The 115,047-nt window shown below is 55.5% G+C and carries 121 protein-coding genes, 1 tRNA gene and 1 other RNA gene (2 of these 123 running past the window's edge); 93 read left to right on the top strand and 30 right to left on the bottom strand.

The genetic code is table 11. The features are described from left to right. A protein-coding gene (locus tag KB235_RS05740; protein WP_211780706.1) for an ABC transporter permease crosses the window boundary here: on the bottom strand, positions 1-976 show its 5' portion. Its footprint begins 218 nt before the window's first position; the window shows 976 of its 1,194 coding nt (coding positions 1-976); it begins with the start codon at positions 974-976; its stop codon lies off the left edge, out of view. After that, complete coding sequence (locus KB235_RS05745) at positions 966-1,856, bottom strand: ABC transporter ATP-binding protein (RefSeq protein WP_211780707.1); 891 nt, start codon at positions 1,854-1,856, stop codon at positions 966-968. The genes KB235_RS05740 and KB235_RS05745 overlap by 11 nt, the downstream gene beginning before the upstream one ends. Positions 1,857-1,974: 118 nt before the next feature. Here KB235_RS05745 and KB235_RS05750 point away from each other — a divergent pair, with 118 nt between their 5' ends. Then, positions 1,975-2,919 (top strand): VOC family protein, encoded by a 945-nt coding sequence (locus tag KB235_RS05750; RefSeq protein ID WP_211780708.1) that lies wholly within the window; start codon positions 1,975-1,977, stop codon positions 2,917-2,919. Further along, positions 2,916-3,515, top strand: coding sequence for an alpha/beta hydrolase (locus KB235_RS05755; protein WP_211780709.1), 600 nt, complete (start codon positions 2,916-2,918; stop codon positions 3,513-3,515). Before KB235_RS05750 ends, KB235_RS05755 begins: the two co-directional genes overlap by 4 nt. Positions 3,516-3,517: 2 nt before the next feature. On the opposite strand, the gene KB235_RS05760 is transcribed toward KB235_RS05755, so the two are convergent. Next, complete coding sequence (locus KB235_RS05760) at positions 3,518-4,012, bottom strand: hypothetical protein (protein ID WP_034808254.1); 495 nt, start codon at positions 4,010-4,012, stop codon at positions 3,518-3,520. Positions 4,013-4,267: 255 nt separating this feature from the next. Between KB235_RS05760 and KB235_RS05765 the strand changes: the two genes are divergently transcribed. The 6 genes from KB235_RS05765 to KB235_RS05790 all read left to right on the top strand — a co-directional run bounded on the left by KB235_RS05765 (position 4,268) and on the right by KB235_RS05790 (position 10,230). Continuing rightward, on the top strand, positions 4,268-5,323 hold the full coding sequence (locus tag KB235_RS05765; RefSeq protein WP_211780710.1) for an acyltransferase family protein: 1,056 nt from the start codon (positions 4,268-4,270) through the stop codon (positions 5,321-5,323). A gap of 74 nt (positions 5,324-5,397) precedes the next feature. Continuing rightward, complete coding sequence (locus tag KB235_RS05770) at positions 5,398-5,733, top strand: Asp23/Gls24 family envelope stress response protein (RefSeq protein WP_211780711.1); 336 nt, start codon at positions 5,398-5,400, stop codon at positions 5,731-5,733. A 199-nt stretch (positions 5,734-5,932) separates the two neighbouring features. After that, on the top strand, positions 5,933-6,598 hold the full coding sequence (gene pgmB / locus KB235_RS05775; protein WP_034817926.1) for a beta-phosphoglucomutase: 666 nt from the start codon (positions 5,933-5,935) through the stop codon (positions 6,596-6,598). Positions 6,599-6,814: 216 nt separating this feature from the next. Beyond that, complete coding sequence (locus KB235_RS05780) at positions 6,815-7,228, top strand: Rok-like winged helix domain-containing protein (RefSeq protein ID WP_034808248.1); 414 nt, start codon at positions 6,815-6,817, stop codon at positions 7,226-7,228. A 180-nt stretch (positions 7,229-7,408) separates the two neighbouring features. Next, positions 7,409-9,088, top strand: coding sequence for an IS1182 family transposase (locus KB235_RS05785; protein ID WP_246514361.1), 1,680 nt, complete (start codon positions 7,409-7,411; stop codon positions 9,086-9,088). 83 nt (positions 9,089-9,171) lie between these two features. Continuing rightward, complete coding sequence (locus tag KB235_RS05790; RefSeq protein WP_034817927.1) at positions 9,172-10,230, top strand: glycosyltransferase family 4 protein; 1,059 nt, start codon at positions 9,172-9,174, stop codon at positions 10,228-10,230. Positions 10,231-10,574: 344 nt separating this feature from the next. Here KB235_RS05790 and KB235_RS05795 read toward each other — a convergent pair whose 3' ends face one another. After that, positions 10,575-11,579 (bottom strand): LCP family protein, encoded by a 1,005-nt coding sequence (locus tag KB235_RS05795; RefSeq protein ID WP_211780712.1) that lies wholly within the window; start codon positions 11,577-11,579, stop codon positions 10,575-10,577. Between the two features lie 41 nt (positions 11,580-11,620). Further along, positions 11,621-12,262: a YigZ family protein gene (locus KB235_RS05800; RefSeq protein ID WP_034808245.1), complete on the bottom strand. Its 642-nt coding sequence runs from the start codon at positions 12,260-12,262 to the stop codon at positions 11,621-11,623. A 173-nt stretch (positions 12,263-12,435) separates the two neighbouring features. Here KB235_RS05800 and KB235_RS05805 point away from each other — a divergent pair, with 173 nt between their 5' ends. From KB235_RS05805 to KB235_RS05840, 8 genes are all read left to right on the top strand, one after another. After that, entirely contained in the window at positions 12,436-13,560 is a 1,125-nt protein-coding gene (locus tag KB235_RS05805) for a sensor histidine kinase (RefSeq protein ID WP_211780713.1), read from the top strand. 27 nt (positions 13,561-13,587) lie between these two features. Then, positions 13,588-14,280 carry a response regulator transcription factor gene (locus tag KB235_RS05810; RefSeq protein WP_034808242.1) on the top strand — a complete coding sequence of 231 codons (693 nt, stop codon included), beginning with the start codon at positions 13,588-13,590 and terminating at the stop codon, positions 14,278-14,280. A 95-nt stretch (positions 14,281-14,375) separates the two neighbouring features. Beyond that, a complete protein-coding gene (locus KB235_RS05815; protein WP_211780714.1) occupies positions 14,376-15,224 on the top strand; it encodes a DegV family protein in 849 nt (282 codons plus the stop codon). A 52-nt stretch (positions 15,225-15,276) separates the two neighbouring features. Continuing rightward, on the top strand, positions 15,277-15,984 hold the full coding sequence (gene treR, locus KB235_RS05820; RefSeq protein ID WP_034817931.1) for a trehalose operon repressor: 708 nt from the start codon (positions 15,277-15,279) through the stop codon (positions 15,982-15,984). 568 nt (positions 15,985-16,552) lie between these two features. After that, positions 16,553-18,001, top strand: a complete 1,449-nt coding sequence (gene treP, locus KB235_RS05825; protein WP_211780715.1) for a PTS system trehalose-specific EIIBC component — start codon at positions 16,553-16,555, stop codon at positions 17,999-18,001. Between the two features lie 79 nt (positions 18,002-18,080). Beyond that, positions 18,081-19,712: an alpha,alpha-phosphotrehalase gene (treC, locus tag KB235_RS05830; protein ID WP_211780716.1), complete on the top strand. Its 1,632-nt coding sequence runs from the start codon at positions 18,081-18,083 to the stop codon at positions 19,710-19,712. Between the two features lie 173 nt (positions 19,713-19,885). Continuing rightward, positions 19,886-20,296 carry a GNAT family N-acetyltransferase gene (locus KB235_RS05835; protein ID WP_211780917.1) on the top strand — a complete coding sequence of 137 codons (411 nt, stop codon included), beginning with the start codon at positions 19,886-19,888 and terminating at the stop codon, positions 20,294-20,296. Between the two features lie 189 nt (positions 20,297-20,485). Beyond that, complete coding sequence (locus tag KB235_RS05840) at positions 20,486-21,799, top strand: hemolysin family protein (protein WP_211780717.1); 1,314 nt, start codon at positions 20,486-20,488, stop codon at positions 21,797-21,799. Between the two features lie 100 nt (positions 21,800-21,899). On the opposite strand, the gene KB235_RS05845 is transcribed toward KB235_RS05840, so the two are convergent. Next, positions 21,900-22,646: a hypothetical protein gene (locus tag KB235_RS05845; protein ID WP_211780718.1), complete on the bottom strand. Its 747-nt coding sequence runs from the start codon at positions 22,644-22,646 to the stop codon at positions 21,900-21,902. A gap of 164 nt (positions 22,647-22,810) precedes the next feature. Here KB235_RS05845 and KB235_RS05850 point away from each other — a divergent pair, with 164 nt between their 5' ends. The 12 genes from KB235_RS05850 (at position 22,811) to KB235_RS15640 (ending at position 30,178) form a co-directional block, all read left to right on the top strand. Next, entirely contained in the window at positions 22,811-23,962 is a 1,152-nt protein-coding gene (locus tag KB235_RS05850) for a DEAD/DEAH box helicase family protein (RefSeq protein WP_211780719.1), read from the top strand. After that, on the top strand, positions 23,959-24,627 hold the full coding sequence (locus tag KB235_RS05855; RefSeq protein ID WP_211780720.1) for a ComFC family protein: 669 nt from the start codon (positions 23,959-23,961) through the stop codon (positions 24,625-24,627). Before KB235_RS05850 ends, KB235_RS05855 begins: the two co-directional genes overlap by 4 nt. Positions 24,628-24,646: 19 nt before the next feature. Next, positions 24,647-25,030, top strand: coding sequence for a flagellar protein (locus KB235_RS05860; protein ID WP_034808221.1), 384 nt, complete (start codon positions 24,647-24,649; stop codon positions 25,028-25,030). 20 nt (positions 25,031-25,050) lie between these two features. Further along, on the top strand, positions 25,051-25,302 hold the full coding sequence (locus KB235_RS05865) for a flagellar biosynthesis anti-sigma factor FlgM (protein WP_034815907.1): 252 nt from the start codon (positions 25,051-25,053) through the stop codon (positions 25,300-25,302). Positions 25,303-25,409: 107 nt separating this feature from the next. Further along, positions 25,410-25,766: a flagellar export chaperone FlgN gene (gene flgN / locus KB235_RS05870; RefSeq protein WP_211780721.1), complete on the top strand. Its 357-nt coding sequence runs from the start codon at positions 25,410-25,412 to the stop codon at positions 25,764-25,766. A gap of 12 nt (positions 25,767-25,778) precedes the next feature. Further along, positions 25,779-27,269, top strand: coding sequence for a flagellar hook-associated protein FlgK (gene flgK, locus KB235_RS05875; RefSeq protein WP_211780722.1), 1,491 nt, complete (start codon positions 25,779-25,781; stop codon positions 27,267-27,269). A 6-nt stretch (positions 27,270-27,275) separates the two neighbouring features. Further along, positions 27,276-28,205: a flagellar hook-associated protein FlgL gene (flgL, locus tag KB235_RS05880; protein WP_211780723.1), complete on the top strand. Its 930-nt coding sequence runs from the start codon at positions 27,276-27,278 to the stop codon at positions 28,203-28,205. 27 nt (positions 28,206-28,232) lie between these two features. Continuing rightward, complete coding sequence (locus KB235_RS05885; RefSeq protein ID WP_246514364.1) at positions 28,233-28,787, top strand: DUF6470 family protein; 555 nt, start codon at positions 28,233-28,235, stop codon at positions 28,785-28,787. Positions 28,788-28,802: 15 nt separating this feature from the next. Further along, a complete protein-coding gene (gene fliW, locus KB235_RS05890) occupies positions 28,803-29,240 on the top strand; it encodes a flagellar assembly protein FliW (RefSeq protein WP_211780725.1) in 438 nt (145 codons plus the stop codon). Continuing rightward, on the top strand, positions 29,240-29,467 hold the full coding sequence (gene csrA, locus KB235_RS05895; RefSeq protein WP_024370483.1) for a carbon storage regulator CsrA: 228 nt from the start codon (positions 29,240-29,242) through the stop codon (positions 29,465-29,467). The genes fliW and csrA overlap by 1 nt, the downstream gene beginning before the upstream one ends. Positions 29,468-29,566: 99 nt before the next feature. Then, entirely contained in the window at positions 29,567-29,836 is a 270-nt protein-coding gene (locus KB235_RS15635) for a nucleotidyl cyclase domain-containing protein (RefSeq protein WP_246514366.1), read from the top strand. Next, the gene (locus tag KB235_RS15640) at positions 29,837-30,178 is read left to right on the top strand and encodes a GGDEF domain-containing protein (RefSeq protein WP_246514368.1); all 342 of its coding nucleotides are present in this window, start codon (positions 29,837-29,839) and stop codon (positions 30,176-30,178) included. A gap of 27 nt (positions 30,179-30,205) precedes the next feature. Here the strand turns inward: KB235_RS15640 and KB235_RS05905 are convergent, their stop codons facing one another. After that, positions 30,206-31,120: a YitT family protein gene (locus KB235_RS05905; protein ID WP_246514369.1), complete on the bottom strand. Its 915-nt coding sequence runs from the start codon at positions 31,118-31,120 to the stop codon at positions 30,206-30,208. 120 nt (positions 31,121-31,240) lie between these two features. On the opposite strand from KB235_RS05905, the gene KB235_RS05910 reads away from it, so the two are divergent. Next, positions 31,241-32,191, top strand: a complete 951-nt coding sequence (locus KB235_RS05910) for a DMT family transporter (protein WP_211780726.1) — start codon at positions 31,241-31,243, stop codon at positions 32,189-32,191. Between the two features lie 2 nt (positions 32,192-32,193). Next, positions 32,194-32,487 (top strand): putative quinol monooxygenase, encoded by a 294-nt coding sequence (locus KB235_RS05915; protein ID WP_338032659.1) that lies wholly within the window; start codon positions 32,194-32,196, stop codon positions 32,485-32,487. Between the two features lie 63 nt (positions 32,488-32,550). On the opposite strand, the gene KB235_RS05920 is transcribed toward KB235_RS05915, so the two are convergent. Next, positions 32,551-34,121 (bottom strand): IS3-like element ISEnfa5 family transposase gene (locus KB235_RS05920; RefSeq protein ID WP_211780503.1). Its coding sequence is split into 2 segments (ribosomal slippage): positions 32,551-33,482 and positions 33,482-34,121, totalling 1,572 coding nucleotides; the frame shifts between segments, so codons are not numbered across the junction. Between the two features lie 89 nt (positions 34,122-34,210). After that, complete coding sequence (locus KB235_RS05925) at positions 34,211-34,708, bottom strand: hypothetical protein (protein WP_211780727.1); 498 nt, start codon at positions 34,706-34,708, stop codon at positions 34,211-34,213. A gap of 155 nt (positions 34,709-34,863) precedes the next feature. Between KB235_RS05925 and KB235_RS05930 the strand changes: the two genes are divergently transcribed. From KB235_RS05930 to KB235_RS05950, 5 genes are all read left to right on the top strand, one after another. Next, positions 34,864-35,349, top strand: a complete 486-nt coding sequence (locus KB235_RS05930; protein WP_235193363.1) for a hypothetical protein — start codon at positions 34,864-34,866, stop codon at positions 35,347-35,349. A 55-nt stretch (positions 35,350-35,404) separates the two neighbouring features. After that, entirely contained in the window at positions 35,405-36,232 is an 828-nt protein-coding gene (locus KB235_RS05935) for a GNAT family N-acetyltransferase (protein ID WP_211780729.1), read from the top strand. A 9-nt stretch (positions 36,233-36,241) separates the two neighbouring features. Then, positions 36,242-36,565 (top strand): hypothetical protein, encoded by a 324-nt coding sequence (locus tag KB235_RS05940; RefSeq protein WP_211780730.1) that lies wholly within the window; start codon positions 36,242-36,244, stop codon positions 36,563-36,565. Positions 36,566-36,687: 122 nt separating this feature from the next. Further along, positions 36,688-37,980: a methyl-accepting chemotaxis protein gene (locus tag KB235_RS05945; protein WP_211780731.1), complete on the top strand. Its 1,293-nt coding sequence runs from the start codon at positions 36,688-36,690 to the stop codon at positions 37,978-37,980. 232 nt (positions 37,981-38,212) lie between these two features. Further along, positions 38,213-39,487, top strand: coding sequence for a flagellin N-terminal helical domain-containing protein (locus KB235_RS05950; RefSeq protein WP_211780732.1), 1,275 nt, complete (start codon positions 38,213-38,215; stop codon positions 39,485-39,487). A gap of 439 nt (positions 39,488-39,926) precedes the next feature. Here the strand turns inward: KB235_RS05950 and KB235_RS05955 are convergent, their stop codons facing one another. Continuing rightward, entirely contained in the window at positions 39,927-40,763 is an 837-nt protein-coding gene (locus KB235_RS05955) for an endonuclease (protein ID WP_211780733.1), read from the bottom strand. A gap of 139 nt (positions 40,764-40,902) precedes the next feature. On the opposite strand from KB235_RS05955, the gene KB235_RS05960 reads away from it, so the two are divergent. Genes KB235_RS05960 through KB235_RS05980 form a run of 5 tightly spaced genes read left to right on the top strand, consistent with a single transcriptional unit; the run spans position 40,903 to position 44,000 of the window. Then, positions 40,903-41,130 (top strand): hypothetical protein, encoded by a 228-nt coding sequence (locus KB235_RS05960; RefSeq protein WP_211780734.1) that lies wholly within the window; start codon positions 40,903-40,905, stop codon positions 41,128-41,130. A gap of 54 nt (positions 41,131-41,184) precedes the next feature. Next, positions 41,185-41,541: a flagellar protein FlaG gene (locus tag KB235_RS05965; RefSeq protein ID WP_211780735.1), complete on the top strand. Its 357-nt coding sequence runs from the start codon at positions 41,185-41,187 to the stop codon at positions 41,539-41,541. Positions 41,542-41,553: 12 nt separating this feature from the next. Then, complete coding sequence (gene fliD, locus KB235_RS05970; protein WP_211780736.1) at positions 41,554-43,260, top strand: flagellar filament capping protein FliD; 1,707 nt, start codon at positions 41,554-41,556, stop codon at positions 43,258-43,260. Positions 43,261-43,275: 15 nt separating this feature from the next. Further along, the gene (gene fliS, locus KB235_RS05975) at positions 43,276-43,650 is read left to right on the top strand and encodes a flagellar export chaperone FliS (RefSeq protein WP_211780737.1); all 375 of its coding nucleotides are present in this window, start codon (positions 43,276-43,278) and stop codon (positions 43,648-43,650) included. Further along, the gene (locus tag KB235_RS05980; protein WP_211780738.1) at positions 43,647-44,000 is read left to right on the top strand and encodes a flagellar protein FliT; all 354 of its coding nucleotides are present in this window, start codon (positions 43,647-43,649) and stop codon (positions 43,998-44,000) included. The genes fliS and KB235_RS05980 overlap by 4 nt, the downstream gene beginning before the upstream one ends. Before the next feature lie 36 nt (positions 44,001-44,036). Here KB235_RS05980 and KB235_RS05985 read toward each other — a convergent pair whose 3' ends face one another. Further along, positions 44,037-44,414, bottom strand: coding sequence for a DUF3021 family protein (locus KB235_RS05985; protein ID WP_211780739.1), 378 nt, complete (start codon positions 44,412-44,414; stop codon positions 44,037-44,039). A 162-nt stretch (positions 44,415-44,576) separates the two neighbouring features. Between KB235_RS05985 and KB235_RS05990 the strand changes: the two genes are divergently transcribed. Beyond that, positions 44,577-44,762, top strand: coding sequence for a hypothetical protein (locus KB235_RS05990; RefSeq protein ID WP_029334567.1), 186 nt, complete (start codon positions 44,577-44,579; stop codon positions 44,760-44,762). A gap of 147 nt (positions 44,763-44,909) precedes the next feature. Further along, complete coding sequence (locus KB235_RS05995; RefSeq protein ID WP_211780740.1) at positions 44,910-45,536, top strand: DUF4352 domain-containing protein; 627 nt, start codon at positions 44,910-44,912, stop codon at positions 45,534-45,536. A 30-nt stretch (positions 45,537-45,566) separates the two neighbouring features. Here the strand turns inward: KB235_RS05995 and KB235_RS06000 are convergent, their stop codons facing one another. The 8 genes from KB235_RS06000 to KB235_RS06035 all read right to left on the bottom strand — a co-directional run bounded on the left by KB235_RS06000 (position 45,567) and on the right by KB235_RS06035 (position 51,202). Beyond that, a complete protein-coding gene (locus tag KB235_RS06000; RefSeq protein WP_211780741.1) occupies positions 45,567-46,064 on the bottom strand; it encodes a DUF1572 family protein in 498 nt (165 codons plus the stop codon). A gap of 280 nt (positions 46,065-46,344) precedes the next feature. Then, positions 46,345-47,010 (bottom strand): DUF2225 domain-containing protein, encoded by a 666-nt coding sequence (locus KB235_RS06005; protein WP_211780742.1) that lies wholly within the window; start codon positions 47,008-47,010, stop codon positions 46,345-46,347. 8 nt (positions 47,011-47,018) lie between these two features. Beyond that, complete coding sequence (locus tag KB235_RS06010) at positions 47,019-47,462, bottom strand: YaaR family protein (RefSeq protein WP_211780743.1); 444 nt, start codon at positions 47,460-47,462, stop codon at positions 47,019-47,021. A 21-nt stretch (positions 47,463-47,483) separates the two neighbouring features. Further along, on the bottom strand, positions 47,484-48,308 hold the full coding sequence (locus KB235_RS06015) for a flagellin N-terminal helical domain-containing protein (RefSeq protein WP_211780744.1): 825 nt from the start codon (positions 48,306-48,308) through the stop codon (positions 47,484-47,486). After that, entirely contained in the window at positions 48,292-48,672 is a 381-nt protein-coding gene (locus KB235_RS06020; RefSeq protein WP_211780745.1) for a flagellar protein FliS, read from the bottom strand. Before KB235_RS06020 ends, KB235_RS06015 begins: the two co-directional genes overlap by 17 nt. Then, positions 48,669-48,959, bottom strand: coding sequence for an EscU/YscU/HrcU family type III secretion system export apparatus switch protein (locus KB235_RS06025; protein ID WP_211780746.1), 291 nt, complete (start codon positions 48,957-48,959; stop codon positions 48,669-48,671). The genes KB235_RS06020 and KB235_RS06025 overlap by 4 nt, the downstream gene beginning before the upstream one ends. 9 nt (positions 48,960-48,968) lie before the next feature. After that, on the bottom strand, positions 48,969-50,603 hold the full coding sequence (locus KB235_RS06030; protein WP_246514371.1) for a hypothetical protein: 1,635 nt from the start codon (positions 50,601-50,603) through the stop codon (positions 48,969-48,971). A 92-nt stretch (positions 50,604-50,695) separates the two neighbouring features. Then, the gene (locus tag KB235_RS06035; protein WP_245175480.1) at positions 50,696-51,202 is read right to left on the bottom strand and encodes a competence protein ComK; all 507 of its coding nucleotides are present in this window, start codon (positions 51,200-51,202) and stop codon (positions 50,696-50,698) included. Between the two features lie 259 nt (positions 51,203-51,461). Here KB235_RS06035 and cspD point away from each other — a divergent pair, with 259 nt between their 5' ends. The 12 genes from cspD (at position 51,462) to KB235_RS06095 (ending at position 65,420) form a co-directional block, all read left to right on the top strand. Further along, positions 51,462-51,659 (top strand): cold-shock protein CspD, encoded by a 198-nt coding sequence (cspD, locus tag KB235_RS06040; protein WP_024370455.1) that lies wholly within the window; start codon positions 51,462-51,464, stop codon positions 51,657-51,659. Between the two features lie 312 nt (positions 51,660-51,971). Then, positions 51,972-52,532: a ribosome hibernation-promoting factor, HPF/YfiA family gene (gene hpf / locus KB235_RS06045; protein WP_034803921.1), complete on the top strand. Its 561-nt coding sequence runs from the start codon at positions 51,972-51,974 to the stop codon at positions 52,530-52,532. A 140-nt stretch (positions 52,533-52,672) separates the two neighbouring features. Continuing rightward, complete coding sequence (gene secA, locus KB235_RS06050) at positions 52,673-55,195, top strand: preprotein translocase subunit SecA (RefSeq protein WP_034815988.1); 2,523 nt, start codon at positions 52,673-52,675, stop codon at positions 55,193-55,195. 54 nt (positions 55,196-55,249) lie between these two features. Further along, positions 55,250-56,350 (top strand): peptide chain release factor 2, encoded by a 1,101-nt coding sequence (gene prfB, locus KB235_RS06055; RefSeq protein ID WP_034803918.1) that lies wholly within the window; start codon positions 55,250-55,252, stop codon positions 56,348-56,350. A 61-nt stretch (positions 56,351-56,411) separates the two neighbouring features. Continuing rightward, on the top strand, positions 56,412-57,269 hold the full coding sequence (locus tag KB235_RS06060; RefSeq protein WP_034803916.1) for a YitT family protein: 858 nt from the start codon (positions 56,412-56,414) through the stop codon (positions 57,267-57,269). A 107-nt stretch (positions 57,270-57,376) separates the two neighbouring features. Continuing rightward, positions 57,377-57,709, top strand: coding sequence for a cytochrome c551 (cccB, locus tag KB235_RS06065; protein WP_211780748.1), 333 nt, complete (start codon positions 57,377-57,379; stop codon positions 57,707-57,709). A gap of 90 nt (positions 57,710-57,799) precedes the next feature. Next, positions 57,800-59,407 (top strand): BCCT family transporter, encoded by a 1,608-nt coding sequence (locus tag KB235_RS06070; protein ID WP_211780749.1) that lies wholly within the window; start codon positions 57,800-57,802, stop codon positions 59,405-59,407. A gap of 341 nt (positions 59,408-59,748) precedes the next feature. Then, complete coding sequence (ftsE, locus tag KB235_RS06075) at positions 59,749-60,435, top strand: cell division ATP-binding protein FtsE (RefSeq protein WP_034806846.1); 687 nt, start codon at positions 59,749-59,751, stop codon at positions 60,433-60,435. After that, on the top strand, positions 60,425-61,327 hold the full coding sequence (gene ftsX / locus KB235_RS06080; protein ID WP_211780750.1) for a permease-like cell division protein FtsX: 903 nt from the start codon (positions 60,425-60,427) through the stop codon (positions 61,325-61,327). The genes ftsE and ftsX overlap by 11 nt, the downstream gene beginning before the upstream one ends. Before the next feature lie 23 nt (positions 61,328-61,350). Then, positions 61,351-62,733, top strand: a complete 1,383-nt coding sequence (locus KB235_RS06085) for a murein hydrolase activator EnvC family protein (protein WP_211780751.1) — start codon at positions 61,351-61,353, stop codon at positions 62,731-62,733. 97 nt (positions 62,734-62,830) lie between these two features. Further along, the gene (locus KB235_RS06090) at positions 62,831-64,243 is read left to right on the top strand and encodes a S41 family peptidase (RefSeq protein ID WP_211780752.1); all 1,413 of its coding nucleotides are present in this window, start codon (positions 62,831-62,833) and stop codon (positions 64,241-64,243) included. Positions 64,244-64,283: 40 nt separating this feature from the next. Continuing rightward, positions 64,284-65,420 carry a PDZ domain-containing protein gene (locus KB235_RS06095; RefSeq protein WP_211780753.1) on the top strand — a complete coding sequence of 379 codons (1,137 nt, stop codon included), beginning with the start codon at positions 64,284-64,286 and terminating at the stop codon, positions 65,418-65,420. A 45-nt stretch (positions 65,421-65,465) separates the two neighbouring features. Here KB235_RS06095 and glpK read toward each other — a convergent pair whose 3' ends face one another. The 3 genes from glpK to KB235_RS06110 form a co-directional block, all read right to left on the bottom strand. Beyond that, entirely contained in the window at positions 65,466-66,983 is a 1,518-nt protein-coding gene (gene glpK / locus KB235_RS06100; protein ID WP_211780754.1) for a glycerol kinase GlpK, read from the bottom strand. A 27-nt stretch (positions 66,984-67,010) separates the two neighbouring features. Further along, entirely contained in the window at positions 67,011-67,718 is a 708-nt protein-coding gene (locus KB235_RS06105) for an MIP/aquaporin family protein (protein ID WP_029334585.1), read from the bottom strand. Positions 67,719-67,836: 118 nt separating this feature from the next. Then, the gene (locus KB235_RS06110; protein ID WP_034816010.1) at positions 67,837-68,673 is read right to left on the bottom strand and encodes a sulfite exporter TauE/SafE family protein; all 837 of its coding nucleotides are present in this window, start codon (positions 68,671-68,673) and stop codon (positions 67,837-67,839) included. A 132-nt stretch (positions 68,674-68,805) separates the two neighbouring features. On the opposite strand from KB235_RS06110, the gene uvrB reads away from it, so the two are divergent. The 4 genes from uvrB to KB235_RS06130 are packed head-to-tail and all read left to right on the top strand — an operon-like array spanning position 68,806 to position 75,295. Next, entirely contained in the window at positions 68,806-70,776 is a 1,971-nt protein-coding gene (gene uvrB / locus KB235_RS06115) for an excinuclease ABC subunit UvrB (protein WP_211780755.1), read from the top strand. Next, positions 70,777-73,650 carry an excinuclease ABC subunit UvrA gene (gene uvrA / locus KB235_RS06120; protein ID WP_034806834.1) on the top strand — a complete coding sequence of 958 codons (2,874 nt, stop codon included), beginning with the start codon at positions 70,777-70,779 and terminating at the stop codon, positions 73,648-73,650. A 59-nt stretch (positions 73,651-73,709) separates the two neighbouring features. After that, complete coding sequence (locus tag KB235_RS06125; RefSeq protein WP_246514373.1) at positions 73,710-74,885, top strand: DUF4097 family beta strand repeat-containing protein; 1,176 nt, start codon at positions 73,710-73,712, stop codon at positions 74,883-74,885. A gap of 50 nt (positions 74,886-74,935) precedes the next feature. Then, entirely contained in the window at positions 74,936-75,295 is a 360-nt protein-coding gene (locus tag KB235_RS06130) for a hypothetical protein (protein ID WP_034806831.1), read from the top strand. Between the two features lie 227 nt (positions 75,296-75,522). Here KB235_RS06130 and KB235_RS06135 read toward each other — a convergent pair whose 3' ends face one another. Then, complete coding sequence (locus tag KB235_RS06135) at positions 75,523-75,879, bottom strand: hypothetical protein (RefSeq protein WP_034816020.1); 357 nt, start codon at positions 75,877-75,879, stop codon at positions 75,523-75,525. A gap of 149 nt (positions 75,880-76,028) precedes the next feature. Between KB235_RS06135 and hprK the strand changes: the two genes are divergently transcribed. The 12 genes from hprK (at position 76,029) to KB235_RS06195 (ending at position 86,113) form a co-directional block, all read left to right on the top strand. Further along, complete coding sequence (gene hprK / locus KB235_RS06140; protein ID WP_211780757.1) at positions 76,029-76,967, top strand: HPr(Ser) kinase/phosphatase; 939 nt, start codon at positions 76,029-76,031, stop codon at positions 76,965-76,967. Further along, the gene (gene lgt / locus KB235_RS06145) at positions 76,964-77,785 is read left to right on the top strand and encodes a prolipoprotein diacylglyceryl transferase (protein WP_211780758.1); all 822 of its coding nucleotides are present in this window, start codon (positions 76,964-76,966) and stop codon (positions 77,783-77,785) included. The genes hprK and lgt overlap by 4 nt, the downstream gene beginning before the upstream one ends. Continuing rightward, positions 77,785-78,435 (top strand): pyrophosphatase PpaX, encoded by a 651-nt coding sequence (ppaX, locus tag KB235_RS06150; RefSeq protein WP_211780759.1) that lies wholly within the window; start codon positions 77,785-77,787, stop codon positions 78,433-78,435. The genes lgt and ppaX overlap by 1 nt, the downstream gene beginning before the upstream one ends. Beyond that, positions 78,428-78,910, top strand: a complete 483-nt coding sequence (locus KB235_RS06155; RefSeq protein WP_034806821.1) for an acyltransferase — start codon at positions 78,428-78,430, stop codon at positions 78,908-78,910. The genes ppaX and KB235_RS06155 overlap by 8 nt, the downstream gene beginning before the upstream one ends. A 296-nt stretch (positions 78,911-79,206) precedes the next feature. Beyond that, positions 79,207-80,679 carry a tetratricopeptide repeat protein gene (locus KB235_RS06160; RefSeq protein ID WP_246514375.1) on the top strand — a complete coding sequence of 491 codons (1,473 nt, stop codon included), beginning with the start codon at positions 79,207-79,209 and terminating at the stop codon, positions 80,677-80,679. Between the two features lie 68 nt (positions 80,680-80,747). Next, positions 80,748-81,701, top strand: coding sequence for a thioredoxin-disulfide reductase (gene trxB / locus KB235_RS06165; RefSeq protein ID WP_034806817.1), 954 nt, complete (start codon positions 80,748-80,750; stop codon positions 81,699-81,701). 125 nt (positions 81,702-81,826) lie between these two features. After that, positions 81,827-82,699, top strand: coding sequence for an RNase adapter RapZ (gene rapZ, locus KB235_RS06170; RefSeq protein ID WP_034806816.1), 873 nt, complete (start codon positions 81,827-81,829; stop codon positions 82,697-82,699). Position 82,700: 1 nt separating this feature from the next. Further along, on the top strand, positions 82,701-83,696 hold the full coding sequence (locus KB235_RS06175; RefSeq protein WP_211780760.1) for a gluconeogenesis factor YvcK family protein: 996 nt from the start codon (positions 82,701-82,703) through the stop codon (positions 83,694-83,696). 30 nt (positions 83,697-83,726) lie between these two features. After that, positions 83,727-84,680 (top strand): DNA-binding protein WhiA, encoded by a 954-nt coding sequence (gene whiA, locus KB235_RS06180; RefSeq protein WP_034806814.1) that lies wholly within the window; start codon positions 83,727-83,729, stop codon positions 84,678-84,680. An 86-nt stretch (positions 84,681-84,766) separates the two neighbouring features. Continuing rightward, complete coding sequence (locus tag KB235_RS06185; protein ID WP_024370426.1) at positions 84,767-85,003, top strand: hypothetical protein; 237 nt, start codon at positions 84,767-84,769, stop codon at positions 85,001-85,003. 92 nt (positions 85,004-85,095) lie between these two features. Continuing rightward, positions 85,096-85,611: a DUF2179 domain-containing protein gene (locus KB235_RS06190; protein ID WP_034806813.1), complete on the top strand. Its 516-nt coding sequence runs from the start codon at positions 85,096-85,098 to the stop codon at positions 85,609-85,611. Positions 85,612-85,681: 70 nt separating this feature from the next. Further along, positions 85,682-86,113: a hypothetical protein gene (locus KB235_RS06195; RefSeq protein WP_034816036.1), complete on the top strand. Its 432-nt coding sequence runs from the start codon at positions 85,682-85,684 to the stop codon at positions 86,111-86,113. 36 nt (positions 86,114-86,149) lie between these two features. On the opposite strand, the gene clpP is transcribed toward KB235_RS06195, so the two are convergent. Both clpP and KB235_RS06205 read right to left on the bottom strand, forming a co-directional pair. Then, positions 86,150-86,725: an ATP-dependent Clp endopeptidase proteolytic subunit ClpP gene (clpP, locus tag KB235_RS06200; protein WP_024370422.1), complete on the bottom strand. Its 576-nt coding sequence runs from the start codon at positions 86,723-86,725 to the stop codon at positions 86,150-86,152. 152 nt (positions 86,726-86,877) lie between these two features. Then, positions 86,878-86,950, bottom strand: a tRNA-Arg gene (locus KB235_RS06205). Positions 86,951-87,073: 123 nt separating this feature from the next. Here KB235_RS06205 and KB235_RS06210 point away from each other — a divergent pair. The 18 genes from KB235_RS06210 to KB235_RS06295 all read left to right on the top strand — a co-directional run bounded on the left by KB235_RS06210 (position 87,074) and on the right by KB235_RS06295 (position 105,364). Next, positions 87,074-88,210 carry an RNA polymerase factor sigma-54 gene (locus KB235_RS06210; protein WP_211780921.1) on the top strand — a complete coding sequence of 379 codons (1,137 nt, stop codon included), beginning with the start codon at positions 87,074-87,076 and terminating at the stop codon, positions 88,208-88,210. Continuing rightward, positions 88,211-88,468, top strand: coding sequence for a glutaredoxin family protein (locus KB235_RS06215; RefSeq protein ID WP_034806809.1), 258 nt, complete (start codon positions 88,211-88,213; stop codon positions 88,466-88,468). A 110-nt stretch (positions 88,469-88,578) separates the two neighbouring features. Then, on the top strand, positions 88,579-89,607 hold the full coding sequence (locus KB235_RS06220) for a sugar-binding transcriptional regulator (RefSeq protein ID WP_081825840.1): 1,029 nt from the start codon (positions 88,579-88,581) through the stop codon (positions 89,605-89,607). A gap of 58 nt (positions 89,608-89,665) precedes the next feature. Then, complete coding sequence (gene gap / locus KB235_RS06225) at positions 89,666-90,673, top strand: type I glyceraldehyde-3-phosphate dehydrogenase (RefSeq protein ID WP_034806807.1); 1,008 nt, start codon at positions 89,666-89,668, stop codon at positions 90,671-90,673. A gap of 98 nt (positions 90,674-90,771) precedes the next feature. Next, positions 90,772-91,956, top strand: a complete 1,185-nt coding sequence (locus KB235_RS06230) for a phosphoglycerate kinase (RefSeq protein WP_211780761.1) — start codon at positions 90,772-90,774, stop codon at positions 91,954-91,956. An 18-nt stretch (positions 91,957-91,974) separates the two neighbouring features. Beyond that, positions 91,975-92,727, top strand: a complete 753-nt coding sequence (gene tpiA, locus KB235_RS06235; RefSeq protein ID WP_024370416.1) for a triose-phosphate isomerase — start codon at positions 91,975-91,977, stop codon at positions 92,725-92,727. Further along, positions 92,728-94,266, top strand: a complete 1,539-nt coding sequence (gpmI, locus tag KB235_RS06240) for a 2,3-bisphosphoglycerate-independent phosphoglycerate mutase (RefSeq protein ID WP_211780762.1) — start codon at positions 92,728-92,730, stop codon at positions 94,264-94,266. A gap of 33 nt (positions 94,267-94,299) precedes the next feature. Continuing rightward, positions 94,300-95,592 (top strand): phosphopyruvate hydratase, encoded by a 1,293-nt coding sequence (eno, locus tag KB235_RS06245; protein WP_114166805.1) that lies wholly within the window; start codon positions 94,300-94,302, stop codon positions 95,590-95,592. Positions 95,593-96,218: 626 nt separating this feature from the next. Continuing rightward, on the top strand, positions 96,219-97,100 hold the full coding sequence (gene galU, locus KB235_RS06250; protein ID WP_211780763.1) for a UTP--glucose-1-phosphate uridylyltransferase GalU: 882 nt from the start codon (positions 96,219-96,221) through the stop codon (positions 97,098-97,100). A 21-nt stretch (positions 97,101-97,121) separates the two neighbouring features. Then, complete coding sequence (locus tag KB235_RS06255) at positions 97,122-98,330, top strand: glycosyltransferase family 4 protein (RefSeq protein ID WP_246514401.1); 1,209 nt, start codon at positions 97,122-97,124, stop codon at positions 98,328-98,330. Then, positions 98,327-99,658, top strand: a complete 1,332-nt coding sequence (locus KB235_RS06260) for a glycosyltransferase (RefSeq protein WP_211780765.1) — start codon at positions 98,327-98,329, stop codon at positions 99,656-99,658. The genes KB235_RS06255 and KB235_RS06260 overlap by 4 nt, the downstream gene beginning before the upstream one ends. Before the next feature lie 54 nt (positions 99,659-99,712). Next, positions 99,713-100,600: a YitT family protein gene (locus KB235_RS06265; protein WP_051690297.1), complete on the top strand. Its 888-nt coding sequence runs from the start codon at positions 99,713-99,715 to the stop codon at positions 100,598-100,600. A gap of 73 nt (positions 100,601-100,673) precedes the next feature. Beyond that, positions 100,674-100,898 (top strand): preprotein translocase subunit SecG, encoded by a 225-nt coding sequence (gene secG, locus KB235_RS06270; RefSeq protein ID WP_012726902.1) that lies wholly within the window; start codon positions 100,674-100,676, stop codon positions 100,896-100,898. 102 nt (positions 100,899-101,000) lie between these two features. After that, positions 101,001-101,741 (top strand): alpha/beta hydrolase, encoded by a 741-nt coding sequence (locus tag KB235_RS06275; RefSeq protein ID WP_034807021.1) that lies wholly within the window; start codon positions 101,001-101,003, stop codon positions 101,739-101,741. 15 nt (positions 101,742-101,756) lie between these two features. Then, a complete protein-coding gene (rnr, locus tag KB235_RS06280) occupies positions 101,757-104,168 on the top strand; it encodes a ribonuclease R (protein ID WP_211780766.1) in 2,412 nt (803 codons plus the stop codon). Between the two features lie 49 nt (positions 104,169-104,217). Further along, on the top strand, positions 104,218-104,688 hold the full coding sequence (gene smpB, locus KB235_RS06285; protein WP_029334607.1) for an SsrA-binding protein SmpB: 471 nt from the start codon (positions 104,218-104,220) through the stop codon (positions 104,686-104,688). A 49-nt stretch (positions 104,689-104,737) separates the two neighbouring features. Continuing rightward, positions 104,738-105,093, top strand: a transfer-messenger RNA (tmRNA) gene (gene ssrA / locus KB235_RS06290). Between the two features lie 127 nt (positions 105,094-105,220). Next, positions 105,221-105,364, top strand: coding sequence for an alcohol dehydrogenase (locus KB235_RS06295; protein ID WP_211780767.1), 144 nt, complete (start codon positions 105,221-105,223; stop codon positions 105,362-105,364). Positions 105,365-105,493: 129 nt separating this feature from the next. Here the strand turns inward: KB235_RS06295 and KB235_RS06300 are convergent, their stop codons facing one another. Continuing rightward, positions 105,494-106,324, bottom strand: coding sequence for a prenyltransferase/squalene oxidase repeat-containing protein (locus KB235_RS06300; RefSeq protein ID WP_211780768.1), 831 nt, complete (start codon positions 106,322-106,324; stop codon positions 105,494-105,496). Between the two features lie 198 nt (positions 106,325-106,522). On the opposite strand from KB235_RS06300, the gene KB235_RS06305 reads away from it, so the two are divergent. Next, positions 106,523-107,482 (top strand): HNH endonuclease signature motif containing protein, encoded by a 960-nt coding sequence (locus KB235_RS06305; RefSeq protein WP_211780769.1) that lies wholly within the window; start codon positions 106,523-106,525, stop codon positions 107,480-107,482. A 52-nt stretch (positions 107,483-107,534) separates the two neighbouring features. On the opposite strand, the gene KB235_RS06310 is transcribed toward KB235_RS06305, so the two are convergent. After that, positions 107,535-107,726 carry a hypothetical protein gene (locus KB235_RS06310; protein ID WP_211780770.1) on the bottom strand — a complete coding sequence of 64 codons (192 nt, stop codon included), beginning with the start codon at positions 107,724-107,726 and terminating at the stop codon, positions 107,535-107,537. Positions 107,727-107,865: 139 nt separating this feature from the next. Here KB235_RS06310 and KB235_RS06315 point away from each other — a divergent pair, with 139 nt between their 5' ends. Further along, positions 107,866-109,278, top strand: a complete 1,413-nt coding sequence (locus tag KB235_RS06315) for an NAD-dependent epimerase/dehydratase family protein (RefSeq protein ID WP_211780771.1) — start codon at positions 107,866-107,868, stop codon at positions 109,276-109,278. 52 nt (positions 109,279-109,330) lie between these two features. On the opposite strand, the gene KB235_RS06320 is transcribed toward KB235_RS06315, so the two are convergent. Next, positions 109,331-109,660, bottom strand: coding sequence for a YolD-like family protein (locus KB235_RS06320; protein WP_034807033.1), 330 nt, complete (start codon positions 109,658-109,660; stop codon positions 109,331-109,333). Then, the gene (locus tag KB235_RS06325; RefSeq protein WP_211780772.1) at positions 109,657-110,952 is read right to left on the bottom strand and encodes a Y-family DNA polymerase; all 1,296 of its coding nucleotides are present in this window, start codon (positions 110,950-110,952) and stop codon (positions 109,657-109,659) included. Before KB235_RS06325 ends, KB235_RS06320 begins: the two co-directional genes overlap by 4 nt. Positions 110,953-111,201: 249 nt before the next feature. Here KB235_RS06325 and secA2 point away from each other — a divergent pair, with 249 nt between their 5' ends. After that, positions 111,202-113,568: an accessory Sec system translocase SecA2 gene (gene secA2 / locus KB235_RS06330; RefSeq protein ID WP_211780773.1), complete on the top strand. Its 2,367-nt coding sequence runs from the start codon at positions 111,202-111,204 to the stop codon at positions 113,566-113,568. Beyond that, on the top strand, positions 113,568-114,371 hold the full coding sequence (locus KB235_RS06335) for an SLAP domain-containing protein (RefSeq protein WP_211780774.1): 804 nt from the start codon (positions 113,568-113,570) through the stop codon (positions 114,369-114,371). The genes secA2 and KB235_RS06335 overlap by 1 nt, the downstream gene beginning before the upstream one ends. A gap of 47 nt (positions 114,372-114,418) precedes the next feature. Here the strand turns inward: KB235_RS06335 and KB235_RS06340 are convergent, their stop codons facing one another. Beyond that, entirely contained in the window at positions 114,419-114,655 is a 237-nt protein-coding gene (locus KB235_RS06340; RefSeq protein ID WP_211780775.1) for a hypothetical protein, read from the bottom strand. Between the two features lie 140 nt (positions 114,656-114,795). Between KB235_RS06340 and KB235_RS06345 the strand changes: the two genes are divergently transcribed. Then, positions 114,796-115,047, top strand: the 5' end (the start) of a protein-coding gene (locus KB235_RS06345) for a bifunctional 2',3'-cyclic-nucleotide 2'-phosphodiesterase/3'-nucleotidase (protein ID WP_246514377.1). The gene runs 2,034 nt beyond the window's last position; the window shows 252 of its 2,286 coding nt (coding positions 1-252); its start codon is at positions 114,796-114,798; its stop codon lies beyond the right edge, outside the window.

Genomic DNA, 115,047 nt, shown 5'->3' on the forward strand with positions numbered 1-115,047 from the left:
TCGCGACGATCGGCGCGTCCGGATTATTCAAGCCGAACATGGCGGCGAGGAAACCAGCGACGAGGAGCATGATGACTGGCATCGTCATCTGTTGTGCCTCTTCGACACGGCTGACGAGCGAACCGAGAACGGCGAAGAGGGCCGCATACAGCAAATAACCGAGCGCGAAGAACGTCAACAAGTAGAGGACGGCGCGGGCGTTGCCGGCGTTGTCGATGACGGACTGGGCCATCTCGTTGCTCCGGGCACTGAAGTATCCGAAGCCGAGGAAGATACCGATTTGCAGAAGCGCGAGCGTCCCGATGGCCGAGATTTTCGCGAGCATGTGCGTCACCGGGTGCGTCGTCGAGATGATGAGCTCCATGACGCGTGACGATTTCTCCGTCGTGACCTCAGTCGAAATCATCGACCCATACGTGATGATCGAGACGTATAGGAGCATGAGCATCACGTATACGAAGGCAAACGACGAGAACAGCTCGTCCGAGTTCTCCCCGCCGCGACCGATGTACGACTCTTCGACCGGGATCGGCTCGTTGAGGGCGGCGATGACGGACGGGTCGATGTTTGACGCCTCAATCAACTCGGCGTTCCGCACTTCACGGAGCGCCGTCTGAAGGAGTGTCGTGAACTCCGTCTCCGGACGTTCCGACAAGACGCGGGCCGAATAGCCGTCGATGAAGGCGACGACTTCGTAATCACCGTTATCGAGTCCTGCCCGTGCTTCGTCCTCGGTGACGTTTGCCGCCTCGACGCTCTCGTAGCCGAGTGACTGCATGACGGTGACAAGTTCTACGTTCTCCGTGACGAGGAGCGCCTCCCCGCTGTCCGTGTCCGCGAAGTTTGATAGGATGCGATCGATGTTCGTGAAACCGAAGATGAAGAGGATCGTCAACAGCGTCGAGATGAGAAACGCCTTGGAACGAAGTTTCGAACGTAACGTGAACGAGTAGAGCGGTCCGAAGTTATGAAACATGTTGGCCGACCTCCTTGATGAAGATGTCGTTCAGAGAAACAGGCTGGCGCATGAACGTCTTGACGGAAGCCCCCGCTTGGACGAGGGCGCCGAGCACGGCGTCACTGTCATCGAACGAGGCGAGGCGGACAAGGTGACCCGTTTTATGAGGTTCGACCGCGCGGACGACCGGGAGCGCCGTGACGACGTCGATTCGGTCCGTCTCAAGGAAGAGGTCTGGCTCTTCGTATCGGGACTTGATGGACGTCACGTCGCCGCTGACGACGGCGCGCCCACCCTTCAAGATGCCGATATGTTGGCACAGCTCCTCGACGTGCTCCATCCGGTGGCTCGAGAAGACGATTGTCGTCCCGGCGTCACGAAGGGCGAGCACTTCCCGCTTCAGAATTTCGACGTTCACGGGATCGAGCCCACTGAACGGCTCGTCTAAGATGAGGAGCTCCGGTTTGTGAATCAGCGCGGCGACGAGCTGGACTTTCTGCTGGTTTCCTTTTGACAGCTGCTCGACGCGCATCGTTTCATATTGAGGAATCTCGAGTCGTTCGAGCCACGACTTGACGGCTCGTTTCGCCTCGGCCGAGCGCATGCCTTTTAGACTTGCGAGAAAGACGAGCTGGTCGCGCACGGGCGACTTCGGGTAGAGCCCGCGTTCTTCCGGCAAGTAGCCGACGAGGCGATGGTCGACGACACGCCCGTCCCACGAGATGTTGCCGTCGCTCGGTTTCAAGATGTCGAGGATCATTCGGAACGTCGTCGTCTTGCCGGCGCCGTTTGCTCCGAGTAACCCATACATCTCGCCTTTCGGTACGGTGAAGCTCAAGTCGTCGACGGCCGTGAAGTCGCCGAACTGCTTCGAGACGTGATCGATGTGTAATGTCATGTTTATACCCCCTTCAAAAAAGAGTCTACGCTTAGCGTACGCCTTCGTGAGCAAAAAGTTTCACATTTCTTCAAAAATGATTTATCTTGAAATCAAGATAATAAAAGGAGGACATGACATGACACTGCAATCAGCGGGCATCCATCACATCTCGGCGATGGTGAAAGAGCCGCAACGGACCATCGACTTTTACGGTGACGTCCTCGGACTCCGTTTCGTCAAACAGACGGTCAACTTCGACGACCCGGGCACGTATCATCTCTATTTCGGGGACGAGGAAGGCGCGCCGGGGACGGCCATCACGTTCTTCCCAATCCCAGGCTTGAATCAAGGCAGCGTCGGCAGTGGGCAGGTCGGCGTCACGGCGTACCTCGTGCCGGAAGGGAGCCTCTCGTTTTGGGAAGATCGCTTGAACGCGCATGGCATCCAGACGGTCGCGACCGAACGGTTCGGGGAGCCATCGCTCTTGTTCGAGGACCCGGACGGCCTCGTCGTCGAGCTCGTCGCCCGAAAGAGTTCGAAACACACGAAATGGGTCGTCCCCGGCATCACGCAAGCAGAGGCGATCACCGGGTTTGCCGGGGCGACGCTCTTGTCGAAACAGCCAGAAGCGACCGTCACACTCTTGACCGACCTGTTTGATTTTAAAAAGGTAGGGGAAGATTCGGAATGGATCCGACTCGTCGGTACGGCCGACTACGGCAACGTCATCGACGTGAAAAAGACCGTCCTCCCGAACGGGGTGCCGGGAACGGGGACGGTCCATCACATCGCCTGGCGCGTCACGGACGGAAGCGACTATGACAAATGGCAAGACGCCATCTTCGAGCGCGGGCTCCGCCCGACCGAGGTGAAGGAGCGGCACTATTTCCGCTCGGTCTACTTTCACGATGACGGGCGCATCTTGCACGAGCTCGCGACCGACGCGCCGGGCTTCCTCGTCGACGAGACGATGGAGTCGCTCGGTACATCGTTGAAACTGCCGGACTGGTTCGAGTCGAAGCGCGACGCCATCACGAAGACGTTACCCCCAATCACGATTCCAAAAGGAGAGATACTATGATTCATCAATTCATTAAAGGTACGACCGAGACGACGTTCGTCCTCTTACACGGTACAGGCGGGACGGAGCAGGATTTGATTCCGCTCGCGAAAGAATTGAACGCGGACGCCAACATTTTGACGCTCCGGGGCGACGTCCTCGAGAACGGGATGTCACGCTTCTTCCGCCGCCACGCGGAAGGTGTGCTCGACTTGGAAGATTTGAAGAAGCAGACGGAACGCTTCCTCGCCTTCCTCGACGAGGCGGCCACGGAGTATGGGATTGACCGCGACAAGATGATCCCGCTCGGCTATTCGAACGGGGCGAACTTGATTGGCTCGGCGCTCTATCGTCAGAACGCGTTCCACGCGTCGCTGTTGTTCCATCCGATGGTGCCGGACCGTTCGCTCACGCTCCCGAGCCTTTCCGGCGCGAACGTATTCATCTCGGCCGGGGAACGGGATCCGATTTGCCCGAAAACAGAAACAGAAGAGCTCACATCGACGCTCCGGACAGCCGGGGCGGACGTTGAACTCTTCTATCACGGAGGCGGGCATGAACTGCGGATGGAGGAAGTCGAGGCGGCCCGGACATGGGTCGCGTCATTCATCGGCTGACCTTACGCCATCTTCTTCGGCTTCGATGTCGATGGTCGAGAGTAGACGACGAGGACACCGCGGTCAATCAAATAGGCGGCGAACAGACGTTTCGCCTCTTCAGAACGGACAGTTCGGTCGATGTGGATATACAATCGGCCGAGCTTTTTTTGTGACGTGCGGGTGAGGAGCCAAATCGAGTCGAGCGTATATTCCCAGCTCTTCAGCGTATCAGGCCCGATGTAGAGGTAACGGTTCGCGGTGCGTTCGAGCAAGTAGTTGAGCCACCAGACGTCCCGGGCGAGCTTCATGACGACACCGGTCAAGAACGTGATGCCGATGAAAAAGAGTGTAGACAGAAACGGATGCATGGCGGTGAACCGGTCGCGCAACGGTTCGAAGGCGACGAGGAACAGTCCGACGGAAAAGGCGCCGATGAACCACCAGAATCCGAAGTTAGAGAATGATCGTTTCGGGTCGTGGACCATGTGGTGGCGGTTACGGATGACGGAAGACATTCTCTACACCTCCTTTTTAGAATATTCAGACTATTTAGTAAAACTACTATACTATACATTACCCAAACTCGTCTATTTGAATACGCGGCAAACGTGCTTACACGTGAGCATTTTTTGAAGAAATCGCTTGCAACGGATGAAACGTGGGAATGATGACAGTGACGTCATCGTTTTTTTGTGAAATCGTAATTTCCGTACGCAGAAAAATCGGCTATGATGAGTGAGGAAAAATTAGATAGAACTTGAGGAATGTTTATGCGAAACCATTGGTACGACAATATTAAAGGCGTGCTCGTCTTATTCGTCGTCTTCGGTCACTTGCTGACCGATGTGCGCGGCGCCTATGACGACCTGTTGCCGAATTGGATTTATTTGTTCTTATACACGTTTCATATGCCGTTGTTCATCATGCTGAGCGGTTACTTCTTCCGGGAGAACCGTTATTTGCGCGTCATCCAGCTGTTCGTCGTCTACGTCATCTGGCAAGTCATTCTCGGGTCGTGGTTCGCCTTCACCGAGGGTATCCCGCTTTTGTCGATTGACAATCCGGGTCTGAACGTCTTGAAGCCGTATTGGGCGCTCTGGTACTTGATGGCGATCATCATCTGGTACGTCATCACCCCGTACGTCACCCAGTTGAAAGGCTACGTCCTCTATGCGCTCTTGTTCGCGCTCCTTTTCGGCTTCCAAGCTGAGTCGACCGGCTTTTTCGCCTTGCGTAAGGTCATCATGTTTTATCCGTTCTTCTTAATCGGCAACTGGATGAGCGAGCGCAATACGTTGACCTTCTTCGAACTGCCGAAGCGGGCCGAGCAGCGCAACCGTTACCGACTCGGCGGAGCAGCCGTCTTCACGACACTCACGCTCGGGTTGCTCGCCTCGATGAGCTTCCAGCGCACGGACGCGTTCTATCATGTCGGCAACTTGTTCAAGTTCCGCTTCGCCTACGAGACGGCTGTGCCGGAGGCGATTTGGAGCGGGCCGTTCGCGTTCCTCATCGTCTACACGGTGTCGCTCCTCATGGCGATCAGCTTCGCGCTCATCGTGCCGGGACGTGAGCTGCCGCTCTTCACCCGGGCCGGGAAGTATAGCCTGTACGTCTATTTGGTGCACGTCTTCTTGGTCGTCGCCTGGAAGGCGTTCATCCCGGCCGCGTTCATGCCGACGTCGTGGCAACAGCTCCTCGTCTTGTTCGGGGTGTCACTCCTCATCGTCGCGGTCATCATCAGCCCGCCGGTCGTGCGCTTGTTGCGCCCGCTCGTCGAGATTGACGTCCGCCGCGCGCAGGACGAACGGGCGACAAAGGCGTAAACCCTTTTCTAAACGAGCGTTTTCCGCTACACTTTAAAGTAGGGTAACGAAACTAGAGCTAAGGAAGTGACACCATGCCATACGGAAATGGAATGAACAGTACTGAAGGAGACGTCAACGTCTCACGCCACGTCGTGGAAATGATTGCCGCGGTCGCGGTGAAAGAGACGAAGCACGTCTCGTTCACACAGGAAGACACGAAGTTGTCGGAGCGTGCGCTCATGAAGCACGTGAAAGTCGACGAGACCGAGGAAGGCGTCGTCATCCAGCTCGCGCTCTTCGTCGCGTACGGCCAGTCGATCATCAAGACGGTCACGGCCGTCCAAGAACGCATCACGCAAGACATGGACACGATGCTCGCGATGACACCGCTCGCGGTCAACGTGAAAGTCGTCGGCATCCAATTATAAGGATCAAGAGAGGGGCGATGTGCTCCTCTTTTTATTTTTTTCTGCGAAAGCGGTTGCATAGATGAACCGATATCCGATATAATAGAAATCGAACAAGTGCAACCGTTTGCATCGATGACCAACGAGCAGCGGGTACTTGTCAAGTTCCCTAAATGTAGTCTGACGACAGAAACATTTGAAGGAAAGGCGGAAAGCATGTATGTCAACGATTGAAGCAGTCATTTTCGATTTGGACGGTGTCATCACCGACACCGCGGAGTACCATTACCTCGCTTGGAAACAACTCGGAGAAGAGCTCGGCATTCCCTTTGACCGTGAGTTCAATGAGACGCTAAAAGGCGTGAGTCGCACCGACTCGCTCGAACGCATCCTCGCGCTCGGCGGACGGCAGGCTGACTTCACACCGGCTGAAAAAGCGGAACTCGCGGACAAGAAGAACGAGCATTACGTTGAACTCATTCAGCACATCTCTTCTGACGATCTGCTCCCAGGCATCGTTTCATTCCTCGATGAAATCAAAGAGGCGGGACTCAAAATCGGAATGGCATCTGCTTCAAAGAACGCATTCGCGGTCGTTGACGCACTTGGTGTCCGTCATTACTTCGACCACATTGTCGATGCAGCAACTGTCGCCGATTCGAAACCACATCCCGAAGTGTTTTTGAAGGCTGCCTCTGCCCTTGGCGTGAAACCCGAACATGCCATCGGCGTTGAAGACGCAGCCGCAGGCGTGACTGCGATTAAAGCGGCAAACATGTTTGCTGTCGCCGTCGGGGACGAGTCGATGCTCGGTCATGCAGACCTCATCGTCTCTTCAACCGACGAACTCTCGCTCGGACGCATCCTCGAACGCGTCGGAGCGTAAAGACTACAATCATCTTCCGTGAGACGGCGACTGCCCCGAACAGTCGCCGTCTTTATTTAGGTATAAAGTCCCGAATAGACAGAAATACCCAAAAACAGATGACAAGGACGTTACAAATCCGTTACACTTTTATATGGAAACAAGGAATTATTAGAAATTCTTGATTTAAAATAGGTAATCAAGGGTTTTAAATGGAATGTAGAAGGGGATTTGTGCATGGAAACCACGAACATCAACGAGCACATCTATCGGGAACTGATGGAAATCGAGGAGTCGTATCGACAATTGCAGCGCCGCGCTGAGTATTTGATCGCAGAACTGAGCCGGGACAAACGTGAAGACGAGATGATGCTCGATGCGACGAAACGGCTGCGTCCGCGCCGCGTCAACCAACGTTATCCGCTTGAGGTGTACGTCCATCAAGTGACGGACCTCTTAAAAGAACGGAAGACGATGAGCGTACGGGACATCCAAATGGAGCTTGAGCTCCGTTACCGGCACCATATCAGCAACATCTATCAGCTGATGGTGAAAATCGAATCGGTCAATCCAGAGATTAAGAAGATTGGCCGCGGCCTGTATACATATGAAACAGCTGAGAACGTCACGACGGAACCAGCGCACGCATGACGGTAGAGGCTGGGACATAACTCAGTAGATTTATAACAAAGAGGCCACCGGGAGCGACTTGTTCGCTCCCGGTGGCCTCTTGTCATTTTTATGGGTTCGTGCACGCGTTTCGGACTAAACAGATAGGGGCGACCTCTGATAAAGTTAAAGTGACCAAACCATAACTTTGGAGGTGCCCCTATGTACAAAGAGTATACCATGAACCAGTTGGTTTTGCCCCTAGATTTAGAAGTCCGTCTCCAGGAAAACGATATCGCCTTCGCCGTCCATGACCTCGTCGAACAGATCCCCGACGAGGCCTTCGAGCCGTTCTGGCGAACGACGGGCTGCCCGGCCTATCACCCGCGCATGATGATGAAGATCGTCCTCTGCGCCTACACGCAGTCCGCATTCTCGGGCCGAAAGATCGAAGGCCTACTCAAGGACAGTCTTCGGATGATGTGGCTCGCCCAGGGCCACGAGCCGAGTTATCGGACGATCAACCGTTTCCGCGTCCACCCGGCCGTCGCCCCAATCCTGAAGGCCGCGTTCGTCGCCTTCAGATGTCATCTCGTCGAGACCGGCGAGATCGACGAGGAGGCGATCTTCATCGATGGCACGAAAATCGAGGCGAACGCCAATCGTTATACGTTTGTCTGGCGGAGGGCGGTCGAGCGATACAGCGCCACGCTCGTCGAGAAGTCGAACCAACTGTACGACGAACTGATGGCCGGTCAGGTCATCCCCGAGATCGAACGGGAGAGCCCGGACGCGCTCTCGATCCAAGAACTCGAACAGGTCGCCGCGCGACTTGAAGAAAAGATCGAGGCCATCGACGAGGAAATCGCCTCGACCACCGACGTCGCCGAACGGAAACGACTGCGTGCGGAACGGAAAGTGCCCCGTCGTCTCCACAAACAGGCCGCCGACTTCGCCGCCCGGAAACGCCGATACGAGGAGCACATGGCCACCTTCGGTACACGGAACAGTTACTCGAAGACCGACAGGGACGCGACGTTCATGCGGATGAAAGAGGATCACATGAAGAACGGCCAACTCAAGCCGGGCTACAACGTCCAGATCGCAACCGAAGGTCAGTACACGCTCGCCTATGACGTCTATCCGAACCCGACCGACATGAAGACGTTAATCCCGTTCCTCGATGAAATCGAAACGTTCTTCGACCTGCCCGCCCACATCGTTGCCGACGCGGGATACGGGAGCCAGCAGAACTACACGGACATTCTCGAGCGCCGGGGGCGCCTGCCCTTGATCCCGCATACGATGTACCGGAAGGAACAGAAGAAGAAATGGCGCGAGGACCCGTTCAACATCGCGAACTGGGCGTACGATGACGAGACCGACACGTTCACGTGCCCGGACGGGAGGCGGCTCTCGTTCAGCCATGAGTCCCAAAGGACCGATCGGAACGGCTTCACCCGTGATTTCCGTGTGTACGAGTGCGAGAGCTGCGACGGCTGCCCGTTCCGGGAGCTGTGCACGAAGGCCGAACCGGGGAGACACCGCCAGGTCAGCGTGAACGGGGCCTGGGAAGAACAAAAGCATATGACGAGAACGCTGCTTTCGGATGAGAAAACCGGTGCTCTCTACGCCCGACGCAAGACGGACGTGGAACCAGTTTTTGGATATCTGAAGGCTAATTTGGGTTTCACCCGCTTCTCCGTCAGGGGAAAACAGCGCGTGAAACGCGAGCTCGGCTTCGCCCTCATGGCGGTGAACCTACGGAAGTTCATCGCCAATGGCATCGGGGGAAGTGCAAAGAAGGGGTCCGGCCACCGAAAATCGGTGACCGGACCCCTTCTTTTTATTGAAAATCTCCAAAACCGGCTAGTTATGTCCCAGCCTCTTTCTTGCTTGTAACATTTCTGATACGATTTCGGTGACGGGATTTATGCTATAATTCGCCAGAGTCTATTTTTTAACGAGAGAGGAACGGTTGGCCCATGTTATGGATTGCCATGTTGGTCAGTTTTGTGATGGCCATGTTGATCACGCCGCTCGTACGCCGCTTCGCGTACTTGATTGGCGCGGTCGACCACCCGAACGCCCGAAAAGTACATGTGCGGACGATGCCACGCATCGGTGGTCTTGCCATCTTCATCGCGTTTTTGATCGGTTACGCCCTGTTGCTTCCGGCGAGCCGATACAATGACGCCATCTTGATTGGTGCTGTCGTCATCGTCTTGACCGGCCTCATCGACGACCGGTTCCAACTGTCGGCCCGCGTCAAGTTGATGGGGCAGATGATCGCGACCGTCGTCGTCCTCAACTCGGGCATGCGGATTGAGATGATCAACTTGCCGTTCGACCAACAGCTTTACCTCGGCTCATGGAGCATCCCCGTGACCGTGCTCTGGCTGATTGGAATCACGAACGCCATCAACTTGATTGACGGCCTCGACGGCCTCGCAGCCGGTGTCTCGAGCATCGCGCTCGGGACGATTGCCGTGCTCGCCATCATCCAAGGCAACGTCTATTTGACGATGATGGCGCTGCTCCTGCTCGCGAGCACGCTCGGCTTCCTCGTGCATAACTTTTATCCGGCGAAGATTTTCATGGGCGACACCGGGGCGCTGTTCCTCGGTTATATGCTCGCCGTGTTCTCGCTCATTGGCTTCAAGAACGTGACGCTGTTCTCGCTCGTCGTGCCGGTCCTCTTGCTCGGCTTGCCGATCTCGGACACGATTTTCGCCATCGTTCGCCGGCTCGTCCAAGGACGGCCGCCGATGTCGCCGGACAAGTCGCACATGCACCACCAACTGATCGATATGGGGTTCACGACGCGCCAAGCAGTGCTCCTCATGTACGGGATGACGCTCTTCTTCGGCATCGCCTCGATTCTGTTCGCGAAGACGACGATGCTCGGCGCCGTCATCACGTTCGTCATCGTCTTGATCGTCATCGAGCTCATCGTCGAGTCGACCGAATTGATTCATCCGAACTATAAACCGCTCATCCAGACGTCCCGGCGCTTGCTCGGTCGGACGAAGGCGGCGGATTAAACCGGAAACGACCGTGTGAAGCCCCGCGGCAGCTTGTTGACTAACATCAATAAAATCGCTCGTCCTTCCGGCGCAGCATCGCGACTCGCGTCGCTGCTAGGTCTCCGTCAGATTGCGTTCCTGTCGGAGCCGGTGCGCCGTCGGACGAGCAACACAAACGGTCGCCATCGGGCGGCCGTTTGTGTTTTTTGAGGTCTCGATGGCCGAAGTAAAAGACCTCGTTTTCAATCTCGTGCTGGGCAGAGCGTCTCAAGCTTATCGAACATAAAAATGAGACGAACCCATTCGCGAAAAGCGAATGGGTTCGTTAACAGCCTGACCGTCTGAAGCCGCACGGTCGTTTTTTAATAGGTCGTCGTTTCTGACAAGTTATCGTCCGACTCTTCCTGCGTGTCAGTCTCTGCTGTGACCGGCAGTCCAAGTTCGGTCTTGAGGAGCGCTTGCTTGTCTTCGAGGTCCGCCTCGTCAATCTCGTAATAGTAGACGCCGCCAATCGTCAAGTCGTCGCCTTTGAGCGTCTCTTGGTTGAACGAGCGGAGCGATTTCGTGTACGGCTGGAGCTGTGATGCCTCGGCGAGCGTCATGTTCGTCCGAATGTTGTTGCCGACGGCGTTCATGATACGATTCAGCTTCGCAAACGAGTTGATCGTCGTCGCCTCGTTGATGATCGCCTCGAGCACCTGTTGCTGGCGTTTCGCCCGGCCGACGTCACCCTCGGGGTCGTCTTTGCGCATCCGGGCATAGGCGAGCGCCTCCTTGCCGTTCAGCGTCTGAACGCCCGGTTCGAGCTCGACGTTCCCGGCCGCCCGTCCCGAGATGGGGATCAACACGTCGACTTCGACGCCACCGACCGCGTCGACGAGGTCCTCGATGCCGTCGAAATTGATTGTCGCGTAATAGTCGATCGGGATGTCGAACAAGTTCTCGACCGTCGCGATCGTCGTGTCGATGCCACCGTACGCGTAGGCGTGGTTGATTTTGTCCTTGAACTCGCCGTCCGTCGTGACGATGTCGACGTAGGCGTCACGCGGGATGCTGACGAGCGTCACTTGGCGAGATTCCTTGTTGAACGTCGCCACCATGAGCGAATCGGTGCGGCCTTCCTCGAGCAAGGCACCGCCATCGACGCCGGCGAGGAGGACGGAGAAGTGGTCTTTCGTCAAGTCGATGCTGTCGTCCCGGCGCTCGGACTTGTCGCCACGGTCGAGCGCGTCGTTCGTGTTTTCGGCCGTCTCGTTCGCCTTGAACACGAAATAACCGAACGCGGCGCCGCCGAGGACGAGGACGATGCCGAGGGCGATGAGGATCACTTTCCACGGGGTACGTGTCTTACGAGGGGGTTGTTCCATGTCATCTCCTCATTTCAGTCGTTTCTTTTAGTATACGTGACTTATCGCACAAAATCACGTTCGATGACACGTACGTCCTGGGTCTTAAGACCCCCTTGCCCGTTCGTCAAATCGACGAGCCAGGCGAGCGCCGTCTCGGTCTCTTCGACCGGGACCGAGACGTGGAACGTGACGTCCTCGGCATAGACGATATCGTCGAGCAGATAGTCCGATTGCCGCAGTTCATTCTCGACTTTTCCGATCCAGCCGTAGTCGACCGATAGCGTCAACCGTTGCATCGGGACGCGCTCGACGATGCCGATCGCATCGAGCCCCTCGCTCACCGTGCCACCGTAGGCGCGGATGAGTCCGCCGCCACCGAGCTTGATGCCGCCGAAGTAGCGGGTGACGACGACGACCGTGTCTTTCAGTTGCCGCTTGCGGAGCACCTCGAGCATCGGCATGCCGGCCGTGCCGCTCGGCTCGCCGTCATCGTTCGCCTTCTGGTGTTCGTTCCGTTCCCCGATGATGTAGGCCGAACAGTTATGGTTCGCGTTCCAGTGTGCCTTTTTGATCGTTTGGATGAACGTTTGCGCCTCTTCCTCGGTCGCGACCCGTTTGAAGTGGGCGATGAATTTTGACTTTTGGATGACGACCTCGTATTCTCCATCTTGTTTTATAGTATAATTTGGTTCAACAGACATTTCTGAAAATTCTCCTTTCTATTTTTGAATATTTTTTTTAGAATTCAAGTAGGCGTTCATGCCGCACTTGGCGAATTTGGCTAAAGGAGACCACTACGTTTCGCTGTAACATTCGCTTTTTCAGACGATAATAGAAACGAGGACTAACTACCGACGTATTAGGGGATGGCATCGTGAATCATATTACCGATCGTACAGCTTTAGAACATATCATAACAAATATGATTGATACGGTGACGGAAAGTAAAGAGGAGATCGTCCGGATCACCGAGAGTTCGGCCACCGAGTACTCCTTGATTCAAAACGAGTTGAAAGAGCTGACGGAGAAGATCGAGTTTTACATCGCCGAATCGGACCGGCTCGATTTGCTCGTGAAAGCGGCGAAGAACAAGCTCGTCCAAGTGAGCAAGAAGTTTCATATACATAGCGAAAAAGAAATCCGGGACGCCTACGAGCGGGCGAACCAGATGCAGCTCGAGCGCTTCCTCGTCCAAAAGGAAGAGATGAACGCACAGCAGCGTCGCAACGACCTCGAGCGCAGATTGCTCGTCCTCGAGGACACGATCGAACGGGCCGAGAAACTCGTCAGTCGCGTCTCCGTCGTCTTGAACTTCTTACGTGACGACTTGCAACAAGAGTATTCCGACATGATGAAGAAGCAAGAGATGGCGATCAGCGTGTTCGAGGCGGCCGAGCGCGAGCGGCGCCACCTCGCCCGCGAGATGCACGACGGACCGGCGCAATCGCTTGCCCATATTTTGATTCGGGCCGACTTGATCGAGAAGACGTTCGACAAGCGCGGCAAAGACGAGGCGTTCGCCGAGCTGCATGAGTTGAAACGGCTCATCCGCGGTGCCTTGGTCGACGTGCGCCGGCTCATCTATGACCTTCGTCCGATGTCGCTCGACGACCTCGGCTTCTTGCCGACGCTCGAGCGCTACTTGCATCAGACCGAAGAGTACACGGCCATCAAGACGCGGCTCAACTATCGTGGGAATCGGGCCCGCCTGCCGGAGAAGCTCGAGATTAACGTGTTCCGTCTCGTTCAAGAGGCGGTCCAAAACGCCATCAAACATTCGAAGACGGCCGAGATTATCGTCAACGTCGAACAAGCACATGATGCGATTCATATCCACGTGCGCGACCACGGCGTCGGCTTCGTGCCGAGCACGATCGGGGAAGGGTCGTTCGGCATCGTAGGGATGCGCGAACGGATCGAGCTCGTGAACGGAAGCATCACCATCGATTCGGAAGTCGGCAAAGGGACGGTCGTCCGCATGTCGATTCCAATCGCGTAACCGAACCAACCAAGGGGGAATCATCCAATGGAACTGACACAGACACGCATCGCGATCGTCGATGACCATGAGCTGTTTCGTGAAGGCTTGAAACGGATTTTTGATTTAGAGGACGAGTTCTTCGTCGTCGCCGAAGGGCGCACCGGGCTCGACGCGATTCGTATCGCGAGCGAGCACAACCCGGAGATTATGATTCTAGACATCAACATGCCCGACTTGAACGGCATCGAGGCGACGAAGCAGCTGTCGCTCCTCTCACCGGACACACGCGTCCTCATCTTGTCGATTCACGACGATGAGTCGTACATCACGCACGCGCTTGAAGCCGGGGCTTCAGGTTTCTTGCTGAAAGAAGTCGCCTCGACCGAGCTCATCTCGGCCGTCCGTTCGGTCGCCAAGGACGGGGCGTACTTGCACCCGAAAGTGACGACGGGCGTTTTGAAAGAATATCGCCGCTTGCTTCAAATCAAAGACGAGCACGCCGGGCGCAACGTCGAGAGCCGCACGGACGATCCGGTGTACCAGCTGTTGTCGCGCCGTGAAGTCGAAGTGCTCCACTTGCTCGCCGACGGCCGCTCGAACCGCGACATTAGCGACATGCTCTTCATCAGTGAGAAGACGGTCAAAAACCACGTGTCTTCCGTGCTCCGCAAGATGGACGTCAACGACCGGACGCAAGCCGTCGTCGACGCGATTCGCCGCGGATGGGTCGAGATTTGACCGAGACCGATGCTTTACCTCGTTTTTGTGTTACAATATGGAATGGAATCCTAACATAATTGGAAAAATGAAACGACGTAAAGTGAGGATATAGAATGGGAAACATAGCTATTTTGACCGACAGTACCGCCTATTTGCCGGCCGAATTTTGTGAGACGCGCGAGGTGCACGTCGCGCCGCTCAGCGTGATTTTTGACGGGAAATCGTACCGCGAAGCCGTCGACATCACGACCGAGGCGTTCTATGACCGCATCGAGGCGGGGAATTTGCCGACGACGTCACAACCGAGTATCGGGGAGACGGTCGAGTTGCTCGAGCAGCTCCCGAGTGATGTGACCGATGTCATCGCCATCACGCTCTCGAGCGGGATTAGCGGCACGTACCAATCGATGGTCGCGTTGAACGACATGGTCGACGTCAACGTCCACGCGTTCGACTCAGAGATCTCATGCATGCCACAAGCGTTCCTCGTCGAGGAGGCGGTCTACCTCCGTGACGCCGGCGCCTCGGCCCAAGAGATTCTCGACCATCTCGAGAAGATGCGTTCGATGATTCGCGCCTACTTCGTCGTCGATGACCTCGACCACTTGCAGCGGGGCGGCCGTTTGAGCGCGGCGCAGGCACTCGTCGGCTCGTTCCTTCAAATCAAGCCGGTGCTTCATTTCCAAGACAAGCTCATCGTCCCGTTCGAGAAGATTCGGACGTACAAGAAGGCGGTCCGCCGCATCGAAGAGATGATGGAAGAGTCGATCAACGATGACGGGGAAGGCTACTGCATCGGCATTATCCATGCCAACTGCCCGGAACGGCAGGCCGAGGAAATCGCCTCGATGAAAGCGAAGTTCCCGAAAGCGCATATCACGGGGAGCCACTTCGGTCCGGTAATCGGGACGCATCTCGGACCTGGGGCAATCGGCATCACGTGGTATCGCCGCGACTGGTAAAACAAAAGACGGCCGAGCGGTCGTCTTTTTCGATTGAAAGGGGAGGAGACACGTGGCCAAGTATCGCCAAATCTACGAACAGCTCGCCGAGAAGATGCGGAGCGGCGCCTTGCCGGCCGAATCGAAGCTCCCGTCCGAGACCGAGCTGATGCATGCGTTCGAGGCGAGCCGCGGCACAGTCCGCAAGGCGCTCGATCTCTTGCAAGAGCACGGCTACGTCCGGAAGCATCACGGCAAAGGCGTCTTCGTTCTTCGCCGTGACCAAATCGAGTTCCAGTTCAATGGCATCGTCAGCTTCTCCGAGGTATACGCGTCCATGCTCGGCCGCTCGATTCAGACGACGGTCGCCTCGTTCGAGGAGATTGAGGCGCCGCCTTGGCTCGCCGAACGGATGAACCTCGAGCCGGGGACGGAGATGTATCGCATCGAGCGGGTCCGGAACTTCGACGGGGAGAACGTCATCCTAGACGTCAACTATTTCGTCAAAGACCTCGTGCCTGGATTGACCGAGGCGGTCGCCGCGCATTCGATTTATCATTACATCGAGCATGAGCTCGGCCTGCAAATCAGTTACGCCAAGCGGAAAATTGCCGCCGAGGACGTGACGGCGCTCGACCGGGTGCGGCTCGATCTACACGACTACGAATACGTCATCGTCATCACGAACGACACGTTCCTGTACGAGGGACGCCAGTTCGAATATACGGAGTCCCGTCACCGGCTCGACAAGTTCCAGTTCAGTGACGTGGCCCGCCGCTAAGGTCCTTTCTTCGGAAGAGGGCACTGAAAAACTTTGCCCTTGAGCCGCCCTGTCCGGCACGCCGCTTTCCTGGGGGCGGGCGTCGAGCCGCATCGCGACGTCGTCGCTGCTGGGTCTCGCCTTGCCCGCTGATTCCCCGGGAGTCGGCGTGCCCTCGGGGCGACACTGTACGTCGTCCCCCTTCCGGACTAAACTGGCTGTAATCAAACACCCTGGAGGCGATTTCGATGATGCCTGACCTACCAAACATGCCGCCGAGCCCGTATGCGGCGCTCTATGACCTGGAAAAAAGGCGATCGGCCCGACACAAGTCGGCCCAATCGCCTTTTTCACGTTCTCACGCTCGGATAGAGAGGAGGTTTTTCAGTGCCCTCTCTTCGGAAGGGGCCTTTTTTTCGTTTCGAATCGACACGAGAGGGAACAAAATGAATGAACGCCTGTCACACGTTTGTCACGGTAACTTATATAGATAAGTTGTTGACACAACTCGTCTATATAAGTTAAACTTTGTTTGTAATCATATGTAACCGTTCTCAATAAACGCTTTCAAACAAAGGAGGCCTACATTATGAAGGCAGATTATCGTCAAATCGCGGCGGATATCCTCGAAGCCATCGGGGGCAAGGATAACGTCGACAAGGCGGCGCACTGTGTCACGCGGCTCCGTCTCTCATTGAAGGACCAGTCGAAAGTCGACGAGGCGAAAGTAAAAGAAGCCGACCTCGTCAAAGGGGCATTCGAGAACTCGGGTGTGTACCAAGTCGTCATCGGGGCAGGGGACGTCGAGCGCGTCTACGCCGAGTTCATCAAGCTCGCCGGACTTGAAGCGGCGACGGTCGCCGAGGTCAAATCGGCCGGCGGGAAGAAGATGAACCCGCTTCAAAAACTCGTTAAAGTCTTCTCAGACGTCTTCATGCCAATCATCCCGGCGATTATCGTAGCCGGTCTTTTGATGGGGATCAACAACCTACTCGCATCAGAAGGTCTCTTTGTTGATAATGCGACGCTCATCGAAGCGTATCCGAACCTGCAAGGATTATGGGATTTAATTAACATGATGGCAAATACGTCGTTCGTCTTCCTCCCGGCGCTTGTCGGTTGGTCGGCGACGAAACGATTTGGAGGCAGTGAAGTACTCGGGATTGTTATGGGTCTTTTACTCGTTCACCCGGACCTCTTGAACGCTTGGGGTTACGGTACGGCGGCGCTTGAAGGCGACATTCCGACGTTTGATATCCTCGGCTTGTTCGAGATCGAGAAAGTCGGTTACCAAGGTCAAATCTTGCCAGTCCTTGCCGCAGCATTCATCTTGAGCCACATTGAAATCTTCTTGAAGAAACATGTGCCGAACGCAATTCAGCTTCTCGTCGTGCCGATCACGGCGATTGTCGTCACCGGTTTCCTCGCCCTTGCAATCGTTGGACCAGTTACGCGTGGTCTCGGTAACGTCATCGCGATGAGCCTCGTCAACGTGTTCGAAGCGATCCCGGTCATCGGGGCGCTCCTGTTCGGCTTGTTCTATGCACCGCTCGTCGTCACGGGGATGCACCACTTGTTCATCGCCATCGACTTGCAACTCGTCGCTGAGACAGGCGGCACGTTCATCTGGCCGATGATTGCTTTGTCGAACATTGCTCAAGGTTCGGCCGCGCTCGCGATGTTCTTCGTCTACAAGCACAACGCGAAACAAAAGAGCATGGCGTCGACGTCAGCGATCTCGGCTTACTTCGGGATTACCGAGCCGGCCATGTTCGGGGTGAACTTGCCGAACAAGTTCCCGTTCTACTCAGCGATGATCGGTTCGGCGACAGCCGCCATCTTCATCACGCTCAATAACGTCCAAGCGATCGGAATCGGTGTCGGGGGACTCCCTGGCTTCCTCTCGATCTTCACGGACAAAATCCTTCTCTTCATCGTCGGGATGATCATCGCGATCGTCGTCCCATTCGTCTTGACGTTCGTCTTGTCGAAGCGTTACATGAAGAAAGGTGAAATCGAACAAAATAAAGTAGCATGATAACTCGGGAGGGAGGGACGGCAGTTCTTCCCTCTTTTCGATTGGAATGAAAACTCTTACAAAAAAGGAGATTACACACATGACACAGAAAAACTGGCGCAAATCCGTCGTCTATCAAATCTATCCGAAAAGCTTCTACAGCCCGGAAGGTAACGCCACCGGATCCATCAAAGGGGTGACCGCGAAGCTCGACTATTTGGCCGAGCTCGGCATCGAGTACATCTGGATGACGCCGGTGTACAAGTCCCCACAAAACGATAACGGTTATGACGTGAGCGACTATTACGCGATCGACCCATCGTACGGGACGATGGACGACCTCGACGAGCTCGTCCGCGAAGCCGAGGCGCGTGGCATCGGGCTCATGATGGACATCGTCGTCAACCACTCGTCGACCGAGCACGAGTGGTTCCAAAAGTCGCTCGCCGGGGACGAGCGCTACCGCGACTACTACATCTGGCGCGACGAGCCGACGAACTGGGAGTCGAAGTTCGGGGGCAACGCCTGGAAGTATGACGAGAAGAGCGGCCAGTATTATCTTCACTTGTTCGACGTCACGCAAGCCGATTTGAATTGGGAAAATCCGCAGATGCGCGAGGACGTCTATGAGATGATGCGCTTCTGGCGCGAGAAAGGCATCAAAGGGTTCCGTCTCGATGTCATCAACTTGATTTCGAAACAGCAGGACTTCCCGGAAGACGACTCGGACGGGCGCAAGTTCTACACGGACGGCCCGCGCATCCATGAGTTCTTAAAAGAGATGAACCGTGAAGTGTTCGAAGGGCATGACGTCATCACGGTCGGCGAGATGTCGTCGACGACGCTCGACCACTGTGTCCGCTACTCGAACCCGGACGAGAAAGAACTGAGCATGACGTTCAGCTTCCACCACTTGAAGGTCGACTACCCGAACGGCGAGAAGTTCGTCGCCGCCCCGTTCGATTTTCTACAATTGAAAGACATCATGTCGACGTGGCAGGAAGGGATGTACGGCAAGGGTTGGAACGCCATCTTCTGGTGCAACCACGACCAGCCGCGCGTCGTCAGCCGTTTCGGCAACGACACCGACCACCGCGTCGAGAGCGCGAAGATGCTCGCGACGGTGCTGCACGGCCTGCAAGGGACGCCATACATTTATCAAGGCGAGGAGATCGGCATGACGAACCCGGGCTTCGACTCGCTCGATGAGTATCGCGACATCGAGACGCTCAACATCTACAAGCTGAAGCGTGAGCAGGGCGTGTCGCACGAGGACATGATGGCCGCCATCAAACAGAAGTCACGTGACAACTCGCGCACACCGATGCAGTGGGACGCGACGCCGCACGCCGGTTTCACGAGCGGGACGCCGTGGATCAACGTCGCACCGAACTATACAGACGTGAACGTCGAGACGGCGCTCGACGACCCGAACTCGGTGTTCTACCACTACAAGAACTTGATCTCACTCCGAAAAGAGCTCGACGTGTTGACGAACGGGGACTATACGCTCCTGACGCCGGACGCGCTTGACGTCTGGGCGTACACGCGGAAGACGGACGAGGAGGAAGTGCTCGTCGTCGCGAACTTCTACGGACCTGAGACGACGTATGAGATTCCGGAAGGCTTCACGCGGGCCGACGTCGTCAGCCACAACTACGACGTGCCGAAGCTCGACGGGACGACGTTGTCGCTTCGGGCGTATGAGGCGATTATGTTCTACAAGAAGTGAATCGAAAGGGTGATGGGTCCGACTTGAATCGGGCCGGTCGCCTTTTTTCATTAGGGGCGGCGCGAGAGATGAGCAAGACTCGATTGCGTATAAGCGCTAAACTGATAGTAGCCCTAGCCGTCTATTTACGTCTGGGAGTTGAAAGAGAGTCTACGAAAAGAACGGAGGAGTCAATCATAGAATCGATCTGCTATACGACGGAGCCGCCTGCTGACTTTGGAGCATTGTTAACCATCTATGAAGAGTTAGGTTGGAATTCACTTGGGTTATCCGCTGAAGAGTTGGAGCGAATGTGTCGGCAAAGTTGGTATGCGCTGTATGTGTTTGATGATCAACGGTTGGTCGGGATGGGGCGCGTCATCTCAGACGGAGTGATTACCGGCATCATATGCGGCGTGTGCGTTTCACCAAGTCATCAGGGGAAAGGAATCGGCCAAGACATCATGCTTCAACTCATTCAACACTGTGAACGACATCGCGTCATCCCTCAACTCATGTGTGTCGAAGACTTGGGACCGTATTACGAGAAGCTAGGCTTTGAAAAGTTTTCAATCGGCATGACGAGACGACCGACTTCCCGGTAACGAAAGCTCGGCTATCTTTTTCATTGCCGAAAGTCGGCTTCTCGTGGTAGATTATTTCTTAATGGTGTCGTGTTCATACGACCCTATAAAATTTTATACACTATGGAGGTGTCACTCGATTTATTCGAGGAAAATGTGGACAGGATATACTCGACACAGGTAATGGCCGCTGGGGCTGGCGGCGGAGATGTGGATGGCCCGATTTGGTTGTTGTTGTCACTCGTTGCGTTATTGATCGCGCTCACGGCGTTCTTCGTCGGTTCGGAGTTCGCGGTCGTCAAGGTCCGGATGTCTCGGCTCGATCAATTGGTCGCCGAAGGGAACAAGTCGGCCGTGCTCGCGAAGAAGGTCGCCTCAGACCTCGACTACTACTTATCGGCGTGTCAGCTCGGGATCACGGTGACGGCGCTCGGTCTCGGTTTCCTTGGGGAACCGTCGGTCGTCCGGTTACTGACGCCGCTCTTCAATGAGTTCAACATCCCGGCGTCGCTCGCGTCCGTCATCTCGTTCATCACGGCGTTCGCCATCGTCACGTTCCTACACGTCGTCATCGGCGAGCTCGCACCGAAGTCGCTCGCGATTCAATATGCGGAGCGGATGACGCTCATCTTTGCCCGACCGCTGTTTTGGTTCGGACGCATCATGTTCCCGTTCATTTGGTTGTTGAACGGATCGGCGCGTCTTCTCCTCGGTTTGTTCGGGGTGAAGCCGGCTGGGCACGAAGAAGCGCACTCGGAAGAAGAGTTGAAGATCATCATGACGCAAAGCTTTCAAAGCGGGGAGATCAATCAGACGGAGCTCGCGATGATGCAAAACATCTTCTCGTTCGACCAGCACGTCACGAAAGACGTCATGGTGCCGCGGACGAAAGTCGAGGCGATCGACATCGAGGCGACGCGCGCCGAAGTGCTCGCGACGTTCGCCGACAGCCAGTACACCCGTTATCCGATCATGGAAGGCGGGGACAAGGACCATTTAATCGGCTACATCAACGTCAAGGAAGTGCTCATGGGCTTGGCGATGCAGCCTTCTGTCGATTTGAAGGCGTACGTGAAAGAGTTGCCTGTCGTCCACGAGATGACACCGTTAGAAGATACATTGAAACAGATGCGCGAGGTGCGGACGCATATCGCCATCGTCCTCGACGAATATGGCGGCACGTCCGGCCTCATCACGCTCGAAGATTTGCTTGAAGAGATCGTCGGCGAGATTCGTGACGAGTTCGATGAGGACGAGGTCGACCCGATCCATACGGTCGATGCGTCGACGTACGACATCGACACCCGCGTCCGCCTCGACGAGCTCGAAGGACGCTTCGGCCTCACGTTCGAGAACGCCGAGGAGATCGATACGCTTGGCGGTTGGCTCCAAGTCAACCGGGACGAGAATAGCGTCGGGACGACGTTCGAGTTCGACCGCTACATGCTCACCATCCTCGAGATGACAGAGCATCACGTCGAACGGGTCCGTCTCATCGTCCATCCTGACGTCAAAGAGGCATAATAAAAGGTTCATCCGCGTTTGTTGCGGGTGAACCTTTTGTCGTTCCATCAATGCGGGGCGACGATGTTTCTGAAGCGAGGAGGTTTAGTCTACCCGTCGGTCATTCCATTTCCATCCATTCTTTATGATTTCGTTGCAGTCGGTCAGCCAAACCTTCCTGATCGATGTCTTCCGCGTTGACGCGTCCGGAATAGAATGACTTGTTCCCGTCTTGAATCGAGATGAGAAGTGTCCGGAACGGCACGTCGGCCTCGTCGAGCACGCGTTTGACGTCACGCATCCGTTCACTCGCATGTTGCGCCGTCGCATCTTCGCCTTCAATCCAGATGACGAGGGAACCGTGATCGCGTCCGATTTGTTTGATGTCGTACGGGTGGTCGAGGATGAGCGTCGCCGGGTCGAGCGCCTCCTCGGCCGAACCTTCGCCTTCATAGATGGTCAACACTTCTTCATACAACTCATAGTCGAACGGGAGCGAGCGGAGGGCTGTTTCCACGAGCGGGTGATATTCCTCATGTAGCCGATTGAACGTCACCGTCCCGGACAGGACGTCATCATAGTAATCGTTGATAATCGCGCCATCCCCGTTTACGACCACATCAAACTGTGTGTCCTCGCTCGTTTGTGATGCAAATGTGACGACGTACGCATCGCTCCCCCAAATCTGTAGCCCAGCGTGTACCGCCGATACCTCGATATGTGGATAGTTCGTCGTGACGTATTGTTCCGCCGTCGCGATTGCTCGCTGTTCATCTCGCGGGTCACCGAACAATGTGTGTGATAGGAGCGTACCGACCCCGTACAGGATGAGCCCGGCTCCGATCAGCGTCCCGAGAAAACGCCGCATACATACCACTTCATCACTAAAAAAGTCTGTTTCTTCCATCATCGTAATCGATTGCGTATTTGAACACATCCGCCTAAAGAACGAAAGGCGTCGACTTACGGACGATAACTCGTGTGTCATGTAACCAGTCAACCTGATAGCGTCAGAGAAAAAGGACTGATTTCATGGGACAACTCGTCATCCATCCAGACGGGCAACGCGCCATCCGTTTCGGCATGTGCCAACGCTGCCTGAGTACCGACGTCCGGGGTTTCACGTGTCTTCACGGTAGCTGCAGCTATTGCCGCAACTGTCTCCACCTCGGTCGGGTATGCCGCTGTGACTTCTTAAAAGAACTCGACGTCACGACGCCGGTCGAGCCGACCGAGCTCGTCATGCCGTTCGACTTGAGCGACGGCCAACAACATGTGAGCGAACAGCTCCTGAAGTGGTGGGAGACGAAGACGTCCGGCCTCGTCCACGCCGTCTGTGGGTCCGGCAAGACGGAGATGGCGTTCCCGGTCATCGAACGCGTCGTAAACGTTGGGAAGCGTGTCCTCATCGTCTCACCGCGTCGCGATGTCGCTATCGAATGGGCCGACCGACTCGAGCGCGCCTTCTCCGTCCCGATCACAAGGCGTTACGGCGGTGGGGAGAAAGACACGGTCGGGATGATCACCGTCGCGACGGCACCGCTCCTATTGAATTTGAAACACGTCTTCGACTACGTGCTCGTCGACGAGTCGGACGCATTCCCGTTCGCCTTTGACTTGTCGCTCTGGTGGACGATTCGACGCGCCGGGAAAGGCGTCTTCTTGTTCGTGACGGCGACCCCGACCGTCTGGCAGCGTCAGTTCCCGACCGTCCACTTGTCCCGGCGCTATCACGGGCATGACTTGCCCGTCCCGACGCTCGTCAGACAGACGGATGAGGCGATCATCGCGTTCTGCCAGAGGGAGACGCCGCGGCTCTTGTTCGTGCCGACGAAGGCCGACCTCGTCCGTTACGGGGCACGCTTGACCGATGCCGGCTTCACGGTCCGCATGGTCTCGGCCGACACGGACGAGCGGACGGACACGCTCGAGTGGCTCGCCTCGACGAACGGCATCGTGCTCGCGACGTCGATTTGGGAGCGGGGCATGACGGTGCGCGGGGTCGATGTCGCCGTGATCGAGAGTGAACATGTGCTCTTCACCTCGCGCGGTCTCATCCAGATGGCCGGGCGGGCCGGACGAAAACCGGACGCGCCGACCGGGGACGTCGTCTTCTTCTACAACGAGCGGACGTGGCGTCAAGACCGGGCCATCGAAGCGCTTGAACGGGCGAATCGCCGATGAACTGCCTCGTCTGTCGGAAACCGCTCAATGTCAAATGGACGCCGTCGACGTTGTTCAAACGTGACTGGGTCTGTTCGGACTGCGAGACGTCACTCACCCCGCTCGTGCCGGGCTGTCCGAGATGCGGGCATCCGACCGAGGACGAGAAGACGTGCCCGGACTGCATCCGCTGGCTCGCCCTCGGTCTCGACTTGACCGTGCGCTCGTTCTACGCCTATGACGAGGCCGGGGCGAACTGGCTCCACCGGTACAAGTTCGGCGGGGACGTGGCGCTCGTCGAACACGTGAAGCCGGTCCTCCGGGCGTGTCATGAGAAAGGCGTGTGGTACGTACCGATTCCGCTCGGCGAGGAGCGATTAAAGCAGCGACGCTTCAATCAGGCGGAACTGCTCGCCCGTGCCATCGGACCGACGCGGCCGCTACTTCAAAAGACAGAGGTTTTGAGTCAACGCGAACTTGGGAAAGGAGAAAGGCGGCACCGTCAAAACCCGTTCGCTATACAAACCGAAGTCCGATGTGAGAAAATTGTTCTCGTCGACGACGTCTATACGACAGGGACGACGCTCCATCAGGCGGCGCTCACGTTGAAACATGCGGGCTACCGAGAAGTTTCTGCCGTTTGCTTGTTCCGGGCGCTAAACAAATCAAAAACGCGTCCGATATAAAAGGCAGAGGTGAAGGACAATGGAAGCCACAACGTGTCAAAAGTGCGGACGCCTGTTCATGAAACAAGGCCGCTCGCCTTACTGCCCGTCCTGCGGGGAAGTCGACTTTCAAAACTTCTTGAAAGTGCGCGACTTCATCCGTGAACCAGACAATAGAGAGACCACGATCGGGGCCCTCGTCGAAGCGACAGGCGTCTCCGAGCTTGATATCACGCGATATATCCATGAAGGACGCCTGATCATCAAGGACAACCCAGGTCTCGCCATCAGCTGTGTCCGGTGCGGGGAACCGACGAACGCCGGAAAAGTTTGTACGAGTTGCCAGACCGACATGCAGCAAGAACTGCACAGTTTACAACAGAGCATCACGAAACCAAGCGCTCGCGCTTATCGTTTGGACTAACATCAAGAGGGGGGATACGCATGCGCATCGATTCTGCCAAGTGGGTACATTTACCACACACGTACGAGAAGAAAACGCAAGCCGAGACGAAGCCCGAGCCAACACGCCAAACGGACCGACTATCGATATCGGCGGAAGCCCGCGCCCGGTTTGAAGAACCGGTGAAACATCCGGAACGCCTTGAGAAGATCAACGCCTTGAAGGCCGAGATTGACGCAGGGACGTATTCACGGGACGCGCGCGACATCGCCAAACGCTTTCTACAAGGATGAATGGAAGCAAGGTCCGCTTGAGGCCTTCGCACGGATAACACGGCACGGAAGCTGACTAGAGGGGACCCCTTTTTAGTCGGCTCTTTTTTTGGAAAAAGGAGAGACTTATGCTCACACTACATAAACGGTTACTCGAACTCGCCTACGAGAAAGAACAGCTCTTGATCAAAGGCGACATGCCCGCCTTCACGGCGCTCGTCAAGGAAGAAGCGAAACTCGTCCGGCAAATCGCACAAAAAGAAGCGGAACGACTTCAAGGTTTGCTCGTTTTGGACGATGAAGAGAAAGAAGCACTCAGACCGGTCTTGTTCGAACTGAAACGGCAGAACGAATTGAACGCCGCGCTACTCGAACAGTCGCTCAACTATATCAACTGGCACCTCGACATGCTCATGCCAGACGCAGACGATTTCACTTACGGCCAACAAGCGTTCGAGACACGCTCGTTCAGCCGCGACGTATAAGGGGGAAGATTGATGGGTTCAACATTTATGGGATTGGAGACGGCACGGCGGAGCCTCTCGACACACCAATGGGCGCTCCAGGCGACCGGCAACAACGTCGCCAACGCCTCTAACCCGGGCTATTCACGCCAACGCCTGACGATCGGCATGACCGAACAGCTGAGCGTCAACTTCGGTGGGACGAAGGCCGGACAGTTCGGCACCGGTGTCCGCGGCGAGACGCTCGCCCGGATTCGCGATTTGATGATTGACCAGCAGTATCGCGATGAGTCGGTGAAGAACGCCTTTTACGCGACGAAACAGGCCGCTTTCGGCCGGATGGAAGATATCATCAACGAGCCGTCGGAGAACGGTCTCGCCAAGTCGCTCGACTTGTTCTGGGCGTCGCTCCAAGACTTGTCGGTCAACCCGGACGACACGGGCGCGCGCAGTGTCGTGCGCCAACGGGCGATGACGCTCACGGAGACGTTCAACTACATGTCGTCGTCACTCTCGAAAGTCCAGGACGACTTGAAGTCAGAAGCCGACGTCGTCGTGAAGAAGATTAACGACCTCATGACGAAGATCGCGAACGTCAACCGTCAAATCGGGGACTCGGAACCGCTCGGCGTCTTGCCGAACGAGCTCTATGACGAGCGCGACCGCTACATGGACGAGCTCGCCCAATACATCGACTTCAAACGCGTCCCGGTCGACTACTTGAACGGCGAGACACGCGGGAACTCGCAACGCGTCGCTGAAGGCCGAATCGACATCCGTGTCACCATCAATGGACAGGATGTAACGCTCGTCGACGGCATCACGGGCGGAATCGGCAAGTTCGACAACTTGACGATGACAGACGCGGCGGGTGTCTCGACAAACTTGACGCACGCCGACATGCCGAACGGGAAGTGGAAAGCGCTCGTTGAAATGTACGGGTCAGCCACTGGTCCGGAAGGAATCGATGGAGCCTTCACGACGATGCTCAAAGATTTGGACGAGATGGCGAAACAATTCGCCACCGCTTTCAACGCGCTACACGGACAACATAAGGACGCCAAAGGCGCGGACGGGACGAGCGACTTCTTCGCGAACGTCGACAGTGCCGCCACGATCAACGTGAGCGACGCCATCATGAAAAACCTCGACTTGATCGCCGCATCCAAAGACGGCAACATCGGGGACGGAAGCGGCGCGCTCGCGCTCGCGAACTTGAAGTCACAAGCGCTCGCCTTCAACGGCTCGGTCACGACCGACACGTCGATCGGCAAGTACTATCAGAACGTGATCGGCAACATGGCCGTCGCGGCCGACCAAAGTGGTCGCCTCGCGGCGAGCACGTTCGCCCTCATGGCGAGCTCGGACCAGCGCCGCATGTCGGTGAGCGCCGTGTCGCTCGATGAAGAGATGACGATGATGATCCAGTACCAGCACGCCTATAACGCGGCGGCCCGGAACATCACGGCCGTCGACGAGATGCTCGATAAAATCATCAACGGCATGGGAATCGTAGGGAGGTAATGACTGATGCGTGTCACACAGACGATGCTCACACAGACGAACTTGAAGCACTTGTCGTCGAGCTATAACACGCTCGCGAAAGTGCAAGAACAATTGATTAGCGGGAAACGGATTCAACGCGCCTCGGAGGACCCGGTCGTCGCGATGCAAGGCATCCGTTACCGGACCGAGGTACGCGAGGTCGACCAGTTCCGCCGTAACGTCAGCGAGGCGACGAGCTGGATGGATTTGACCGATTCGACGCTGAACGAAGTGACCGAGGCCGTCAAACGGATTCGCGAATTGACGACGCAGGCGGCGAACGACACGTACGAGTCGTCGCAGCGCGCCATCATCAAGAGTGAGATCGACCAGCTCGTCGAGCATATCGGCTCGCTCGCGAACGCGAAATCGGGCGAGAAGTACATCTATAACGGCACGAAGACGGACCAGCCGCTCATCGACATGGCCGCGCTGAAGGCGTTCCTCGCCGACCCGGCCGCGGACGTCGATTCGATTTATACGGGCGGTGTGCCGACGGACAGCGGCAAGATTTCCTTCGAGGTGTCAAAAGGCATCACGATGCAAGTGAACATGCAGCCGGAGACGGTGTTCGGCCGGGAGCTGTTCGAAGGGCTCCGTGACCTCAGCCGTCTGCTCGGGGACGAGACGTCAGGCGGGGCCGACTTGTCGGCACAGCTCGCGACGCTCGACACGCTCGGACAGAACTTGATCACGGAACGGGCCGAACTCGGCGCGCGCGCGAACCGACTCGAACTCGTCGACAATCGCCTGCAAGACCACGAGATCATCGCGAAGACGATCATGTCGGACAACGAGGACATCGACATCGAGCGCGTCATCATGGAGCTCAAGTCCCACGAGACGGTGCACCGGGCCGCACTCTCGGCCGGCGCCCGCATCATCCAGCCGACGCTCCTCGACTTCCTTCGGTAACGGCGGATGAATCTCGCGAGGCTTGAGATGCGGCAGACGCATGCCGCCATCCAGATGACGTCGAACCGGCCCGTGCTCGAGATGAGACAAGGGCGGGCGGAGCTCTCGATGACGCAAGGGAAAGTCGAGATGTCGCAACGGACGACACAAGGGACGCTCGAAGTCGACTCGTCGGTCGCCCGGAGCGAGAGCAACTTAAAAGGCGCGCTCGAACTCGGCCGCCATTTCGGCGGGCTCGGCGAACAAGGGGCGCGCGAGGCGACGAGTATGGCCGCCCGCGAAGGCGACCAGCTCATGCGGATCGAGAACGGCAACCCGATCCCACAGATCGCCGCCAGCAAAGTGAACGACCCGTATCCGGTCGTCGACCTCGATTTCATGCCGAAGTCGATTGACCGCGTCAAGTTGACGTACACGCCGGCGGATGTCAAAATCGAGTGGAACGTGACACCGGCCCAGATTGATGTATCGCTCACCCCGGCCGACATCTCGTTCACGCCATGGACGACGGACATCTCGCTCCGTCAACAGGCGTCGCTCGAGATGTGGGCGGTCGGTGGGATGTATGATGAGACGCGTTGAAAGTGAGGAAGATCCATGTTCATTGAGACAGATTATTTTGGCAAGATCGAAGTGAAAGAAGAAGAGACGATCTCGTTCGTCAGTGAGATCCCGGGCTTCCCGGAATCGAAGAAGTTCGCGCTCATCCCGTACGGCGACGACCTGCCGTTTTGGTCGCTCCAGTCGCTCGAGGACAAGGCGTGCGCCTTCGTCGTGACGAACCCGTTCTGGCATAAGCCGGATTACGCGTTCGAGTTGACGGACGGGGCGAAAGACCAGCTCGGCATCGACGAGGCGGAACACGTGTCGGTGTATGCCATCGTCACGCTCCGCGAACCGTTCGAGACGTCGACGCTCAACTTGAAGGCCCCGATCGTCATCGAGACGAACGAGCGCCGCGGCAAACAAGTCATCCTAGACGATGCCTACCCGGCGCGCTTCCCGCTCGGCGGCCAGAAAAGCGAGGTGCGCTGATGCTCGTATTGAAACGAAAACAAGGCGAGGCGATCCATATCGGCGACGACGTGACGCTGACGGTGCTCGCGATCGAGGGCGACCAAGTGAAGCTCGGGATTGACGCGCCGCGCCATATCGACATCCATCGTCATGAAGTGTACGTCCAGATGCAGGCCGAGAACGAGTCGGCCCGGGACAGTGCGAATTTGATGAGACAGATGATGCAAAACAAGTCGGAGGCGTGAGCTTTCGGCTTTTTTCATTGGTGTAGCTTATTAACGGATGACAGTCGCCCTGATCATGCGTTACGATGGATGGGAATTTCGGGGAAAGGGTGCGGTCGTTTGGGTCAAGTTGTCAATATTTTCTTTATCAATATCAGTATCATCTATCTCGTCTTGTCGCTCACGCTTTACTTGATGCGGCACGTGTTGCCAGTGCAAGTGGCGTCGCCGCTCGCTGTCCGGGTATGGTTCGGGCTCGCGATGGGGGTCGCGGCCGTCTTGTTGACAGGGCTACCGAACCGTTATATGACGCTCGAACGGTTGAACGACGTCGAGGCGTCGGGCCTCCCATGGGCGCTCCTCGTCATCGACGTCGACCGGTTCAAATAGTTGAACGATACATATGGCCACCGGGCCGGGGATGCGGTGTTGCGTCGAATCGGGACGACGCTCCGCGAACATTGTCCGGAAGCTGGCTTCGTCGGACGTTACGGCGGGGAAGAGTTCGTCATGGTGACCGAGAACGCGCATGACGCCGAACAACTCGCCGAACGGCTCGTCCGTGCGGTCCGTGAGACGACGTATACGTTCGAAGGCCAACCGATTCCGATGACGATCTCGGTCGGGGTGTCGGTCGCGAACGCCGAACCGGGGACGGTCGTGTTCGAGCGGGCCGACGCGGCGCTCTATGAGGCGAAGGCGGACGGGCGCGACCAAGTGAAAATCGGGTAAACAAAAAATCGGCCGCGGCCGATTTTTTTAGTGGATATTCTTCTTCTTGAACTGGCCGCCCCGGACGTCATGGATGTTGCCGATGGCGAGGAACGCCTTGTCGTCATAGTCGTCGAGGATGTCTTTCAGCTTCGTCTCCTCGAGTCGGCTGATGACCGTAAAGACGACTTTCTTCCCGTCGCCCGTGAATGCCCCTTCCCCGTGCAGATACGTCACGCCGCGGCCGAGCCGGTCCATGATGGCCTGACCGACATCGTCCGGGGACGTCGTGATGATCCACGCCGCCTTCGATTGGTCGAGCCCCTCGAGGACGACGTCAATCGTCTTGAAGGCGATGAAATACGTGAGGAGCGAGTACATCGCCCGGTCCCAGCTGAAGACGAAGCCGGCCGTCCCGAGGATGAAGATGTTGAAGAACATGACGATCTCACCGACCGAGAACGGCAATCGGTTCGTGAAAGCGACGGCCAAAATCTCCGTCCCGTCGAGCGAACCGCCGGCGCGGATGACGAGGCCGATGCCGACGCCGAGCAAGAAGCCGCCGAAGACGGTCGACAAGAGCAGGTCGTCCGTGAACGGCTCGACGTTATGTAGCAGAATCGTGAAACCCGACATGAGGAGGATCGCCGTCAACGTGACGACGGCGAACGTCTTCCCGATCTGACGATAGCCGAAGTAGATGAACGGCAAGTTGAAGAGGACGAGCCAGATGGCGAGTTTCGTGCCGGACAAGTACGAGACGATGATCGACACCCCGACGATGCCGCCGTCGATGATTTGGTTCGGGACGAGGAACGCCTCGAGCCCGATGGCGAAGATGAGGGCGCCGAACAAGAGGAGGAGTCCTTTGGCGACGAGTTCCGTCCGTTTGATCGGGTTATGTTCGCGCTTCAAGCGCGTCACTTCCTCCGGTGACGGGGAAGGCATCGGTGGACGCTGCATAGACATCCGCCCCTTTCCTTTTTTAAACAGTATAACAAATCTCACAGCGTTTTAAGCAGTCGAGGCAGGGAATCTGACACAACGTATGGAACTAGTGGGGATTCAGAAAGGAGGGATGCGATGCGTCCGCTCATCCTCGGCGTGTTCGCCGCGCTCTTTTTCGCGAGCACGTTCGTCTTAAACGAAGCCATGCATATCGGGGGCGGTCACTGGGCGTATAGCGCCTCGCTCCGCTTCTTATTCATGATTCCACTCCTCGTCCTCGTCGTCGCCATGCGCGGCGGATTAGGGCGCGTGCGAAAGGCACTCGCAGACGACCCGATGCCGTGGCTCATCTGGGGGACGGTCGGATTCGGCTTGTTTTACGTCCCAATCTGTATCGCCGCCGTCGAGGCACCGCCTTGGCTCATCGCGGGAACGTGGCAAGTGACGATCCTCGCTGGCGCGCTCTTATCGCCGCTCTTCAAACGAGCGGACGGGACACGTGAACAGATTCCGTGGACGGCGCTCCGGTTCTCCGGAATCATCCTGTTCGGCGTCGTCCTCATGCAAGTCGAGTTTTTACAGGCGTTCGAGCCGCGCTTCCTCTTGATCGGCGTCTTGCCGGTGCTCGTCGCCGCGTTCGCCTATCCGCTCGGCAACCGGAAGATGATGGCCCACACCGACCTCGACGTGTTCGAGCGTATCCTCGGCATGTGTATCGGTTCGCTCCCGGTATGGCTGCTGTTGTTCGGTTACGGGCTGACGACCGGGACGCCATCGGGGGCGCAAGTGTCACAGACGCTCCTCGTCGCGTTACTTTCCGGTGTCATCGCGACGGTGCTCTTCTTCAAGGCGACCGATCTCGTCAAACACGATATGGGCCGGCTCGCGACGGTCGAGGCGACACAGGCGCTCGAGGTGCTGTTCGCGCTCGTCGGCGAGATTTTGATTTTACAGGCGGGACTGCCGTCAGGGCTGTCGCTCGTAGGGATCGGGATCGTCATGCTAGGGGTCACGTTGCATAGCCGAGCCTCACTCAAGGTGATGGAGAAGCCAGTTGCGATTGACCGTTACGGAAAGGAAGGATGATGATGGCGTATGGACTGATTGGCAAATTGACCGCGATGCAAGGAGAGCGGGAGACGTTACTATCGATTTTACTTGAAGCAGCCACGGCGATGGAGCAGGAGGCGGCATGCGAGGCATATCGGGTGAGTGCCTCGCTCGATGACGACGCCATCATCGTTTACGAGGTGTGGGCAAGCGCGGATGCCCATCAGCAGTCACTCGCGCTCCCGGCGACAAAACAATTGATCAATCAGGCGAAGCCGATCTTGGCCGGCGTCGAACGGATCGCGACGTTTGAGCCGAAAGGGAAGCATTAAAAAGAACCCACGTCCGCTGAACTGCTCCCCGTCAAGTAGACAGGGTAAATAATGAAAACCAGCCTAAGCGGCTTGAGACCTGTATTCGACAGGGCTCAAGCCGTTCAGTCGTTTCTGGAGACGATCGTGGTTGTAGAACGATATGTAGTTCTCGATGGCCGTTGTGAGTTCGCTATAGGCCTGGAACTCACGCAAGTAGTACATCTCCACTTTCAAGGTGCCCCAAAAACTCTCGATCGGGGCGTTGTCGATGCAACGTCCGACCCGGGACATGCTGCGGGTCATTCCCGCGTCTTCTACCATTCGTTTGAACCCTCTCGAGGTATATTGGAACCCTCGGTCGCTATGGATCATCGGACGTGCTCCTGTACGGAGCCCCGCGATGGCCGGCATCATCGTCTGGAAGACGAGAGCGTTGTTGTTGGACTTCCCGATGCGATAGGCGACGATCGAGCCGTCATACAGGTCGATGATCGCGCTCAGGTATGCCTTCTTCCCGGCACCATATTTGAACTCGGTGACGTCGGTGCACCATTTCTCGTCCGGTCGGGACGCGCTGAACTCTCGGTTCATCAGGTTCTCGGCCACGTGCTGCGGCGTTGACTTCTTATGCTTCTTCCGCTTCCGGCGGATGACCGATTGGATCCCATGGATATGCATCAAGCGATAGACTCGCTTTTCATTGAACGGGGACAGGCCTTGTTGCCGGCGCAGCCGGTTGATCGTCATCGTGATCCGACGGTACCCGTATGTGCCGTTCGCCTGGTCATAGAGTAGACGGATGTCCTCCAGAAGCTTCTCGTTCTCTTCTTGACGCACCGGTATGGTGCGATTCAACCATTTGTAATAGGCCGCCCGTGAGATGCCGGCGACTCGACAGAGGAGCACGATCGAAAGGGCCTCCTCTTCGTTCAATTCTTTGATGGCGATATATCGTTGCTGTAGCCGTACCTGGCTGATCATGACCTCCTCTCGATCTCCTCTAACTTTTTTAGAAACAAGATGTCCGCACGAAGAAGTTCGTTCTCAAGATCCATTTGCTGGATCCGGCGTTTCAGCTTCTCTTCTTCGCTTAGTTCGTCCTCTGGCTTCGTACGACCACGGCGGTCTAGGAGCGCTTCTGCCCCGTTCGTGTCATACTTTTTGATCCAGCCATACACCTGGGCATAGGACACCTGATATTGTTCCGCGGTCTGCTGGTAGTTGCGTCCATTCTCCAAACAGTATTTCACGATCTCAAGGCGCTCTTCGAATGTAGTTTTTCTTCCTTTTGTCATAGCTCGATCCATCCCTTTTCTCGAATCTGTTAACTCGCTATGACTAGTATACTTCTTAATCCATTTACGAAGAACAGACCAATCACTGATCTGATACTTGGAGAGTACCTCCATTCTAGTGAACCCCTCGAGATAGTCGCGGACGGCCGCGATTTTCAGTTCCTTGGTGTACAGTTTCCATGCCTTCGATTCCTTCAACGCATCGATCCCAACGGTATCGAATTTCACTTTCCACACCTGGAGGGTGTGCCTAGAGACGCCATGAGCCTCCATGATTTCTTTCCAAGTATATGTTTCTTCTTCCATCATGCGCAGCGCACTCAATTTTTGTTCGATCGTATGCCGACTTCTCGCCATAAAAAAACACTCCCCAATCAGATAAACAGATTTGTTATTTCGTCTGTCTACCTATTGGGGAGCATATCACGCGGACGTGGGTTTGTCAGTTACGATTTTGTGAGGCTGCCTTTGACTTTGGCGTAGAAATCGTCCATCATACCCGTACGGCTGCCGAGCTGGCAGACGAGTTCGAGCGTCTCTTTATAGAACTTCTTGACGAGCCCTTTGTTTTTGATGGCTGGCATCGACGCGAGCGTCTTGTCGAGGTTCTGCAAGATCTCTTCGATTTGCGCGTCCGAGTCCGGCTTCACGATCGTCATGTTTTCCGGGATCTTGACGATTTTGTCTTGCTCCTGGTGACGGAACGAGGCGCCGAAGCCGAGGTTCTCGATGAAGAGGTGCGGCATCGCCTTCTGGCCGAAGAACTGTTTATGCCAGTCAGTCGCTTTCATCGTGTCCATGTCCTGCTTGAACGTGGACGCCGTCGAGACGTACTGTTTGAACAGATCGGTCATGAACTTCTCGATGACCGGGATTTGAAGGGCGAAGACGTTTTTTAAGAGCGCGTCGAGCTGCGCCCGTGACAATTGGGATTCGTTAGACATGTCGGTTCCTCTTTTCTATAATGCGATACTTTTATCGTATGGGATTGGGGAACGTGCGTCAACGCATCCCGAAACATTTTTTCAGAATATTTAATGATTTTCCTGCGTTTTGTGCGATAATCGTGTCATGGCAGACTAAAGAGGAGTGCATTTCTATGAACAAAACATTGAAGTGGGCCGTCGCGCTCGGCGTGACCGGGGCCCTTGTCGCAACGGTCGGGGTCGTCTCGTCCCGGGGACGCACCGATGACACGTCGCAGACGATTCGCGACCGTGCCCTCGGTTATGAGATCATTCTCCCGTCGAAGATTGCCGCGGCGATCGAACGCGGGGACGTCTATATCGAGAAGTCGCAAGACGTGACCGATATCGGCGACAAGGCGAGCTACGGCACGTTCGACCTCTACTACAACCTCGAAGGCGGCGACGACCAGTTGTTGTTCCACTTGGACCTCGTCGACCGCGAGTTGTCAGAAGAGGCGTTCGCGGAGGAAGTCGGCTACGGCAACTACCTCGGTGCGAGCGACAAGACGTTCTTCTGGGTCGAACCGACTGAAGCCGTGCCGGGTGCCGAGGCGCATACGGATGAGATCACGGAGCTCCTCGAGACGCTCCCGGAGCTCGAGTTCCGCACGTTATGAGTCCGCCCGCTTCGGCGGGCTTTTTGTTGTGCTACAATAAAGGCGAGGTGATGGTATGAACTATACAGTAGAAGAAGTGAGACAACCAGAAGACGTGCGGGCGCTCGAAGAAGCGGTCAACACGTTTGACGGAATCGACGTCAAAGTCGGCCATGAGGCGGTCGGACAGAACGACTACGCGGTTTACGCGGACGATTTGCTCGTCGGGTATTTGATGTTGTTCCCGTATCTCGAGAACGAATATGAAGTGAACGCGCTCGTCCATCCGGATTACCGGAAGCAAGGTGTGTTCAAGGCGCTCTTGGAGACGGCGAAGCGGGACGCGAAAGCGAACGGCTGCGAGGCGTTCACGTTCGTCATCGATCGGAAATCGAAGTCTGGTAAGGCGGTCGTCGACCACCTTGGTGCGGCGTATCGGTTCTCCGAGTACAACCTCGTCTTGAAGAAGGCGGAACTGTTCTTGAAGCCGAACGAGGTGTCGCTCCGCGAGGCGACGGACGCCGACCGTCCGCTCATCATCGAGACGCTCTCTGAGGCGTTCGGTGACCCGATTGATGTGACGGAGAACATCTATCGCCAAATCGACACGCCGGACCGCGTGACGTACATTGGTGAAGTCGAAGGGCGTCCTGTCGGTGTCATCCGCGCGCTCCTCTCAGGCGACGACGCCGGCAGCATCCACGCGTTCGGTGTCCGGGCGAGCGAGCAAGGCAAAGGCTACGGCTCGAAGATGTTGAAGCAGATGGTCCAGCAGCTGTTCCGCATGGGCCGGACGAAGCTCGAACTCGACGTCGAGACCGAGAATAAGGCCGCGCTCGAGATTTACAAGCGGGCCGGTTTCGCAGAAAATGGCGGATATGAGTTTTACCTATTAGAACTGTGAGGTGACAGCATGGTCAGAAATTTGAAATGGCTCGGGGCGGCGTTTGAGGCGTTCCTCGGGATCCCGATCCTCGGCGGTCTGTTCATCATCAGCATGGGCTACTCGCCGCTCGGCTTCATGCTCGCGTTCCATATCGTCGTGCTCGTCTTGTCGCTCACAAGGCTGAACCGATTGTCGTTCGGTCCGATTGTCGGCATCACGGCGTCGGTGCTCGGCTTTATCCCGATTGTCGGGATGCTGCTCCACTGGGCGGCGGCGATTGCACTCGCAATCGATGCGCTCATGACGACGCGGGAACGGTCGCGTGTGTCGACAAAAGAAGACCCGTTTTAAGCTGACGCTCTCCATGTGGAGGGCGTTTTTTCATTGACCAAACGTTCAACTGAAAACGCTATACAAAAGCTTCCAATGAGACGATATAGAAGGTGATGAATTACACAGAGGAGGAACTTATAGTGAAGATTTTCAAAAACTTTACGACCCAGCTGCTCGCGTGGATTTTGGTCACTTCCATCGTGACGGGCGGTTCGGTCGGGTACATCACGCTTCTATTGCTCACGGAGCTCGAGATGGAAAAAGGTCAAGTCATGCTAGTCGGGACGGCCGTGTCGCTTCTCATTTCAACCATCGGCAGTATCGTCATCTACTTGATCGCGCGCCGTCCGCTCAAGGCCATCGAGTCGGCGTCGGATAAGGCGGTCCAAGTCGGAAGCGGCGACTTGACGGTCGAATTCGCGAACGAGTCGACGAACGACCGCTCGGAGATGGGCCGCTTGCTTCTCTCGATGGACAACATGGTCGGACACTTGCGGGAGCAAGGCACGAACATGCGCTACACGGCGGATCAGTTGACAGGGTCCGCACAAGAGATCGCTGCGGCTGTTCAAGAAGGGAACGTGGCTGGCGAGAACATCCGCCAAGCGATGGACGCATTGAACAAGATGCTTGAAGACAACGTCAGTGCGACATACAGCTCGATGGACTTGCTTGGAGCGGTCGCGCGGACGATGGAGAACATCCGTCAAGAGATGGGTTCGGCTTTGAATGCGGCGAGTGAGATGCAACAAGAAGCCGAGAGCGGGAAAGGACTCGCCTCGTCGTCGGTCGATGCGATGCACGCGATTGCCGGCAAAGTCGAACAGTCATCGACGCTCAACAGCAAGTTGACGGAAATGACAGGTGAGATTTCACGGATTACGGACGTCATCAGTGACATTTCAGCACAGACAAACCTCTTGGCGTTGAACGCGTCGATTGAAGCGGCACGAGCCGGAGAGCACGGACGCGGGTTCGCGGTCGTCGCGGCCGAGGTCAAGAAGCTCGCCGAACAGACGGCCAACTCGACGCAAGAAATCACGGATTTGATTGTCGACGTCAAACGTCTCGTCGGCGATACATCGTCCTCGATGGCGAACGTGAAAGCGGAAGTGGAGACAGGGGTTGGTCTTGTCGAGAAGGCGGGCGGTGCATTCGCGACGATTCACAACTCGGCGAACGAAGTGTACAGCCACGTCCATTCGGTCGATGCGCTCTTAGATGAGTCGCGCGGCCAGATCGACTCGGTCGTCACGAACTCGGCCGGCATCGTCGGCATGGTCGAAGAGGCGTCACGTTACGCCACAGAAGTCACGTCGGCGGCGAGCCAGCAGGCAGCCAGTCTCGGGGAAGTGAACGGCGCGATGACGGAGCTTGTGCGCGTCGCGGAAAGTTTGCAGAATGAGACGGAGCAAGTGAAAGTTGAAGTGTAAGGAGACACGACCCAGCGATGGGTCGTTTTTCTATTCAAAAGTAAGAAACTACGAAAATCGAGTAGAAAGTTGATAAAAACACTAAACAGATTTGAGATGGCTCCGATATAGAGTATGGAAACGCTAAAACGTTCCAACTAATACAAGGTGAGGGGCCGGCCTAAACCTTGTATGCTCGGACAAATGGATTTGGAAGAGCGGAAAAACTTTTAACCTATGGAGGGAAATTAAAATGATTATTAACAACAACTTAAACGCAATGAATGCACACCGTAACATGTCATTCAACACAGCACAAACAGGAAAAGCGATGGAGAAATTGTCTTCAGGTCTTCGCATCAACCGCGCTGGTGATGACGCAGCAGGTCTCGCAATCTCTGAAAAAATGCGTGGACAAATTCGTGGTCTTGAACAAGCTACACGTAACTCGCAAGATGGAATTTCGATGATTCAAACTGCTGAGGGGGCACTAAATGAGAGTCACGACATTCTTCAGCGGATGCGCGAGTTGTCTGTTCAATCAGGAAACGATACAAATACTAACGTCGATCGTAAAAATATTCAGGATGAAATGACTCAGTTGACAAAAGAAATTGACCGAATTTCAACTACGACACAATTTAACTCAAAAAATCTTTTAGATGGATCTATGTCTAAAGCCACTACTGCTCAGGCTAACACTACAAGTAATGATCAACTTCGTGTAACAAATGCTTCTACCAATGTAGCTGCCGGTACAGCACTCACCGCCTTACTTGACAAAGACGGAAACTCGTTAGGGATTGAGATGGGCGACACAATTACTGTTTCATATGTTAAAGATGGAACTACAGTTACTAACACATTTAATGTGAGTGATGGAGGTGAAACTCCTGCTTCACGTACTCTTGCAGCATTAGGAACAACAGATGGTACCACTAATGACACTAATACGGCTACTGTCGCAGTTGCATCTGGTAGCTTAAACATTTCTGCTTCTGGTACTGGTTCTACTGGTGCGATAAATGGTTTCACTGTTACTGTTAAAGATGCTAACAATAACATTCGTCAAGCTGCAACTAATGCTCTCTCAGCTTTTTCTGAAACAGTTCAAGCGCGTGAGACGCGTTCAAATGGAAGTGCCACGTTACAAATCGGAGCAAATACTGATCAGAGTCTTGTTTTAGATATCAACAGCATGAGCGCTTCTGCGTTAGGTGTCAAAGATTTGAAAGTTGAAACTCAATCGCAAGCTAATGTTGCTATTAAGGTTATTGATAATGCTATTCAAAAAGTAACATCTGAAAGATCAAAGTTAGGAGCTACTCAAAACCGTCTCGAGCACACGATCAACAACTTGAACGTTGGAGCTGAAAACCTTCAAGCTGCAGAATCACGCATTCGCGACGTAGACATGGCGAAAGAGATGATGAACTTCACGAAGAACAACATCCTCAACCAAGCTGCGCAAGCAATGTTGGCTCAATCTAAATCTCAACCAGAAGCAGTTCTTCAACTTCTTCGGTAAGATTTACGGGCGTCTTATCTGGTAACGGATAAGAGTACAACTGGGTGAATTGCTGGGACTCCTTAGAGCCCTCCTTACGACAACGTGACTGGAAACGGTGAGCGTGAACGTTTTGAAAAAAGGAAGGGATTGGACAATCAGCAGCCAAGCATCTGTCAGGAAACTGTGATGAAGGTTCAACGACTAGGATGAACGACCTAACGACATAACGTCCATGGTTATGAGATCCGTACCTCGACAACGGCGAGGGAAGTGCCCAGCCCCTATTTTACAATAATGATATATACTATATTTATATTGTAAAAGGGTGAAGATATAGTCTAGACCATATTGAAAAATATGGGCATCTGCAAGCAAATCAGCAGCCTCAGGCTGTACTTCAATTGCTCCGTTAATATAGCAATTGATTATTTAAACGTTATACTAAAAACCGTGGAGCTTATGCTTCACGGTTTTTCACGTCTTGCCATTTATAAACGACCGACCAATACGTACGGTTCAATCGTCGGGCAATCTCTTTATCCGTCACGCCCTGTTGTTTCCAATTGATGAGCAAAGCGATGTCTTCGTCACTATACGGTCTAGCGGGAACAGAGACGCGAATCTTGTAGTCCGGATGTGTTTGTTGATACGTCTCTACTTCGGTCTGTAGACGTGTTTCCCATGACAGTTTATAAGTGAATTCTGGAAGTTCGGTGATATATGGCTCGAATAAACTCAGAATGTCGAATGTGTCAGTCACTTTCGTCGTTTTTAAATAATAGCCGGTACCGCTCGGCGTGCCTGTTGTTCGCACATTGATGTCATAACGTGCTTTCATCCAGATGGCTAACTGTTCCAACTGTTGTCTCGAGAAGGCTTGTAAGTAGAAAGCGATATGAGGGGTAAATTGAATCTCTTTCTTGTTGTGATTGAAACGTTTACTGAGGAGAAGAGAGCCATCGTCCAAATAGAGTGTGAGCAGAAATGAAGGATGATGAATGTCTTCAAGCAACTCGAACGGGATGTGTTTCTTATTGTCCGGATAAAAATGAGGGAAGAGTTTCGTCATTAGAGGAACAGAGCGCGACACAAGGTTGTTTCCTCGTAAGTAAAATAAGTCAGAGAGCTTTTTTTGCTTCCATTGGCGATAACTTAACTGCCCCATCCCGAAATGCTCCCGGTAACTGTTGTTCACACGTCGATCATATGGATAGCACTTCGTGATTTCTCCATCTCCTAAAATACTAGCAACTAGAATCGCTACTTGTTCGTCGGATAATCCTTCCCAATCCATTCTGATTCTCTCCTTTGTAGATTAGTTTCCTCACATGAAGTATTCCCGATTTATTTGCACGACCTGATTCAATAATTCATTAGCTCATATCAAGTTTTTGATTGACACGTCGATACATAGGAAGAGAGAAGGTGTTTATATGGGCAAGGATTTGATAGAAGAGCTGGAGGTCGTCTACACCGAACAAAAGCGATTAGACGAACTAGAAGACTTATTGCGGACGATGCGGTCCATCGCGATTGAAGCGACGACTTGCGGAGATAAAAGACGAGTGCAGTTACAGGAACAATTTCATGATTTACAAGCCCGGGTCACCTATTTAGAAGCAAAGAAACGAGAACCATTTCGTCAAAGCACTACAAATTGACCTGATTTCTACCGATATAGTCCATGAGAACAATGATTAGAGGAGTAGACGCAAATGAACCCGACCATTTCTGAAGTCCGGCTTCACCTACCTTCTTCCGTCTTGCCGTATGAACAAACGAAAAACGTGTTCGTCGAAGCGAATCAAGCGAAACTCGCCGATGAAGGCATCGTCATCTTGCCGACGCCTCAACACGTCACAAAGTTAGAGGCGGCCGTCGAGAAGGCGAACTTGGTACTCGAGCAACAACGTACCGGCTTGAAGTTTATGAAACATGAAAAACTGAACGACTACTATATTCAAATCGTGGATACGCACAACGAAGTCATCCGCGAAATCCCAAGCAAGAAGTCACTCGACTTTTTCGCTGCGTTCATGGAGTTCAACCAACTGTTCGATGAGCGCGTGTAAAGGAGGCCAACCATGACATCACCGATCCGATTCGGCGGACTCGCCAGTGGAATCGATACCGATACAATCATTAAACAATTGATGCAAGTCGAGCGTGTCCCAGTCGACAAGCTCGAACAAAAGAAACAAGTGACAGAGTGGAAGCGTGACGCGTACCGTGAGATTAACCGCTCGCTCATGTCACTCCGTAACAGTGCCGTCGACTTAATGTTCAGCCGGAACTTCTATGCGAAGACGGCAAGTTCGTCGGACGCCTCAAAAATCAGCGTGACGGCCGGGCCGTCTAGCGGCAATAGCGCACTCCGGATCGACTCGGTGACGCAACTCGCGACATCGGCGACAACGATTCTAAGTGCGACCGACAAGAATGGTGCTACCTTGACAGGCGCAACAAAACTTTCGGATATGAGTGGTTTTGTGGCTGGTCAAAAGCGAGTCATCCAAGAGACGGCCGGAACGGAGATGACGTTGCCGAAAGATTTAGACTTCACGAATGTCACACTGAAAAACGCTGCCGGACAAACGCTTAATCCAACCGATTTTAGTTATGACGCGTCGACGGGAAAACTTACTGCAACAAATACGACTGCTTACCCTGACGGTGTCATCCCTCAAGGTGTGTCGGCGGAGTTCATTTCCGGCACCGGCTTTGAGATTCAATATAAGTCATCCACTACTGGCACATACAAGAAAATTGAGCTCGGTGCAAATGCGACTGTGCAAGAACTCGTATCGAAATTAAATGAAAAAGAAACGGGCTTATCCGCCTTCTTCGAGTCATCGACGGGGAAAATCTCACTGTCGACAAAAGATACGGGCGCAACCGCGACGCTCGACTTTGATTTAGGATTCAAATCAGCCTTCGCGATAGGTGAGACGAACCATGTCGGTCAAAACGCTCAATTCAAAGTGAACGGGATTGATGTAGAACGCGCGACAAATACTGTCACGATCGACAACATGACGCTCACGTTGAAGTCGAGGTTCCCGACACCGGATAATCCGACAGCCGGACCTGTCACCCTCTCGGCCGCGACCGACACCCAAAAGATCTTCGACAACATCAAAGGCTTCGTCGACAAGTACAACGAGACGATCGACTTGATGAATAAGAAAGTGCGTGAAGAACGGTTCCGCTCGTTCGCACCGCTCACGAAAGCCCAACGTGACGAACTGTCTGAAGATGAGATCAAGAAGTGGGAAGAGAAAGCGATGAGCGGGATGCTCAAAGGCGACACGATTTTACGTAGCGCGATGGACTCGTTCCGTGGCAAATGGTCGGGCACGAGTTCGGCGACGAACGACGTCGACATGCGACAACTGTTCCAAATCGGTCTTTCGACCGGTGCTGACTTCATGAACGGCGGAAAGATCGAGCTGAACGAAGAGAAGCTCAAAGCCGCCATCGAGAAAGACCCGGAGCAAGTGTATCAGCTGTTCACGAACGCGGAGAGCGGACTGCTCCCACAAATACGTGATGCGGCGGCCGCATCACGGTCAAACATCACCCGGATTGCCGGGGCGGACGGGGCCGGTGCCCCGACGTATTCGATGGGTCGCGAGATGACACAAATCGATACCCGCATCCAACGATTGAACGCACTGCTCGTCGATAAAGAGAACGCCTACTACCGTCGCTTCGCGGCGATGGAGACGGCGATGAACCAGGCGAACTCGCAAGCCGCCTCACTGCAACAGTTTTTAGGCGGCGGAATGTAAGAGGAGGAAATAAACATGGTAGCCAATCCATATGCAGCTTATCAAAACAACGCGGTCACGACCGCGAACCCGCAAGAACTGACGCTCATGTTGTATGACGGGGCGCTCAAGTTCACGCGCCTCGCCAAACTCGCCATCGAGCAAGGGAACCCGGATTTGAAGAACACGAACATCCAAAAAGCACAAGCCATCTTCCAAGAGATGCGCTTGACGCTCAATAAAGACATCGCCATCTCGGCGAATCTTGACTCGCTCTACGAGTACATTTGGCGCCGCCTTTTGGACGCGAACGTGAAGAACGATACGATGATCCTTGACGAGGTGCTCGATTTCACGACCGAACTCCGCGACACGTGGAAGGAAGCGATGAAACTCGCGAAGCAAGCATGAGACCGATCGACGAGATTATCTTAAAGACGCAACGGCTGAAGGACCTGCTCGCGCAAGTACCGGAAGAGCCGACGTACGACACGTGGATGGACCAGATCCATGAACTGCTCGATGACCGTGAGCAACTGCTCGCCGCGCACGGACCGGATCTAAAAGCAGCCGACCAGACCGTCATCCGGCAACTCGTCGATGACAGTCAACAGATTGCCCGCTTGATTGAGGCCGAGCATCAACGGCTCGGCATGACGCTCGGGACGGCCCGGCAAGAACGGAAAGCCGTCAAGACGTACGTCGACCCGTACGAGGACGTCGACTCGAACTTCTCGGGACTATTCGACCAACAAACGTAAAACAGCTCGAAGGCGCGCCTTCGAGCTATTTGCTGTTCATTGGGTTTTCAATTGACGCCGTACTCGAGAGGCGAAGTGCGTCACGCCGAACAAGATGAGCCCGCTCACGTTGAAGTTCACGTATAAGCGACCGAAGTCTTGAACGGAGTTGACGGGGACGAGTCCCGACAGAAAGACGAGCGGTAAAATCGTCACATGCATGACGGCCCAGTGGATGAAAATCTGTTTCGGGAACGACCACGCCCTCACTTCGTAGATGACGCTCGTCACGCCGAGGAAGAACCCGAGGCCGCCGTACGTCAAAGTGAGACGGACGCTTTCCGTGTCACCGGTTAATACGTTGTAAAGGGCGAGCACGCCTGACGCTGCCAATAGAAGCGTCCCGCGCTTTAAGCCCTTCTTGAATAAATCCATCGAACCCATCCTTCCGCTTATGTAGTGGTCTATTCTACGCAAACGACCGCTCAGAAGTTTCATCGATTTTCGAGACAGATGCAAACACGTCTGTTATCGGGTAAAATCGGGTAAATACCACTATACCCGTTGCTTCTTTTCTGGAATGAGGAGGGAAACGAGATGAGTGAGAAAAAAGTGAAGCCCGAGTCAGCCAAGAAACGTCGTTACTTCGTCTACGGTCCAGAAGGAGCGTACGATGAATACGTGGAACGCGACCCGAAGCTCGAGGCGTACGTCGAGGATGACGCGCCGGTCGAGGACGGACCCGACCCGTATGAAGAAGAGGATTTGAAATCAAGAGGATAACGCAGCCGAAGTCAAGGTCAGATTCATGACCTTGACTTTTATTTGTTCAGGGCACGAACCTTGAACTTTTTCTTGCACCGGTCAGACTAGACAATCCCGTATGCTCATCTTATCAACCACCACCCACACGAAAAGGAGAGATTTTTGATGAAGATGAAACGATACGGATTGGTGCTCGCGTTGCCTTTGGCACTACTTGTCGGATGCGGAGAAACCGACGAACTGAAGACGACGGCGACCGACACGGAGGAAGTCGTGGCAGCTGAAACGGAACAACAGACGGCTGAACCAAAAGAAGAGGCGGACGTGCAAGAGAGCGAGCTCGGCTCAAACCAGATCTACATGAAGAATAAGGCGCTCGACGTCAACGAGGCGATCGGTTCGATTCAGTTCGCCATCGATAAAGTCCAGACGTCACGACTAACGGTCGCAGAGGCGTACCGTGAACTATTCGATGGGAAAGAGGCGGTGACGGTCGTCGCGATGAACGTCATCGTCGAGAACACGATTGACGACACGGTCAGCTTCCACCCGAACCAGGCGACGCTCGTGACGAATACGGGTGAACAAGTGACGGCCGACCTCTGGCACTCCGACGACGTCGGCGGCGAATTCCTCGGGAAAGTGAAGAAGGAAGGGAACGTGCTGTTCTTCGTTGAGGCGATGCCCGAGGAGTTGACGGAAGTCCGCTTCATCGTCGACGGGCCGTTCGATGCGAACTATGAGCAGATTGCCGAAGGCCGCTACGAGTATAAAATCGACGTGACAAAATAAAGAGAGTGCATCCACACGGATGCGCTCTCCTTATCGTTGATGCGGCAACGGGATCGTCAACACGTTCCAGTTCTCACCAGCGAATACTTTTGCGAGAAAGACGATTTGCCCGACGTGATAGCTGTAGTGTGACACTTGCTTCTCGATCGCCCAGATGACGCTCTTCTCCTCACCAAGAATGAAGACCGTCTTGCCGAGGTCTTCTGGTGTGAGGCTCGCGAGCACGTCGTCCAACAGCTCCCAGCGCGCGTCCCACGTCGCCATGAGCTCCTCGCGGGACAACTGCTGGTCCTCAAACTCGGCGTCGCGGTTGCGGTCCGGCTTCTCGCCGTCCGTCGACAAGAAGTCGGTCCATCTAGATTTCATATTATTCGAGATGTGCTGCACGATGACGGCGAGCGAGAGGGTGTCTTTTGCAAGCACACGATGCAGGTCCTCGTCGTTCACTTGATTCAAGGCGTCCTCGGCGAGTTGCTTTTGTTCCTGAAAAATCGAACGTACCGTTTCAATATAGCGGGCTTCAAACATACAATGACCTCCTTTGGATTCCTAATAAGCATACCCTAATCTCAATCGCATAAAAAATAATAGTAAAATAGCAAATTCCAACTTATAATAGAAATGAACCGTGCAAGACGCCACCGCGCGATCGGTTCTTGGATGCCTCGTTTAGGTTTTGACGTGAGTCATGTCGCGTCTATCTCCTTTCGGTTTAGGGGTTCACCCGTAAAGAGAACCGACCGCGTTTGTCTGTGAGTGGATGAGCGCGGTTTTTTGTATGCGAAAAGGGAGAGCTGCGGCTCTCCCTTTAGGCGTGTTCCAATCGAAAATCTTCCCAATGGTCCCGGGCTTGGTTCCGAATCCGCTCCGACACTTCCTTGCTGCCGAGAAGGATCCCGTACCAGCGCCGTGCTTCTTCATAAAATCCGAGCGCGGCCGAAAGGTCCGCGATCCGCAGCATGAGCTGGTCGTACGGGAGGCCGGTCCGGACTTGATCGGTGTAGGTTTCTTGTACTTCGTTATATTTGTCGAGCGTCCGCTTCATCCATTCACGTTCCGCCTTCGCATCGCCCGTCAACCGATACATCCAGACGAGGCGCATGCCGAGCATGGCGACGACGGACGGTTTCTGCCCGCTCAATTGGGCCGTCATGACGGCGAACTTGTACAGCGTGATGACGTGCTCCGGCGTCCGGTCACCGGCCAAGACGTCGGCGTTCACGCGCGGGAAGTACTCGGTCTCGAGCGCCTCGCGGTTGTTCTTCCGCACCTTATCAAACGAATCATGGAAGACGAGGTGGCAGTGACTGCAGACGGCGGGTTCGTACAAGTACGGATTCTCGCCGTCATACGTCGTATAGCCGTCCTTCGCGACTTCTTGCGGGCGGATGTGGCGCGACAAGACGCGCGGCGTCGTGCTCTCTTTTAAGCAATACGGGCATTTCACTTTCTTTGAAAACAGATGTTCAGCCATAAGTCACCTCACACGTACACGTTGACGAGCAACCCGCGAATCTCACCGACCTGGTCAAGCAGCGACAGGCGGGACGCCTCGCCCGAGATGACCTGGTCCGTCAACGCGAGCAGCTTCTGGTCGACCTGTTCGACGATCTTATAAATCTTGGCCCGGCCGCGGCGGTTGAAGCCGCGCTTGTCCTCGAGACGGAGTGCCGCGTCAACGGCGTCTTTCATAAAGTCTTTAATCAGTTGTTTATATTCAGCGAGCGACTCGACCGTCTGACTCTCGGCGAGGAGCTCGCCTTGTTCGTGGATGGCCGCGATTTGGCGCTGGAAGCGCTCGTGCTCGCGGTCTTCTCGTTTCTGTCCGATGACGTTCGAGAATGAGACACCGGGTTCGACTTCAGGCTTCTTTGCCTTACCTGCGCCGAGGAGCGACTGCGTCTCCATGATGCGACGAATGTCCATAAGGATCCGTCCTTCCTTAAGTTAGTTCAATAATTGTAACACGCCTTGCGGCAGGGCGTTCGACTGGGCGATCATCGCCATGCCGGACTGGTTCAAGATGTTCAGGCGGGCGAAGTCCATCATCTCACGGGCCATGTCGGCGTCACGGATGCGCGACTCGGACGCCGTCAAGTTCTCTGAACCGATCGTGACGACGCTGACGTTCGCCTCGAGCCGGTTCTGGATGGCGCCGAGCTTCGAGCGCTCGAGCGAGACGGCGTTGATGGCGGCGTCGAACTTGGCGATGGCGTCCCCGGCGTCGTATGCCGTCAACACGCTGAGTCCGTCGATGCCGAGCGCGCTCGCGCGCATGTCGGCGACGTTCAAGATGACGGCTTCACGGCTCCCGGCCCCGACTTGGAAGAACAGCTCCTTTGCGCCTTGCGTGTACTCGCCGTTCATGATCTTCTTCGAGTTGAACTCGGTCGTCTCGGCGATGCGCGTCACTTCTTCAGTGAGGGCAGTGATCTCTTCTTGAATCGCTTTCGCGTCGTCGCCGCTGAGCGTCCCGTTCGACGCCTGTACCGACAACTCGCGCATCCGTTGGAGGAGGGCGTGCGTCTCGTTCATGCCGCCCTCGAGCGTCTGCGTGAGCGAGATGCCGTCGAGCGTGTTGCGCTCGGCCATCGACAACGAGTCGAGGCGCATGCGCATCTTCTCGGAGATGGCGAGCCCGGCCGCGTCATCGGACGCCTTGTTGATGCGGACGCCGCTTGAGAGCCGGTCCATCGTCTTCTTCATCGACGCCTGATTGAGCGAGAGCGACGTGTATGCTTTTAAGGCTTGTACGTTATTGGTAATTTTCATAGCGGTTCCCTCCGATCGGTTGCGGTGCGAGTTTGGCGCGTTGCATCGCCTCGCCCCACGTCTTGTCGAGGTCGGTGGCGAGGGCGCGCAGCTCCTCGATCTTCGATAAGTCTTGTTCGATCAGCGCCTCGAGGCTCGACTTCGCCATATACAAGTAAATCTCATCGAGCTGGGCGGAGATGATGCCGCCGTTGTCGTGGAGGCCTTGGTGTAGTTTCGCGAGCAGCTCGCGCGCCTGCCGGAGGTGGCGGTTGCGCTCGGCGATCGTCGCCGTGAGCGCGAGGTCATAATGGTAGGTGAGGGCGTGGAGCATCGCTTGCGTCAGCTCTTCGGCGCTCATCTCATACAGTCGGTTCGGGTTCATCCTGATTCTCCTTTGAGTGAGTCGAGTTCTTCTATCAACAACAATACTTCGGCCATGACGTCATACAGCTCGGGCGGGATGGCGTCGCCGAGGTCGAGGTCGAGCAGGTGGCCAAGGAGCGAGTGGTCATGCTCGATGGCGACGCCGCGCGCTCTTGCCTCATCTAAAATTTTATCGGCGACGGCACCCGTCCCGCGGGCGACGATGACCGGTGCCCGGTCCGTCGACTCGTCGTAACGGACGACGGCGGCCGTCTTTCGTTTCGTCAAATCCATGCGTTGATACATGTCGGCCTCCTAAATCTTGAAGTCGTAACCGGTCGTCGGGGTTGTCACCGGCTCGGCTTCGACTTTCTCGGTCTTCGTCAATGGGCGGAACTGCGTCGTCACGCTCTTATAGCCGATCGCCTCCAAAGACGTCTCGATCTTCCCGAGGAGCGGGCGGGCGAGCGTCTCGACGCGCTTGTCGTCGTGTTCGAGCGTCAGGCGCAGATTCCGGTCGATCGCCTCGAGCTTGACGGCGATCTCACCGAGCCGTGGCGTCTCGAGCCGGATGTAGAGGACGCTGTTCTCCCAGTCGACGACGTCGCCGGCTTCCCGGTTTTGGATGTGGACGTGGATGCCGGTGTCGATCTCTTGCACTTTCGCCGGCAAGGCGAGGAGGAGCTGATGCAACTGACCGCCATCGAGCCGGTTGAGCGTCTGTTGGACTTGGAAGAACGAGGCGAGACGCACCGCCTCTGGGTTCGTCGCATCCGCTTTGACAGAGAGACCAGACGCTTGGACACGCTGCGCCGTCTCTTGTATGACGCGGCCTGATAGCTGTTGGTCAAGCTTGAACGGCGGTATTTTTGCGATCTCGCCAGCGCGGCTCGCTTGATGCGGGATATATTCGAGCCGGACGTGGTTCGGCACGTACCGGAAGTCATTCAACGCAGCGCGCACTTCTTTGATGAGGGCGGCGCTCTCGGCAGGCTTCGTCGAAAGCAGCCCGAGCGCGACATCGAGTTTCGCCGTCATCGAGACGAGCGCTTTCTCTTGCGTCGCGTCCGTATGTAACAAGGCGTCGGTCTTCTGGATGAGCTGCGTCAGCCGGGTCGACACCGTCTCGAGGGCGGGGCGGGCCGTGTGCGGACTCGTCTCGACGAGCGCGGCGACTTGGCCGAGCTGTTTCGTCACGGTCGCCTGTTCGTTCCGGAACGTGTTCGTCACGGTCGCGAGATGGTTCGTCACTTCCTTGACGACGACTTGTCGTCCGGACGGGAGCGTCACCGTATCAAATTGTTGGCGGTTCACCGGAACGTGAAGCGGCTCGACAGCTTTCTGTGGCGCCGGGACGTCGCGGATGATGCGGTCGACCGTCTCGGGCGTCGGCGTCATGCGTTCGCTCACAGGACGGGACAAGTTGACGAGCTCGACGAAGCGTTCTTTCTGCGGGTACGGCGCGTCAGGGGCGGGCGGCTTGATTCGCTCTCTCGCCTCGGAGAGCGTCGACGCGGCGATCGCGTTCTGGACGTCTCGGGGGACGTCCGGGGTGTCGACCGTCTTCAATAGAAGGATCGCGTCGCGCAGGTCGCCTTTCATCGCCGTCTGGAGCAGGCGGCTGACGGCGCTCCGCACTTCGGGCGGGAGCGCGGCGAGGAGTGTCTGAATTTTTGATTCGAGCTTCGCCGGCTGACTGGCCGGTTCCGCTTCTTCTTTTGCCGGGACGACCGTCGCGAGGAGCGTGCCGTCTTGGTCGGCGAGCGTCACGTGGAACGGGTTCGTCTTCGGCATGCCGTCCTTGAACGTGAGCTCGACTTCTTCGCCGTTGATTTTGACGATGGCCGTATCGGGGCCGGTCTGTTTGACGAGTTCGGCCTTATAGACCCGGTTCGTCTGGATGCCGGCGCTCGCTTGCACGAGGGCGAGCGGTTGGGCTTGGATTTGCATAGTTGTCACCTCGACCAATATATCGACCTCTTTTTAAAAAAGTGAAGCAAATTAGATAAGAAAAAACCTCCCGTCACATGACGGAAGGCAGGTCAAGATTCGAGCACAGGGCTCATGTTCAGTTGTTGGAACCGGGCGACGAGTTCTCCCGTCGCTTTGATTTGATTCTTCAAGACGTACGCGGTCGCGTTCGTCTGAATCCGGCGGCCGTCGGTCGTGACGATGATGCCGTTCGGGTTCCCTTCGACTGTGGCGATTTCACGGACGTGGGACCAGGCGTACCATTCGCAGTCCTCGCGCTTCGGTGATTTCGTCGGGAAGAAGACGAGACCGCTCGTCGGTTCGATGACGACGGGCACTTTCCCTTTGACGCCGGCGACGCGCTTGGCGATGAAGATCCGTTCCTCGATCGAGCTGTTATACTGGCGGCAAGAGAGCTGCAGCAACTGATACGGCCTGAGCGGGGTCGAGATGTCCGTGCCATCCTCGAGAATGATTTGCGACTGCTTCATCATGTCGAAGCAAGGCAAAATCGCCACGGTTCGTTTCGTGATGCGATATTTTTCGTCGGAATAGTAGGGGCGCATACGCTGCACCATCCTCCTCATATTGGATTTTCAGGATCGGCTAAATGTTAGCGGCACAAACCTAAATCATCTCTTCCATGATATATCACAAAAAATGTAAACTCAATATGACAATATGAAAAGTAGGGAAATATAATTCCAATGTAAGCCAAAAAGTAAATCGTTTGCAAAATATTGAGAAAGTGTTTGTCACGCCATCCATAAGGTGGTAAGATTACCGGTAGAGGGAAAGCCTCTGTATTCTTCAATGGTGAAAGGAATGGATTTACACATGGTAGGTAAAGTAAAATGGTTTAACTCAGAAAAAGGTTTTGGATTCATCGAAGTAGAAGGCGGCAAAGACGTGTTCGTACACTTCTCAGCAATCCAAACTGACGGCTACAAATCACTTGACGAAGGTCAAGAGGTAGAGTTTGAAATCGTTGATGGCGAGCGTGGCCCACAAGCGGCTAACGTTGTAAAATTATAATTTCAAACTGAGCCGGCTCTCGCGTAGAGCCGGCTTTTTTGTTTTTCTCACATAACGTCTGACTCGTCAATTTCGCGTTTAAAAATCTGTGGAACGGGTACAAACCTTTATACCAACCGATTCAGCGGCGAGACGGATCATTTGGAACAAAATTGTCATTATTTTCTGATGATAACGTTTTCAATGCAAACGAATTCGGGGTATACTAAATATGAGCCACCTGGTTCCACTTTCTTTTCAGAAATGAAGCAGGAGATTCCGTCACATGCGACGAATCATTGGGTCAAGCGGTTATTTTAAGGAGGAGTTCAGATGATTTATAACATTCGCGGCGAAAACATTGAAGTCACACCAGCCATCCAAGACTATGTCGAGAAGAAGCTGGAGAAGTTGACTCGGTATTTCACAACTCCTACGGATGCACAGACGGCTTACGTCAACTTGAAAGTGTACAATGAAAAGCAAAAAGTAGAAGTCACGATTCCGATGCCGAACTTGTTGCTTCGTGCTGAAGAGACGAACCTCGATATGTACGCGGCGATCGACCTTGTCGTCGACAAGTTGGAGCGTCAAATCCGTAAACACAAAACGAAACTCAACCGTAAAGGACGCGCCAAAGAAGGCGGGATCGGCGAGTACTTCAAAGCGCTCGAAGGCCCGGAGGACGTGGCAGTGTATGACGATGAAGAGTCAGAGCTCGAACTCGTGCGGACGAAGCGTTTCACGCTCAAGCCGATGGACACAGAAGAAGCGATCCTCCAGATGGATATGCTCGGCCACAGTTTCTTCGTCTTCTCAGACGCCGAGACGGGCAACACGAACGTCGTCTACCGTCGGAAAGACGGCAAATACGGCTTGATTGAACCAGAATAATCTTAACTCGACTATCACACGGCCTCCCTCGACGGGGGGCCGTTTCGTTTTGCCTTTCCTTGAAAGCACGGGTCACTTCGGTTAAACTGTACATTAGGGAAAAAACATGCATTTTATAGGAATGCTGAGGAGATATGAGTATGGCGAACTTTTTGAAAGATTTATTTGCTCCACAGAAACGGATATTGAAAAAAGCAGAGAAAGCGGCCGACCTCGTCGAGTCGTTTGCTGAACCGATCAAAGCGTTGTCTGACGAACAGTTGCAGGCGAAGTCTGAAGAGTTCCGCGGCCGTCTCGCGAAGGGCGAGACGCTCGACGACATCCTCCCGGAAGCGTTCGCGGTCTGCCGCGAGGCGTCGGAGCGCGTGCTCGGCATGCGTCACTACCGCGTCCAGCTCATCGGGGGATACGTGCTCCATAACGGCGACATCTCCGAGATGAAGACCGGGGAAGGGAAGACGCTCGTCGCGACGCTCCCGGTTTACTTGAACGCGCTCACGGGCCGCGGCGTCCACGTCGTCACGGTCAACGAATATTTGGCCCGTCGTGACAAAGAGTTGATGGAACCGCTCTACTTCGCGCTCGGCCTCTCGGTCGGCTTGAACGTCTCGAACATGGGACGCGAAGAGAAGCAGGCGGCATACAACTGCGACATCACGTACTCGACGAACAACGAGCTCGGGTTCGACTATTTGCGCGACAACATGGTCCTTTATAAAGAAGACCGCGTCCAGCGCGAACTTTACTTCACGATCGTCGATGAAGTCGACTCGATTCTCGTCGATGAGGCGCGTACTCCGCTCATCATCTCGGGATCGGCCCAGAAGTCGACCGAGCTCTACACGCGCGCCGATGCGTTCGTCCGCACACTGAAAGTCGAGGACGACTACACGGTCGACGTGAAGACGAAATCGGTCCTCCTCACGGACAAAGGGGTCGACCTCGCCGAGAAGTTCTTCGGCATCGACAACTTGTTCGCGATTGACCACGTTTCGGTCAACCACCACGTCGGCCTCGCCCTCCGTGCGAACGCGGTCATGCACCACGATGTCGACTATATGATCCGTGACGGCCAAGTCATGATCATCGACCAGTTCACGGGCCGGGTCATGGACGGACGCCGCTACTCGGAAGGGTTGCACCAGGCGATCGAGGCGAAAGAAGGCGTCGAGATTCAACGCGAATCGATGACGCTCGCGACGATCACGTACCAGAACTACTTCCGCATGTATGAGAAGCTCGCCGGGATGACCGGTACGGCGAAGACGGAGGAAGAAGAGTTCCGGAACATCTACAACATGCAGGTCGTGACGATCCCGACGAACAAACCGATTCTCCGTCAGGATAGCTCCGACCTCATCTTCAAGTCGATGGAAGGCAAGTTCAAGGCGGTCGTCGAAGAAATCACGGCAGCGCACGCGACAGGCCAACCGGTGCTCGTCGGGACGGTCGCGGTCGAGACGTCTGAATACTTGAGCAAGCTCTTGTCGAAGAAAAAGATTAAGCATGAAGTGTTGAACGCGAAGAACCACGCCCGCGAGGCCGAAATCATCGAGAACGCCGGTCAAAAGGGCGCGGTCACGATCGCGACGAACATGGCCGGACGCGGAACCGACATCAAGCTCGGCGAAGGCGTCATCGATCTCGGTGGTTTGTATATCATCGGGACGGAACGTCACGAGTCACGCCGGATCGACAACCAGCTCCGTGGTCGGGCCGGCCGTCAAGGGGACCCGGGTAAATCTCAGTTCTACTTGTCGCTCGAAGACGAACTGATGCGCCGTTTCGGTACCGACAGCCTCCAGAGCATGATGGAGCGTCTCGGGATGGACGACACGCAACCGATCGAGAGCCGCATGGTCTCGAAAGCCGTCGAGTCGGCCCAAAAACGAGTCGAAGGGAACAACTACGACGCGCGGAAACAGCTCCTCGGTTACGATAACGTCATGGCCGACCAACGGAAGGTCATGTATAAGGACCGGGCCAGCATCCTCGAGAACGAGTCGGTGTCTGACATCGTCCGTTCGATGATGCAAGACACGGTCGAGGCCGGCGTGGCGCAGTATACGCCGCTCGAGCTCGTGCCGGAAGAATGGAACATCGACGAGCTCGCGCACTGGGCGAACCAGACGCTCGCGCTCGAGAATTCGGTCGAAGGGAAAGACTTCTTCGGCAAGGAACGCGAAGAGATCACCGAACTTCTTCTCGAGCGCACGAACGCGCAGTACGAGGCGAAACGTCAACTCGCGCCGCCAGAGCGGTTCAACGAGTTCGAGAAGATCATCGTCCTCCGTGCCGTCGACTCGCACTGGATGTCGCACATCGACCATATGGACCAGCTCCGCCAAGGGATTCACTTGCGCGCCTACGGTCAGAACGACCCGCTCCGCGAGTATCAGGCGGAAGGGATCAACATGTTCGACGCGATGAACGCGGCCATCTCGGAAGAAGTGACCGGATTCGTCCTTCGCGCCGAGGTCGGCGACAACCTCCGTCGTGAGAAAGTCGTCGAAGAAGAAGTGGCCGTCTCTGGCAAGGACGACGCCCCGGTGAAGAAGAAGCCGGTCCGTCGCACCGAAGACCAACGTCTTGGCCGCAACGACCCGTGCTGGTGCGGATCGGGCAAGAAGTTCAAGAACTGCCACGGTAAACAACAAGCTTGATTTTTTAAGAGGCGAGCCTGCTCGCCTCTTTCCTACGGAAAGGTGATACACACTATGGAAATTTCAGATATTCGGAACGAACTCGAGGCGATGGCCAAACGCCTCGACAACTATAAGGCTTCCCTCAACTTGACGGAGAAGCAGGCACGTATCGCCGAGCTCGAGAACGAGATGACGTACCCGGACTTCTGGGACAGCCAAGAGAAGGCGCAAAAAGTCATCGACGAATCGAACGGCTTGAAAGCGATGGTCGACAAATATCAGGCGCTCGCCGACGGACATGAGGACGGCGAAGTGACGCTCGAACTCATCAAGGAAGAGCCGGACGCCGAGATGCAACAAGAGCTCGCCGAGATGGTGACGGAGCTGAAAGGTCAATTCGACGAGTTTGAGCTCGAAATCCTCTTGAACGGGCCGTATGACGCGAACAACGCCATCCTCGAGCTTCACCCTGGGGCCGGCGGGACCGAGTCACAAGACTGGGCATCGATGCTCCTTCGCATGTATCAGCGTTTCGCCGACAAGCAGGGTTGGAAAGTCGAGACGGTCGACTACCTTCCGGGCGAGGAGGCCGGCGTCAAGTCGGTCACGCTCCGCATCGTCGGGCACAATGCGTACGGGTATTTGAAAGCGGAGAAAGGGATTCACCGGTTGGTGCGTATCTCGCCGTTCGACTCGTCAGGACGCCGTCACACGTCATTCGTCTCATGTGACATCATGCCGGAGTTCGATGACGACATCGAAGTCGACGTGAAGACCGAAGACCTCCGCATCGACACGTACCGCGCGTCAGGCGCCGGCGGTCAGCACATCAACACGACCGACTCGGCCGTCCGGATTACGCACGTGCCGACGGGTGTCGTCGTCTCGTGTCAGACCGAGCGCTCACAGATCAAGAACCGTGAGTCGGCGATGAAGATGCTCAAGGCGAAACTTTATCAACGCGAGCTCGACGAGCAGCAACGTAAGCTCGACGAGATTCGCGGCGAGAAGACGGACATCGGCTGGGGTAGCCAAATCCGTTCGTACGTCTTCCACCCGTACGCGATGGTCAAAGACCACCGGACGAGCTATGAAGTCGGGAACACGGGCGGCGTCATGGATGGGGACATCATGGGCTTCATCGACGCGTACCTCCGCAAGACAAATATGTGATGCATGTGGCTCAAAGACCGATGTCTTTGGGCCACGTTGTATGTAGAGGAGAAAACCTTTAATGAAGCAAATCGTCAAAGACTATATGTATTTACTGACCGGGTCCGTCTTCGTCGCCTCGGCGTTCAGCTTGTTTCTACTCCCGAACAACCTCGCCTCGGGCGGCGTCAGCGGGATCTCGATCATCACGTACGAGCTGTTCGGCATCTCGCCGGGGGCGTTCCAGCTCGTGGCGAACGTGCTCCTCCTCGTCATCGGCTGGATGATCCTCGGGCTCGGCTTCGGCGTCAAGTCGCTCGTCGGCTCGATCTTCTTGCCGGGCGTGATCTTGTTCTATGAGTTGATTGACGCCGGTGCCGCAGTGAACGATACGTTGCTCGCGGCCGTGTTCGGCGGGGCGGGCGTCGGGATTGGCCTCGGCCTCATCTTCCGGGGGCGCGCCTCGACGGGCGGGATGGACTTGATCGCGCAGATCCTACATAAGTTCACGCACATCCCGCTCTATCTGTGTATCGCCATCCTCGACGGGGCGGTCGTCCTCGTCGCGGCGGTGACGTTCTCGTTCACGACGGGACTGTATGCGCTCATCGCGCTGTTCATCACGATCAAGATGATCGACTTCGTCCAGCTCGGCTTCACGCAAGACAAGATGGCGTACGTCATCTCGGAGAAGCGTGACGTCATCACGCGGGCCGTCTTCGACGAGCTCGACCGCGGGGCGACCGAGATTCAGGCGATTGGGGCCTACTCGCGACTCGACCGACCGATGCTCCTCGTCGTCGTCCGGCAGAATGAGGTGAGCCGGTTGAAGGAAATCATCCGTCGCATCGACCCCGACGCGTTCCTCGTCTTCAGCGAGGCGCACGAGGTAATGGGGCAAGGGTTCACGTCGGACAAACGCTACATCAACGTGCCGTAAGATGTGTAATCTTTGTGTACTTTTCATGAGATTAGGTTAGAAAGCGCTTCAGAACGGCTATAATGGTAATTGTAGGTTATTTCTACAACTTAGGAGGGGAACCCTATATGAAGAAGTGGATGATGGCCATCGGCCTCGGCGCCATGCTCACGCTCGGTGCGTGCGGTGGCGGCGATGAGGAAGACACGTCAGGCAACGATTCGGGGACGACGACAGGCTCGATTGACGCGGAAGCGGTATACGCGCAAAACTGTGCGGCTTGTCACGGCGCGAACTTAGAAGGGATGAGCGGTCCGGCATTGACAGACGTCGGGGCACGCTTGTCGGCTGAAGACATCGAAGGAATCATTCGAAACGGTCAAGGAAATATGCCTGCGAACGTCATCCAAGATGACGACGAGATCGCAGCCGTGTCGGCTTGGCTCGCTGAGAAGAAATAATACGGAGACCACGGGGCGACCCGTGGTTTTTTGTTTCGTCGCGATAAAATGTTGGTAAAAAAGAATAACAACTTCAAGGGGTGGGGTACATTGAAAACGAAATTGATTGATTGGCCCACGTTCATCGGCGCGTTCTGTCTATTGCTCGCGGTAACGCTACCGCTCGTCTTGTTCCCGGAGACGGGCAGGACATGGGTCGGGGCCGCGAACACGTTCATGACGCAAAACTTCGGCATGCTGTACTTGGCGATGGGACTCGGCGCGTTCGGGTTTTTGATTTTTGTCGCCTTCAGCAAGAACGGCCACGTCAAGCTCGGGCGCGAAGACGAGGAGCCGGAGTTCAGCACGTTCTCGTGGGCGGCGATGCTGTTCGCGGCCGGGATCGGCTCGAGTATCCTGTATTGGTCGGTCATCGAGTGGGTGTACTACTATCAAGGGCCTCCGTTCGGCGTCGAACCGGAATCGACCGAGGCCATCCAGTGGGCGACGGCGTACGGGATGTTCCACTGGGGTCCGATCGCCTGGGCGATCTATACGCTCCCGGCGCTCCCGATTGCATACTTCTTTTACGTCCGGCGCAAGTCCGTACTCAAAGTGAGCGAGGCGGTCCGGCCTGTCATCGGCAAATGGGCGGACGGTCCGGTCGGGAAGCTGATTGACATCTTGTTCATCTTCGGCCTGCTCGGCGGGGCGGGGACGACGCTCGCCCTCGGCACGCCGATGATCGCCGAAGGAGTGAACGAAATCACCGGCATCCCGGTGACGCTCGGCATGCAGGCGGTCATCATGCTCGTCTGTACGGTCATCTTCGCCGTCAGCTCGTACGTCGGGTTAAAGCGCGGCATCAAAGTGCTCAGTGACTTGAACATTTGGCTGTCGCTCTCGATTCTCGCCTTCGTCCTCATCCTCGGGCCGACGCGCTTCATCCTCGAGACGACGTTCAACGCCGTCGGCATCCTGCTCGACAACTTCTTCAAGATGGCGACGTGGATGGAACCGTTCGGGAACCTCGGCGGATTCACCGAGACTGGCTTCCCGGAAGCATGGACCGTGTTCTACTGGGCGTGGTGGCTCGTCTATGCGCCGTTCGTCGGACTGTTCGTCGCCCGCATCTCACGCGGTCGGACGATTCGCGGGATGATCATCGGGACGATGGTGTACGGCACGTTCGGTTGTATCCTCTTCTTCGGAATTCTTGGGAATTTCGGGCTTTATCTCCACTTGAGCGGCGCGTTCGATGTCATCGGTTATATGGATACGTACGGACCGGCTGCGACGATTATCGCCATCATCGGACAACTACCGTTCGGCAAGGTCGTCGTCGCCGTGTTCACGTTCCTCGCCATCATCTTCCTCGCGACGACGTTTGATTCATCCTCATATATTTTGGCATCGGTGACACAAAAGTATGTCGAAGGGGAGCCGGCGGCTTGGAATCGTTTGTTCTGGGCGTTCGCGCTCTGTATCATGCCGCTTACCCTCATGTTCCTCGGGGGACTCGACACGCTCCAGACGGCGAGTATCGTCGGTGGGTTCCCGCTCATCTTCATCATGCTACTGCTCGCCTGGTCGTTCATGCGTGTGTCGAGTAAGGACATCCGCGCCTCGGACGAGTACGAATCGCCGACGATCCACATCAAGTACCGAAAGAAAAAGCGGTCGCCGTTCGATGCGTTGAAAGACCAACCCCCTGAGTAAAATCGGAAGGCGTCCTCATTACAGGACGCCTTTTTTGAACCGCGATTTCAGTAAATATGACGAATGCGTGAAGTAAGCATTCGATGTGACAATTTCCCACCGTGCGCCCTCCAACTGAAACACTCCTGTAATGGTGTTTTAAAAAACCGATTGATATAATGGTAGCGCTCCTTGTCCTGTCTTCGGTCTAATTGACTAGGGCGTGGGTACGAGCAACGTGCCTTGACAGCACGTTCTGTTTCCTGTAGAACAGAGGCTAGACGAAAAATATACAGTTACTAAAACAATGAAACTTCGTCATAGATGCATGAAAAATATTTAAAAAGGGTAGGGAATACGTTATGATTTCGATGCAAAAAGTCAGTAAAGTATATCCGAACGGCGTCGTCGCCGTCGATGATCTCGACATAGAAATCCAAGACGGCGAGTTCCTCTACGTCGTCGGACCATCCGGCGCCGGGAAATCGACGTTTATGAAAATGATTTATCGGGAGGAGAAGCCGTCGAGCGGTCAATTGTTGATTGACGGCATCGATGTCGGCAAGCTGAAGAATCGCCACGTGCCGAAACTTCGCCGCCAACTCGGCGTCATCTTCCAAGATTTTAAGTTGTTGCCGTCGCTCACCGTGTACGAGAACGTCGCCTTCGCCCTCGAGGTCGTCCAAGCCGACACGAATACGATGCGCAAGCAAGTGATGGACGTGTTGAACCTCGTCGGGCTCAAAAACAAGGCCCGCAACTATCCGGACGAACTGTCGGGTGGGGAACAGCAGCGCGTCTCGATCGCCCGCGCGATCGTCAACAAGCCGAAGCTCATCATCGCCGATGAGCCGACCGGGAACTTAGACCCGGACACGGCGTGGGGCATCATGGAAGTATTTGAAGAGATTCACCGCCGCGGTGCGACGATCGTCATGGCGACACACAACCGTGACATCGTCGATAAGATTCGCCATCGCGTCATCGCGATTGAGAACGGGAAAGTCGTCCGCGATGAAGAGAAAGGAGCGTATGGCTATGATATTTAAAAGTGGACTCCGCCACTTACGGGAAGGGTTCAAAGGAACACTTCGCAACGGGTGGATGACGTTTGCGGCCATCAGTGCCGTCACCATCACATTGTTACTCGTCGGGATTTTCGCGCTCGTCATGTTCAACGTCAACGAGATCTCACAAAACGTCGAGAACGACGTCGAGATTCAAGTGTTCGTCACACGGACCGCCGAAGAGGCGAACGTCGAACAGCTCGGACAAAACATCGAACAGATTCCCGGTGTCGCCGAAGTCACGTTCAGCTCGAAAGACGATGAGCTCGAGAACTTCCGCAACCAGTTAGGGGAAGACGCGAACGCATACGGTGCGGTCGAGAAGGACAACCCGCTCCACGACCGTTACATCGTCAAGGCGTCAGACCCGCTCGAGACCGAACAAGTCGCCGAGGCGGTGCAGTCGCTTGAGAACGTCGATAGAGTCACATACGGACAGGACTATATCGACAAGATGTTCGCGTTCTTCAACGGGATTCGCATCGGCGGACTCGTATTGATCGTCGGGCTCACGCTCATGGCGATGTTCCTCATCTCGAACACGATCAAGATGACGATCTTCTCGCGTCGCCGCGAGATTGAGATCATGCGTCTCGTCGGGGCGAAAAACAGCTTCATCCGCTGGCCGTTCTTCATCGAAGGACTCCTCCTCGGTGTGCTCGGCGCGCTCATCCCGATCGCCGTCGTCTACTTCGGCTACGATGTCGCATATAGTGCTTTACAACCATCGCTAGATCAATTGAATGGTGATATATTTAAGTTGATTGATCCATCGACGCTCACGACGCAAGTGTCACTCGTCTTGTTGGCACTCGGGGCGTTCATCGGGATCTGGGGATCGACGACATCGCTCGGTCGATTCTTGAAAGTCTAACTTAGATAAGGGGGAGTTGGCGGATGAAACGTTCGCTTGCGCTTGGGTTATGTATGACGTTACTTGCCGCGCCGGTCATGGCGACGGAGAAAGAGACGTTACGGGAACGACAAGATCGTCTATCCAAACAGCTAGAGGCATCCAAGAAAGCGCAAGCCGAGACGGACGCCGAGCTCGACATCACCGAGGCGGAGCGTGACGCGGTCTTGACCGAGGTGAAGGCCGTCAACGAACGGCTCGATAGCCTCAGTGAACAGATTGCCGTCCAGCAGGCTGAAGCCGACGCGGCCCGCACCGAGCTCGAGACGACACGCCGCCAACTCGCTGCCCAAGAGCAGTACCTCCAAGGCCAGAAGGCGCTCCTCAGTGAGCGTCTTCGTGTGCTTCAAGTAAACGAGGACCGGTCCTATCTCCAAGTCATCTTCGAATCCCGCACGTTCGGGGATTTCGTCACGCGTCTCATGACGGCGCAGTCGATCGCGGAGCAGGACCGGGACCTCATACATAGCTTCATGGAAGAAGTCGAGCGGCTCGAGTCGCTCGAGACGACGCAACGGACCCAGCTGTCGTTCGTCAAACAAAAAGAGCGTGAACTCGTCATCACGAAGCAGGCGCTCGACCGTGCAGCCGAGGAGAAGCAGTCGCTCCTTTCCGAACTAAACGAACAAGTCGAGCTACTCGAGCTCGAACAGATGACGCGCGAGGAAGAACAGGCGCTCATGGACGAACAGCGCCGCATCATCGCCGGTCAGCTCGAGGCGATTGCAACCGCCGAACGCGAGGCGGCCGAAGCGGAAGCGAGACGACAAGCGGAAGCGAAAGCAGCAGCCGAGGCACAGGCGAAGGCGGACGCCCAAGCGAAGGCAGATGCAGAGGCGCGAGCACGCCAAGAAGCCGAGGCGAAAGCGAAGACGGAGTCGTCGCCGGGCCCAGCACCTGTCGCGCCACCGGTTCCGCCAGTCGAAGCGGCTGAGAACGTGACGCAACCTGTGTCGACGTTCGTCCGTCCCGTCTCCGGGTACGTCTCGAGCCGGTTCGGCCCGAGGGCGAACCCGCTCACCGGGGCGCCAGAGTCGCATCGCGGCATCGACATCGTCAACGCGACCGGCACGCCCATCGTGGCGGCGGCACCCGGCATCGTCATCAAGGCGGCGCCGGCGACGGGCTACGGCAACGTCGTCTTCGTCTCGCACGTGTTAGGCGGCCAAGTGTGGACGACGGTGTACGGCCATCTCGACTCGATCACGGTCACACCGGGCCAGACGATCGCGGCCGGCCAGACGGTCGGAACGCTCGGCAACACGGGCTGGTCGACGGGGCCGCACTTACATTTCGAACTTCACCGTGGCGAATGGGCCCCGGGGCAACCGAACGCGGTCGACCCAGGTCCTTATATCGGCTATTGACGGAGAGACGCGTCCCAAATGTGTGGAACGCGTCTTTTCTTCTAAACTTTTTGCTATACTGAATGAAAGACTGATCAAGAGAAATGAGGGACTACCCGTGAAAAATTCAACCGCTGGACTACTCGCCGGCGCCACGTTCGTCGCTGGGGCCGGTGCAGGGCTCGCGACGATGGCGTTTACCGATACGACTGCTCTTCCGACCGCCATCCAACCGCGGAGCGAGGGCTGGGACAAAGTCGAACAAGTGCGCAAGCTCATCGAGGCCCACTCACTTAAAGATATATCAGACGAAGCGCTCCTCATCGGGGCGCTCGACGGGATGACCGCCGCCCTCGACGACCCGTATTCGGACTTCCTCGACGCGGAAGAGACGTCGCAATTCACCGATTCGATTGAGTCGAGTTTTGAAGGAATCGGCGCGACTTTGGAGAAGAAAGGAGAAGACATCTTAATCGTCGCTCCAATCAAAGGCGCTCCGGCCGAAGCGGCCGGACTCCGTCCAGGGGATGTCATCACGGCCGTCGACGGCGAGTCGATTGAAGGGATGGCCGTCGAAGAGGCGGTGCGTCTCATCCGCGGGGAGAAAGGGACCGTCGTCACGTTGACGATTCGCCGCGGCGGGCAAGAGGCCGACTATGAGATCACGCGGGACACGATTCCAATCGAGACGGTGACGTCAGAGGTGAAGGAAGAAGCCGGCAAGAAGATCGGCTATCTGCAAGTGACCCAGTTCTCCGAACCGACCGACGACGAATTTTTGGAACAGCTCGAGGAACTCGAGAGCCAAGACATCGATAGCCTCATCATCGACGTGCGCGGAAACCCGGGTGGCCTGTTGCCGTCCGTCATCACGATGGTCGAAGGTTTCGTCCCGACGGACACGCCGGTCGTTCAAATCGAGGACGCGCAAGGGGAGCGTGAGTCGCAGAGCGGTCGCGCCCGTGAGGCGAAACCGTATGGCCTCTTCGTCTTGACGGACGAAGGCTCGGCCTCGGCGTCCGAGATTCTCGCCGGGGCGCTCAAGGAAGGGGCCGGGGCGACCGTGATCGGCAACAAGACGTTCGGCAAGGGCGTCGTCCAGACAGCGTTCGATTTGGCGGACGGCAGCAACTTGAAGCTGACGACGAGCAAGTGGCTCACGCCGGACGGCAATTGGATTAACGAGAAAGGAATCGAACCGGACATCGAAGTCAATCAACCGGACTATTTCAGCGTCAACCGCATCCTCGCCGAGGCGGACACGCTCGAGGTCGGTGATTACGGTGAATCCGTATCGAACTTGCATACCGTCCTCGAAGGGATCGGCTACGAGCCGGGCGGTCAGCCGGGCTATTACGGCGACACGATGGCCCGGGCCGTCGCCGCGTTCCAAGAAGACAACAATTTGACGGCGGACGGGATCGTCAACGAGGAGACGGCATCGGCGCTCGAATCGCGATTGCTTGAAGTCATTCAAGACGAGGCGAACGACGCCCAGTTGAACCGTGCGCTCGAAGAAGCTGCAAAATAAGGATTAGGGAAAGGATTGGACACGTGTGGACGTTCTACGAATGAGTGTACTCGCTTTATTGACTTTGATCGGTAGTCCGCTGCTCTGGGTGACGCTCGTCGCCCTCGCTTACATATCCATGACGCGCATCAAACGGGAACGGGCGATGTTCCGCTCGCGCCGGCGCTCGCCGAAATCAGATTGGATTCATTTCGTCTGGCCGAGCGTTTTGCTCGGGGCGCTCGCCTCGGTCGCGACCGTCTGGCTCGAGACGACGGTCAACGTCGAATGGCTCGTCACGTTCACCGTCCTGTACGCCCTCGTCGTCTTGACGATGCATCCGCGCTTCGTCAGCCCGGCGTTCCCGCTCCTCGTCATGCTCGCGGCCGTGTCGCTTCGTGACGTCATCTCGTTCGGACCGCTCGACGAGACGGTCGCTCGGCTCGCCGAGGTCGGTTGGCCGGTGTATGCGCTCGTCTTCGGCGTCGTCACGCTCGCCGAGGCGGTCTTGCTACGGTGGAACGGGAACGTCGAGACGTCGCCGACGCTCATCTTGTCGAAACGTGGTCAATTCATCGGCGGTCACGTCGTCAAACGACTCTGGTTCTTCCCACTCGTCGTCTTCTTGCCGCCGTCGTTCGGGTTCGACGGGATGGTCCCAGTCATCCTACCGATTCCAATCGGGGTGAGCCTCTTGTCGACCGGGGCGTTGCCACGGACGCTCCTCGGAAAGTTGAGCACGTATCGCGGCATCCTTGCCGTCATCGCGCTCGGTCTGTTCGGAGCGTCTTACGCACTTGACGTGCCGTACGCCGGTTACGTCTTGATCGCGCTCTATGTATTGTATGAGCTCGCGTTACAGCTCATCAAACGTGAGAACCGGGCGACGACGCCGGTGTTCATCAACGGCAACCGTGGGGCGGTCATCGTCGACACGCTCCCGGGTTCGCCAGGGGAAGCGATGCAACTCATCCCGGGCGAGTCGATTTATAAAGTGAACGGGACGGTCATCACGGGCGGGAGCAGCTTCTATGAGGCGCTCCAGCTTCATAAACCGTACATCAAGCTCGAGGTACTCAACTTGAACGGGGATATCCGGTTCGTCCAGCGGGCGATGTATGAAACCGACCCGCATGAGCTCGGCATCTTGTTCGTCGGGGAGCCGATGAGCCCGCGGCTACGTCTGCGCAAGTTATGAATGCTCGAAAAAAGGGAGCCTCCGCGGAGGCTCCCTTTCGTGTGCTTACGATTCAAGTTTCGATGGTTTGAAGCCCATCGTCGCTTCGACGGCGTGTTGCCAGCCTTTGTAAAGATTTTCGCGGTGCGACTCGTCCATGCTCGGTTCGAACTGTTGGTCGAGTTTCCACTGTTGCTTGATTTCCGCTTGGTCTTTCCAGAATCCGACGGCAAGACCGGCGAGGTAGGCGGCCCCGAGTGCCGTCGTCTCGCTCACTTCCGGCCGCTCGACCGGGACGTCCAAGATATCAGCCTGGAACTGCATGAGGAAGTTGTTGTTGACCGCGCCACCATCGACACGGAGCGTTTTCAACTCGATCCCTGAGTCTTGTTCCATCGCCGTCAAGACGTCACGCGTCTGATAGGCGAGCGACTCGAGCGTCGCCCGGACGAAGTGTTCTTTCTCGGTACCGCGCGTCAGGCCGAAGATGGCGCCGCGCACGTCCGAGTTCCAATACGGGGCACCGAGCCCGACGAAGGCAGGGACGACGTAGACGCCGTCTGTCGTCTCGACACGGTTCGCGTATTGCTCCGTGTCTTTCGCTGACTTGAGCATCCGGAGCCCGTCGCGCAGCCATTGGATGGCCGAACCGGCGACGAAGATCGATCCTTCGAGCGCATACTCGACTTTCCCATCGTAGCCCCAGGCGATCGTCGTCAACAGGCCATGGTCCGATTTGACGGCTTCCTCGCCCGTGTTCATGAGCATGAAGCAACCCGTGCCGTACGTGTTTTTCCCTTCGCCTGAATCGAAGCACGCTTGCCCGAACAAGGCGGCCTGTTGGTCACCGGCAGCGCCGGCGATCGGTACTTCGAAGCCGAAGAAGTGGTACGGGATCGTATGGGCGTACACTTCACTCGATGGCTTGACTTCCGGGAGCATCGATTTCGGTACCGTCAAGATGTCGAGGAGCTCGTCGTCCCACTGTTGCTCGTAGATGTTGTACATGAGCGTACGTGACGCGTTCGAGTAGTCGGTGACGTGGGCGTGGCCGCCGGAAAGTTTCCAGATGAGCCACGTGTCGATCGTCCCGAAGAGGAGCTCGCCGTTGTCCGCTTTCTCACGGGCGCCGTCGACGTTGTCGAGGATCCATTTGACTTTTGTTCCTGAGAAGTAGGCGTCGATGAGGAGACCGGTCTTGTCACGGAACAAGTCGCCGTGACCGGCCGCATTCAACTCGTCACAAATACCGGCCGTTTGACGCGATTGCCAGACGACGGCGTTATAGACCGGACGTCCCGTCTCTTTTTCCCACACGACGGCTGTTTCCCGTTGGTTCGTGATTCCGATGGCCGCGATCTCTTTTGGATCGATATCAGCCGACCCGAACGCCTCGGCCATGACGGCGAGGACAGAACCCCAAATCTCGTTGGCGTTATGCTCGACCCAGCCTGGTTTCGGGAAGTATTGCTTGAACTCGCGCTGGGCGGTCGTGACGATTTTACCGTCGTGGTCGAAGATGATGGCGCGTGAGCTTGTCGTGCCTTGGTCAAGTGCTAAAATATAACGTTTTTCTTTATCCATGAAATAGTGCCTCCTTAGAAGTTGTGATTATGGGACGAGAATGCCATAGACGAGGGCGGCGATGACGGCACCGATGATCGGTCCGACGACCGGAATCCAAGAGTAGCCCCAATCTGACGTCCCTTTCCCTTTGATCGGGAGTATCGCATGCGCAATCCGCGGACCGAGGTCACGTGCCGGGTTGATCGCATATCCCGTTGTACCACCAAGTGAGAGACCGATCGAGACAACGAGGAAACCGACGATGAGCGGATTCAAGCCGTCCGTGAACGTGTTGGCCCCGAATGACAAAATTCCGAAGACGAGAACGAACGTACCAATGATTTCCCCGATCAAGTTGAACGGCGTGCTACGAATCCCTGGTGCGGTCGAGAAGGTGGCCAGTTTGGCACCCGGATCGTCGGTCACATCATAGTGCGGTTTGTAGTGCACGAACACGAGGACGGCCCCGATGAACGCCCCGATAAACTGTGCCAAGATGTAGGCTGGCACATCAGCCCAAGGGAATGAGCCTGCTGTCGCGAGCCCGACCGTGACGGCAGGGTTCAAGTGCGCCCCTCCGTAGATTCCGGCTGCGTATACCCCGATCATAACGGCGAAGCCCCAACCGAACGTGATGACGACCCAACCTGCGTTCTCCGCTTTCGAATGACGGAGGACGACGCCGGCGACGACACCGTTACCGAGCAAGATGAGTAGCATTGTACCAATAATTTCGCTGACGAATGCTGACATGTGATACTCCCCTTTCCCATATTGAATTTTGACTTACCACTTCATTATATCCCCCAATTGAAAGCGCTTCAAAACAAAGATATTCAAAAAAACCACTTTTTTATTTTCAAAGTGGCTTTCACTTGGTAAAACGCCCGATGAAATCGGCGGTGATACCGACGATAAAAACGAAAAGGACGCCTAGACTCATATACGTGAACGGCATCCAAAGTTGCGTCATCAAGTCGAGTGTGATCGAGACGATGACCACGCCATACAACAAGGCGAGGCGGCGTGAAATCTCTTTCTCACGATAACGGCTCGTCACCGTCGCGCCGAGCGGGGCCCCGATGAACGCGCCGAGGATGAGCGCGGCCGGGACAAGGAAGTCGAGCGTGAGCGACGGCAAATAGCTGACGAGTCCTCCGAACGCGATGAACAAGACGGCGGCGAGGCTCGTCCCGACAGCCCGGTGCGTCGAGTAGCCGAGCCAGCTGACGAGGAGCGGGACGATGATGAAGCCGCCGCCGATGCCGAGGAGCGCAGACAACAGCCCGGCGATCGCCCCGATGACACCCGCGGCGACGGTCGTGTTTTCTTTCGGTCGGCGTTTCGATGTTTTCTTTAAGAGCGTAACGGCAAAATAAGATAGGATAGCGAGATAGAACACGTTCAGCAGCCAATCACTCGTACCGGAGAAGGCGAGGACGAGCCGGCTCGACAGTTGGGCCGTCACGGCACCAGTCAGTCCGATGAGGAGCCCGGTCGTCCAGGAGACGTTGCCGAGCGACGTATGCCGCTTCGCACCGGCGAGGCTCGTGCCGACGACGAAGAGCAGAGACGTCGCGACCGCCTCGGCCGCCGTATAACCGCTGAACAACAGCACCGGGACGATGATGACCCCGCCGCCGATGCCGAAGAACCCGGACAAGGCGCCGACGACGGCGCCGAGCGGGATGAAGAGGAGAGACCACACGTCAACCAACTCGTTTCTACATAGATTCATCCTTTATCATAACGGAATGGGCGACATTTCAGAAGCGAATATTTGTTCGTGTATGTGCTATAATCAAATCAATTATGTAGGAACAGAAAGTGAGGAATCATCATGGAATCGATCCCGTTCGCATTACAATCGGAATATACGCCGGGAGGTGACCAACCGGAAGCGATTCGACAGCTCGTCGAAGGCGTCAACCGTGGCGACCGCTACCAGACGTTGCTCGGGGCGACCGGCACCGGCAAGACGTTCACCGTCTCGAACGTCATCCAAGAAGTGAAGAAGCCGACGCTCGTCTTAGCCCACAACAAGACGCTCGCCGGCCAGCTCTACTCGGAGTTCAAAGAGTTCTTCCCGAACAACGCCGTCGAATACTTCGTCAGTTATTACGACTATTACCAGCCGGAAGCGTACGTTCCGTCGACGGACACGTTCATCGAGAAAGACGCGTCGATTAATGATGAGATCGACAAACTACGTCACTCGGCGACGTCCGCCTTGTTCGAGCGGGACGACGTCATCATCGTCGCCTCGGTGTCGTGCATCTATGGTCTCGGTAACCCGGAAGAGTACCGCAGTCTCGTCCTCAGTCTCCGTGTCGGAAAAGAGATGGGACGCGATGAGATGCTTCGGAAGTTGATCGACATTCAATATGAACGAAACGACATCGATTTTCAGCGTGGACGTTTCCGCGTACGGGGCGACGTCGTCGAGATTTTCCCGGCGTCTCGTGACGAGCATTGTATGCGCGTCGAATTTTTTGGTGACGAGATTGACCGGATTCGGGAGATGGATCCGCTCACCGGTGAGATTATCGCCGACCGTGAGCACGTCGCCATCTTCCCGGCGTCCCACTTCGTCACGCGTGACGAGAAATTGCAAAAAGCGATCGTCAACATCGAAGCCGAGCTCGAAGAACAGCTCGAGAAGTTCCGTGAAGAAGGGAAACTGCTCGAGGCGCAACGTCTCGAACAGCGGACGCAATACGACTTAGAGATGATGCGGGAGATGGGCTACTGTTCAGGGATTGAGAACTATTCACGACACTTGAACCTGATGCCTGAAGGCGCGACGCCATATACGCTCATCGACTACTTCCCGAAAGACTTCCTGCTCGTCGCCGATGAGTCGCACGTGACGCTCCCGCAAGTGCGTGGGATGTATAACGGCGACCAGGCACGGAAACAAGTGCTCGTCGACCATGGCTTCCGCTTGCCGTCGGCAAAAGACAACCGGCCGCTCAAGTTCGAAGAGTTCGAGAAAAAACTGAGCCAAGCAATCTTCATCTCGGCGACACCAGGTCCGTATGAGCTGGAACATACACCAGAAATGATTGAACAGATCATCCGTCCGACCGGCCTTGTCGACCCGACGATTGAGATTCATCCGATTAAAGGGCAAATCGACTACTTGATGGACCAAATCCGTGACCGCATTAAACGGGACGAACGTGTACTCGTGACGACGCTCACGAAGAAGATGGCCGAAGACTTATCTGACTATCTTCGTGAGGCCGGCATTAAGGTCAACTACATGCATTCGGAGATTAAGACGCTCGAACGGATTGAGATCATTCGTGACCTTCGTCTCGGTAAGTATGACGTGCTCGTCGGCATTAACTTGCTCCGAGAAGGGCTCGACATCCCGGAAGTGAGTCTCGTCACGATCCTTGACGCCGATAAGGAAGGGTTCCTCCGTTCGGACCGCTCGCTCATCCAGACGATTGGCCGCGCGGCGCGTAACGCGAACGGGCACGTCATCTTGTTCGCCGATAAGATGACCGACTCGATGAAACGAGCCATCGAGGAGACCGACCGACGGCGGACGATTCAATTGGCGTATAACAAAGAACATGGCATCACCCCGAAGACGATTAAGAAAGAAGTACGCGGCGTCATCCGGGCGACGGTCGATGCCGAGGAAGAAGTGCTCGAGTCGCTCAGCTCGATGAAACCGGCCGAGCGCGAGGCGGCAATCGCCAAGCTAGAAGAAGAAATGAAACAAGCGGCCCGCGACCTCCAGTTCGAACGGGCGGCTGAATTGCGTGACTTAATCTTGGAGTTGAAGGTAGGGAGTTAAATGGCTGAGAAGAAAAATGCGATCGTCATCAAAGGGGCGCGCGTCAACAACTTGAAAAACATTGATATCGAGATTCCTCGGGACCAACTCGTCGTCTTGACGGGTCTGTCCGGTTCCGGGAAGTCTTCGCTTGCCTTCGATACGATTTACGCCGAAGGGCAGCGCCGCTACGTCGAGAGCTTGTCCGCGTATGCAAGGCAGTTCCTTGGGCAGATGGACAAACCGGACGTCGACACGATCGAGGGTCTCAGTCCGGCCATCTCGATTGACCAGAAGACGACGAGCCGGAACCCGCGCTCGACCGTCGGGACGGTGACGGAGATTTACGACTACTTACGGCTCTTGTTCGCCCGGATCGGGAAACCGGTCTGTCCGAACCACGGCATCGAGATCTCGAGCCAGACGATCTCGCAAATGGTCGACCAAGTGATGGAGCTGCCGGAGAAGACACGCCTGCAAATCCTCGCCCCTATTGTCTCCGGTCGGAAAGGGACGCACGTCAAAGTGTTCGACTCGCTCAAAAAAGAAGGGTTCGTCCGTGTCCGCGTCAACGGGGAAACGATCGAACTGACGGACGAGATCGAGCTCGACAAGAACAAGAAACATTCGATTGAAGTCGTCGTCGACCGTCTCGTCGTCCGACCTGACGTCGAAGGACGGCTCGCCGATTCGCTCGAGACGGCGCTCCGCCTCGCGGACGGTCGGGCCATCATCGACAAAATGGACGGGACGGAGCTCCTCTTCAGCGAGCATCATGCCTGTCCGATCTGCGGCTTCTCGATCGGGGAACTCGAACCGCGCATGTTCTCGTTCAACTCACCGTTCGGCGCATGCCCGACGTGTGACGGACTCGGGACGAAACTCGACGTCGACCCGGAACTCGTCATCCCGGACGCGACGAAGACGTTGAAGGAAGGCGCGGTCGCCGCGTGGCAGCCGACGAGCTCACAATATTATCCGCAACTGCTCGCGGCGATGTGCAACCATTTCGAAATCGACATGGACGTCCCGTTCGAGCGGTTGTCGAAACGCGACCAGGACCTCGTCTTGAATGGGACGGACGAAGAGTCGTTCCTGTTCCGCTACGAGAACGATTTTGGCCAAGTCCGGACGAACACGATTTTCTTCGAAGGGGTGCTCCGAAACATCGAGCGCCGCTACAAAGAGACGACGTCCGACTATATCCGCGAACAGATGGAGATGTATATGGCGACGCACGCCTGTCCGACGTGCAGTGGTTACCGGTTGAAAGAAGAGACGCTCGCCGTGAAAATCACGGGCCACCATATCGGGCAAGTGACCGAGCTGTCGGTCGTCAACGCGATCAACTTGTTCGACGCCATCACGAACGAGCTGAGCGAGAAAGACATCGCCATCGCCCGCCTCATCTTGCAAGAGATTTGTGAGCGGCTCAGCTTCTTGAACAACGTCGGACTCGACTATTTGACGCTGTCGCGGGCAGCCGGGACGCTCTCGGGCGGCGAGGCGCAACGGATTCGACTCGCCACGCAAATCGGGTCGCGCCTCACAGGCGTCTTGTACGTCTTGGACGAGCCGTCCATCGGGCTACACCAGCGTGACAACGACCGCTTGATCGCGACGCTCAAACAGATGCGCGATATCGGCAACACGCTCATCGTCGTCGAACACGACGAAGACACGATGATGGAAGCCGACTATTTGATCGACATCGGGCCTGGGGCCGGAGAACATGGCGGGGAAGTCATCGCCGCCGGGACGCCGAAGCAGCTCATGAAAAATAAGAAATCGCTCACCGGTCAATACTTAGCGGGCAAAAAGTTCATCCCGCTGCCGACCGAACGAAAAGTACCGGACGAGCGCTTCCTCAAGATTTTGAAGGCGGAAGAGAACAACTTGAAAGGGGTCGATGTGTCGATCCCGCTCGGCATGTTTATCGCCGTCACGGGCGTGTCCGGATCCGGGAAGTCGACGCTCATCAACGAGATTCTGTACAAGTCACTCGCCCATCACATCAACCGGGCCAAGGCGAAGCCAGGGAAGCACAAGAAGATTGAAGGGCTCGACCAAATCGACAAAGTCATCGATATCGACCAGTCCCCGATCGGACGGACGCCGCGGTCGAACCCGGCGACGTACACGGGCGTGTTTGACGATATCCGCGACGTGTTCGCCTCGACGAACGAAGCGAAGATGCGTGGCTATAAGAAAGGCCGCTTCAGTTTCAACGTCAAAGGTGGGCGCTGTGAGGCGTGCCGCGGCGACGGGATTATCAAAATCGAGATGCACTTCCTTCCGGACGTGTACGTGCCATGTGAGGTGTGTCACGGGAAACGCTATAACCGTGAGACGCTCGAAGTGAAGTATAAAGGGAAGACGATCGCCGACGTCCTTGACATGACGATTGAGGAAGGGCTTGACTTCTTTGACAAAATTCCGAAAATCAAACGGAAGATTCAGACGATCTTTGACGTCGGTCTCGGCTACATGAAGCTCGGCCAGCCGGCGACGGAACTGTCGGGCGGGGAAGCGCAGCGCGTCAAGCTCGCCTCGGAGCTCCATAAACGCTCGACCGGGAAGACGATTTACATCTTGGATGAACCGACGACGGGACTCCATGTCGATGATATCGCCCGGCTGTTGAAAGTCCTGCAGCGCCTCGTCGAGAACGGGGACACGGTGCTCGTCATCGAGCACAACCTCGACGTCATCAAATCGGCCGACTACTTGATCGACCTCGGTCCGGAAGGCGGTGACGGCGGCGGGACGATCGTCGCGACGGGGACACCAGAAGAGGTCGCCGAAGTGGCGGCATCGTATACCGGCAAGTATTTGAAGCCGGTGTTAGAACGAGATGCGGCCCGGGCGAAACCGAAAGCAGGAAAACGGAAGTAAGGTATAGAAATGATGAGAAACGGGAACATGATTGACGTGTATCCAATTCGAAGGGGGAAATGAACGTGAAACAAGAAATGCGTGAACTGATTCTCCAGCAAGTGAAAGACGGCAAGTTGACAATCGAGGAAGGCATGACCCAACTCGAACGGCTCGAACGGTTAGAGCCCGAGCGTGTCCAAGCGCTCGAGGCGCAACAAGAGACGGAGAAGGTCGACGCCTACTCGGTCGAGTCGCTGACGACGAAATTGACGTCGGCGGTCGAAGGGCTCGTCACGAAACTGCGGGACAGCGATTTCTCGTTCAGCTCGAACTTCGGGCCGGAAGTGACGTACTCGAAGTCGTTCCCGTTCACCGGGACTGACATCGCGCTCGACTTGTTCAACGCCTCGGCGACGATCGTCTCGTCGGACAACGACGAATGTGAACTCATCGTCACCGGCCGTCCGCTCCGCCAGCAAGATGCGGACAAGGCGCTCGAACAGCTCCAATCGGCCGTGAAACACTCGGTCATCGGGGACCGTCTCGTCGTCTCGCTCCGTGACAAACTCGTCCGGGCGCACGTCGAGCTATACGTCCCGCATCATCATTTCGACCACCTGCACGTCCAGACGCTCAACGGGGAAGTCCGTGCCGACGGGCTCGATGTCGAGAGTGTGCGCGTCCAGACGGCGAACGGTCGCGTCGTGCTCGATGAGGTCCACGCCTCGGAACTCCTCCTCAACACAGGGAACGGCACGGTCGAGGTCGACGGTGTCGAGACCGAGCTCGTCCACGTCCGGACCGGCAACGGTGCGGTCATCGTGAGCGGGAAGTATGACAAAGCCTCGCTCAAGACCGGCAACGGCAACATCCGGGCCGAACTGGCGACGGCACGTCCGGCCAAGTTCGAACTCGCCTCGCTCGCGGGGAACATCCGTCTCGTCTTGCCGCACGGCGCCGAGGTCGAAGGGGAGCTCGAGACGAACTTTGGAGGACTCCACTGCAACTTGGACGAACTCGAGATCGTCCGCGACCGGAAAGACGTCGCCCAGCGACGCCTCGAATTCATCTCGGGCCGTGGCCAGACGCCGCGCATCGAGGTCGAGGCCGGAACGCGTACCGGAACGATCGACCTCGAGCACGGCTCGCAGCATACGCCGTCGACGTTCCTCGAAGAAGACAAGCATGAACCGGTGGACCCGGTCGACCCGGTCAATCCGGGTGACTTGAACAATCCGTTCCATCAGAAGTGATACACGACCCGGAGGCGATGCCCCGGGTTCTTTTATAGAGGGGGGATGAGATGCGACGATTTGTTTCAGTGTCCGGATGGATGATGATCGCGGTGCTGTTGCTCGTCGGATGTGACGAGGAGCAGCGCGTCGTCAACGGAAATGAGCCGGCTGACGACGAAGCCATCGCCGTCGCTTGGGCGTATGTAACCGCTCGAAACTGGGAAGAACCTGCAATCAATGCGGGAGGAAGTGCTGAGGTACAGCGTGTCACGGTCGATCACGGCTATGAACTGTTAGATGATACGTATTTTGGGAGCGAGGTGCTCGCAGTGTCGTTCGCGTCTGAACCGGACAGTGTCGTTGGTGTCCCGACAATTTTAGTCGAGCCGGAGTCGGACACCGTGGTCGGCTATATGCCGGGTGAATGACAGAATCATCGAAAACCTCGAGTCCAAGTCGGACATCATCAGGATTGCCCTTTCCATTGAGTCGGTTACGTCCTGTTTAGTCCGTAACGGGAAAGACGTACAGCGCCGCCCGAAAGCCCGCCCCTCAGGAAAGCGGCGTGCGGCCAGGGTGGCTAAAGGACGATCAAACAAAGGAGCATCATCCCGAGTGGGACGACGCTCCTTTGTTTGACGTTTGTGCCGTCTGGTCACAGGTTCATCTCATACTCCATCTGTTCCCAGTCCATCATCGGTGCGTCGTATAACGTGAACGAGCCGATAATCAACAAGATGAACAGAATCGGTCCGGCGATAAGCAGAATAATCCCGAGGTTGCGCATCTTTTTCGACCGGTTCCAGTAGAAGATGATGGCGACGATCATCGAGATGAGCGAGCCGGATAAGAAGAAGCCGACGATGTTCAAAATGAATAATAACAGGACCGTTTCGTTTTTCGTCGCAGCGTACTCACGCCACATGTCGACAAGCGACTTAATGAGATAGACGAGTGCCGCAATCGCGACGATGAAGATAAAGATGACGGCAATCAAAAATAGTGAGTTCATGAATTTCACCTCCTCCTAGTGGTCTATACCCTATTTACGATGCCGAGACGAATTTGTTTCATTTTTTCTGACACGCCACGACTCACTTTCGCTGACGCCAATCGTAGAGAGTTATGATACAATAATGAGCGTGAAAGGGGCAGATACTCATGCAAAATATCGTACGTACGGCTCAACTCGTTGAGCGCTTCAAGTTGAAAGTCGTTGCAGGTGAAGAAGGACTCCACCGTCCTGTCGTCACACCTGACCTCAGTCGTCCGGGGCTCGTCCTCGCCGGCTACTATACGCACTATGCGAAGAACCGCCTGCAAGTGCTCGGCAAGACGGAGCTCACGTTCTACGCGAGCCTGTCTGAAGAGAGCCGGCGCGAGCGGGCGAAGATCTTGTGCACGGAATCGACACCGGGCATTCTCATCACGCGCGGCTTCGATATCCCGAAAGAGATTCAAGAACAGGCCGAGGCGGCGAACGTGCCGCTCATGCAGACGAACGCGGTGACGACGTCCATCGAGTCACAAATCACGAACTTCCTCGAGATGGAGCTCGCACCGATGACGGCGATGCATGGCGTGCTCGTCGACATTTACGGCGTCGGTGTCTTGATTAAAGGCCAGAGCGGTGTCGGGAAATCCGAGACGGCGCTCGAACTCGTCAAGCGCGGCCATCGTCTCGTCGCCGATGACTCGGTCGAGATTCGCCAGACGGGCGACCAACTGCTCGTCGGGTCGGCACCGAAACTCATCCGGCACTTGCTCGAGATTCGCGGAATCGGCATCATCGATGTCATGACGCTCTTCGGAGCCGGGGCCGTTCGCTCGCACAAGAAGATAAGTCTCATCGTCAACCTCGAGAACTGGGATGCGGGGAAAGTATATGACCGTGTCGGGCTCGACCATAACACGATGAAGATTATCGACAGCGAAGTACCGCTCCTCACGATCCCGGTCCGTCCGGGACGTAACTTGGCCGTCATCGTCGAAGTCGCGGCGATGAATTATCGCCTGCAAAACATGGGCATCAATACCGCGGAAGAGTTCGCCGAACGTCTCGCGAACGCGATCCACGATAACGAAGGGGAGATGGAATGATGGTGGAGCCGACGTTTGATCGTGTAGCGTTTGAAATCGGGTCGCTCCCGATTTACTGGTACGGGATGATTATCGCCTTCGGGGCGATGCTCGGACTTGTACTCGCCTTGTTCGAAGCGAAACGGATCAACTATGATTCGGAACGACTCGTCGACGTCGTCATCTGGTCGATCCCAATCAGTATCGTCTTCGCCCGTGTGTATTACGTCGTCTTCCAGTGGGACTACTATAGCCAAAACCTCGGGCAAATCATCGACATCCGGCAAGGCGGGATTGCCATCCACGGTGCGATTTTCGGGGCGCTCCTCGTCGTCGTGATCTACAGCATGCGCAAGTCGACGTCGTTCTGGAAAGTGACCGACATCCTCGCGCCGTCGCTCCTGCTCGGACAAGCGGTCGGGCGTTGGGGCAACTTCATGAACCAAGAAGCGCACGGCGATGAGACGACGCGTAGCTTCCTCGAAGAGACGCTCCGTCTCCCGGACTGGATCGTCAACCAGATGTTCATCGACGGCGTGTATTACTTGCCGACGTTCTTGTTCGAGAGCGTCTGGAACATCCTCGGTGTCATTCTGCTCGTCGTCTGGCGCGTGGTCGGCAATCCGCCGCGTGGCTACATCTTCTTGTCGTACCTCGTCTGGTACTCGGTCGGCCGCTTCTATATCGAAGGGCTCCGGACGGACAGCCTCATGGCAGGCGACTTGCGGACGGCCCAAATCGTCTCGATTTTGATGATCGTCTTCGGTATCGTCATGATGGTCGTGCGCCGCAAAGCGAAACGGTATGATGACCCTTCAGAGAAAGGACTGTTTGATTGATGGATACGTTACTGTTTGATTTGGACGGGACGTTGCTCGACACGAACCCGCTCATCCTCGCGAGCTTCCGGCACACGCTCGGCTACTACTTCCCGGACGAGACGTATCGGGATGAAGACTTGTACCCGTTCATCGGCCCGACGCTCGAGAAGTCGTTCCGTGAGCTGAACGAGCCGGAATGGAAAGAGATGCAGGCGTTTTACCGGAGCTTCAACATCGCGATGCACGATGCCCTCGTCGCCGAGTACCCGGGCGTCATCGAAGGACTCTATCGCCTGCACGCGAAGGGCTATAAGATGGGTGTCGTCACGTCGAAAGGACGTCCGGTCGTCGAGCAAGGCTTGCGCCTGTTCAACATCGACCATTTGTTCGACGTCGTCATCACGGCCGACGACGTCGAAAACGAGAAGCCGCACCCTGAACCGGTCGAACGTGCCCTCCGCGCGCTCGACGCCGCGCCGGAACGCGCCGTCATGGTCGGGGACAACGACACGGACATCTTCAGCGGCAAGAACGCCGGGACGAAGACGGTCGCCGTCGGCTGGGCGCTGAAGGGCCGCGCCTTCCTCGAGTCGCTCGAGCCGGACGTCATCATCGAGTCGATGGAGCATTTCGAGGCGTGGCTCGACGAGGTCACGGTCCATGCGTAAGACGGAACGGTTCCGTCTCGCCGGGCCGAACCCGCTCTGGCAGATGTATCGGACGATTCGGTTCGTCCGCGTGTTCAAGAACACGGCCGTCGTCATGGTCGGCCGCTTCTTCCCGTCGGTGAAGGCGAAGCGTTGGTTATATCGGACGTTTCTCGGCATGCGGATTGGGGAGTATAGCGCCCTCGCCCTCATGGTGACGCCGGACGTCATGTTCCCGGAGCGGATCTCGATTGGACGTAATACCGTCATCGGATTCAACACGACGATTCTCTGTCACGAGTACCTCGTCGATGAGTATCGAATCGGCGACGTCTCGATTGGGGACGAGGTGTTGATTGGGGCGAACGTGACCATCCTTCCAGGTGTCACGATCGGCGACCGGGCCGTCGTCGGTGCCGGTGCCGTCGTCCATCGGGACGTCTTACCGGGCGAGCGCGTCGTCGGGGCGAAGCTCCAAACGGTCGACACGAAATAGACACAATTTAGCACGAAATCAATTTCTTGCGGTGACGAACGTCACGACTTGAAAATACTTGAGCGGTATCACTTTTTCACGAAGCGATACCGTTTTTTTGTGTCTTCAAGCGACTCGGGGCGGCTAACAAGTTTTTGCCGAAAAGCAATTATGAGACCCTATAAAATATATTCATTATAGAAGGAATATAGTCCCGATTTTTTTTAAGTTTTACAGTTGCCCTCGCCGTTTGAGTGCGGTATTCTTAACCCTGCAACTAAAAAACGATTTAGCATTTGATGTGGGGGATTTAGAATATGGAAGCGAACTATGAAGCTCTAATGACGCTACCCGAACCAGAATCTCCGCTCGCTGCGGAGCTCCACTACTATAGAGGTCGTCGCGCGTTACGAGAAGGTCGCCTAGATGAAGCGACTTTTTTCATGGCTGAAGCTACGGCTGCCGCCACGCATCGCGTCGATTACCATAAACAGTACGCTGAACTGTTATTTGAAGTAGGAGAGGTCTACCACGCCAACGACGTGTGGAAACGGGTGCTACAACTCGATGATACGGCGACAGAGGCCCTTTACCACCTCGCGAGCAACTGTGCCTACATCTCACAATATGAAGAAGCGGCCACGTACGCGAGCCGCTACCTCGAACAAGAGGCGAACGGTCCTTACGCGGAATCGGTCCAGTCGCTCCTCGAACTGATTGAGCTCGAGCAAGAGCTTGAAGACGAAGAGGAAGACGAGTTGATCACGTGGCATACGGAGGCACAGCGTCAAATCGACAAAGGCCGCTTGTTTGCCGCCAAGTCGACGCTCGAGCGGTTGATTGACCGCTATCCGACGTTCTGGCCGGGCTATAACAATTTGGCGGTCGTCCATTTCTATCTTGGGAACGACGAGACGGCGTTCGAGACGCTCGGGTACGTGCTCGATGAGAATCCGGGCAACTTGCATGCGATTTTGAACACGATCTTGTTGCTCCATGAAGCCGGACAGTCCGAGGCGGCGCTCCAACTATCAGCCCCGCTGACGCGCGTCCGTCCGCTTCAATTCGAAGTGCGCTATAAACTCGCGACGACGCTCGCGCTCGTCGGGCATTACGATCACGCCTACGAAGAACTCCGGCTCTTGAAAGAGCGGGGCTTCCGTGGGGATTCACTGTTTGGGCATTGGCTCAGCGTCTCCGCCTACAAGACCGGACGTCTTGAAGAGGCGGCGACCTATTTGAACGGTGAGCAAGCGAAGCAAATCGAGGACAAACAGTCGTTCGATATTCGCGACAACCTCGAGTTCCGCTCGGCGCTCGTCCAAGGCTTGCGTCAAGAAGACGATTTGGCGCGGATCGAGATTATCCGCATCATCGCCAAACTTGAAGACGACGAGGCGTTCGAGGCGCTCGCGCTGACGAGCACGGTCACCGATGACGAGACGGTCATCGCTTTCGCGAAGAAGTGCCAAGCTGTCATCTGTGCCGTCCCGTTTAAAGGTGACGCACGTATCGAGCGTGCATACGAAGCGCTCGTCTTGGCTGAACGGCACGTCTCGGAAGCCGAGCAGATGAGCCTCGAAGGCGACTTCTACGAACGATTCGCGCGCCTGTTGCTCGGACAGCACACGTTTGACGACGTCACGGCATCGGCCGCTGCGTTCGTCTGGATGTTTTATGCGAAACGGGACGCGCTCGTCCTCGCGGACTGTGCCGACGTGTTCGGGGTCGACGTCTCGACGCTCACGGACACGATCCGTTCGTTCAAAGCGACACTCGAACGAGCATAAAGATAGACGATACCTCCCGAGGTTTCATATACTGAAGGCAATCAATTTCATGCAGAGGTGGTATCTTTATGACAGAAGAAAAAATCTATGACGTCATCATCATCGGGGCCGGCCCGGCCGGAATGACGGCGGCGCTCTACGCATCGCGCGCCAATTTGTCGACGCTCATGATCGAGCGCGGCATCCCAGGTGGCCAGATGGCAAACACAGAAGATATCGAGAACTATCCAGGGTACGACAGCATCCTCGGTCCGGACTTGTCACAAAAGATGTTCGACCACTCGAAAGCGTTCGGCGCGGAATACGCGTACGGTGACGTACAGCGCATCTCGGACGAAAACGAATACAAAATCGTCCACGCCCATAACCGTGACTATAAAGCACGCGCGATCATTCTCGCTTCAGGCGCGCAATATAAAAAGATTGGCGTCCCGGGCGAAGAAGAGCTCGGCGGTCGCGGCGTCTCGTACTGCGCGGTCTGTGACGGCGCGTTCTTCAAAGGCAAGAACTTGTTCGTCATCGGTGGCGGCGACTCTGCCGTCGAAGAAGGCGTGTTCTTGACTCGTTTCGCCGACAAGGTGACGATCGTTCACCGTCGCGACGAGTTGCGCGCCCAGAAAATTCTTCAGAAGCGGGCGTTCGACAACCCGAAAATCGACTTCATCTGGAACCACACGCTCCAAGAGATTAAAGAAGTCGACGGCAAAGTCGGCGGCGCACGTCTCGTCAGCACGATTGACGGCACGGAGACGGACTATGACATCGACGGCGTCTTCATCTATATCGGAATGAACCCGATCACCGGGTTCGTCCAAGATCTCGGCATCTTGAACGAACAAGGCTATATCGTCACGAACGAGGCGATGGAGACGAAGATTCCTGGAATCTTCGCTGCCGGCGACGTTCGCGACAAGACGCTCCGCCAAGTCGTCACCGCGACGAACGACGGATCGATTGCCGCGCAAAACGCGCAACACTATATCGAGGGTCTCCTCGAGGCGTTGCACGAACAAAACGCGTGATTCAACGGAGAAGGCATTGCGGGCGACCGCAATTCCTTCTCTTTTTTTCGAGCGTTCGCTATACTAAAGAGTGAAGAGCGCTACACACACGGCTCGGTTGTCAAAATTAAGGGGGCGTCATGGAGATGGAAGACTTTAAAGGATTAGAAGAATTGATCATCATCAGCGGGATGAGCGGGGCCGGGAAATCGGTCGCGATGAATAGTTTCGAGGACCTCGGCTATTTTTGCGTCGATAACTTGCCGCCAGTCTTGTTGCCGCAACTGATCGATGTCATCAGCTCGGTCCGTCCGAAAATCGCCGTCGCCATCGACACGCGGACGCGCGACTTCATCGATAGCCTGTTCATCGTCATCGATGACTTAGAAAAGAAGAACGTCCATCCGCACTTACTTTATCTCGAGACGCGGGACGACGTGCTCGTCCGCCGCTATAAAGAGACGCGCCGGTCACATCCGCTCGCACCGGAGGACGCGCCGCTCGTCGGCATCAAGATGGAACGCGAGCTGCTCGAAGGGTTCCGCGACCGGGCGCATACGCTCTACGACACGAGCGATTTGAAGCCACAGATGCTCAAGGACCGGATCTTGCTCCAGTTCAACGAGGAACGCATCCCGTTCACGGTCAACTTCATGTCGTTCGGGTTCAAGCACGGCGTGCCGCTCGACATCGACCTGTTGTTCGACGTCCGCTTCATCACGAACCCGTTCTACATCCCGGAGCTCCGTCCGCTCACGGGCCAGACGAGCGAGGTGCAAGACTACGTCATGTCGCACCCCGAGGCGCGGGCGTTCTATAAGAAGCTGATTGACATGCTCGAATTCCTGTTGCCGCAGTACAAGCGGGAAGGAAAGACGCAAGTCGTCGTCGCGTTCGGCTGTACGGGCGGGAAGCACCGCTCGATCACGTTCGCTGAAAAAGTATCGGAACATTTCGCGGAGCGCTATAACGTCAAGACCGTCCATCGCGACTTGGCGCACGCGACGAAGGAGAAATGAGATGAGACGCGATCGGAAAGTTGTCGCCATCGGCGGCGGTACCGGACTATCGACGCTCGTCCGCGGGTTGAAGCATTATCCGCTCGACATCACGGCCATCGTCACGGTCGGGGATGACGGGGGCAGCTCAGGACGGCTCCGCGACGAGTTCCATATGTTGCCTCCGGGCGACATTCGAAACGTCATTCTCGCCTTGTCGGAAGTCGAGCCGCTCATGGACAAGATTTTACAGTATCGGTTTGACAGCGGGTATGGCCTTGAAGGGCACTCGCTCGGAAACCTGATGCTGACAGCGGCGACGCATATTTGTGAAGGCTCGTTCGTCAAGGCGGTCGACGTCTTGTCGCAACTGTTGAACGCACAAGGTCGCGTGCTCCCGGTCACGGAGACGCTCATGACGCTCGCGGCCGAGTTCGAGGACGGGACGATCGTCAAAGGCGAGTCGAAGATCCCGCTCGTCGAGAAACCGATCAAGCGGCTGTTCTTGCTCGAGGACGGCATCAAGCCGGCACCAGGGGTCGTCGAGGCGATCCATGAGGCGGACGTCATCGTGCTCGGGCCGGGCAGTCTCTATACGAGCATCATCCCGAACTTGTTGATTCAAGAAGTGCGCGACGCCATCGTCGAGGCAGGCGTCCCGGTCGTCTACATTTGTAACGTCATGACGCAACCGGGCGAGACGAAAGGGTATGACGCGATGAAGCACTTAAAGGCAATCGAGGCGTATCTCGGCAAATCGTCGATTGATACGATCGTCGTCAATAACGAGCCGATTGAAGAGACGTACCTCGAGCGTTATCTCGAGGACGGCTCCGAGGAGGTCCGCTTCGACCGCAAGAAGCTCCGGAACTACGGGACGAACGTGCTCGCCGGGGACATCGTCGACTATAACCGTGACTACATCCGTCACGACTCGGACGCGATTGCCGGGCTCGTCATGCAGCGCGTCCTCCGTATCAAGAAACCACGCTTGTTCCAAGAGCTTGAACTGAAATAGAACGATTGATCAAGAAAGGAGGGGAATGAGATGAGCTTTGCTTCAGACGTCAAAAAAGAATTGACCCAACTGACCGTCACCGATGCCGAGGCGAAAGCGGAACTGTCCGCCCTCGTCCGGATGAACGGTGTCATCTCGCTCGCCCTCGGGCGCGGGATGACGCTCGACGTCTCGACGGAGAACGCGGCCATCGCCCGACGGATTTATTCCCTGATGAAACGACTGTACGACCACCACCTCGATTTGTTCGTCCGTAAGAAAATGCGGCTGAAGAAGAACAACGTCTACATCGTCCGCGTCTCCCAGCACGCCGAGACGATGTTGAAGGACCTCGAGATTCTCGGTGAGCATTACGAGATGATTCGGACACTCAACTCGGACATGACACGTGACGAGAATTTGGCCCGTGCCTACTTGCGCGGCGCCTTCCTCGCCGGTGGCTCAATCAACCATCCGAAGACGTCGTCGTATCACCTCGAGGTATACAGCTTGTACGAGAACCATAACCAGGCGCTCCGAGACCTCGCCAACCGGTTCGGCTTAAACGCGAAGACGCTCGAGCGGAAAAAAGGGCATATCCTCTACATCAAGGAGAGCGAGAAAATCTCTGACTTCTTGAAGCTCGTCGGGGCGACGCGCGGGATGCTCGATTTCGAGGACGCCCGTATCATCAAGGACATGCGCAACTCGGTCAACCGGCTCGTCAACTGTGAGACGGCCAACTTGAACAAGACGGTCGGGGCGGCGCTCCGCCAAGTCGAGAACATTAAGTATCTCGAGCGGACGGTCGGCCTCGAGGTGTTGCCGACGAAGCTCCGTGAGATCGCCGAACTTCGGGTCACGCATCAGGACGTCTCGCTCCAAGAACTTGGCGAGATGCTCGAGACAGGACCGATCTCGAAGTCCGGCATCAACCACCGACTCCGGAAGATTGACCAGATTGCCGAGAAAGTCCGAAAGGGCGAAGAAATCGGCTCCTCGTGAGACCGGTTGCGCCAAAACCATTCTTCCTATATAATTAGCAATTGTGTATAGGATTTTGAAAAGCGAACTAAAGGAGCTTTATGATTATGGCGAATGATAAGAAACGACTTTCGCTCACGATTGACGCAGAACTTGACCGCGTCATCACCGAGCGTGCAAAAGAAATCGGGATTCCAAAAAGTGCACTCGTGACGTTTGCGACGAGCCTTTTCCTCAACCAACTCCGGGCGGAAGAGATGCTCTCAGGCAACACGAACGCAATCTATCAAGTCATCCGTAAGGACTATGAGTTGCTCACAAGTGTCCGCAACTTAGATAACTAAGCGAAAGGCTGACTGCGGTCAGCTTTTTTTGGTTGCATCCGCCTGTGAAATTTGGAATAGTGGAGATATTGAATCGATAGGAGGTCGATGGAATGGGTCAAATCTTGCTCATCTTGTTGTTACAACTACTATACGTCCCGGTGCTCACGCTCCGGACGATTATGCTCGTTAAAGGGAAGACGGTCATCGCCGGATTGTTCGGGACGCTCGAGACGCTCATCTACATCTTTGCGCTCGGCATCGTGTTCCAAGACTTGACGACGCTCGGCATGGTCGTCTACGCCGTCGGATTCGGACTCGGGATCCTCGTCGGCGGATTCGTCGAGCGGAAGCTTGCGATTGGCTACAACATGATTCAAGTGCACACGCAAGAGTTCCCGGCCGAGCTCATCCAAAAGATGCGCGACAGCGGCTACGGGGTGACCCATTATCAAGGGCAAGGCCGTGACGGCGTCCGCTATCGCCTCGACGTCTTGGCGGCCCGGACGCGCATGAAAGAGTTGCGTCAGCTCGTCGAGCATTACGAGCCGAAAGCGTTCCTCGTCGCGTTCGACCCGATTGACTTCAAAGGCGGCTATATGATGAAAGGGCTCCGTCGCCCGAAATGACGGACGAGACTCACGGAAAGTGGGTCTTTTTTTGTGGGAACGGGAATAGGGGGTCAAAGGAGTGGGACGAATGAGACGAAAAACGATGTGGTTTTGGGTGATCGTGTTGATCCTTGTCGGAGGGATTGTGTACGGGCTGTCGTTTTGGCAGACGTCTTCCGGCGTCAAACCGCCGCTTCCAACCGTGAAGGTCGGATCGGTGACGGCCGAAGTGAAGCAGTCGACGTATTGTTGGGCGAATGGGGACGAGGCCGTCTGTGAAGATCACGCCTTGCCTGAGCCGGACGACTTGCAAATTGTGACGGTCGAACCCGGTGCAACGATTGACGTCTCGTTCCATGAAGCGCCGGACAATGAGACGTTCCATCAAATCGTGGACGGGGAACTCATCCCGGCCGAGCGAATCGTCCCATCGGAGCCAGGCGTGTATCTGTTCGAGACCGGCGGGGACTGGGCGAATGGGGATAGTCGCTACGTGTTCGGGGTCGAGGTGACGGAATAAAGAAAATCCCTTCTCAGACGAGAAGGGATTGATGTGTTAACGCGTCATGACCTTGTCGATGAGACCGTAGTCTTTCGCTTGGTCAGCAGACATGAAGTAGTCGCGCTCTGTGTCGCGCTCGATGACTTCAAGCGGCTGGCCTGTGTTGTCGGCCATGATTTGGTTCAACTTCTCACGCATCTTGATGATCCGCTCGGCGTGGATTTTTATGTCCGACGCTTGACCTTGCGTGCCGCCGAGTGGTTGGTGAATCATGATCTCCGCGTTCGGCAATGCGAAGCGTTTCCCTTTTTCACCGGCTTGGAGCAAGAAGGCACCCATCGATGCGGCCATTCCGATACAAATCGTCGACACGTTCGGCTTGATGAAGTTCATCGTGTCATAAATCGCCATTCCGGAAGTGATCGAACCACCCGGGCTGTTGATGTAAAGCGAGATGTCCTTATCTGGGTCCTCGGCTGCAAGGAAGAGGAGCTGCGCGACGATCGAGTTGGCGACGTTGTCGTCAATCGCACTTCCGAGCAAGATGATCCGGTCTTTGAGCAAGCGTGAGTAAATGTCATATGCGCGTTCCCCACGACCTGTTTGTTCGATAACTGTTGGAATTAACATTGAATCTGCCTCCTTTATGTAGGTTGTAAACATATCATACCGTTATAGTCAATGTTGGTCAAACGATAGTCATCGTTTTTCACCTATTCCACGATTCGAATGTGCTGAAACGAAAAAAGAGGCCAGGCGTGTGCCTGACCTCTTACATGTGATACACCCGGAGAGATTCGAACTCCCGACACCTGGCACCGGAAACCAGTGCTCTATCCCCTGAGCTACGGGTGCATGTTCTCTGACACGATTTATTATACATTTGTTTTTTTAAAAAAGCAATCCTGTTTCATGACCTTTTTTTGAAGCGGCGTGGAGTCGCTTCCGCTACAATAGGAGGCGAGGGGAGTGACCGAGATGCAACGGCAAGAGCAGCATCAAGTACAACGACAACAATTGACGCAAGACATGCTACGGCGCCTGCCCGTCCTAGAGGCGGACCGGGCCGCCATCGTGTTCCAACTCGGACGGCTCGCGGCTCGTAGCGGACAGGTCGCCAAAGGGAACGGCATGGTCGAGTGGATTGCCGACGCGGGGGCCGGTTTCGAGGCGCGTCTGTTCGAGCAGATCGAGGAAGGGAGCGGGACGGAAGCGGAGAAGGCGCTCCAACGACAGCTCGTCCTCGCGCTCGACCATCGGGGGCTGTTGCCCGAGACGGATGCGATGCTCGCGGACCAATTCGGTGTCGAGGCGAGCGCCATCGAGTCAGCGCGCCGGGCGCTCTTGTTTCTAGAACCGACGGGCGTCGGAGCGAAAAACGAACACGAATGCCAATATCGACACGCCATCGAACACGACGACCCGCTCGTCTTGGACGTGTTCGAGGCGATGGAGGCGGGCGTCGACGATGTCCCGGGCCGCCTCGGGTTGAGTGCGTCCGAATTCGATCGCGTCACGCGCCTCATCGCGACGTTGCCGAAAGTGCCACTATTATATGAAGAAACCGAACAAATTTTCCCAGAGCTCGAAGTGAGACGGGAGGACGGACAGCTCGTCACGACGTGGTTCACGCCGGCACTCGACATCGAGGCGGACGCAGAGCTGACGTGGTGGCACGACACGCTCGCGATGCGGGCGAAGACGTTGCAGTCGATTTGGGACGTCATCGCGGAACGGCAGGCGGACTGGTTGAACGGGGAGCTCGTATTACACCCGTTGACACGAAAAGAAGTCGCCGCGCGTATCGGTAAACATGAGTCGACGGTCGGGCGGGCGATTCAACAGAAGTTTGTCCGCACCGAGGGCGGCACGATGGCATGGCGTGATTTGTTCGTGCGGGCGACCGTGCGGGGACAGTCGCCGTTCATGATCAAACGCATCATCGCCGAGCTGATTTGTTCCGAGACGGCACCGCTTAGTGATCAGGCGTTGACCGAGGCGCTCGCGAACGAAGGGTATCACGTGACGCGACGGACGGTCGCCAACTATCGGGAAGCGCTCGGTTTCGGCAACTCGCGGGAACGGGAGCGGCAACTATGGAAAGGAGAGAGTTGAATGAAGCTGACACTTTATCGGCGTGACAACTGTTCGTTATGCGAGGAGGCGCTCGTCATGCTCGAATGGTTGCGAGAGGACTATCCGTTCGAGCTCGAGCAAATCGACATCACGACGGACGAGGCGCTCGAGGCCAAGTACTTGTTCGAGATTCCGGTCGTCATATATGAAGGGCACGTCATTAGTCAAGGGCGATATGATGACAGCAAAGTTGAAGATTTTGTTAAGTATACGCTTACATCGAAAAAAAACGTTTAGAGGGGTTGCAAGACGGAAAGGTGATTGATAAGATGGACTCGTAGCGGTGGGACGTAAAAATAAAAGTGGGACAAAAAATGTCCACACTTGAGGTCGAGGGGGAATGAGGCATGATCCAGCAACTGATTCACGTTCAGAAGCAAATCGTCCCAGACCTGCTCGACACGCTCCGACATCGTTACGACATCTTACACTATGTCCGTTTGATGCAGCCGATTGGCCGCAGGACATTGGCCACGAGCCTCGGGCTGACGGAACGCATCTTAAGGCGAGAGGTCGACTTCTTGAAAGACCAAGGTCTGCTTGCAGTCGCCACTCAAGGTATTTCCCTTACAGAATCGGGCCGAAACGTTCTTCGGGACTTGCATGAGGTCATGGGAGAGATCCTAGGGATTTCAGAAGTCGCACGAGAACTCGAGCAAAAGCTCGGCGTTCGCCAAGTCGTCATCGTACCGGGAGACTCGGACGAGACGTTCTGGGTACAGCGGGATATCGGACGGGCCGCCGTCACGCAGTTAAAAGCGCGACTGGCACCGGACGACAATATCATCGCGGTCACAGGCGGGACGACGATGGCATCTGTCGCGGCGATGATGTCGCCCGATAAGAAAGAACGGCCGATGCATTTCGTACCAGCGCGCGGCGGACTCGGTGAGACGCTTGAACTTCAGGCGAACACCGTCTGTTCAAGGATGGCGGACCGGGCCAACGCAGACTATCATTTGCTCCACATTCCAGACGAAGTGTCGCAAGAGACGTTCGAGCGGATGGTGGAGGAACCTAGCATAAAAAATGTGCTGGAAATGATTAGAGCGGCGCGAATAGTGGTACATGGAATTGGTGAGGCCGAAACGATGGCGAAGCGCCGTCGCGCCACACCGGAGCATTTGCGGATGATCGAACGGCATGAAGCCGTCGCCGAAGCGTTTGGCTATTATTTCAACGCGGAAGGTGAAATCGTGCATCGGGTCAAGACGGTCGGCATTCAATTAGAAGAGCTCGACAACATGGACACCGTCATCGCGGTCGCTGGAGGGAAATCGAAGGCGCAGGCGATTGCCGCATATGCGAAACATACGCCGAACATCATTCTCGTCACGGACGAAGGTGCGGCAACAGAATTATTAACGTGTTATTAAAGAGTTGACCCCCGTTGGCTCTTCAATAAATAGCTTCTACCCTAAGGAGGAAATTAACATGGCAGTAAAAGTTGGTATTAACGGATTTGGACGTATCGGTCGTTTGGCATTCCGCGAGATCATCAAAAACGAAGGAATCGAAGTTGTTGCAATCAACGACTTGACTGACACGAAGATGCTTGCTCACCTTCTCAAGTACGACACGACGCAAGGTCGTTTCGACGGAGACGTTGAAGTACACGACGATCACTTCCTCGTAAACGGCGAGAAAGTTCTTACACTTGCAAACCGCAACCCAGAAGAACTCCCATGGGGCGAGCTCGGTGTTGACATCGTTCTCGAATGTACTGGATTCTTCACAGACAAAGAGAAAGCGGAGCTTCACTTGAAAGCTGGCGCGAAAAAAGTTGTCATCTCGGCACCAGCTACAGGTGACATGAAGACTGTCGTTTACAACACGAACCACGAAATCCTCGACGGTACAGAGACAGTTATCTCTGGTGCTTCATGTACGACAAACTGCTTGGCGCCAATGGCGAAAGTTCTCCAAGATCAGTTCGGAATCGTTGAAGGTCTCATGACGACGATCCACGCTTACACAGGCGACCAAAACACGCTTGACGCGCCACACCCGAAAGGTGACTTCCGTCGTGCGCGTGCGGCAGCAGCGAACATCGTACCGAACACGACTGGTGCGGCGAAGGCAATCGGCCTCGTTATCCCAGAACTTCAAGGTAAACTTGACGGTGCGGCACAACGTGTACCAGTTGCGACAGGTTCACTCACAGAGCTCGTAACAGTTCTTGAGAAGACTGTATCGGTTGACGAAATCAACGCAGCGATGAAAGCAGCAGCAAACGAGTCTTACGGTTACACGGAAGACGAAATCGTTTCTTCTGACATCGTCGGCATCACGTACGGTTCACTCTTCGACGCGACACAAACGAAAGTCATGACAGTTGGCGACAAGCAACTCGTTAAGACAGTTGCATGGTACGACAACGAAATGTCTTACACTGCACAATTGGTTCGCACACTCAAGCACTTCGCTGAAATCGCGAAGTAAGTTCGTGAACTAAATAGAATCAAATAGGAGCGGAAACAAGAGATTGTTCTCCGCTCTATTTATGAAATTGAAATGCACGACACATGGAGGCGAAGGTTATGAACAAAAAGTCTATTCGTGACATCGATGTAAAAGGGAAACGCGTCTTCTGCCGCGTTGACTTCAACGTTCCACTCAAAGATGGCGTCATCCAAGACGAGACGCGCATCCAAGCGGCTCTTCCGACGATCAAGCACTTGATCGACGGCGGCGCGAAAGTCATCTTGGCGAGCCACCTCGGCCGTCCAAAAGGCGAGAAGAACCCTGAGTTCTCACTCGCACCGGTCGCGGCACGTCTCGGGGAACTCCTCGGCAAAGATGTACCACTCGTCGAAGAAGCATATGGCCCGGTCGCGGAAGAAGCGGTCGCAAAACTTTCTGAAGGCGACGTCGTCGTGCTTGAGAACGTTCGTTTCTACCCAGGTGAAACGAAAAACGACCCGGAACTCGCAAAAGGCTTCGCATCACTTGCTGACGTCTTCGTCAACGACGCGTTCGGTGCGGCTCACCGTGCCCACGCTTCAACAGAAGGTATCGCGCAAAACGTGGACCACGCGGTGGCTGGTCTCTTGATGGAGAAAGAACTTGAAGTCCTCGGGAAGGCACTCTCGAATCCAGATCGTCCGTTCACGGCGATTATCGGCGGATCGAAAGTTGCTGACAAGATTGGGGTCATCGACCACCTTCTTGACATCGTTGACACACTCATCATCGGTGGCGGTCTCTCGTACACGTTCTCGAAAGCACTCGGGCACGAAGTCGGAACGTCACTCCTTGAAGAAGACAAGCTCGACCTCGCACGTCAATTCATGAAAAAAGCAGAAGACAAAGGCGTGAAGTTCTTGATGCCGGTCGACTGTGTCATTGCGAAAGAATTCGGCGAAGAGACATACGTCGGACCAGTCGATATCGACTCGATCCCTGCGGATCACATGGGTCTTGATATCGGACCGAAGACAGTCGAAATTTACGCGGAAGCGATTCGCGAATCGAAACTTGTCGTTTGGAACGGACCGATGGGCGTATTCGAACTCGATAAGTACGCTAACGGAACGAAAGGTGTCGCTCAAGCACTCGCAGACAGCGACGCATACTCAATCATCGGTGGTGGTGACTCAGCCGCGGCAGCAGCCAAGTTTGGCCTTGCTGACCAAATGAGCCACATCTCGACTGGTGGCGGCGCTTCACTCGAATTCATGGAAGGCAAGAAACTTCCAGGCGTCGAGGCGCTTAACGACAAGTAAAATAGAGGAGGGTTATCGATGCGTAAACCGATTATTGCAGGTAACTGGAAAATGAACAAAACACTCTCGGAAGCAGTCGCTTTCGTCGAGGAAGTCAAAAACAACGTCCCGTCAACAGACAAAGTTGACGCGGCAATCGGCGCACCAGCTGTCTTCCTAGCTCCAATGGTAGAAGCAGCGAAAGGGTCAGACTTGAAGCTTGGTGCCCAAAACATGTACGACAAAGACAGCGGGGCGTACACAGGTGAGACGAGCCCAGCGATGATCGCGGACCTCGGTGTGACGTACGTCATCCTTGGACACTCAGAGCGTCGCGAATACTTCGGCGAGTCGGATGCGTTCATCAACAGCAAAACGAAAAAAGCGTTCGAACACGGTCTTACGCCAATCGTTTGTGTCGGTGAAACACTCGAGGAGCGCGAAGGCGGCAAGTTCGAAGAAGTCATCAAGACGCAAGTCGAAGGTGGCCTCGCGGACCTCTCAGCTGACCAAGTGAAACAACTCGTCATCGCCTATGAGCCAGTCTGGGCAATCGGTACTGGTAAATCAGCGGACGAAGCAGACGCGCAAAGCTCATGCAAATATGTTCGTGACGTGGTGAAAGGCCTTTACGGTGAAGACGTGGCGGCTGCAGTACGCATCCAATACGGCGGTTCTGTAAAACCTGAGAACATCAAGGAGTATATGGCGCAAGAAGACATCGACGGCGCACTCGTCGGCGGTGCTTCACTTGAAGCTGCTTCGTTCCTCAAGTTGTTGGAGGCGATTTAAATGGCAAGACCAGTCGCCCTCATCATCTTAGATGGTTTTGGCATGCGGGAAGAGACGTTCGGTAACGCGGTCGCTGCGGCGAACAAACCGAACTTCGACCGTTTCTGGGAGACGTATCCGCATACGCTTCTCAACGCGCAAGGCGAGTACGTCGGCCTTCCGGAAGGACAGATGGGCAACTCGGAAGTCGGTCACTTGAACATCGGTGCCGGCCGGGTCGTCTATCAGTCACTCTCGCGCGTCAACAACGCCATCAAAGACCGTTCGATCTTCGACCGTCAAGCGATGAACCATTTGGCGGGACATGTGAAGAAGTACGATTCGAGCCTCCACATTATGGGCCTCGTCTCGGACGGCGGGATTCACTCGCACATTCAACACATGTTCGCTGTCGTTGAGTTCGCTAAACTTCATGGCATTGAAAAAGTCTACATTCACGCTTTCACGGACGGCCGTGACTGTGATCCGAAATCAGGCGCAAGCTTCCTCGAACAGACGGAAGCGAAGCTCGCTGAACTCGGTGTCGGTCAAGTCGCTAGCGTGTCTGGACGCTATTATGCCATGGACCGCGACAACCGTTGGGAGCGCGTCGAGAAAGTATACGACGTCCTCGTCCACGGCAAAGGCGAAGTCGGCACGAACGCCGTTGACGTCTTGAACCAGTCGTATGAAGCAGGGCTCACGGATGAGTTCGTCAACCCGACGGTCATCGAGAAAGACGGTCAACCGATCGCGACGATCAAAGACAACGACGCGATCATGTTCTTCAACTTCCGTCCGGACCGGGCGATCGAACTTGCGAAAGTGTTTAAAGAGAAGACCGGCTTCAAAGGCTTCGAACTTTCGAACACACATCCACAGAACATCTTGCTCGTCTCGATGACGAAGTTCTCGGATGAAATCGACACAGATATCGTCTTCCCACCGGAAGATTTGAAGAACACGCTCGGCGAAACACTCGCCGCGCAAGGGTACAAACAGCTCCGCGCCGCGGAAACTGAGAAATACCCGCACGTCACGTTCTTCTTGAACGGACAACAAGAAACACCGTTCGAAGGCGAAGATCGCTTCCTCGTGCCGTCGCCGAAAGTCGCGACGTACGATTTGAAACCGGAAATGAGCGCATACGAGCTCACAGAAGGTCTCTTGGAGCGTATCGAGTCGGATACGTACGACGCATACATCATCAACTATGCGAACCCGGACATGGTCGGTCACTCGGGCATGCTCGAACCGACGAAGAAAGCCGTCGAAGTCGTCGACGAATGCCTCGGTAAAGTAGTGGACGCACTCATTGCCAAAGGCGGCGCGGCGATCATCACGGCGGACCACGGGAACGCTGACCTTGTCACGAACCCGGACGGTTCACCGATGACAGCTCACACGACGGAGCCTGTACCATGTATCGTCACACAACCTGGAGTGGAGCTGAAGCCAGCGCTCGAAGGCGCATTGGCTGACCTTGCCCCAACCCTTCTTCACCTTCTTGGTGGTGAACAACCGGCAGAAATGACCGGCACGTCAATCGTTAAGAAGTAAACCCGATTTCCAAACAAAAAGGAGCGAATCAATATGTCAATGATTACAGAAATTTACGCACGCGAGATTTTGGATTCACGCGGTAACCCATCAGTAGAAGTAGAAGTTTTCACAGAAGACGGCGGTTTCGGCCGTGCCCTCGTCCCATCAGGCGCATCGACTGGTGAGCACGAAGCAGTCGAACTTCGCGATGGCGACAAGTCACGTTACCTTGGTAAAGGCGTACTCAAGGCCGTTGCCAACGTAAACGACACAATCGCACCTGAACTCATCGGCTACGATGTTTTCGACCAAAACGCAATCGACGCTAAAATGATCGAACTTGATGGCACACCAAACAAAGCGAAGCTCGGCGCAAACGCAATCCTTGGTGTCTCAATGGCAGCAGCTCACGCAGCAGCTGATGAGCTCGGTCTTCCACTTTACACGTATCTCGGTGGATTCAACGCGAAGACACTTCCAACACCAATGATGAACATCATCAACGGTGGCTCGCACGCGGACAACAACGTTGACTTCCAAGAGTTCATGATCATGCCTGTTGGTGCGCCAACGTTCCGTGAAGCGCTCCGTATGGGTGCTGAAGTATTCCACGCCCTCAAATCAGTTCTTTCTGGTATGGGTCTTAACACAGCAGTCGGTGACGAAGGTGGTTTCGCACCAAACCTTAAGTCAAACGAAGAAGCGATCACGGTTATCCTTGAAGCGATCGAAAAAGCTGGTTACAAACCAGGTGAAGACGTCTACCTCGCAATGGACGTTGCGTCTTCTGAGTTCTATGACAAGTCGACTGGCAAGTACGAACTCGCTGGCGAAGGCAAATCACTTACAACTGCAGAACTCGTAGACTTCTACGCAGAACTCGTTGACAAGTACCCAATCCTCTCAATCGAAGATGGTTGCGATGAAAACGACTGGGATGGCCACAAATTGCTTACTGAGAAAATCGGTAACAAAGTTCAACTCGTTGGGGATGACCTCTTCGTAACGAACACAGCGAAATTGGCTGAAGGAATCGAAAAAGGTATCGCGAACTCGATTCTCATCAAAGTTAACCAAATCGGTACGCTCACAGAAACATTTGACGCGATCGAAATGGCTAAAAAAGCTGGTTACACAGCAGTTGTCTCACACCGTTCTGGTGAAACAGAAGACGCAACAATCGCGGACATCGCGGTTGCGACAAACGCTGGTCAAATCAAGACTGGTTCGCTCTCGCGTACAGACCGTATCGCGAAGTACAACCAACTTCTCCGCATCGAAGACATGCTCGGCGATGTAGCGAAGTACGACGGTATCAAGTCGTTCTACAACCTCAAAAAATAATTGATTATTTTCAGGTCCGCCTTGTGCGGGCCTGTTTTTTTGTGTGAGTGTTTTTCAATCCGTCCCGGCGGCACCGATGCTTTCTGCAGGCAATCCACGGAGCCTCCTCGCACATCGTGCTTGCGGGGTCTCCATTAGATTGCTTTCCTGCAAGAGTCACGGTGCCGCTTGGACGGTTGTGGGCGCTCGCTCACTCTCATATTATTTTTAGATATATCATTTATTCGATGGCGTATGTGTCACATGTAAGGCGGAGCGCGAAACAAGACGGCAGGCTGACTCCTAGGGGAGAGTGATGCAAGGATGACCCGGCAAAGCGCGAAATGCCCTGCGGAGGCATCCGCATCACCCCTGGAAAGCAGTCTGCCGTCTAGTGAAGCAAGAAACATGAGGTATGTTAATCCGTCATTCCGGGAATAGGATCGTGTAGGTGAAAGGAGGCGTTCATGATGATGGTCAGCGGTTTTCTCCTTCTTCTCATTGCGCTCGGTGTCGGTGGTTACTTCCTGTACAAGTATATGGAAGACCGGAAATGGTCGTGACGCATGTCACGGCCGTTTTTTTTGTGCGTGAACGCTAGGAAATTGGGTATAATCAAATACAGTAGCTAAAAAGGAGAGACGTCCATGACACGTGTACGGAAAGCCATCATCCCGGCCGCGGGGCTCGGCACCCGTTTCTTGCCGGCGACGAAGGCGATGCCAAAAGAGATGCTCCCCATCGTCAACAAGCCGACGATCCAATTCATCGTGGAGGAAGCGGTCGCCTCGGGCATCGAGGACATCATCATCGTGACCGGGAAGAACAAGCGCGCCATCGAGGACCATTTCGACCGCGCCATCGAACTCGAACAAAACTTGGAAGCGAAAGGGAAGACGGAGCTCCTCGAGTCGGTCCGTCACTCGTCGAATCTCGCGAACATCCACTACATACGCCAACAAGAGCCGAAGGGACTCGGCCATGCGATTTGGTGTGCCCGGAAGTTCATCGGCGACGAGCCGTTCGCTGTCCTGCTCGGGGACGACATCATCGAATCGGACGTACCGGCGACACAGCAGTTGATTGAGCAATACGAACGCCACGAACGTGCCATCATCGGCGTGCAGCGCGTCCCGTATGAAATGACGAAACGATATGGTATAATTGACCCGCTTGCCGTCGAAGGGAAGCTGATCCCGGTCCGGACGTTCGTTGAGAAACCGCCGGTCGAGGAGGCCCCTTCGAACCTCGCCATCCTCGGTCGCTACATCTTGACGCCGGACGTCTTCGAGACGCTCGCGGCCCAAGAAGTCGGTGCCGGGGGCGAGATTCAACTGACGGACGCCATCGCCCGATTGAACGAGGCGAAGACGGTGTACGCCTATGAATTTGAGGGCCGTCGCTATGACGTCGGGGAACCGATCGGCTTCATCGAGGCGACGATCGCCCACGCCTTGTGCGACCCGGAATTGAAACCTAACGTCCATGCGCTCTTGAAGCGTTTCGTGGACGAACTCGAACAACAGTAAGGTGTGTTACTTTTGAAAACAATGTTAATGGTCTGTCAAAACTATTATCCGGAGATCGGCAGTGCCGGCAACCGGATGCAAAATATTACGCATCTCATGAAAGAACGTGGCTACGACGTCGAGGTCATCACGGCCGCGCCGTCGTATCCGAACTTCAACTTGTATCAAGACGACCGGTTCTGGAACGATCACGCGCTGAACAACCAACCGTTCATCAAGCGGCTCATCACGAAGAAGCGCAAGCACACGTCAAACATGCTCAGCCGGCTCGCCTTGTTCGTCGAACAGATGATGAAAGGCGTCGGCGCCGTACGGACGCTCGACACGAAACCGGATGTCGTCTTCGCGACGACCCCGTCTTTTTTTATGGCGTTCGTCGGGGTGTATGCAAAACGGAAGTATGGCGTCCCGTTCATCTTGGACGTCCGTGACTTGTGGCCGGAGTCGGTGAAAGGCGTCGGCGTGTTCAAGTACGACTGGATGCTCGCCCCGGCGTTCTGGTTCGAGAAGCGGCTGTACAAGTCGGCCGACGCGATCATCATCAACTCGGAAGGGTTCCGCAGCTATCTGCGCCAGCGCGGCGTCGACAACGAGCGCATGCACTACATGCCGAACTCGATTCGACAGAGCGAGCGGGAACTCGAGCGGACCGTCCCAGAAGACGACCGGATGGAGATTCTATACGCCGGAAACATGGGCCTCGCCCAAGACGTGTCGCTCTTGCTCGAGCTCGCGGAGCGGTTCCGCGACGAGCCGCGCGTCCACTTCAAATTGATTGGCTACGGCTACCGGAAGAACGAGTTGAAGGAGACGATTAAGGCTCGCGGCTTCAAAAACTTCTTGTTCCTCGAAGCGATGCCACGGACGGAGGCGTTCCAGGCGGTTAAAAATGCGGACGTCGCGTTCGTCAGCTTAATCGACCAGGACGTCTTCGACACGGTCATCCCTGGAAAACTCATCGACTACATGGCGGTCGGCAAACCGATCGTCGCGGCGGTGTCAGGCCATGCGGCGAATGTCATCGAAGCGGCGGAGGTCGGCTACGTGTCACGGAAGCGTGACATCGATGAGATTGAGAGCTCGCTCCGAACGCTTCTCGAACGTCCGGAGTTACGCGAACAGTACGGCCGAAACGGCGTCCGCTATGTGAAAGACAACTTGTGCTGGGAAAACAATATCCACGTCCTCGAAGACGTGGTCGAAAAAGTAACGATGGAGGAAACACGATGAAGGTATGTATGTTTGTATGGAACCATTTTACGAATGACGCCCGCGTCCTTCGCGAATGCTCGGCGCTCGCCGAGGCGGGCTACGAGGTCGATTTGATTGCCCTCCAAGACCCGAAGAATAAAGAGCTCCCGGCTGAAGAGATGCGTCCGGAAGGATTCCGTGTCATCCGCGTGAAGCGCCAACCGTCGATTCTCGTCAACGGGATGAAGGCGCTCAAATCGGCCCGGACGTGGGTCACACAGAAGACGACGCGTAAAATCGGAGCCGGACTCATCGGAGCCGGACTGTTCGTCCTCGCGCCGTTCACGATGCTCGGCCTCGGTGCCGCGGCAGGCGCGATTCTGCTCCCACCGGTCCGGAAAAACATCGTCAACTTGAGCGCGATGCTCGAGATGGTGTTCGCCTCGACGAAGAAGTCGTATGACTTCTATCATGCCAACGACTTGAACACGCTCCCGCAAGCGTTGATCGCCGGGAAGCTCGTCAACAAAGGGAAGATCGTCTACGACTCGCACGAAGTCCAGACGGACCGGACCGGTTACGGCTACATCCAAAGTAACCTCGAAGGCTGGCTCCTGCCGTACGTCGACACGATGATGGTCGAGAACCATACGCGCGCGGCGCATAACGAGACGCTTTACGGTTTCTATCCGTACGTGCTCCACAACTATCCGTTCTATCGTCCGCTCGACTTCTCGCTCCGGAAAGACTTGCACGCGTTGCTCGGCTTGCCAAGCAATGAGAAAATCTTGTTGTACCAAGGCGGTATCCAAGCCGGTCGCGGTCTCGAGCAACTCATCCTCGCGGCGAAAGATTTCAAGGAAGGGACGCTCGTCATGATCGGGGACGGGAAACTGAAGCCGACAATCAAGCAGATGATTGAGGACGAAGGCGTGGCGGACCGCGTCAAGATGATTGACAAAGTACCGGTCGAGGCGTTACCGTATTATACGATGAACGCGTATCTCGGCTTCCAAGTGTTGAACAACGTCTGTTTCAACCACTACTCGGCCTCGTCGAACAAGTTGTTCGAATATTTGATGGCCGAAGTGCCGGTCGTCTCGTGCGATTTCCCTGAAATCGAACGGGTCGTCGCCGGGAACGATGTCGGGGTCGTCGTCGACTCGCACGACCCGCAGTCGATCGCGGACGGTGTCAACCGCCTGCTCGAAGATGAAGCGCTCTACGCACGCGTCAAAGCGAACACGAAGACGGCGCGTGAACAATATAACTGGGATTTGGAAAAAGAGGCACTCTTGGACGTCTACGCAAACGTCGCAGACCGCAAGTTGCCGATTATGAAAGACGGTGCGCCAAAACCAGCATAACGAGAAGACTGCGGTTTTGGCCGCGGTCTTTTTTATGTGGAAAGGGGAACTCATATGAAACGTCAACAACAACATCTGCTCCGCCAACAAGTGTGGAAGAAACTGCAATCGATCTCGTTAAAGGACATCGCCTGGATTATCGCCGGGTCGTTCATCCTCGCCTTCGGGGTCAACTACTTCACCGTCCCGAACGACTTCTCAGAAGGCGGACTGCTCGGGGTGACGATCATCTTGTTCTATCTGTTCGAGTGGGACCTCGGCGTCACGTCGATTATCGGGAACGGGATTCTCTTCATCATCGGGTATAAGCTACTCGACCGCCGGACGATGGTGTACTCCGTCATCTCCGTCGTCGCGACGTCGTTCTTCCTCAGCTTGACGCACAACTGGGGCAGCCCGTCGGAAGACAAGCTGCTCGCGGCCGTCTATGCTGGGATTTTGATTGGAATCGGTATCGGTATGGTGCTCCGTGTCGGCGGGACGACCGGGGGCGGGGTCATCATCGCCCGGCTCATGGAGCGGTATCTTCATTTGAGCGTCGCCGTGTCGATGTTCATCATCGATGCCATCGTCGTCGCCGCCTCGGGTTTCTTCCTCGGGGAACAAGTCGTCCTCTATACGCTCATCGCCATCATCATCGGCTCGTGGGTGATCGACCTCGTCGCCGAGGGACTCAACATCCGCAAGGCCGTCACGATCATCAGCGACAAACAAGAAGAGCTCGCCGTCGTGTTGACGGAGACGCTCGGCCGCTCGGCGACGATTATCCACGGCCACGGCTACTATACGAAGCAGGATAAGAACATGCTCTATATGATCGTCGACAAGCGCCAAGTCGCGCCGCTCAAGAAAATCGTCGAAGTGACGGACCCGCGTGCGTTCGTCGTCATCCACCAAGTGAAAGAGGTCATTGGGGAAGGGTTCAGCTACCCGTCCCGATAATTTGAAAGCTGGTGTTTTCGTCATAACTTCTATATAATAAAAGGCGTGTAAAAAGAAGGAGGAACTGACTACTATGCAAACGATCGCTACAATCAGCCTACTCGTCGTGGCTGTCTTATTGATTGTCGTCGTACTGCTCATGTCAGGTCGGTCGCAAGGTCTTGGGGCGATTGCAGGTGGCGCGGAGCAGTTGTTCGGCCGCCAGAAAGCGCGCGGCTTTGACGCTGTTTTGAACCGAACTGCAGCTGTACTAGGCACGTTGTTTTTCATTTTAGGATTACTAGTCGCATCATTATGATGAAAGGCTGATCGTTCTCGATTTTTACGTGAGGCGGTCAGCTTTTGTTTTTTTAGAATTTTTTTTGGGAATAATGGAATGTACGAGGAGATGACTTGAACGATGAAAGTGACTGCACCGAAACCGTTTTTCTTTGAAGGCGGACCACGTGCCGTGTTGATGTTACATGGCTTTACCGGATCGAGCGCGGACGTCCGCATGCTTGGCCGTTTCCTACAAAAAGAAGGCTATACGTGTATGGGACCCCAGTATCGGGGACATGGCGTCCCACCGGAAGAATTGCTTCAGTTCGGACCAGCCGACTGGTGGCAAGACGTCCAGGACGCGTATCAGGCGTTAAAAGACAAAGGGTATGACGAGATTGCCGTCTGTGGCCTCTCGCTTGGCGGTGTCATGTCGCTTCGCCTCGCCTCAGAAATGAACGTCAAAGGGGTCATCCCGATGTGCGCACCGACCGGCATCGACGCCGAGGACCGGTTATACAAAGGAGTCCAGGCATACGCCCGAGAATATAAATCAAGAGAAGCGAAAACACCTGAGCAAATCGAGCAAGAGATGGACGACTTCAAGCCGATGCCGACGCTCAAGGACCTTCGTGCGTTCGTCCGCGAGACGACGACGAAACTCGAAGACATCTTCGTCCCGGCGCTCGTCGTCCAAGGGGCGAAAGACCGCATGGTTGATCCTCAATCTGCACACGAGATTTACGAGGCGATTAACGCGTTCCAAAAAGAACTGCTCATGTATGAGGAGTCAGGACACGTGATCACCCTCGACAAAGAAAAAGAGAAACTGCACCACGACGTGCTCGATTTTCTCGAAACGTTGGACTGGTCAGTGTGAAAAGGAGGTGTCACGTTGAATTTACGTGACCAACTACTAGAAATCATCCAGTCGAGCGATAAAGCGCTCACTGTCGACCAATTGACCGAGCGATTAGCGCTCGAGTCGACGGATGCGTTCAAAGAACTCATCCGAACATTAAACGCCCTCGAAGAAGAGGGGTTAATCGGCCGGACGCGGACGAACCGTTACGGGACGCTCGCCGCACTCGGCCAAGTCGCCGGGATCATCTCGATTCACCAGCGCGGCTTTGGCTTCTTGTCGGTCGAAGGAGAGGCCGATGACGTCTTCTTGCCGGCCGAGCAATTGAAAGACGTCTACCACGGCGACACGATCCTCGTCAAAAAACGCGAGGACAACCGTGGCAAGACCGAGGGCGTTCTCCTCAAAGTATTGAAGCGCGGCTTGTCGGAGTTCGTCGGGACGTACACGCTCCCGAGCGGACGCCTCGACCAGTTCGCCTTCATCGAGCCGGACGACAAGCGCATCAACTTCTGGCCGGTCGTCAACCCGGACAAATCGCTCGGTGCCGTCGATGGCCATAAAGTCGTCGTCCGCATCACGAAATATCCGGACGGCCGTTTCGCCGGGGCGTGTGACGTCGTCCGCATCATCGGACACAAGAACGACCCGGGCGTCGACATCTTGTCGATCGTCTACAAGCACGGGATTCCAACCGAGTTCCCAGAAGACGTCATCAACCAGGCGAACGCGGTGCCGGACGAGGCCGACGAGAAAGACTTCATCGGCCGTGTCGACCTTCGCAACGAGACGATCTTCACGATCGATGGCGAAGACGCGAAAGACTTGGACGATGCCGTCCACGTCAAGAAGCTCGACAACGGCAACTACGAGCTCGGCGTCCACATCGCCGACGTCTCACACTACGTGACGGAAGGCTCGCCGCTCGACATCGAGGCGTTCGAGCGCGGGACGAGTGTGTATCTCGTCGACCGCGTCATCCCGATGTTGCCGCACCGCCTCTCGAACGGAATCTGTTCGCTCAACCCGCACGTCAACCGGTTGACGCTCAGCTGTGTCATGGAGATCTCCCCGCAAAACGGGAAGGTCGTCAACCATGAGCTGTTCCCGAGTGTCATCAAGACGACGGAGCGGATGACGTACACGAACGTCCGTGAGATTATCGAGCGCGATGACGAAGAGACGCTCGAACGCTACGAGCCGTATATCCCGTTGTTCGACCTCATGGCCGAGCTCGCGGAAGTGCTGCGCAAGCGCCGTAACTCGCGCGGGGCCATCAACTTCGATTTCGCTGAGGCGAAAGTCGTCGTCGACGAAGAAGGCAAACCGGCCGACATCGTCTTACGTCCAAGCTCGGTCGCCGAGAAGTTGATCGAAGAGTTCATGCTCGCCGCCAACGAGACGGTCGCAGAGCACTTCCACAAGATGGACGTCCCGTTCATCTATCGTGTCCACGACAATCCGAAGTCGGACAAGCTCGACTTCTTCTTCGATTTCGTCGCCAACTTTGGCGTTCATATCGAACGGTTCAAAGGCCAGACGGTCGACCCGAAGACGCTTCAAAAGATTTTGAAGGCGATTGCAGGGGAACCGGAAGAAGCGGTCATCAGTACGATCATGCTCCGCTCGATGCAACAGGCGAAGTACGATGACGTCTCCCTTGGCCACTTCGGTCTTGCGACCGACTTCTATACGCACTTCACGTCACCGATTCGTCGTTACCCGGACTTGATCGTCCACCGTCTCATGCGCACGTACGTCTTCAACGGCGACGTGTCCGAGAAGACGATCGCCAAATACGAGGACCGTCTCGACTCGATCGCCGAGCAGGCGTCGAAACGTGAACGTCGTTCGGTCGATGCCGAGCGTGAGACACAAGCCTTGAAGAAAGCCGAGTACATGGAATCGCGTCTCGGGGAAGAGTTCGACGGCGTCGTCAGCGGCGTGACGAACTTCGGGATGTTCATCGAGCTCCCGAACACGATCGAAGGGCTTGTCCGTCTCCAGTCGATGGATGACTATTACCACTTCGACGAGTCGCAGCTCATGTTGCTCGGCGAGCGTACGAACCGTCAGTTCCGCATCGGGGACGCGGTCCGTGTCAAAGTCGACGCCGTCAACCTAGACGAGCGGACGATTGACTTCACGATCGTCGGGATGCCGAAGCGGGAACAGTCGCGCCGTCGTCAACCGACGACGATTAAGGCGAAAGAAGGCCGCCCGAAGAAAGACGACAAACGCGGAGGCCGTGGTCGTGACGACAAACGTCCGAAACGCGGTAAGCCAGGGAAACCGGGTCAAGCCGGAAAACCGTCGAAACCAGGCGAGAAGCCGAAACGAGACGGCGAGAAATCGTCACAAGGCCGTTCGGCGCTCAACTTGAAAAACAAAGACAAGCAAAAACGTAAAGGCGACGCCAAACGCGGAGCGAAGAAGCGTCGTTGACGGGAGGGGGCGACCCCTCCTCCATATTGAAGTAAAGGACTGAATGTGTATGGCCAAGAAGAAAGATTCGAACGTGCTCGCCCAAAACCGAAAAGCGTCCTTCGATTATGCGATTGAAGATACGATTGAAGCCGGTATGGTGTTGACGGGGACCGAGATTAAATCGGTGCGCCAGTCAAAGATCAATATCGCCGACGCGTATGTCCGCTTTGACGGTGGCGAGGCGACACTTCACAACTGTCATATCAGCCCGTTCGAGCAAGGGAACCGGTTCAACCACGAGCCGCTCCGTGTCCGAAAGCTATTGTTGCATAAGAAACAAATCAATCAGCTCATCGGCGCACAAGGGCGTGACGGCTATACGATCATCCCGCTCAAAGTGTACATCAAGAATGGCTTCGCGAAATGTCTCCTCGGCATCGGGCGCGGGAAGAAGAAGTATGACAAGCGCGACGACTTGAAGAAGAAAGATGCGAAGCGCGACGTCGACCGGGCACTCCGGGACCGGCAAAAATACTGACAGCGAGACCTGATTGTGGTATAGTTGTTGTAGTACCAATTACCACCTCGGGGACGTTATGGATTCGACGGGGGTAGGTCGGTCGTATGTGGCGTGTCGAGGGGTCGGCCTCGTTAAAACGCAAACGCCTATAACTGGCAAAACTAACACACAACTCGCAGCAGCCTAAGTGCCCTGCGGATCCTGACATCCATCGCTTGTGTGGATGACTTTCAGGGTCTCAAACTAAGCAAGCTACGCTTCAACCTCGCCGTCTGAGGGCGCGAAGAAGAGATGAACCAGACTGGATGTGACAACGCCTGTTTATCGGCAGTGTCACATTGAGATTCAATAGATAAACTACACACGTAGAAGCATGCGTTACGATGCCTTCGGACGCGGGTTCGACTCCCGCCGTCTCCATTTTTAAACAGTCTACGATGACTGTCATCAATGATTTTTCATGAAGACCTTCTAATTTCATTGAGATTAGAAGGTCTTTTGATTTTTATGGAGCAACTCAATCACAATGAAATGAAAGCAGGTGAATCGAATGGGAAAATATCAATTAGATACGAAAAGTAAGGTGGCTGCTGCCAAGTATCAAGACGGGAAAAAACCAGCTGTATCGAATAAAAAAGATAAAATCAAGCAGATTCGAGAAGCGTATTTAAAGAAGCAACAAGAGAAGAAATGAGCTGGTGAATGATGAGATAGCTTAGCTGACTTCAGGTGTTCTGCCGTAATAGGTTGAAATGAAAGAAGAGGGTCATTCGTGCGTATGTGATGCACGGGTGGCCCTTTATTGATTTTTTCATGAGTTGCCTTATAGAACGTTCTTCAAGATTTCATTATAACGAAGCGTGCCCAAGTCACTCGGTTTATCTTTTTGACAGAATGACAGCTTCGCTAGTTTAGGCACGACCCGCTCGACCACGATTTTTCCATCGACCAGTTTAGACTGCAAGGTGGCCAACGCTTCCAAAAAACGTTCATCATCTTTGGCACGATGATAAAACGATAGGACGTATACATAGAGGAAGAGATTATAATTTTGGAACGGATACGCCACTTGCATGAATAACGTCCCGATTCCAAAGTGACACGGTCCGATCGGCTCACGAATCGTCCAATGTTCGAGCAAAAAATCAACGGCCTGATCGAGTGCCGGTTCGTTATTGATATAATCAGTGAACCGGAACATATGCAGGGCATTCAGCGTGGGTAATGGGTTTGAATACTCGGTTTCAATACCGTGACCATAACTGAACTTGTTGCATCGCCAGCCGCCATCGTTATGTTGGATTGTCAGCAAGTGCCGAAACGTTTGCTGTAACCTGACGTCATCGGCGTATCCCGATTGGCAAAGAACGTTTGCCGCATTGATTGTATGGCATGGATAGATAGCGCCTTTCGGATACAGTTTGAACCGTCCATCCGTATGCCACGTGCTAAAAATCAGCTCGGCGCATTCTTTTAATACGGGATCGCTTGGGTCCATCCCTAATTCTAAAAGATAGAGCACGCAATCGAGTGTTGAAAAGGGAGATCCTTTACTCAATCGTTTATCGGGCGTTGTCCAATAGTCTGCACCTTGGTCATAGCGATGCGATAAAATTTTCTCCACATCCGCTTCGTATGGATTCTCTCTAGACATATCTTCACCTGCTCTCCTCGTGTAAGTGATCAACTTGTTTCACAAACGGTAATTGCTTGGTATGCTAATGAGGTACGAAACAATGCTTTACATAATCTGTACCCGATATGCGTTGTGATTGTAAGGGGAACAGAGCAAAGACTTAACACTTTAGGTGGTATCGCCGTCAAGATACATAAGACTGTTGGAGGGATGGCCATGGGCTGGAAGTTAGAAGTGGCTGAGGCCAAAGGAGATTATTTGACGGAAACGGATTTGTGGCGTCACACACAACAGTTTCTCATGAACGCGACACATACGACGACGTACAAGCATATGCTCATGAAGGCGTTGCTCGAATGCACGACCGAACTGAGTGATTCCGGTATATTGACGTTCCAGCAAATTTCGAGACATGTGACGAAGATGTATTGGAATTTGATTGTGACGAACGGCTTACGGCAAGTGAATCAACTTGGAAAATTGAGTTCGGTCGAGAAAACGATGCTCGCGTTCCAAGCGACACATGAGATTCCGTCCACATGGAACTTTGACCGCCTGCCCGTTTCTCAGCAACAACAACTGATTCGGAACGTGAACCAGTTCTATAAGAAGTATGTGTACGGCTCGTTCTATGCTTCGTTCGAGGGGACCGTCTATTCATTCAACCGGAAAGAAGAGTGGGTCAAACTCGTGCCTGGTTATATCGTCTTTTTTGAAAAGTACAAGCGTGTACTGATGAACGTCACGAACTATCAGCTCGCCGTCTTTCTGGAAAAATACAATACACGTGATGCGATGGAACAAATTTTGAGCAAACTCGAGTTCGTCTCGTCCCGGCAATCGCTCGACGAGTTCAAACAGATTTTACTGAGTCACGGTCATCCCGTCTGTTTTTATTGCATGAAACCGCTCAAACAGACTCACGTCGATCACTTCATTCCGTGGTCGTATATGCAGAACGATGTATTATGGAACTTTGTATTGGCATGCCCGAGTTGCAACACCAGTAAGAATAATCGGATGGCGAAGGTGGATTATCTTTATGCACTCGTGGAACGAAATGATGAATTGCGCGTGGCAGAGCAGATGGGGACATACAAAGAGACGAAATTGATTCACTTATACGACTATGCGGTGCAGAACGGGTTTGAAGCCAATTGGACACCAAAGACATAAAACGAGTCAAACCTGATTAGGAAGGTTCGACTCGTTTATATTTATTTGATTCTCACCACAAGTTAAACAAATCCGCCACAATCGCATCACTTCCGTCTTGGAACATGAACAAGCCGAGTGCGATTGACAGACCTCCGATGACGAGTGTACCGAACCGCATCAGTCCGCTCGTCTTCTTTTTGAATAAACCGCGCATCACGAGCCATCCACCGATCAACAGCATCAAGAAATACCAAAACCCCATAGCCATTCCTCCTCCGCCTGTAGTTGAATCTAGTTTACATATTTTTTCCAATACATACTGTAGGGCGCGGGACTGATTTAATCCTAGTCAAAGACGGGTACATTATCTCTATGTGCAAATGAAGGGGAGAGTGACCACTATGCGGAAAACCATCGTCATCGCGGGCGCGAGCGGCTATATCGGCTCGAACGTGATGGACCATTTAAAAGAAGAATATGACATCATCGCCTTATCCCGCTCGACGAAGAACAAGGAAGACGAGGACCACATCACGTGGCGGTCGTGTGACTTGTTCTCGTATGAACAGACGCGCGAGGCGTGCGAGGGGGCGGACTACGCCATGTTCCTCGTCCACTCGATGATTCCGGACGGCGGATTGACGCAGGCAACGTTCGAAGACATGGACGCGCTCATCGCCGACAACTTCGCCCGGGCGACGAAAGCGAACGACATTGAACAAATCGTCTACTTGAGCGGGATCATTCCGAAAGAGTCGAAGACGTTGTCACGTCACTTGAAGAGCCGGCTCGAGGTCGAACGGATTCTCGGCGGTCAAGGCGTGCCGGTGACGACGATTCGGGCCGGGCTCATCATCGGTCCGGAAGGCTCGTCGTTCCCGATTTTGGCGAAGCTCGTCAAACGGTTACCGGTCATGATCCTCCCGAACTGGACGAAGACGGAGACGCATCCGATCGACTTGCGTGAAGCCGTCCAGGCGCTCATCTCGGTCGTCGGGGCCGAGGCGCTGTATGACCATCATATCGATATCGGCGGTCCGGAAGTGATGACGTATCGGAAGATGATTGAAGATACGGCTGACGTCATGGGCAAACGCCGCGTCATGATTGACTTCCCGTTCCCGACCATCAAGCTGTCGCGTCTTTGGGTCATGGCTGTCACGGGTGAGCCGAAAGACACCGTCTATCCGCTCGTCGAGAGTATGGGCCACGCCATGGTCGCGAAAGACACGACCGGCGTCAAGCAAGGGGAGATCCCGTTCAAGGAAGCGGTCGAGCACGCGCTCGAAGAAGAGGAGAAACAGAAGTCGGGTGGCGGCAAGAAGAAAAAAGCACCGCAACAGTATACCGTCCGCTCGATTCAACGGTTTGGCCTGCCCGAGAACAAATCGGCGCTATGGATGGCCGACACGTATTTCGAGTGGCTCGGCCGGCTCGCGTATCCGCTCATCCAGACGACGAAAGAAGACGATGATTGGGAGATTGCGCTCCTCCGTCCATCACTCGTCGCGCTCCACCTTTCACTCGAAGACGAGGCGACGGATGACATGGCCTCATTCGAGATTGATGGCGGACTGTTCACGAAGCTGACGGAGGACGACAAGACGGGCCGACTCGAGTTCAGACGGCTCCCGGAGTCGGACGAAGGGCTCGTCGCCATCCACGAGTTCGTGCCGGCGCTGCCGTGGTGGTTCTATACGAAGACGCAGGCGAAAGCCCATCTCGTCGTCATGTGGCTGTTCGGCCGTCACGTCCGTCTGCTTGGAGAAGATGCGGACGAGGGCGATCAAGTCGTCGAGGCGCCGACGAATTAACGAAGACGCATCCATCGCGATGCGTCTTTTGGCCGTCGTGACGCCAAGCATTCTAACGAACGGACAAGATGTTCGCGAACGGAATCCGCTGCACCGCCCCATCAAACAGCTCGACTTCACGCTCCGCGTAATAGATGGCATGGACGTACCCGCGCATCGAACGCGTGGCCCCGTCTTCGAAGACGGTCACCTCGACGGCGTCACCTTCCCGAATCGCACGTTCGAGCTCGGTCTGCCATAGATAGAGGAGCTGCTCATCTAAATCGGGTAGCTCGATCTTTTGGATTTGGGCATAGTAGCGCTTCAACAGCGCCACATGTTCGGGCATGAGAAACGGGATCCATTTCAGCTCCCCCCGGTCTTTGTAACGGGTCTTGCTCATCGTGAATCGCCTCCTTGTTTATGTCCGCCAATCAACCGCTGACGAGTGCGGAGCGGACTGTCTTTTAATAAGCTCGACGCCGGCCGAATCGTCCCGCGTCCGAACCGGACGTTCAATTGGTCGACGAGGTCGAGGAAATCGTATCGCCTTGCTTTCGCCCATTCGTCCTCGAAGAACGAGAGCTGGACGTGGTCGCTCCGTGGCTCGAGCTTGCCGAGGGCGACCGAGACGTAGCGGACGGCCTCGGTCTCGTCCCAACTGTCGAGGAAGAGCGTCAACAAGACCGGCAAGAAGTCCTGCTCGTCCGCCGTGAAGCGGTCGAGCTTTTTTTGTTTACTGAAGCCGCGCCGTTCACTCGTCCGCGTATAGCGCACGCCGAGATGGACACTCCCACCGACGAGCCCGGCTTGCCGAGTGCGCATCCCGACCTCGACGGCAATCGCCTGCAAGACGAGCCGAATCGAGGCGTAGGTCGTGTAATCTTTCATGAGCGTGATGCCGTGCCCAATCGTCCGCGGTCGTTGCCGCTGCGCCCCGAACAACGAGCTCGGGGGCAGAATCGTCGGCGATTCGTCGATGCCCCAGGCGTGATGCCACAGCTCGGCGCCGATGACGCCGAATTTCTCGTGCAACACGTCGAGCGGATAGTGAGCGAGGTCCCCGATCGTGAAGATGCCGAGCCGTTGCAAGTGGACGGCCATCTTCGCCCCGACGCCCCACATCTTCTCGATCGGGGCCGGATGGATCATCTTTTCGACATCGTGGAGGAGGCACCGGGCGACACCCGTCTTCTTCCCGTGCAAATCGAGGACGAGCTTGGCGAGGACGTTGTTCGGCCCGATGCCGATCGTGACCGGGATGCCCGTATAGCGGAAGACGGTCGAGCGGATGAGGCGGGCGACGTGCTCGTCATTCCCGAACAGCCGCTCGGTGCCGGTCAAATCGACGAGCGTCTCGTCAATCGAGTAGACGCGAATCGCTTCGGGCGGCGCGAACTGGTGCAGGATGTGGACGATTTGCACGGAAACGTTCAAGTAATGGCTCATCCGCGCCTCGGCGTAGAGGACGTGCTTTCGATCCTGCCAAGGCAAGCGATCGATGTGGAACCGCCTCGATCCGGTCTTGATGCCGAGCCGTTTCATCGGCGGGGTCGCGGCGAGGACGAGCGCGCCGCTGTCCTCGAGGTTCGACAGCACGACGAGCTTTGTCTTGTACGGGTTCAGGTTGCGAGCGGCACACTCGCAGCTCGCGTAGAAGGAGACGCTGTCGATACAAAAAATCCGACGACGCATCGTCATCACTCCTTTTACGAACAAATGTTCTGTTTTTTTCATCGTAACACGGTCTCATCCCGTCTCAAATACTAATTTGAAAATAAATTTGTAAACACTTTTTGAAAATTACCCAATTTTTATATGAATTTCATAAATCAAAAACCATCTTTTAGGAAGATTTCGTAAAAAAGTCTCCGAAATGGTCCAGTTTTCGCTATAATAGACGGGTATGGAATTGACGAATGTGAGATAGATGGAGGCTATAACGTGATCCAATTTGTAAAACAATTGACGAATGATCAAAGCCGGCGCTTGAAAGGGTACGAACGACGCGTCGCACGCATCAACGACTTAGAACAAACAATCCAATCCCTCTCGGACGACGAGATGCGGACCTATACCGATACATTGAAACAACGAATCGCGGACGGGGCGAAAGTCGACGACATCGCCGAAGAAGGGTTCGCCCTCGTCCGTGAGGCGGCCGTGCGCGTCTTAGGCATGCGTCACTATGACGTCCAGCTCATCGGTGGCTTTGCCCTCCTTGAAGGAAACATCTCGGAGATGCCGACCGGGGAAGGGAAGACGCTCGTCGCGGCGCTCCCGAGTTACGTCAAGGCGCTCGAAGGAAAAGGCGTCCACGTCATCACCGTGAACGAATACCTCGCGACGCGTGACGCGAACCAAATCGGACAGATCCATGACTTCCTTGGCCTCACGGTCGGGTTGAACGTGCCGGAAATGGAGCCGGACGCGAAGCGTGAGGCGTATCAGGCCGACATCACGTACGGCGTCGGGACCGAGTTCGGGTTCGACTACTTGCGTGACCACTTGGTCGGTGCACCGGAAGAGCGCGTCCAGCGCCCGTTCCATTTCGCCATCATCGATGAAGTCGACAGCATCTTGATTGACGAGGCGAAGACGCCGCTCATCATCGCCCAAAAAGACCGCTCACACATCCGCTTGAAGGCGCTCGCGCAACGCGTCGTCACCGAGTTCGACGAAGCCGACTACGAGGTCGACCTCGAGTCGAAATCGACGGCGTTCACGGAGTCGGGCATCTTGAAGATTGAAGACATGTTTGCCATCGACAACTTGTTCAGCGCCGAGCATCAAGTGTTGTACCATTACCTCGTGCAGGCGCTCCGGGCGAACGTCTTGTTCGAGCTCGACGTCGACTATATCGTCAAAGAAGACAAGATCGAGCTGATCGACTTGTTCACGGGCCGCATCATGGAAGGCCGAAGCCTTTCAGAAGGGCTCCATCAGGCGCTCGAGGCGAAAGAAGGCGTCACGATCACCGAGGAGAACAAGACGACGGCGGAAATCACGATTCAGCACTACTTCCGGATGTACCCGCTCATCGGCGGCATGACGGGGACGGCGCAGACGTCACGCCAAGAGTTCTTGAAGACGTACAACATGGACGTCGTCCAAGTGCCGACGAACCGGCCACGCCTCCGCGAGGACCATCCGGACCGCATCTTCATGACGATCGAGCAGAAGTACGCGGCCGTGACGGAGAAAGTCGTCGCGCTCCACGAGACGGGACGCCCGGTATTGATCGGCACGACGTCAATCGCCCAATCGGAAGCGATCAGCAAGCACTTGTCGAAGAAGCGCATCAAGCACGAGGTGTTGAACGCGAAGACGGTGACGCAAGAAGCAGACATCATCGCCGAGGCCGGGCAGTACGGCAAAGTGACGATCGCGACGAACATGGCCGGACGTGGGACGGACATCATGCTCGACGCGAAATCGAAAGAGGCGGGCGGTCTGTTTGTCGTCGGGACGGAGCGCCACGAGTCGCAACGTGTCGATAACCAGCTCCGCGGACGATCGGGCCGTCAAGGCGACCCTGGGGCGACCCAGTTCTTCGTCTCGCTCGAAGACGAGATCGTCAAAAGGTACGCGATTCAAAAACTGGAGCGCATCGAGAAGAAGTTGAAGCCGGATGCGCATGGCGAAGTCTCTGCGAAAGAGGCGGCCGACATTATCGAATACGCGCAGACGACGATTGAAGGAATCGGTGTCTCGATTCGCGACTACTTGTTCAAGCTCGATGACGTCTTGAACGAGCAGCGCAACATCGTCTACACCATTCGCGACCAGGCCGTCAACGCCGATGCGGACGCGATCAAGAAGAACGTCCTCGGCATGATGCGCCTCGCCATCGAGAACAGCATCGATATGCATGTGACGGACGAGCTCGTCCCGGAAGAATGGCCGATCGACGAGTTGAAGGCCGACCTCCATTACTTGACGATGCGCGAGCCGGTCTGGTCGGACGCGGTCGCCGATACGTTCGAACTGAAAGCCGAGCTCAAAGGCTTCACGGATGACATCATCGCGACGGCCGAGACACGCCTCGAAGGCGACGAGGTCGTCCACTTCGTCAAAGAGTCGCTCCTCCGTGCCCTCGACATGAAATGGACGGATCACTTGACGATGATGAGCGGATTGAAAGAAGGGATTGGCCTTCGCAGCTACGCGCAGGAAGACCCGGGCCGTCAATTCGGAAAAGAAGGTCTCGAGATCTTCGAACAGACGTATGTGAACATCGCGCGTGACGTGACGATGGAAGTATGCCAGCTCGACCGCTACTTCGCGGCGCCGGTAGAGGAGGAAGCGTGATGTTAGGATTTCGTAAACGTAAGCAGATTGAGACGAACAAAGCCGAAGGGGAGCGCCAGCTGACGCTCGTGTTCGATGACGAGATGGGGATCCCGAAAGAGGACGAGTACGTGTTCCGCTATCATGCGAAGCGTCTGCCGAACCTGCTCGAGAACCAACTGTCGATCGAGCTGTTGAACGCCGAGCTGTTGTCGGAAGGGTTGTCGATCGTCGCCTTGTTCCGCAACACGCTCCCGGGCTCGTTCGAGATTGACGAGTTACCGGTATTGCTCCTCGATGCGAACAACGTGCCACTTGGCCGGAAGGTGCTCAGTCGCGTCGACTTGCCGAACTTCGAGCCATGGACGAGTAAGCCCGTCTACCTCGACTTCTTCGCCGACGAGTTGTTCGGTGACTTCGAATTAAACGACTCGATGCGTCTCGTCTTCCAGATGAACCCAATCGACCCGCTCCAGACGGTGTCGGATGCAGAACGGGCTTCGTTCCCGTCAGCCGCATGGGAGCAGCTCGCTCGAACGAACGTGTCGACACCGCCGGTCGGGGAGAACGAGTTCAACATGATGCTCGTCCACGTCGAGACAGACGCGACGGACGTGACAGCGACGCTGTTGCTCCGTAACGGCTATGCCCAAGACTTAAACGTCGAACAGTTGCCGCTCGAACTGATGAGCGGGGATGAAGCGATCGCTTTGACGGTCGTCCGCCTCACAGAAGCGGTACGTGGGAAACATGCCTACCCGGTGCAGGCAAGGTTCGAAGGAATTGAAGCAACCGGGCCATTCACGGTCAGAATCAAGCAATGAAAAAAGCTCAACTTCTCCGCTTGGAGTGGTTGAGCTTTTTCGTGTACCTATTCAGACGGGCTATAAATACGGTCCGTGTCCGTGTCTAAGACGAAATCGATGCTCATCTCGTCTGAACCTGGAATCCGATCAAAGCGATGGAGCCGACAAAACATGTCCGGAAAGTCTTGTATATCCGTCACCCCGTCTTTCGTTTGTCGATACATTTCCCTCATTCTCTGTTTGGAGCACTTCTTTCCGCTCAAGTAAACGCTCCCCCAATAGCCATCGATTTCAATAATCAACGATCCCACTCCTCGCGAATGATGTACTTTCATCATAGTCAAAATCTCCGTCAATTTTTACAAAAAATAATGGTGACGTTTACAAACGGGTGGTATAGTGAAAGAGGTTAAGTCATTTTTTGTAAAAAGGGGAAATGAAAATGAAAACAGCCTTAAAATGGACGATTGCGACGGCACTCGTATTGCCGGCGACGTTACCGCTGCACGCACCGAACGTACTCGCGTCAGAGGACGTCGTGAAGCTCCGCTTCCTAGAGACGACGGACCTACATACGAACATCACGAACTACGACTATTTCCAAGACAAAGTCGACAACACGATCGGCTTGACGAAAGTCGCGACGCTCATCAAACAGCATCGCGCGGAAGCCGGGGCAGACAACACGTTCCTG

This window comes from Exiguobacterium alkaliphilum, assembly GCF_018138125.1.
GTDB classification, from domain to species: Bacteria; Bacillota; Bacilli; order Exiguobacteriales; family Exiguobacteriaceae; genus Exiguobacterium; species Exiguobacterium alkaliphilum.

Bases quoted from the DNA above. Each gene is read 5' to 3' on its own strand.
- cccB (WP_211780748.1), top strand. From the start codon at position 57,377: ATGAAGAAGTGGATGATGGCCATCGGCCTCGGCGCCATGCTCACGCTC.
- KB235_RS06300 (WP_211780768.1), bottom strand. From the start codon at position 106,324: ATGTCTAGAGAGAATCCATACGAAGCGGATGTGGAGAAAATTTTATCG.
- KB235_RS06015 (WP_211780744.1), bottom strand. From the start codon at position 48,308: ATGAAAATTACCAATAACGTACAAGCCTTAAAAGCATACACGTCGCTC.
- KB235_RS06220 (WP_081825840.1), top strand. From the start codon at position 88,579: ATGATCCAGCAACTGATTCACGTTCAGAAGCAAATCGTCCCAGACCTG.
- KB235_RS05955 (WP_211780733.1), bottom strand. From the start codon at position 40,763: ATGGATTGGGAAGGATTATCCGACGAACAAGTAGCGATTCTAGTTGCT.
- tpiA (WP_024370416.1), top strand. From the start codon at position 91,975: ATGCGTAAACCGATTATTGCAGGTAACTGGAAAATGAACAAAACACTC.
- hpf (WP_034803921.1), top strand. From the start codon at position 51,972: ATGATTTATAACATTCGCGGCGAAAACATTGAAGTCACACCAGCCATC.
- KB235_RS06035 (WP_245175480.1), bottom strand. From the start codon at position 51,202: ATGGTGCAGCGTATGCGCCCCTACTATTCCGACGAAAAATATCGCATC.
- KB235_RS05810 (WP_034808242.1), top strand. From the start codon at position 13,588: ATGGAACTGACACAGACACGCATCGCGATCGTCGATGACCATGAGCTG.
- KB235_RS06060 (WP_034803916.1), top strand. From the start codon at position 56,412: ATGAAGCAAATCGTCAAAGACTATATGTATTTACTGACCGGGTCCGTC.
- smpB (WP_029334607.1), top strand. From the start codon at position 104,218: ATGGCCAAGAAGAAAGATTCGAACGTGCTCGCCCAAAACCGAAAAGCG.
- lgt (WP_211780758.1), top strand. From the start codon at position 76,964: ATGATGGTGGAGCCGACGTTTGATCGTGTAGCGTTTGAAATCGGGTCG.
- KB235_RS05980 (WP_211780738.1), top strand. From the start codon at position 43,647: ATGAGACCGATCGACGAGATTATCTTAAAGACGCAACGGCTGAAGGAC.
- KB235_RS06310 (WP_211780770.1), bottom strand. From the start codon at position 107,726: ATGGGGTTTTGGTATTTCTTGATGCTGTTGATCGGTGGATGGCTCGTG.
- KB235_RS06085 (WP_211780751.1), top strand. From the start codon at position 61,351: ATGAAACGTTCGCTTGCGCTTGGGTTATGTATGACGTTACTTGCCGCG.
- KB235_RS06130 (WP_034806831.1), top strand. From the start codon at position 74,936: ATGCGACGATTTGTTTCAGTGTCCGGATGGATGATGATCGCGGTGCTG.
- KB235_RS05935 (WP_211780729.1), top strand. From the start codon at position 35,405: ATGAACTATACAGTAGAAGAAGTGAGACAACCAGAAGACGTGCGGGCG.
- KB235_RS05965 (WP_211780735.1), top strand. From the start codon at position 41,185: ATGAACCCGACCATTTCTGAAGTCCGGCTTCACCTACCTTCTTCCGTC.
- KB235_RS06005 (WP_211780742.1), bottom strand. From the start codon at position 47,010: ATGGCTGAACATCTGTTTTCAAAGAAAGTGAAATGCCCGTATTGCTTA.
- KB235_RS05930 (WP_235193363.1), top strand. From the start codon at position 34,864: ATGAACAAAACATTGAAGTGGGCCGTCGCGCTCGGCGTGACCGGGGCC.
- KB235_RS06210 (WP_211780921.1), top strand. From the start codon at position 87,074: ATGCAACGGCAAGAGCAGCATCAAGTACAACGACAACAATTGACGCAA.
- whiA (WP_034806814.1), top strand. From the start codon at position 83,727: ATGAGCTTTGCTTCAGACGTCAAAAAAGAATTGACCCAACTGACCGTC.
- KB235_RS05755 (WP_211780709.1), top strand. From the start codon at position 2,916: ATGATTCATCAATTCATTAAAGGTACGACCGAGACGACGTTCGTCCTC.
- treP (WP_211780715.1), top strand. From the start codon at position 16,553: ATGAAGGCAGATTATCGTCAAATCGCGGCGGATATCCTCGAAGCCATC.
- flgK (WP_211780722.1), top strand. From the start codon at position 25,779: ATGGGTTCAACATTTATGGGATTGGAGACGGCACGGCGGAGCCTCTCG.
- KB235_RS06325 (WP_211780772.1), bottom strand. From the start codon at position 110,952: ATGCGTCGTCGGATTTTTTGTATCGACAGCGTCTCCTTCTACGCGAGC.
- prfB (WP_034803918.1), top strand. From the start codon at position 55,250: ATGGAAATTTCAGATATTCGGAACGAACTCGAGGCGATGGCCAAACGC.
- KB235_RS06305 (WP_211780769.1), top strand. From the start codon at position 106,523: ATGGGCTGGAAGTTAGAAGTGGCTGAGGCCAAAGGAGATTATTTGACG.
- KB235_RS06255 (WP_246514401.1), top strand. From the start codon at position 97,122: ATGTTAATGGTCTGTCAAAACTATTATCCGGAGATCGGCAGTGCCGGC.
- KB235_RS06175 (WP_211780760.1), top strand. From the start codon at position 82,701: ATGAGACGCGATCGGAAAGTTGTCGCCATCGGCGGCGGTACCGGACTA.
- uvrA (WP_034806834.1), top strand. From the start codon at position 70,777: ATGGCTGAGAAGAAAAATGCGATCGTCATCAAAGGGGCGCGCGTCAAC.
- KB235_RS05800 (WP_034808245.1), bottom strand. From the start codon at position 12,262: ATGTCTGTTGAACCAAATTATACTATAAAACAAGATGGAGAATACGAG.
- ftsX (WP_211780750.1), top strand. From the start codon at position 60,425: ATGATATTTAAAAGTGGACTCCGCCACTTACGGGAAGGGTTCAAAGGA.
- uvrB (WP_211780755.1), top strand. From the start codon at position 68,806: ATGGAATCGATCCCGTTCGCATTACAATCGGAATATACGCCGGGAGGT.
- treC (WP_211780716.1), top strand. From the start codon at position 18,081: ATGACACAGAAAAACTGGCGCAAATCCGTCGTCTATCAAATCTATCCG.
- KB235_RS05990 (WP_029334567.1), top strand. From the start codon at position 44,577: ATGAGTGAGAAAAAAGTGAAGCCCGAGTCAGCCAAGAAACGTCGTTAC.
- trxB (WP_034806817.1), top strand. From the start codon at position 80,748: ATGACAGAAGAAAAAATCTATGACGTCATCATCATCGGGGCCGGCCCG.
- KB235_RS05865 (WP_034815907.1), top strand. From the start codon at position 25,051: ATGCGCATCGATTCTGCCAAGTGGGTACATTTACCACACACGTACGAG.
- KB235_RS05915 (WP_338032659.1), top strand. From the start codon at position 32,194: ATGGCGTATGGACTGATTGGCAAATTGACCGCGATGCAAGGAGAGCGG.
- KB235_RS06320 (WP_034807033.1), bottom strand. From the start codon at position 109,660: ATGAGCAAGACCCGTTACAAAGACCGGGGGGAGCTGAAATGGATCCCG.
- KB235_RS05860 (WP_034808221.1), top strand. From the start codon at position 24,647: ATGGAAGCCACAACGTGTCAAAAGTGCGGACGCCTGTTCATGAAACAA.
- fliW (WP_211780725.1), top strand. From the start codon at position 28,803: ATGTTCATTGAGACAGATTATTTTGGCAAGATCGAAGTGAAAGAAGAA.
- KB235_RS06000 (WP_211780741.1), bottom strand. From the start codon at position 46,064: ATGTTTGAAGCCCGCTATATTGAAACGGTACGTTCGATTTTTCAGGAA.
- flgN (WP_211780721.1), top strand. From the start codon at position 25,410: ATGCTCACACTACATAAACGGTTACTCGAACTCGCCTACGAGAAAGAA.
- KB235_RS05855 (WP_211780720.1), top strand. From the start codon at position 23,959: ATGAACTGCCTCGTCTGTCGGAAACCGCTCAATGTCAAATGGACGCCG.
- KB235_RS06010 (WP_211780743.1), bottom strand. From the start codon at position 47,462: ATGGACATTCGTCGCATCATGGAGACGCAGTCGCTCCTCGGCGCAGGT.
- glpK (WP_211780754.1), bottom strand. From the start codon at position 66,983: ATGGATAAAGAAAAACGTTATATTTTAGCACTTGACCAAGGCACGACA.
- KB235_RS06265 (WP_051690297.1), top strand. From the start codon at position 99,713: ATGAAACGTCAACAACAACATCTGCTCCGCCAACAAGTGTGGAAGAAA.
- KB235_RS06155 (WP_034806821.1), top strand. From the start codon at position 78,428: ATGCGTAAGACGGAACGGTTCCGTCTCGCCGGGCCGAACCCGCTCTGG.
- KB235_RS05905 (WP_246514369.1), bottom strand. From the start codon at position 31,120: ATGCAGCGTCCACCGATGCCTTCCCCGTCACCGGAGGAAGTGACGCGC.
- ppaX (WP_211780759.1), top strand. From the start codon at position 77,785: ATGGATACGTTACTGTTTGATTTGGACGGGACGTTGCTCGACACGAAC.
- KB235_RS06030 (WP_246514371.1), bottom strand. From the start codon at position 50,603: ATGCAAATCCAAGCCCAACCGCTCGCCCTCGTGCAAGCGAGCGCCGGC.
- fliD (WP_211780736.1), top strand. From the start codon at position 41,554: ATGACATCACCGATCCGATTCGGCGGACTCGCCAGTGGAATCGATACC.
- galU (WP_211780763.1), top strand. From the start codon at position 96,219: ATGACACGTGTACGGAAAGCCATCATCCCGGCCGCGGGGCTCGGCACC.
- KB235_RS05960 (WP_211780734.1), top strand. From the start codon at position 40,903: ATGGGCAAGGATTTGATAGAAGAGCTGGAGGTCGTCTACACCGAACAA.
- KB235_RS05925 (WP_211780727.1), bottom strand. From the start codon at position 34,708: ATGTCTAACGAATCCCAATTGTCACGGGCGCAGCTCGACGCGCTCTTA.
- KB235_RS05850 (WP_211780719.1), top strand. From the start codon at position 22,811: ATGGGACAACTCGTCATCCATCCAGACGGGCAACGCGCCATCCGTTTC.
- KB235_RS06135 (WP_034816020.1), bottom strand. From the start codon at position 75,879: ATGAACTCACTATTTTTGATTGCCGTCATCTTTATCTTCATCGTCGCG.
- pgmB (WP_034817926.1), top strand. From the start codon at position 5,933: ATGTCAACGATTGAAGCAGTCATTTTCGATTTGGACGGTGTCATCACC.
- KB235_RS06160 (WP_246514375.1), top strand. From the start codon at position 79,207: ATGGAAGCGAACTATGAAGCTCTAATGACGCTACCCGAACCAGAATCT.
- KB235_RS06335 (WP_211780774.1), top strand. From the start codon at position 113,568: ATGTTAGGATTTCGTAAACGTAAGCAGATTGAGACGAACAAAGCCGAA.
- KB235_RS06025 (WP_211780746.1), bottom strand. From the start codon at position 48,959: ATGTATCAACGCATGGATTTGACGAAACGAAAGACGGCCGCCGTCGTC.
- KB235_RS06315 (WP_211780771.1), top strand. From the start codon at position 107,866: ATGCGGAAAACCATCGTCATCGCGGGCGCGAGCGGCTATATCGGCTCG.
- KB235_RS05780 (WP_034808248.1), top strand. From the start codon at position 6,815: ATGGAAACCACGAACATCAACGAGCACATCTATCGGGAACTGATGGAA.
- KB235_RS05795 (WP_211780712.1), bottom strand. From the start codon at position 11,579: ATGGAACAACCCCCTCGTAAGACACGTACCCCGTGGAAAGTGATCCTC.
- KB235_RS05760 (WP_034808254.1), bottom strand. From the start codon at position 4,012: ATGTCTTCCGTCATCCGTAACCGCCACCACATGGTCCACGACCCGAAA.
- gpmI (WP_211780762.1), top strand. From the start codon at position 92,728: ATGGCAAGACCAGTCGCCCTCATCATCTTAGATGGTTTTGGCATGCGG.
- KB235_RS06275 (WP_034807021.1), top strand. From the start codon at position 101,001: ATGAAAGTGACTGCACCGAAACCGTTTTTCTTTGAAGGCGGACCACGT.
- KB235_RS06105 (WP_029334585.1), bottom strand. From the start codon at position 67,718: ATGTCAGCATTCGTCAGCGAAATTATTGGTACAATGCTACTCATCTTG.
- KB235_RS06295 (WP_211780767.1), top strand. From the start codon at position 105,221: ATGGGAAAATATCAATTAGATACGAAAAGTAAGGTGGCTGCTGCCAAG.
- clpP (WP_024370422.1), bottom strand. From the start codon at position 86,725: ATGTTAATTCCAACAGTTATCGAACAAACAGGTCGTGGGGAACGCGCA.
- KB235_RS06215 (WP_034806809.1), top strand. From the start codon at position 88,211: ATGAAGCTGACACTTTATCGGCGTGACAACTGTTCGTTATGCGAGGAG.
- KB235_RS05985 (WP_211780739.1), bottom strand. From the start codon at position 44,414: ATGGATTTATTCAAGAAGGGCTTAAAGCGCGGGACGCTTCTATTGGCA.
- csrA (WP_024370483.1), top strand. From the start codon at position 29,240: ATGCTCGTATTGAAACGAAAACAAGGCGAGGCGATCCATATCGGCGAC.
- secG (WP_012726902.1), top strand. From the start codon at position 100,674: ATGCAAACGATCGCTACAATCAGCCTACTCGTCGTGGCTGTCTTATTG.
- KB235_RS05770 (WP_211780711.1), top strand. From the start codon at position 5,398: ATGCCATACGGAAATGGAATGAACAGTACTGAAGGAGACGTCAACGTC.
- KB235_RS06020 (WP_211780745.1), bottom strand. From the start codon at position 48,672: ATGAACCCGAACCGACTGTATGAGATGAGCGCCGAAGAGCTGACGCAA.
- flgL (WP_211780723.1), top strand. From the start codon at position 27,276: ATGCGTGTCACACAGACGATGCTCACACAGACGAACTTGAAGCACTTG.
- eno (WP_114166805.1), top strand. From the start codon at position 94,300: ATGTCAATGATTACAGAAATTTACGCACGCGAGATTTTGGATTCACGC.
- rapZ (WP_034806816.1), top strand. From the start codon at position 81,827: ATGGAAGACTTTAAAGGATTAGAAGAATTGATCATCATCAGCGGGATG.
- secA (WP_034815988.1), top strand. From the start codon at position 52,673: ATGGCGAACTTTTTGAAAGATTTATTTGCTCCACAGAAACGGATATTG.
- hprK (WP_211780757.1), top strand. From the start codon at position 76,029: ATGCAAAATATCGTACGTACGGCTCAACTCGTTGAGCGCTTCAAGTTG.
- KB235_RS05745 (WP_211780707.1), bottom strand. From the start codon at position 1,856: ATGACATTACACATCGATCACGTCTCGAAGCAGTTCGGCGACTTCACG.
- KB235_RS05940 (WP_211780730.1), top strand. From the start codon at position 36,242: ATGGTCAGAAATTTGAAATGGCTCGGGGCGGCGTTTGAGGCGTTCCTC.
- fliS (WP_211780737.1), top strand. From the start codon at position 43,276: ATGGTAGCCAATCCATATGCAGCTTATCAAAACAACGCGGTCACGACC.
- KB235_RS05885 (WP_246514364.1), top strand. From the start codon at position 28,233: ATGCGGCAGACGCATGCCGCCATCCAGATGACGTCGAACCGGCCCGTG.
- KB235_RS05950 (WP_211780732.1), top strand. From the start codon at position 38,213: ATGATTATTAACAACAACTTAAACGCAATGAATGCACACCGTAACATG.
- ftsE (WP_034806846.1), top strand. From the start codon at position 59,749: ATGATTTCGATGCAAAAAGTCAGTAAAGTATATCCGAACGGCGTCGTC.
- KB235_RS06190 (WP_034806813.1), top strand. From the start codon at position 85,096: ATGGGTCAAATCTTGCTCATCTTGTTGTTACAACTACTATACGTCCCG.
- cspD (WP_024370455.1), top strand. From the start codon at position 51,462: ATGGTAGGTAAAGTAAAATGGTTTAACTCAGAAAAAGGTTTTGGATTC.
- KB235_RS05845 (WP_211780718.1), bottom strand. From the start codon at position 22,646: ATGCGGCGTTTTCTCGGGACGCTGATCGGAGCCGGGCTCATCCTGTAC.
- gap (WP_034806807.1), top strand. From the start codon at position 89,666: ATGGCAGTAAAAGTTGGTATTAACGGATTTGGACGTATCGGTCGTTTG.
- KB235_RS06195 (WP_034816036.1), top strand. From the start codon at position 85,682: ATGAGACGAAAAACGATGTGGTTTTGGGTGATCGTGTTGATCCTTGTC.
- KB235_RS06125 (WP_246514373.1), top strand. From the start codon at position 73,710: ATGAACGTGAAACAAGAAATGCGTGAACTGATTCTCCAGCAAGTGAAA.
- KB235_RS05790 (WP_034817927.1), top strand. From the start codon at position 9,172: ATGTTATGGATTGCCATGTTGGTCAGTTTTGTGATGGCCATGTTGATC.
- KB235_RS06230 (WP_211780761.1), top strand. From the start codon at position 90,772: ATGAACAAAAAGTCTATTCGTGACATCGATGTAAAAGGGAAACGCGTC.
- KB235_RS06095 (WP_211780753.1), top strand. From the start codon at position 64,284: ATGAGTGTACTCGCTTTATTGACTTTGATCGGTAGTCCGCTGCTCTGG.
- KB235_RS05815 (WP_211780714.1), top strand. From the start codon at position 14,376: ATGGGAAACATAGCTATTTTGACCGACAGTACCGCCTATTTGCCGGCC.
- KB235_RS05750 (WP_211780708.1), top strand. From the start codon at position 1,975: ATGACACTGCAATCAGCGGGCATCCATCACATCTCGGCGATGGTGAAA.
- KB235_RS06260 (WP_211780765.1), top strand. From the start codon at position 98,327: ATGAAGGTATGTATGTTTGTATGGAACCATTTTACGAATGACGCCCGC.
- KB235_RS05785 (WP_246514361.1), top strand. From the start codon at position 7,409: ATGTACAAAGAGTATACCATGAACCAGTTGGTTTTGCCCCTAGATTTA.
- KB235_RS05995 (WP_211780740.1), top strand. From the start codon at position 44,910: ATGAAGATGAAACGATACGGATTGGTGCTCGCGTTGCCTTTGGCACTA.
- KB235_RS05910 (WP_211780726.1), top strand. From the start codon at position 31,241: ATGCGTCCGCTCATCCTCGGCGTGTTCGCCGCGCTCTTTTTCGCGAGC.
- KB235_RS06185 (WP_024370426.1), top strand. From the start codon at position 84,767: ATGGCGAATGATAAGAAACGACTTTCGCTCACGATTGACGCAGAACTT.
- KB235_RS05765 (WP_211780710.1), top strand. From the start codon at position 4,268: ATGCGAAACCATTGGTACGACAATATTAAAGGCGTGCTCGTCTTATTC.